99 protein-coding genes and 1 riboswitch (1 of these 100 only partly in view) are annotated in these 114,336 nt (G+C 71.9%); of the genes, 39 read left to right on the top strand and 60 right to left on the bottom strand.

Annotated elements, in window-relative coordinates; genetic code table 11:
• On the bottom strand, positions 1 to 2,529 hold the 5' portion of the coding sequence (locus AC07DO_RS26575; protein WP_479063200.1) for a sensor histidine kinase. The gene continues 438 nt to the left of window position 1, outside the view; the window shows 2,529 of its 2,967 coding nt (coding positions 1-2,529); its start codon is at positions 2,527 to 2,529; the stop codon falls past the left edge of the window.
• Positions 2,530 to 2,963: 434 nt separating this feature from the next.
• On the opposite strand from AC07DO_RS26575, the gene AC07DO_RS26570 reads away from it, so the two are divergent.
• Positions 2,964 to 3,422 carry a hypothetical protein gene (locus AC07DO_RS26570; protein ID WP_479063198.1) on the top strand — a complete coding sequence of 153 codons (459 nt, stop codon included), beginning with the start codon at positions 2,964 to 2,966 and terminating at the stop codon, positions 3,420 to 3,422.
• Between the two features lie 88 nt (positions 3,423 to 3,510).
• Here the strand turns inward: AC07DO_RS26570 and AC07DO_RS26565 are convergent, their stop codons facing one another.
• Positions 3,511 to 4,776 (bottom strand): NAD(P)/FAD-dependent oxidoreductase, encoded by a 1,266-nt coding sequence (locus AC07DO_RS26565; protein WP_479063196.1) that lies wholly within the window; start codon positions 4,774 to 4,776, stop codon positions 3,511 to 3,513.
• Entirely contained in the window at positions 4,773 to 5,132 is a 360-nt protein-coding gene (locus AC07DO_RS26560; RefSeq protein WP_479063194.1) for a bifunctional 3-phenylpropionate/cinnamic acid dioxygenase ferredoxin subunit, read from the bottom strand. The genes AC07DO_RS26565 and AC07DO_RS26560 overlap by 4 nt, the downstream gene beginning before the upstream one ends.
• Before the next feature lie 190 nt (positions 5,133 to 5,322).
• Here AC07DO_RS26560 and AC07DO_RS26555 point away from each other — a divergent pair, with 190 nt between their 5' ends.
• The 5 genes from AC07DO_RS26555 to AC07DO_RS26535 all read left to right on the top strand — a co-directional run bounded on the left by AC07DO_RS26555 (position 5,323) and on the right by AC07DO_RS26535 (position 12,305).
• Complete coding sequence (locus AC07DO_RS26555; protein ID WP_479063192.1) at positions 5,323 to 6,153, top strand: IclR family transcriptional regulator; 831 nt, start codon at positions 5,323 to 5,325, stop codon at positions 6,151 to 6,153.
• A 318-nt stretch (positions 6,154 to 6,471) separates the two neighbouring features.
• Entirely contained in the window at positions 6,472 to 7,557 is a 1,086-nt protein-coding gene (locus AC07DO_RS26550) for an S-(hydroxymethyl)mycothiol dehydrogenase (protein ID WP_479063190.1), read from the top strand.
• Entirely contained in the window at positions 7,554 to 9,998 is a 2,445-nt protein-coding gene (locus AC07DO_RS26545; RefSeq protein WP_479063188.1) for a GcvT family protein, read from the top strand. Before AC07DO_RS26550 ends, AC07DO_RS26545 begins: the two co-directional genes overlap by 4 nt.
• 16 nt (positions 9,999 to 10,014) lie before the next feature.
• Positions 10,015 to 11,169, top strand: a complete 1,155-nt coding sequence (gene solA, locus AC07DO_RS26540; protein WP_479063186.1) for an N-methyl-L-tryptophan oxidase — start codon at positions 10,015 to 10,017, stop codon at positions 11,167 to 11,169.
• A 14-nt stretch (positions 11,170 to 11,183) separates the two neighbouring features.
• Positions 11,184 to 12,305, top strand: coding sequence for an aromatic ring-hydroxylating oxygenase subunit alpha (locus tag AC07DO_RS26535; RefSeq protein WP_479063184.1), 1,122 nt, complete (start codon positions 11,184 to 11,186; stop codon positions 12,303 to 12,305).
• Here the strand turns inward: AC07DO_RS26535 and AC07DO_RS26530 are convergent.
• From AC07DO_RS26530 to AC07DO_RS26515, 4 genes are all read right to left on the bottom strand, one after another.
• The gene (locus AC07DO_RS26530) at positions 12,298 to 16,962 is read right to left on the bottom strand and encodes a coiled-coil domain-containing protein (RefSeq protein WP_479063182.1); all 4,665 of its coding nucleotides are present in this window, start codon (positions 16,960 to 16,962) and stop codon (positions 12,298 to 12,300) included. The two genes, AC07DO_RS26535 and AC07DO_RS26530, sit on opposite strands and share 8 nt — an antisense overlap.
• Before the next feature lie 76 nt (positions 16,963 to 17,038).
• Positions 17,039 to 17,932 carry a hypothetical protein gene (locus tag AC07DO_RS26525; RefSeq protein ID WP_479063180.1) on the bottom strand — a complete coding sequence of 298 codons (894 nt, stop codon included), beginning with the start codon at positions 17,930 to 17,932 and terminating at the stop codon, positions 17,039 to 17,041.
• A 46-nt stretch (positions 17,933 to 17,978) separates the two neighbouring features.
• A complete protein-coding gene (locus tag AC07DO_RS26520; protein WP_479063178.1) occupies positions 17,979 to 19,505 on the bottom strand; it encodes a hypothetical protein in 1,527 nt (508 codons plus the stop codon).
• Positions 19,506 to 19,632: 127 nt separating this feature from the next.
• Positions 19,633 to 20,334: a GntR family transcriptional regulator gene (locus AC07DO_RS26515; protein WP_479063176.1), complete on the bottom strand. Its 702-nt coding sequence runs from the start codon at positions 20,332 to 20,334 to the stop codon at positions 19,633 to 19,635.
• A gap of 181 nt (positions 20,335 to 20,515) precedes the next feature.
• Here AC07DO_RS26515 and AC07DO_RS26510 point away from each other — a divergent pair, with 181 nt between their 5' ends.
• The 5 genes from AC07DO_RS26510 to AC07DO_RS26490 are packed head-to-tail and all read left to right on the top strand — an operon-like array spanning position 20,516 to position 24,937.
• Positions 20,516 to 21,820, top strand: a complete 1,305-nt coding sequence (locus AC07DO_RS26510; RefSeq protein ID WP_479063174.1) for an MFS transporter — start codon at positions 20,516 to 20,518, stop codon at positions 21,818 to 21,820.
• Positions 21,817 to 22,617, top strand: a complete 801-nt coding sequence (locus tag AC07DO_RS26505) for a putative hydro-lyase (protein ID WP_479063172.1) — start codon at positions 21,817 to 21,819, stop codon at positions 22,615 to 22,617. The genes AC07DO_RS26510 and AC07DO_RS26505 overlap by 4 nt, the downstream gene beginning before the upstream one ends.
• Before the next feature lie 48 nt (positions 22,618 to 22,665).
• Positions 22,666 to 23,430, top strand: coding sequence for a LamB/YcsF family protein (locus tag AC07DO_RS26500; RefSeq protein ID WP_479063170.1), 765 nt, complete (start codon positions 22,666 to 22,668; stop codon positions 23,428 to 23,430).
• Complete coding sequence (locus AC07DO_RS26495) at positions 23,427 to 24,050, top strand: 5-oxoprolinase subunit B family protein (protein WP_479063168.1); 624 nt, start codon at positions 23,427 to 23,429, stop codon at positions 24,048 to 24,050. The genes AC07DO_RS26500 and AC07DO_RS26495 overlap by 4 nt, the downstream gene beginning before the upstream one ends.
• Positions 24,050 to 24,937, top strand: coding sequence for a 5-oxoprolinase subunit C family protein (locus tag AC07DO_RS26490; RefSeq protein WP_479063166.1), 888 nt, complete (start codon positions 24,050 to 24,052; stop codon positions 24,935 to 24,937). The genes AC07DO_RS26495 and AC07DO_RS26490 overlap by 1 nt, the downstream gene beginning before the upstream one ends.
• 8 nt (positions 24,938 to 24,945) lie before the next feature.
• Here the strand turns inward: AC07DO_RS26490 and AC07DO_RS26485 are convergent, their stop codons facing one another.
• Together AC07DO_RS26485 and AC07DO_RS26480 are read right to left on the bottom strand one after the other, a co-directional pair.
• A complete protein-coding gene (locus AC07DO_RS26485; protein WP_479063164.1) occupies positions 24,946 to 26,361 on the bottom strand; it encodes a HEAT repeat domain-containing protein in 1,416 nt (471 codons plus the stop codon).
• A gap of 301 nt (positions 26,362 to 26,662) precedes the next feature.
• The gene (locus AC07DO_RS26480; protein ID WP_479063162.1) at positions 26,663 to 27,055 is read right to left on the bottom strand and encodes an ankyrin repeat domain-containing protein; all 393 of its coding nucleotides are present in this window, start codon (positions 27,053 to 27,055) and stop codon (positions 26,663 to 26,665) included.
• Between the two features lie 284 nt (positions 27,056 to 27,339).
• On the opposite strand from AC07DO_RS26480, the gene AC07DO_RS26475 reads away from it, so the two are divergent.
• Entirely contained in the window at positions 27,340 to 27,534 is a 195-nt protein-coding gene (locus AC07DO_RS26475; RefSeq protein WP_030789254.1) for a hypothetical protein, read from the top strand.
• Positions 27,535 to 27,570: 36 nt separating this feature from the next.
• Positions 27,571 to 29,166, top strand: a complete 1,596-nt coding sequence (locus tag AC07DO_RS26470) for a hypothetical protein (RefSeq protein ID WP_479063160.1) — start codon at positions 27,571 to 27,573, stop codon at positions 29,164 to 29,166.
• A gap of 120 nt (positions 29,167 to 29,286) precedes the next feature.
• On the opposite strand, the gene AC07DO_RS26465 is transcribed toward AC07DO_RS26470, so the two are convergent.
• Positions 29,287 to 30,786, bottom strand: a complete 1,500-nt coding sequence (locus tag AC07DO_RS26465) for an SCO1417 family PLP biosynthesis transcription factor (RefSeq protein ID WP_479063158.1) — start codon at positions 30,784 to 30,786, stop codon at positions 29,287 to 29,289.
• A gap of 102 nt (positions 30,787 to 30,888) precedes the next feature.
• On the opposite strand from AC07DO_RS26465, the gene yczE reads away from it, so the two are divergent.
• From yczE to AC07DO_RS26445, 4 genes are all read left to right on the top strand, one after another.
• Positions 30,889 to 31,560 carry a membrane protein YczE gene (gene yczE, locus AC07DO_RS26460; RefSeq protein WP_479063156.1) on the top strand — a complete coding sequence of 224 codons (672 nt, stop codon included), beginning with the start codon at positions 30,889 to 30,891 and terminating at the stop codon, positions 31,558 to 31,560.
• Positions 31,557 to 32,324, top strand: a complete 768-nt coding sequence (locus tag AC07DO_RS26455; protein ID WP_479063154.1) for a glycerophosphodiester phosphodiesterase family protein — start codon at positions 31,557 to 31,559, stop codon at positions 32,322 to 32,324. Before yczE ends, AC07DO_RS26455 begins: the two co-directional genes overlap by 4 nt.
• 45 nt (positions 32,325 to 32,369) lie before the next feature.
• Positions 32,370 to 33,731 carry an MFS transporter gene (locus tag AC07DO_RS26450; protein WP_479063151.1) on the top strand — a complete coding sequence of 454 codons (1,362 nt, stop codon included), beginning with the start codon at positions 32,370 to 32,372 and terminating at the stop codon, positions 33,729 to 33,731.
• A gap of 257 nt (positions 33,732 to 33,988) precedes the next feature.
• Complete coding sequence (locus AC07DO_RS26445) at positions 33,989 to 34,363, top strand: RNA polymerase-binding protein RbpA (protein ID WP_030360404.1); 375 nt, start codon at positions 33,989 to 33,991, stop codon at positions 34,361 to 34,363.
• Positions 34,364 to 34,477: 114 nt separating this feature from the next.
• Here the strand turns inward: AC07DO_RS26445 and fxsA are convergent, their stop codons facing one another.
• The 4 genes from fxsA to AC07DO_RS26425 all read right to left on the bottom strand — a co-directional run bounded on the left by fxsA (position 34,478) and on the right by AC07DO_RS26425 (position 38,527).
• A complete protein-coding gene (gene fxsA, locus AC07DO_RS26440) occupies positions 34,478 to 35,053 on the bottom strand; it encodes an FxsA family membrane protein (protein ID WP_479063149.1) in 576 nt (191 codons plus the stop codon).
• Between the two features lie 66 nt (positions 35,054 to 35,119).
• Positions 35,120 to 35,920 carry a polyprenol monophosphomannose synthase gene (locus AC07DO_RS26435; RefSeq protein ID WP_479063147.1) on the bottom strand — a complete coding sequence of 267 codons (801 nt, stop codon included), beginning with the start codon at positions 35,918 to 35,920 and terminating at the stop codon, positions 35,120 to 35,122.
• Between the two features lie 480 nt (positions 35,921 to 36,400).
• Positions 36,401 to 38,044 (bottom strand): amidohydrolase, encoded by a 1,644-nt coding sequence (locus AC07DO_RS26430; RefSeq protein ID WP_479063145.1) that lies wholly within the window; start codon positions 38,042 to 38,044, stop codon positions 36,401 to 36,403.
• Positions 38,045 to 38,086: 42 nt separating this feature from the next.
• Positions 38,087 to 38,527, bottom strand: coding sequence for an Lrp/AsnC family transcriptional regulator (locus AC07DO_RS26425; protein WP_030789227.1), 441 nt, complete (start codon positions 38,525 to 38,527; stop codon positions 38,087 to 38,089).
• Between the two features lie 205 nt (positions 38,528 to 38,732).
• On the opposite strand from AC07DO_RS26425, the gene AC07DO_RS26420 reads away from it, so the two are divergent.
• The gene (locus tag AC07DO_RS26420; protein ID WP_479063143.1) at positions 38,733 to 39,161 is read left to right on the top strand and encodes a hypothetical protein; all 429 of its coding nucleotides are present in this window, start codon (positions 38,733 to 38,735) and stop codon (positions 39,159 to 39,161) included.
• Between the two features lies 1 nt (position 39,162).
• On the opposite strand, the gene AC07DO_RS26415 is transcribed toward AC07DO_RS26420, so the two are convergent.
• Positions 39,163 to 40,263 (bottom strand): phosphotransferase family protein, encoded by a 1,101-nt coding sequence (locus AC07DO_RS26415; protein WP_479063141.1) that lies wholly within the window; start codon positions 40,261 to 40,263, stop codon positions 39,163 to 39,165.
• A gap of 33 nt (positions 40,264 to 40,296) precedes the next feature.
• Positions 40,297 to 41,424, bottom strand: a complete 1,128-nt coding sequence (locus AC07DO_RS26410; RefSeq protein WP_479063139.1) for an Rv3169 family protein — start codon at positions 41,422 to 41,424, stop codon at positions 40,297 to 40,299.
• A 228-nt stretch (positions 41,425 to 41,652) separates the two neighbouring features.
• Between AC07DO_RS26410 and AC07DO_RS26405 the strand changes: the two genes are divergently transcribed.
• Positions 41,653 to 42,162 carry a hypothetical protein gene (locus AC07DO_RS26405; protein WP_479063137.1) on the top strand — a complete coding sequence of 170 codons (510 nt, stop codon included), beginning with the start codon at positions 41,653 to 41,655 and terminating at the stop codon, positions 42,160 to 42,162.
• Here AC07DO_RS26405 and AC07DO_RS26400 read toward each other — a convergent pair.
• Positions 42,125 to 43,297 (bottom strand): acyl-CoA dehydrogenase family protein, encoded by a 1,173-nt coding sequence (locus AC07DO_RS26400; RefSeq protein WP_479063135.1) that lies wholly within the window; start codon positions 43,295 to 43,297, stop codon positions 42,125 to 42,127. The two genes, AC07DO_RS26405 and AC07DO_RS26400, sit on opposite strands and share 38 nt — an antisense overlap.
• 359 nt (positions 43,298 to 43,656) lie before the next feature.
• On the opposite strand from AC07DO_RS26400, the gene AC07DO_RS26395 reads away from it, so the two are divergent.
• Positions 43,657 to 44,901: a glycoside hydrolase family 18 protein gene (locus AC07DO_RS26395; RefSeq protein WP_479063133.1), complete on the top strand. Its 1,245-nt coding sequence runs from the start codon at positions 43,657 to 43,659 to the stop codon at positions 44,899 to 44,901.
• A 63-nt stretch (positions 44,902 to 44,964) separates the two neighbouring features.
• Here AC07DO_RS26395 and AC07DO_RS26390 read toward each other — a convergent pair whose 3' ends face one another.
• Positions 44,965 to 45,588 carry a TetR/AcrR family transcriptional regulator gene (locus AC07DO_RS26390; protein WP_479063131.1) on the bottom strand — a complete coding sequence of 208 codons (624 nt, stop codon included), beginning with the start codon at positions 45,586 to 45,588 and terminating at the stop codon, positions 44,965 to 44,967.
• A gap of 201 nt (positions 45,589 to 45,789) precedes the next feature.
• Between AC07DO_RS26390 and AC07DO_RS26385 the strand changes: the two genes are divergently transcribed.
• Genes AC07DO_RS26385 through AC07DO_RS26375 form a run of 3 tightly spaced genes read left to right on the top strand, consistent with a single transcriptional unit; the run spans position 45,790 to position 48,266 of the window.
• A complete protein-coding gene (locus AC07DO_RS26385) occupies positions 45,790 to 46,344 on the top strand; it encodes a DUF6230 family protein (RefSeq protein ID WP_479063278.1) in 555 nt (184 codons plus the stop codon).
• Entirely contained in the window at positions 46,335 to 47,327 is a 993-nt protein-coding gene (locus AC07DO_RS26380; protein WP_479063129.1) for a DUF6114 domain-containing protein, read from the top strand. Before AC07DO_RS26385 ends, AC07DO_RS26380 begins: the two co-directional genes overlap by 10 nt.
• Before the next feature lie 24 nt (positions 47,328 to 47,351).
• On the top strand, positions 47,352 to 48,266 hold the full coding sequence (locus tag AC07DO_RS26375; RefSeq protein WP_479063127.1) for a hypothetical protein: 915 nt from the start codon (positions 47,352 to 47,354) through the stop codon (positions 48,264 to 48,266).
• On the opposite strand, the gene AC07DO_RS26370 is transcribed toward AC07DO_RS26375, so the two are convergent.
• Entirely contained in the window at positions 48,244 to 48,390 is a 147-nt protein-coding gene (locus AC07DO_RS26370) for an SCO1431 family membrane protein (RefSeq protein ID WP_107097967.1), read from the bottom strand. The two genes, AC07DO_RS26375 and AC07DO_RS26370, sit on opposite strands and share 23 nt — an antisense overlap.
• 216 nt (positions 48,391 to 48,606) lie before the next feature.
• On the opposite strand from AC07DO_RS26370, the gene AC07DO_RS26365 reads away from it, so the two are divergent.
• The 3 genes from AC07DO_RS26365 (at position 48,607) to AC07DO_RS26355 (ending at position 51,133) form a co-directional block, all read left to right on the top strand.
• A complete protein-coding gene (locus AC07DO_RS26365; protein ID WP_479063125.1) occupies positions 48,607 to 50,088 on the top strand; it encodes a M1 family metallopeptidase in 1,482 nt (493 codons plus the stop codon).
• Between the two features lie 74 nt (positions 50,089 to 50,162).
• Positions 50,163 to 50,348, top strand: a complete 186-nt coding sequence (locus tag AC07DO_RS26360) for a CsbD family protein (RefSeq protein ID WP_479063124.1) — start codon at positions 50,163 to 50,165, stop codon at positions 50,346 to 50,348.
• 227 nt (positions 50,349 to 50,575) lie between these two features.
• Positions 50,576 to 51,133: an MmyB family transcriptional regulator gene (locus AC07DO_RS26355; protein ID WP_479063122.1), complete on the top strand. Its 558-nt coding sequence runs from the start codon at positions 50,576 to 50,578 to the stop codon at positions 51,131 to 51,133.
• A gap of 27 nt (positions 51,134 to 51,160) precedes the next feature.
• Here the strand turns inward: AC07DO_RS26355 and AC07DO_RS26350 are convergent, their stop codons facing one another.
• Positions 51,161 to 52,516 (bottom strand): peptidase C39 family protein, encoded by a 1,356-nt coding sequence (locus AC07DO_RS26350; RefSeq protein WP_479063120.1) that lies wholly within the window; start codon positions 52,514 to 52,516, stop codon positions 51,161 to 51,163.
• 331 nt (positions 52,517 to 52,847) lie between these two features.
• Here AC07DO_RS26350 and AC07DO_RS26345 point away from each other — a divergent pair, with 331 nt between their 5' ends.
• The gene (locus AC07DO_RS26345) at positions 52,848 to 53,456 is read left to right on the top strand and encodes a uridine kinase family protein (RefSeq protein ID WP_479063118.1); all 609 of its coding nucleotides are present in this window, start codon (positions 52,848 to 52,850) and stop codon (positions 53,454 to 53,456) included.
• Between the two features lie 483 nt (positions 53,457 to 53,939).
• Complete coding sequence (locus tag AC07DO_RS26340) at positions 53,940 to 55,895, top strand: AAA family ATPase (protein ID WP_479063117.1); 1,956 nt, start codon at positions 53,940 to 53,942, stop codon at positions 55,893 to 55,895.
• 26 nt (positions 55,896 to 55,921) lie between these two features.
• Here the strand turns inward: AC07DO_RS26340 and AC07DO_RS26335 are convergent, their stop codons facing one another.
• The 10 genes from AC07DO_RS26335 to ribD form a co-directional block, all read right to left on the bottom strand.
• A complete protein-coding gene (locus AC07DO_RS26335) occupies positions 55,922 to 57,007 on the bottom strand; it encodes a hemolysin family protein (RefSeq protein WP_479063115.1) in 1,086 nt (361 codons plus the stop codon).
• On the bottom strand, positions 57,004 to 58,347 hold the full coding sequence (locus tag AC07DO_RS26330) for a hemolysin family protein (RefSeq protein ID WP_479063113.1): 1,344 nt from the start codon (positions 58,345 to 58,347) through the stop codon (positions 57,004 to 57,006). Before AC07DO_RS26330 ends, AC07DO_RS26335 begins: the two co-directional genes overlap by 4 nt.
• Before the next feature lie 174 nt (positions 58,348 to 58,521).
• Complete coding sequence (locus AC07DO_RS26325; RefSeq protein ID WP_479063111.1) at positions 58,522 to 58,986, bottom strand: PH domain-containing protein; 465 nt, start codon at positions 58,984 to 58,986, stop codon at positions 58,522 to 58,524.
• Positions 58,987 to 59,017: 31 nt separating this feature from the next.
• Positions 59,018 to 59,866 (bottom strand): ATP phosphoribosyltransferase, encoded by an 849-nt coding sequence (hisG, locus tag AC07DO_RS26320; protein WP_150219802.1) that lies wholly within the window; start codon positions 59,864 to 59,866, stop codon positions 59,018 to 59,020.
• 56 nt (positions 59,867 to 59,922) lie between these two features.
• Positions 59,923 to 60,195 carry a phosphoribosyl-ATP diphosphatase gene (locus AC07DO_RS26315; RefSeq protein WP_055564821.1) on the bottom strand — a complete coding sequence of 91 codons (273 nt, stop codon included), beginning with the start codon at positions 60,193 to 60,195 and terminating at the stop codon, positions 59,923 to 59,925.
• A 35-nt stretch (positions 60,196 to 60,230) separates the two neighbouring features.
• The gene (gene ribH / locus AC07DO_RS26310) at positions 60,231 to 60,716 is read right to left on the bottom strand and encodes a 6,7-dimethyl-8-ribityllumazine synthase (RefSeq protein WP_150182764.1); all 486 of its coding nucleotides are present in this window, start codon (positions 60,714 to 60,716) and stop codon (positions 60,231 to 60,233) included.
• A 51-nt stretch (positions 60,717 to 60,767) separates the two neighbouring features.
• Positions 60,768 to 62,066, bottom strand: coding sequence for a bifunctional 3,4-dihydroxy-2-butanone-4-phosphate synthase/GTP cyclohydrolase II (locus AC07DO_RS26305; protein ID WP_479063109.1), 1,299 nt, complete (start codon positions 62,064 to 62,066; stop codon positions 60,768 to 60,770).
• A complete protein-coding gene (locus AC07DO_RS26300) occupies positions 62,063 to 62,650 on the bottom strand; it encodes a nicotinamide mononucleotide transporter family protein (RefSeq protein ID WP_479063276.1) in 588 nt (195 codons plus the stop codon). The genes AC07DO_RS26305 and AC07DO_RS26300 overlap by 4 nt, the downstream gene beginning before the upstream one ends.
• 56 nt (positions 62,651 to 62,706) lie before the next feature.
• Positions 62,707 to 63,321 carry a riboflavin synthase gene (locus tag AC07DO_RS26295; protein ID WP_479063107.1) on the bottom strand — a complete coding sequence of 205 codons (615 nt, stop codon included), beginning with the start codon at positions 63,319 to 63,321 and terminating at the stop codon, positions 62,707 to 62,709.
• A 1-nt stretch (position 63,322) separates the two neighbouring features.
• On the bottom strand, positions 63,323 to 64,378 hold the full coding sequence (gene ribD, locus AC07DO_RS26290; RefSeq protein WP_479063275.1) for a bifunctional diaminohydroxyphosphoribosylaminopyrimidine deaminase/5-amino-6-(5-phosphoribosylamino)uracil reductase RibD: 1,056 nt from the start codon (positions 64,376 to 64,378) through the stop codon (positions 63,323 to 63,325).
• A gap of 212 nt (positions 64,379 to 64,590) precedes the next feature.
• Positions 64,591 to 64,721: riboswitch (FMN riboswitch) on the bottom strand.
• 269 nt (positions 64,722 to 64,990) lie between these two features.
• Here ribD and AC07DO_RS26285 point away from each other — a divergent pair.
• Positions 64,991 to 67,327, top strand: a complete 2,337-nt coding sequence (locus AC07DO_RS26285; RefSeq protein WP_479063105.1) for a chitinase C-terminal domain-containing protein — start codon at positions 64,991 to 64,993, stop codon at positions 67,325 to 67,327.
• A 190-nt stretch (positions 67,328 to 67,517) separates the two neighbouring features.
• The gene (locus tag AC07DO_RS26280) at positions 67,518 to 68,267 is read left to right on the top strand and encodes an SDR family oxidoreductase (RefSeq protein ID WP_479063103.1); all 750 of its coding nucleotides are present in this window, start codon (positions 67,518 to 67,520) and stop codon (positions 68,265 to 68,267) included.
• 16 nt (positions 68,268 to 68,283) lie between these two features.
• Here AC07DO_RS26280 and AC07DO_RS26275 read toward each other — a convergent pair whose 3' ends face one another.
• Positions 68,284 to 69,459 carry an ROK family transcriptional regulator gene (locus AC07DO_RS26275; RefSeq protein WP_479063102.1) on the bottom strand — a complete coding sequence of 392 codons (1,176 nt, stop codon included), beginning with the start codon at positions 69,457 to 69,459 and terminating at the stop codon, positions 68,284 to 68,286.
• Between the two features lie 96 nt (positions 69,460 to 69,555).
• Between AC07DO_RS26275 and AC07DO_RS26270 the strand changes: the two genes are divergently transcribed.
• From AC07DO_RS26270 to AC07DO_RS26250, 5 genes are all read left to right on the top strand, one after another.
• Positions 69,556 to 70,767, top strand: coding sequence for an MFS transporter (locus tag AC07DO_RS26270; RefSeq protein WP_479063101.1), 1,212 nt, complete (start codon positions 69,556 to 69,558; stop codon positions 70,765 to 70,767).
• A 142-nt stretch (positions 70,768 to 70,909) separates the two neighbouring features.
• A complete protein-coding gene (locus AC07DO_RS26265; protein ID WP_479063099.1) occupies positions 70,910 to 72,298 on the top strand; it encodes a uracil-xanthine permease family protein in 1,389 nt (462 codons plus the stop codon).
• A gap of 201 nt (positions 72,299 to 72,499) precedes the next feature.
• Complete coding sequence (locus AC07DO_RS26260) at positions 72,500 to 73,720, top strand: Cmx/CmrA family chloramphenicol efflux MFS transporter (protein WP_479063098.1); 1,221 nt, start codon at positions 72,500 to 72,502, stop codon at positions 73,718 to 73,720.
• A gap of 208 nt (positions 73,721 to 73,928) precedes the next feature.
• Positions 73,929 to 74,642: a DUF5995 family protein gene (locus tag AC07DO_RS26255; RefSeq protein WP_479063097.1), complete on the top strand. Its 714-nt coding sequence runs from the start codon at positions 73,929 to 73,931 to the stop codon at positions 74,640 to 74,642.
• 61 nt (positions 74,643 to 74,703) lie between these two features.
• The gene (locus tag AC07DO_RS26250) at positions 74,704 to 75,636 is read left to right on the top strand and encodes an LLM class F420-dependent oxidoreductase (RefSeq protein ID WP_479063096.1); all 933 of its coding nucleotides are present in this window, start codon (positions 74,704 to 74,706) and stop codon (positions 75,634 to 75,636) included.
• Between the two features lie 90 nt (positions 75,637 to 75,726).
• Here AC07DO_RS26250 and AC07DO_RS26245 read toward each other — a convergent pair whose 3' ends face one another.
• Complete coding sequence (locus AC07DO_RS26245) at positions 75,727 to 77,436, bottom strand: flavin monoamine oxidase family protein (RefSeq protein ID WP_479063095.1); 1,710 nt, start codon at positions 77,434 to 77,436, stop codon at positions 75,727 to 75,729.
• A gap of 56 nt (positions 77,437 to 77,492) precedes the next feature.
• Positions 77,493 to 78,281, bottom strand: a complete 789-nt coding sequence (locus AC07DO_RS26240; protein ID WP_479063274.1) for a carbon-nitrogen hydrolase family protein — start codon at positions 78,279 to 78,281, stop codon at positions 77,493 to 77,495.
• Positions 78,282 to 78,614: 333 nt separating this feature from the next.
• Between AC07DO_RS26240 and AC07DO_RS26235 the strand changes: the two genes are divergently transcribed.
• Positions 78,615 to 79,268: a Repetin gene (locus AC07DO_RS26235; RefSeq protein WP_479063094.1), complete on the top strand. Its 654-nt coding sequence runs from the start codon at positions 78,615 to 78,617 to the stop codon at positions 79,266 to 79,268.
• Here the strand turns inward: AC07DO_RS26235 and AC07DO_RS26230 are convergent.
• From AC07DO_RS26230 to rpe, 7 genes are all read right to left on the bottom strand, one after another.
• Positions 79,265 to 79,720, bottom strand: a complete 456-nt coding sequence (locus tag AC07DO_RS26230) for an Lrp/AsnC family transcriptional regulator (RefSeq protein ID WP_055564807.1) — start codon at positions 79,718 to 79,720, stop codon at positions 79,265 to 79,267. The genes AC07DO_RS26235 and AC07DO_RS26230 overlap by 4 nt on opposite strands.
• Before the next feature lie 10 nt (positions 79,721 to 79,730).
• A complete protein-coding gene (locus AC07DO_RS26225; protein WP_479063092.1) occupies positions 79,731 to 81,200 on the bottom strand; it encodes an amino acid permease in 1,470 nt (489 codons plus the stop codon).
• Positions 81,201 to 81,502: 302 nt separating this feature from the next.
• A complete protein-coding gene (locus tag AC07DO_RS26220; protein WP_479063091.1) occupies positions 81,503 to 82,945 on the bottom strand; it encodes a GuaB1 family IMP dehydrogenase-related protein in 1,443 nt (480 codons plus the stop codon).
• A gap of 173 nt (positions 82,946 to 83,118) precedes the next feature.
• On the bottom strand, positions 83,119 to 83,514 hold the full coding sequence (locus tag AC07DO_RS26215) for a barstar family protein (protein WP_479063090.1): 396 nt from the start codon (positions 83,512 to 83,514) through the stop codon (positions 83,119 to 83,121).
• Complete coding sequence (locus tag AC07DO_RS26210; protein WP_479063088.1) at positions 83,514 to 83,906, bottom strand: guanyl-specific ribonuclease; 393 nt, start codon at positions 83,904 to 83,906, stop codon at positions 83,514 to 83,516. The genes AC07DO_RS26215 and AC07DO_RS26210 overlap by 1 nt, the downstream gene beginning before the upstream one ends.
• 78 nt (positions 83,907 to 83,984) lie before the next feature.
• Positions 83,985 to 85,037: a sugar-binding transcriptional regulator gene (locus tag AC07DO_RS26205; protein WP_055564812.1), complete on the bottom strand. Its 1,053-nt coding sequence runs from the start codon at positions 85,035 to 85,037 to the stop codon at positions 83,985 to 83,987.
• A 77-nt stretch (positions 85,038 to 85,114) separates the two neighbouring features.
• Positions 85,115 to 85,801: a ribulose-phosphate 3-epimerase gene (rpe, locus tag AC07DO_RS26200; RefSeq protein WP_479063086.1), complete on the bottom strand. Its 687-nt coding sequence runs from the start codon at positions 85,799 to 85,801 to the stop codon at positions 85,115 to 85,117.
• A 134-nt stretch (positions 85,802 to 85,935) separates the two neighbouring features.
• Here rpe and AC07DO_RS26195 point away from each other — a divergent pair, with 134 nt between their 5' ends.
• Positions 85,936 to 88,095: an MMPL family transporter gene (locus AC07DO_RS26195; protein ID WP_479063084.1), complete on the top strand. Its 2,160-nt coding sequence runs from the start codon at positions 85,936 to 85,938 to the stop codon at positions 88,093 to 88,095.
• On the opposite strand, the gene AC07DO_RS26190 is transcribed toward AC07DO_RS26195, so the two are convergent.
• The 6 genes from AC07DO_RS26190 to fmt form a co-directional block, all read right to left on the bottom strand.
• Positions 88,064 to 89,398, bottom strand: a complete 1,335-nt coding sequence (locus AC07DO_RS26190; RefSeq protein WP_479063082.1) for an MFS transporter — start codon at positions 89,396 to 89,398, stop codon at positions 88,064 to 88,066. The two genes, AC07DO_RS26195 and AC07DO_RS26190, sit on opposite strands and share 32 nt — an antisense overlap.
• Positions 89,399 to 89,571: 173 nt before the next feature.
• A complete protein-coding gene (locus AC07DO_RS26185; RefSeq protein WP_479063080.1) occupies positions 89,572 to 90,621 on the bottom strand; it encodes a methyltransferase in 1,050 nt (349 codons plus the stop codon).
• 2 nt (positions 90,622 to 90,623) lie between these two features.
• On the bottom strand, positions 90,624 to 91,637 hold the full coding sequence (locus AC07DO_RS26180; protein WP_479063078.1) for a polyprenyl synthetase family protein: 1,014 nt from the start codon (positions 91,635 to 91,637) through the stop codon (positions 90,624 to 90,626).
• A 47-nt stretch (positions 91,638 to 91,684) separates the two neighbouring features.
• Positions 91,685 to 93,073, bottom strand: coding sequence for an NAD(P)/FAD-dependent oxidoreductase (locus AC07DO_RS26175; RefSeq protein WP_479063077.1), 1,389 nt, complete (start codon positions 93,071 to 93,073; stop codon positions 91,685 to 91,687).
• Between the two features lie 260 nt (positions 93,074 to 93,333).
• Positions 93,334 to 94,776, bottom strand: coding sequence for an RsmB/NOP family class I SAM-dependent RNA methyltransferase (locus AC07DO_RS26170; protein ID WP_479063075.1), 1,443 nt, complete (start codon positions 94,774 to 94,776; stop codon positions 93,334 to 93,336).
• A 34-nt stretch (positions 94,777 to 94,810) separates the two neighbouring features.
• On the bottom strand, positions 94,811 to 95,755 hold the full coding sequence (fmt, locus tag AC07DO_RS26165) for a methionyl-tRNA formyltransferase (RefSeq protein WP_479063074.1): 945 nt from the start codon (positions 95,753 to 95,755) through the stop codon (positions 94,811 to 94,813).
• A gap of 284 nt (positions 95,756 to 96,039) precedes the next feature.
• Between fmt and AC07DO_RS26160 the strand changes: the two genes are divergently transcribed.
• Positions 96,040 to 96,594: a hypothetical protein gene (locus AC07DO_RS26160; protein ID WP_479063072.1), complete on the top strand. Its 555-nt coding sequence runs from the start codon at positions 96,040 to 96,042 to the stop codon at positions 96,592 to 96,594.
• A gap of 176 nt (positions 96,595 to 96,770) precedes the next feature.
• Here AC07DO_RS26160 and AC07DO_RS26155 read toward each other — a convergent pair whose 3' ends face one another.
• The 14 genes from AC07DO_RS26155 to pyrR all read right to left on the bottom strand — a co-directional run bounded on the left by AC07DO_RS26155 (position 96,771) and on the right by pyrR (position 113,471).
• On the bottom strand, positions 96,771 to 98,966 hold the full coding sequence (locus tag AC07DO_RS26155) for a primosomal protein N' (RefSeq protein ID WP_479063071.1): 2,196 nt from the start codon (positions 98,964 to 98,966) through the stop codon (positions 96,771 to 96,773).
• A gap of 113 nt (positions 98,967 to 99,079) precedes the next feature.
• Positions 99,080 to 100,288, bottom strand: a complete 1,209-nt coding sequence (gene metK, locus AC07DO_RS26150) for a methionine adenosyltransferase (RefSeq protein WP_479063069.1) — start codon at positions 100,286 to 100,288, stop codon at positions 99,080 to 99,082.
• A gap of 343 nt (positions 100,289 to 100,631) precedes the next feature.
• Positions 100,632 to 101,876 carry a bifunctional phosphopantothenoylcysteine decarboxylase/phosphopantothenate--cysteine ligase CoaBC gene (coaBC, locus tag AC07DO_RS26145; protein WP_479063067.1) on the bottom strand — a complete coding sequence of 415 codons (1,245 nt, stop codon included), beginning with the start codon at positions 101,874 to 101,876 and terminating at the stop codon, positions 100,632 to 100,634.
• Between the two features lie 57 nt (positions 101,877 to 101,933).
• Positions 101,934 to 102,206, bottom strand: a complete 273-nt coding sequence (gene rpoZ, locus AC07DO_RS26140) for a DNA-directed RNA polymerase subunit omega (protein ID WP_005319902.1) — start codon at positions 102,204 to 102,206, stop codon at positions 101,934 to 101,936.
• Between the two features lie 59 nt (positions 102,207 to 102,265).
• The gene (gmk, locus tag AC07DO_RS26135) at positions 102,266 to 102,859 is read right to left on the bottom strand and encodes a guanylate kinase (RefSeq protein WP_479063065.1); all 594 of its coding nucleotides are present in this window, start codon (positions 102,857 to 102,859) and stop codon (positions 102,266 to 102,268) included.
• Positions 102,860 to 102,897: 38 nt separating this feature from the next.
• Entirely contained in the window at positions 102,898 to 103,224 is a 327-nt protein-coding gene (locus tag AC07DO_RS26130) for an integration host factor (RefSeq protein WP_055564204.1), read from the bottom strand.
• A 255-nt stretch (positions 103,225 to 103,479) separates the two neighbouring features.
• Positions 103,480 to 104,325, bottom strand: a complete 846-nt coding sequence (gene pyrF, locus AC07DO_RS26125; RefSeq protein ID WP_268770088.1) for an orotidine-5'-phosphate decarboxylase — start codon at positions 104,323 to 104,325, stop codon at positions 103,480 to 103,482.
• Complete coding sequence (locus AC07DO_RS26120; RefSeq protein ID WP_479063062.1) at positions 104,322 to 105,437, bottom strand: quinone-dependent dihydroorotate dehydrogenase; 1,116 nt, start codon at positions 105,435 to 105,437, stop codon at positions 104,322 to 104,324. The genes pyrF and AC07DO_RS26120 overlap by 4 nt, the downstream gene beginning before the upstream one ends.
• A gap of 74 nt (positions 105,438 to 105,511) precedes the next feature.
• The gene (gene carB, locus AC07DO_RS26115; RefSeq protein WP_479063060.1) at positions 105,512 to 108,820 is read right to left on the bottom strand and encodes a carbamoyl-phosphate synthase large subunit; all 3,309 of its coding nucleotides are present in this window, start codon (positions 108,818 to 108,820) and stop codon (positions 105,512 to 105,514) included.
• Complete coding sequence (gene carA, locus AC07DO_RS26110) at positions 108,813 to 109,970, bottom strand: glutamine-hydrolyzing carbamoyl-phosphate synthase small subunit (RefSeq protein WP_479063058.1); 1,158 nt, start codon at positions 109,968 to 109,970, stop codon at positions 108,813 to 108,815. Before carA ends, carB begins: the two co-directional genes overlap by 8 nt.
• A complete protein-coding gene (locus AC07DO_RS26105) occupies positions 109,967 to 110,527 on the bottom strand; it encodes a PH-like domain-containing protein (protein WP_479063273.1) in 561 nt (186 codons plus the stop codon). Before AC07DO_RS26105 ends, carA begins: the two co-directional genes overlap by 4 nt.
• Before the next feature lie 8 nt (positions 110,528 to 110,535).
• Positions 110,536 to 111,822 carry a dihydroorotase gene (locus AC07DO_RS26100; protein ID WP_479063056.1) on the bottom strand — a complete coding sequence of 429 codons (1,287 nt, stop codon included), beginning with the start codon at positions 111,820 to 111,822 and terminating at the stop codon, positions 110,536 to 110,538.
• Positions 111,823 to 111,826: 4 nt separating this feature from the next.
• Positions 111,827 to 112,813 carry an aspartate carbamoyltransferase catalytic subunit gene (locus AC07DO_RS26095; protein WP_479063054.1) on the bottom strand — a complete coding sequence of 329 codons (987 nt, stop codon included), beginning with the start codon at positions 112,811 to 112,813 and terminating at the stop codon, positions 111,827 to 111,829.
• Between the two features lie 85 nt (positions 112,814 to 112,898).
• On the bottom strand, positions 112,899 to 113,471 hold the full coding sequence (gene pyrR, locus AC07DO_RS26090; RefSeq protein ID WP_150182825.1) for a bifunctional pyr operon transcriptional regulator/uracil phosphoribosyltransferase PyrR: 573 nt from the start codon (positions 113,469 to 113,471) through the stop codon (positions 112,899 to 112,901).
• A 224-nt stretch (positions 113,472 to 113,695) separates the two neighbouring features.
• Between pyrR and bldD the strand changes: the two genes are divergently transcribed.
• Positions 113,696 to 114,196: a transcriptional regulator BldD gene (gene bldD / locus AC07DO_RS26085; RefSeq protein WP_030787240.1), complete on the top strand. Its 501-nt coding sequence runs from the start codon at positions 113,696 to 113,698 to the stop codon at positions 114,194 to 114,196.
• Positions 114,197 to 114,336: the final 140 nt, after the last annotated feature.

The following is a 114,336-nucleotide window of genomic DNA, read 5'->3' as shown; positions in this document are numbered from 1 at the left end:
GGAGCTGTCCTCCTGGAAGCGGCGGTCCGTCTGGAAGCGACTGTCCGACTGCAAGCGGGTTTCCGATTGCAAGCGGTTGTCCGTCGGGAATCGACTGTCCTCGGAGGAGTCGCTTTCCCGGACCCCGTCTCCGGAGAAGCGGCTTTCCTTCGACCTGTCGTCGGGGAAACGGCTGTCCTGGGGCTTGGTGTGCGTCACCGGGCGGCCGTTGGAGCGGACCAGTTTCGGGGTCCTTCGGCGCGGCAGCGGAACGGGGCCTCCGGAGTGGGTGTCCTCGGCGGGGTCGTCGTCGGCGGGCGCGGTGTCGCGGCGGGTCGGCTCCGCGCGGCCCGCCTCGCGGTCGTCGCGGGCCTGCTGGTGCTGTTCACCGGACGTGCCCGCCACCCGGCGGCGGGGCCGGAAGAGGCCGCCGCGCTCGCTGTCCTCGTCGTCGAGGGAGCCGGGGAAGCCGCCGAGTTCCGCCATGCCGACGGGCGCCTCCAGCTCGACGGGGCCGTCGAGGACGGACGCGGGCAGGCCCGGCAGCTGTACGGGCACCTGGGCGAGGGCCGCGGCACGGTCGACGCCCTGGTCGGCGCCCCTGGTCCGTTCCCTGTCGATCCGGAAGCCCGCTCCGTCGGTGTCCGGCACGTCGTCGGTGAGCAAGGTCTCGGGGATGAACACGACGGCGGTCGTGCCGCCGTACGGCGAGGGCTGCAGCGAGACGCGGACACGCTGGCGCTGCGCGAGCCTGCTGACCACGAACAGGCCGAGCCGGTCGGTGTCGGAGAGCTCGAACTCGGGGGTCTCCGCGAGGCGTAGGTTGGCGTCCAGGAGGGCGTCGGGGGTCATTCCGAGGCCCCGGTCGTGGATCTCCAGGGTGAAGCCGTTTGCCACGTGCTCACCGTGCACCTGTACGGCGGTGTGCGGAGGCGAGAACACCGTGGCGTTCTCCAGGAGTTCGGCCATGAGGTGCGTGAGGTCGGCGACCGCGGGCCCGGTGACCGCGATGCGGGGCAGGCGGCGCACCTCGATGCGCTCGTAGTCCTCGACCTCGGCGACGGCCGCGCGGACGACGTCCATGAGCTGGACGGGCTTGCGCCACTGCCGTGAAGGGGCGGCGCCGGACAGGATGACGAGGCCCTCGGCGTGCCGCCGCATGCGGGTGGTCAGGTGGTCGAGCCGGAACAGGTCGGCGAGCTCGTCGGTGTCCTCGGTCCTGCGCTCCATGGTGTCCAGGAGCGTGAGCTGCTTGTGCAGCAGGACCTGACTGCGGCGGGCGAGGTTGACGAAGACCTCGGAGACGCCGCGGCGCAGGTCGGCCTGTTTGACGGTGGCCTCGACCGCGGCGCGCTGCAGGGTGTTGAGTGCCTGGCCGACCTGACCGATCTCGTCCTTGCCGTACGTCAGGCGGGGCGCCTCGGTCTCCACGTCGACCTGCTCGCCGGCCGCCAGGCGACGCAGCACTCCGGGCAGCCGGACGCCGGACGCCTCGTGGGCCTCCAGTCGCAGGCGGCGCAGGTCCCTGATGAGGCCGCGGCCGATGCGTACGGACAGGAAGAGGGAGACCAGCAGGGCGAGCAGGCCGAGCACGCCGGCCGCGATGACGCGGATGATCACACGGACGGCCGCGGGCTCGACGCGGTCCTGGAAGCGGTCGGTCGCCTCCATGTTGCTCTCGGAGAGGTGCTTGAGGACGCGCCCCGCGGCCGTGTCCCAGTGGGCTGAGGTGACCGCGCGCGGGGTGCCTGCCCCGGACTCGATGATGGCCTGCTCGGCCTTGCGCAGCTGGGTGGCCTCGGTGCCGTTCCAGTAGCGCTCGTAGCGGACGCGTTCGTCCTCGGGGACCTGGGCGAAGTTGACTTCGGCGAGGAGTCCGCGCTGGGCCCGCAGCTCGGTGGCCTGGCGGATCTCGGACTTGGTGATCCGTCCCGCGACGAGCGCCGAGCCGATCAGCGCGTCCTCGCGGGACAGCAGTTCGCGCGCGCGGGTGGCGCCGACGAGCGCACGGCCCTGCTGGTCGTACTGCATGTCGTCGAGGCCGGAGAAGCCGTTGAGCGTGCTCAACAGGTCGAAGTAGGGGTTGATCAGCTCGGTGTACCTCTTCAGGGCGCCGGCCCGGGTGATCGTGCCCTCTTCGACGCTGCGGCGCAGTGGGTCGATGCTGTCGAAGGCTTCGACGAGCTCGTTGAGCCGCTTGCGCGATTCCCCGCTGACGCCGTCGCGGACGTCCGGGTGCCGGGCGTTGGCCCGGATCTTGTCGATCATCCCGTCGGTCGCCGTGCGGCTGCGGCGCAGCGCGGACATGGCGTCCGAGGCCCGTGGGTCGGCGAGGTAGACGAGGGTCTGGCGCCGCTCCTGCTGGATCACGCGCGCCGTGTCCTCGACCGGATAGGCGAGCTTATCGACCACGTTGACCGAGTCGACGAGGTCCAGCGCCTGGCGACCCGTGATCACGGTGGTGAAGGCCCAGATCGCCGTGAGGGAGAACAGCGGCACGAGCAGCAGCGCCACGATCTTCCTGCGGATGGACTTCCCGCGAAAGCGCATGGCCTCCCCCAGATCGGCCCCCTGCGGCCGTTGCACGGGCCAGGGGCACACATGTGCGTCAACAAACGGCGCGAGCCTACTACTGACTCACGGACAACTCGAAGGCGCATCCGAACGCTTTTCGGCCGTGACGCGAAAGGGACGTCCGCAGTTGTCCCTCCATTACGGGACTTTGCGTCCCAGCATGTGGCGGCTCTTACCGGGGCTCATCCGCCGTTGTACGCACGCCAGTTGGCCGAATTCCTTCGCTCCCCGGAAGCGGAGCGGGAATCTTTCGGATCTCTCGTTCGTCCTTGAGGAAGAGAGCCGCGGGCCGCGGTCAGGTCACCGGCACGCCTCGGGCGCGTGACGGGGCGGGCGACATGAAGCGCGGCATAACGGGCAGTCCGGAGGGTGACCCGTGAACGGCCGCGAGCATCGGGGGGAGAGACGGAATGATGGGTACGGCAGAGCGCCACAGGGAGTCCGGGGGCGGGCAGCAGCACCGTGAATTGGCGGAGGAGCGGCCGCCGTTGTGGGTCGAGGAGCCCGCGCGCAGACGACGGCTGCCCGATCCGGTGCGGACGGCCGCGGTGCGGGCGGTGATCATAGTGGCGCTCACGCTCGTGCAGGCCATGGTCGCCTTCCTCGCCGCCCTCGCCGGGTCGTGGCTCTCCTTCCCCATGGTGCTGAGCAGCGTGGCCAGCACGGTCGTCGCCACGTGGGGCGTGCTGGACGTGTGGGTGACCCGCCAGGTCTGGAACCAGCGCAACGGAGTGGTGTCGATGCCGAGCAGCACGGCGCGGCGGCTGCGGCGCGAGCGGCGCCGGGCCCGTCGTGAGGCGCGGGCCGTGGCGCGCGGGAAGGGACGCATACACGGGCACAGCGGGCCTGGGCGGTTGTCCCACTCCTGAGCGGCGGCGATACGGGCCGACGACTGGGCGCCGCCGAACAGTACGGCTGGGCACCGCTGGACAGGCCGACGGCTGCTCGTGGGCGGCCTCAGACTCCGGCGAGCTCTGCCGCCCGATCGGCGGCCAGGCCCCTGCGCACCTTCATGAAGGGACGGGCGCGGTCGACCGCGAGGACCGCCGTGGTCCGTCCCGCGCGTTCGTAGACGGCAAGGAGCCCTTCTCCACGCGCGCCCGCCGCCGGGTCGTCGCCCAGACCGTCCGGCGAGCCCTCGACGATGCGTACGGTGTCGCCGTTGCTCCGGTGGCCGGCGAACTGGATGCGGGAGCCGTACTGGTCCGACCAGAAGTAGGGCAGAGAGTGCACCGTGTCGACCGTGCGTCCGGCGAGCAAGTTGCGTACGGCTGAGCGGGGTTGCTCCGTGGCACTCGTCCAGTGCTCGGCGCGGACCCCGCACACCCTGGCGACATCGCCCACCGCGACGACCTGGGGCAGCGCCGTCACACAACCGTCGTCACACAGGACACCGTCGTCCACCACGAGAGGAGAGCCGGCGAGCCAGCGCGTGTTGGGGGTTGCCCCGATGCCGACGACGACCACGTCGGCGGGCAGCAGCCGCCCGTCGGTCAGTTCGACGGTGGTGACGGAGCGAGCGGCCTCAGCGGCTTCCGTGGTACGCGCATCAGCCGTCCACGCGGCGGACGCGTCCAGCCCCTTCGCACCTCGGAGCCCCGCCACGCCCACCCCTGTCAGCAGCCTGGCCCCACCGCGCGCATGCAGCCCCGCGCACATGGAGGCCATGTCGGGGCCGAGTTGGGCCACGAGGGGCAGCGGTGCGGCCTCGACGACGGTGACGTCATGGCCGAGGGCCACGCAGGAGGACGCGGTCTCGGCGCCGATGAAGCCACCGCCGATCACCACGACACGACGCGGCTCGCGCGTCAGCTCCGCCCGCAGTGCCCGGGCGTCGTCCAGCGTGCGCAGGGTGTGGACGCCCGCGAGCGGAGGCCCGGGGAGGCGCCGCGCCGACGCACCGGTGGCGATGACGACGCCGTCGCCCGCCACGGTGCGGCCGTCGTCGAGGACGACCGTGCGGCCGCGTGCGTCGAGGGACCTGGCCCGCGCGCCGAGCAGCCACTCGGCGGCGAGTTCGGCCGTCTCCTCCTCGTCGGCGAGGGCGAGTTGCTCCTCGTCCGCGGCGCCGGTGAGAATGCTCTTGGACAAGGGAGGCCGGTCGTACGGCAGGTGCGGTTCGGCGCCGATGACGATCAGGCGGCCGTCGAATCCCTGGGCGCGCAGCTCCCTGGCCGCGTACAGACCGGCGAGCGAGGCACCCACCACGACGACGGTCCTCATGCCGCGGATCCCTTCTCCGCGGCGTCCGCGCCGCCGTCACCCGCGGCTCCCGCGTCGGAGGCGACGAGCACATGGATGACACCGTCCTCCACGTACACCTGGTGGGTACGGACGGGGCGGCGGGCGGGCAGGCACGTCGGCCAGCCGGAGCGAAGGTCGAAGGTCGCGGCGTGCAGGGGGCACTCGATCAGACAGCCCTCCAGCCATCCCTCCGAGAGGGAGGCATCCTGGTGGCTGCACGTGTCGTCGATGGCGTAGAGCTCACCGTCGGCGTTGAACACCGCGACGGGCGGTGTGGTGTCGAGACGGACGGAGTCGCCTGCGGGGAGGTCTTCAAGGCGGCATACGGGGATCATGGGCCCCCCTCTGGGTGTGATTCGGCCCGGTCCTCGGCCTCTGGTGGGCCAAGACCCTTCGGTAACATGATGTTTCGCATGGCGCACGAGGGAGCGCTATGCGCAACAGAATCCGGGTGGGGCGCCCATCGCGTCAAGGGCTTCCCGAAGACGCGGCTTCAACAGGCCGCCAGGTGGTGAGAGTTCAGATATGACGGGCGACCGGAAACAGGCTGATCAGGACAGCGCATCCCGCGGTGAGCCGCGGGAGAAACAGCCGAAGGGGGCGGCCGGATCCGTCCAGTCCGTGGACCGCGCGGTGAGCGTCCTGGAGATCCTCGCGCGGCACGGCGAGGCCGGAGTCACCGAGATCGCCGACGAGCTGGGCGTCCACAAGTCGACGGCCTTCCGGTTGCTCGGCGTCCTGGAGAACCGGGGTCTGGTCGGCCAGGCGAAGGACCGTGGGAAGTACTTCCTGGGTGCGGGGATACTCCGCCTCGCGGGGGCGGCGGCAGTACGCATGGACATCTCCCAGGAGGGCGGCCCGGTCTGCCGCGAGCTCGCGGACGAGCTGGGCGAGACGGTCAACATCGCGGTCCTGGACGACGACGCCGCCGTCAACATCATGCAGGCCCGCGGCCCGGCGTCGGTGACGGCGCAGAACTGGCTGGGCCGGCGCACCCCGCTGCACGCCACCTCCAGCGGAAAGGTGCTCCTGGCCCATCTGCCGACCACCCTGCGCGAAGGCCTGATGGCCCGTACCCTGCCGCGCCTGACCGAGCACACGGTGACCGGCACCGTGGCGCTGCGCGGGGAGCTGGACGCCGTGGTCGAGCAGGGCTTCGCCGTGGCCGTCGAGGAGCTGGAGGTGGGCCTCGCCGCCGTCGCCGCGCCGGTGCGCGCGCACGACGGCAAGGTGATCGGCGCCCTCAGCGCCTCCGGCCCCGTCTACCGGCTGACCGAGGACCGCCTGACCGAGCTCGGCAAGCGCACCGTCGCCGCCGCCGTCGAGCTCTCCCGGCGGATGGGGTACGGCTTCTGAGATTTCCCGCGCCCGAACCGCACCCCGCCCGGACCGCACCCCGCCGGACCGTGGCACGGCCGGTGCGCGGGCCGGACACGGGGTCGCGGACGCAGCGCCGCAGCGTACGAACTCGTGAGGGCGGAGCCGGGAGTTCACGGCTCCGCCCTCACGCACGCGTGCGCGCCCCCCCCTGCGCTCCCAGGAGCGGCGAACGGCTTGGCTCCACCCCCTTGACGGCCTCTTGATGGCATTCTCACTATGTCTCTCATAGCGCAACCGAACGTGCAGGACGCAACAACACCGTCACGCCGTGCGCAACAGCAGAGGAGTCTGGCCGTGCCCCACGAGGTCCGTGCCGTCGTCGCCCCGAAGAAGGGCGCACCCGTCGAGGTGCAGACGATCGTCGTGCCAGATCCCGGCCCCGGAGAGGTGCTCCTCTCCGTACAGGCCTGCGGGGTCTGCCACACGGATCTGCACTACCGGGAGGGCGCGATCAACGACGACTTCCCGTTCCTGCTCGGCCACGAGGCGGCCGGCACCGTCGAAGCGGTCGGCACCGACGTCGACGGCCTCGTCCCCGGCGACTGCGTCGTGATCGCCTGGCGCGCCCCCTGCGGGGCCTGCCGCTCCTGTCTGCGCGGCCGCCCTTGGTACTGCTTCGACTCGCGCAACGCCGCCCGGCCCATGACGCTGCTCGACGGCACGCCGCTGACCCCCACCCTCGGAATCGGTGCCTTCGCCGAGAAGACACTGGTCGCCGCCGGGCAGGCCGTGAAGGTCGACCCGGCGGCCCGACCCGAGGCCGTCGCCCTCATCGGCTGCGGCGTGATGGCGGGGTACGGGGCCGCGGTGAACACCGGCGGGGTGGGCCGCGGTGACACCGTCGCCGTCATCGGCTGCGGCGGCGTCGGGAACGCGGCGGTCGCCGGAGCATCCCTGGCCGGAGCCCGCCGCGTCATCGCCGTCGACATCGACGACGCCAAGCTGGACGGGGCCACCCGGTTCGGCGCGACGCACACCGTCAACTCGCGTGGCACGGACCCCGTCGCGGCGGTCCGTGAGCTGACCGGCGGCCACGGAGTCGACGTCGCCATCGACGCCGTCGGCACCCCGGCGACGTACAAACAGGCCTTCTACATGCGTGATCACGCGGGCGTGCTCGTCCAGGTCGGCGTGCCCGACCCGGAGATGACGATCGACCTGCCGCTGATCGACCTCTTCTCGCGCGGTGGGGCCCTCAAGTCGTCCTGGTACGGCGACTCCCTGCCCACCAGGGACTTCCCGATCCTCGTCGACCAGTACCTCACCCGCCGCCTCGACCTCGGCGGCTTCGTCTCCGAGACCGTCACGCTCGACGAGGTGGAGGAGGCGTTCACGAGGATGCAGCGGGGCGAGGTGCTGCGATCGGTGGTGGTCCTGTGAGCCCCGACCGGGCCGGAGGGCCCCGCGTGGTCGTCGTCGGCGCCGGCATCGTCGGCTGTTCGCTCGCCGACGAGCTGACCGCCCGCGGCTGGACCGACGTCACCGTCCTCGACCAGGGGCCGCTGCCCGCGCCCGGCGGCTCCACCTCGCACGCACCCGGCCTCGTCTTCAGGACGGGCCCTTCGAAGACCCTCACCGCGTTCGCCGAGTACACCGTCGAGAAGTTCAACGCCCTTGAGGTGGACGGCCTCTCCTGCTTCCACGCCGTCGGCGGTCTGGAGCTCGCCACCACGCCCGAGCGCTGGGCCGACCTGCACCGCAAGGCCGGTTTCGCCGCGTCCTGGGGCGTGCGCGCCGAGCTCGTCGGCCCGGCGCGCTGCAAGGAGCTGTGGCCGCTCATCGACGAGACCCTGGTGTACGGAGGGCTGTACACACCCGGGGACGGCCTGGCCCGTGCCGTGCCCGCCTGCCGCGCGCAGAGGGAACGGGCACGCGCGCGTGGAGCACGTTTTCTCGAGCGGCACACCGTGACGGCCATCGAACAGGACGGTGGCCGCGTCACCGCCGTCGTCACGGACCGCGGCACCTTCCCCGCCGACCACGTCGTCTCGGCCGCCGGATTCTGGGGGCCGGTGATCGGCCGGATGGCGGGCGTCGACGTTCCGCTGCTGCCGCTCGCCCACCAGTACGTGAAGACCGCGCCCCTGCCCGAGCTCGCGGGCCTCAACGACCCGCGCACCGAGGCCTCCCGGCCGATCCTCCGCCATCAGGACCGCGACCTGTACTTCCGTGAGCACACCGACCGCATCGGCATCGGCTCGTACGCCCACCGCCCGCTGCCCGTCGACCCGTTCACCGTCCCCGCGTACGACGACGCCGAGGACATGCCGTCCTCGTACCCCTTCACCGAGGAGGACTTCGCGCCCAGCTGGGAGGAGTGCCGACAGCTCCTTCCCGCGCTGAAGGCGGCGGAGATCGCGGAAGGCTTCAACGGCGTCTTCTCGTTCACGCCCGACGGCATGCCCGTGCTCGGGGAGGCCCGTGCGCTGCGGGGCTTCTGGCTGGCCGAGGCCGTGTGGGTGACGCACTCGGCGGGCGTCGCCAAGGCGGTCGCCGAGTGGATGGTGGATGGACGGCCCTCACTCGACGTGCACGACTGCGAGCTGACGCGCTTCGAGGACGCCCAGCGCTCCCCCGCGTACGTGGCGGAGCGCGGGGCACAGCAGTTCGTCGAGGTCTACGACGTCATCCATCCGCTCCAGCCGATGGACCGGCCACGGCCCCTACGGGTCAGCCCCTTCCACGTCCGCCAGCAGGAGCTGGGGGCGGTCTTCCTCGAGGGCGGCGGCTGGGAGCGTCCGCACTGGTACGAGGCCAACGCCCCGCTGGCAGAAGGCTTCCAGGGGCATGTTCGTGACGCCTGGGCGGCCCGCCACTGGTCGCCCGTGGCGGCGGCCGAGGCGCGCGCCACCCGCGAGCGCGTCGCCCTCTACGACATGACGCCGCTGCGCCGCCTGGAGGTCACCGGGCGCGGCGCCCTCGCTTTCCTGCAGCGCATGACCTCCAACAACCTCGCCAAGAGGCCCGGTGCGGTCACGTACACCCTCCTCCTCGACGCGGCGGGCGGCATCCGTTCCGACCTGACCGTCGCGCGGCTCGCCCCCGACCGTTTCCAGGTGGGCGCGAACTCCCCCGCCGACCTCGACTGGCTGCTCCGCCACGCCCCCGACGACGTCCATCTCAGGGACATCACCTCGGGGACCTGCTGCATCGGTGTGTGGGGGCCGCTGGCCCGCGCGCTCGTCCAGCCCCTCACCCGCGACGACTTCTCGCACGAGGCGTTCGGCTACTTCAAGGCCAAGGAGACGTACATCGGGCACGTCCCGGTGACCGCGATGCGCCTGTCGTACGTCGGTGAACTGGGCTGGGAGCTGTACACCACCGCCGATCTGGGGCTCCGGCTCTGGGACACGCTGTGGGAGGCGGGGCAGGCCCACGGTGTGATCGCGGCCGGCCGCTCCGCCTTCAACAGCCTGCGCCTGGAGAAGGGGTACCGCGCGTGGGGCCACGACATGACCACCGAGCACAACCCCTACGAGGCGGGCGTCGGCTTCGCGGTCCGCATGAACAAGGGTGACTTCGTGGGGCGTTCGGCGCTCGAAAGGCTGGAGCAGCCCACACGGAGGCTCACCGCGCTGCTTCTCGACGACCCCGCCGCGGTCGTCCTCGGCAAGGAACCCGTGTACGTCGACGGCACCCCCTCCGGGTACGTCACCAGCGCCTCGTACGGGTACACCCTGGGCCGCTGCGTCGCCTACGCCTGGTTGCCGCCCCTGGAGACGGGCACCGGCGTCCACATCGAGTACTTCGGCGAGAAGGTTCCCGCGACGGTTACCGAAGAGCCCCTGTTCGACCCGGAGATGGCCCGCATCCGCCGCTAGCCGCCAGGAGGCACCGGTGTCCCCCACCTATGACGTGATCGTGATCGGCCTCGGCGGCATGGGCAGCGCCGCCGCCCACCACCTCTCCGCGCGCGGGTCCCGCGTCCTGGGCCTGGAGAAGTTCGGCCCGGTGCACGCCCGTGGCTCCAGTCACGGCGGTTCGCGCATCACCCGGCAGTCCTACTTCGAGGACCCCGCGTACGTACCGCTGCTGCTGCGCGCGTACGAGCTGTACGACCGCCTCGAACGCGACACGGGCCGCGACATCGCCACCCTGTGCGGCGGCGTGATGCTCGGGCACCCCGACAGCCGCACGGTCTCCGGTTCACGCCTCTCCGCCGAACAGTGGGGCCTGCCTCACGAGATGCTCGACGCGAAGGAAATCCGCCGCCGCTTCCCGACACTCACCCCGGATGACGACGAGGTGGCCCTGTACGAGGCGCGGGCGGGCCTCGTGCGCCCCGAGAACACCGTGGCCGCACACCTCCAGCTGGCCGTGCGGAACGGCGCCGACCTGCACTTCGAGGAGCCCATGACCCGGTGGGAGCCCTACCGGGACGGAGTGCGCGTCCACACCGCGGAGGACACCTACACCGCGGGACAGCTGGTGCTCTGCCCGGGCGCGTGGGCACCCGCGCTGCTGACCGACCTGGGCGTGCCGTTCACCATCGAACGGCAGGTCATGTACTGGTTCCAGCCCTCCGGCGGGGTCGGCCCCTTCCTCCCCGAGAACCACCCGATCTACATCTGGGAGGACACGGAGGGCGTCCAGGTCTACGGTTTCCCCGCCATCGACGGGCCCGCCCTGGGGGCGAAGGTGGCCTTCTTCCGCAAGGGCACGCCCTGCACTCCGGAGACCATCGACCGATCGGTCCACGACGACGAGATCCTCGCCATGGCCGAGCAGGTCGGACGGGTGATCCCGGGCCTCCCCGGCGGCTTCATCAAGGCCGCCACCTGCATGTACTCCAACACTCCCGACGAGCACTTCGTGATCGCCCGCCATCCGGAGCACCCCGGTTCGGTGACCGTCGCGGCCGGCTTCTCGGGACACGGCTTCAAGTTCGTGCCCGTGGTCGGCGAGATCCTCGCCGATCTGGCGCTCGACGGCGCCACCGGGCACCCCATCGAGCTCTTCGACCCGAGCCGCCTCGCCGCCACGCCTGCCTGAGGAGTACGAGAACCGTGACGACGACCCCGTTGCCGCCGAGCCTCACCCCGACCCTCCCCGGCCGCTACTACACCGACCCGGAGATCTTCCGGCAGGAACAGGAGCGCGTCTTCGAAGCGCTCTGGTTCTGCGCCGTGCGCGCCGCCGACCTCGACCGGCCGGGCGCTTTCCGCACCGTGCAGGTGGGGCGCGAGAGCGTCCTGGTCACGCGCTCCCGCACCGGCGAACTGCGCGCCTTCCTGAACGTCTGCCGGCACCGCGGCGCCCGCCTGTGCACCGAGGAGTCCGGGCAGGTGCGGCGCGCCCTCCAATGCCCGTACCACGCCTGGACCTACGACCTGGAAGGACGGCTCGTCGCCGCGCCCAACCTGGTGAAGATGCCGGACGTGGACCGCACCGCCCACGGCCTGATCAAGGTGGCCCTGCGGGAGTGGCTCGGCTACGCGTGGGTGTGCCTGGCCGACGAACCGCCCTCCTTCGAAGAGACCGTCATGGGCGCGGCGGTCGAGCGGCTCGGCGACGCGGCGGCCATCGACCGCTACGGCACCGAGCGTCTCGCGCTCGGCAAGCGCGTCTCCTACGACGTGCGCGCCAACTGGAAGCTGATCGTCGAGAACTTCATGGAGTGCTACCACTGTGCGACGATCCACCCCGAGCTGACCGACGTCCTCCCGGAGTTCGCGGACGGTTTCGCCACGCAGTACTACGTGGGGCACGGCGCCGCGTTCGGGAAGGAGGTCGGCGGGTTCACGGTCGACGGCAGCGCGGGCTTCGACCGGCTCCCCGAGGTCTCCCAGGACCAGGACCGCCGGTACTACGCGATCACCGTGAAACCGACCGTGTTCATCAACCTCGTCCCCGACCACGTGATCCTGCACCGGATGTTCCCGCTGGCCGAGGACCGTACGGTCGTCGAGTGCGACTGGCTGTACGCACCCGACGTCGTCACCTCCGGCGCGGATCTCACGCGCTCCGTGGAGCTCTTCCACCGCGTCAACGAGCAGGACTTCGCGGCCTGCGAGCGCACCCAGCCCGCGATGGCGTCACGCGCCTACCGCGAGGGCGGGGTGCTGGTGCCGACCGAGCACCACATCGGGCTCTTCCACGACTGGCTGACGAAACAGCTCGCTACGTAGCGGACGCCTGAGCCGGTGCAGGCTGCTCCTGGGCGGTGGGCCGCTTGTACATGCGCGTCGCGGTGATCTCCCCGTGCACCGTCTCGCCGTCGGGGTCCTGCTGCGGCAGGCCCGGGCGCAGGTGCTCCTCGACGCTGATGTACTTCAGTCCCGCACGCAGGTCCGCGTCGTTCCGCAACCGGATGACCAGTGGGAACTCCGCGAGCGCGGTCGTGTCGAACAGGCCGGTCGTGTAGAGCAGCTGCACGCCGAGCGCGTCCGAGACGGCCCGCTGGAGCTCCAACAGATACGTCGCGTTGGCGCGGCCGATGGGGTTGTCCAGGAAGAGCGTGCCGGCGTGCCGGTGCTTGTCGCGGCCCCGGTCGTTGCTGCGCAGCGCGGCCATCGTGCAGTACAGGGCGATGGCCGCGGTGAGCAGCTGTCCTCCGGAGAACACGTCGCCCATCTGTCCGACGGGGACGCGCTCGGCGCGCAGCACGGCGTCCGGCTTGAGGATCTCGACGGCCACGCCGCGCGGTTCGAGAGCGGCCTGGACGCCGCGCAGCAGCAGGGACATTCCGTCGCGCCGCATGTCCGAGTTCTTCTTCACGGCGGCACGGGTCGCCTCGTCGATGACCTCGCCGAGCCGCTCGACGAGGGTGGCCTGGTCGGGCTCCTCGAAGCGGACCCGCAGGAACTCCTGTCCCGACCACTCCCCCAGGCCCTCGGGCAGGCGGGAGAGGCGCTGCGCGGACCTGAGGGTGGCGAGCGCGGACTCCACGAGGCCGCGCAGCCGGTCGACGATGCTGTCGCGGTTGCGCTCCAGCTGCTCCAGCTCGTCGGTGAGGACGCGGAGCCTGGGCGCGAAGGCGTCGGCCCACTTCTTGGCGTGCTCGGGCAGCGCGGACGCGGGCAGTTCGCGGATCTGCTGGCGGGCGGGGGTGCGCACCTGCTCGTACCGCGTCGCGTTCGCGTGGCGCACGAGGATGTCGCTGGCCTCCCGGACGGCGGACTCGGCCGTCGACAGGTCGGCGGCGCAGCCGCGCAGGGAGCGGCGCGTCTCTGCGGCGGCCTGGCGGGCCTCCTCCAGGGTGCCCGGGTAGGCCTCGGGGGTGTCTTCGGTGTCCTCTTCGTGGTGTTCGCGCAGCAGGTCGCGGAGCAGGGCCGCGGTCTCGTCGAAGCCGCCGGCCGCGTCCTCGGTGACGCGGTGGGTGTGCAGCAGGGCGGCGTGCGCTTCCTTGGCGCGGCTCAGCGCCTCGGTGTGCGCGGCCAGTTCGCCGGTGGCGGTGCGCAGGAGCGTCTGGGCCTGCTCGGCGTCGGTGGGGACAAGATCGTCGGGGAGTTCGGTGTGGGCGTCGCCGTCCTCGGGCGCGTGGCGTTCGGCCTCGCCGCGCAGCCGGCCGAGCTGCTCGCTCGCGGTGGACGCGCGGGCCTCGATCAGCTGGACCTGGGCCTCCGCGCGGGCGGCGGCGGCCTGCCGGGAGGGCCCGTCGGAGCCGTCGGTGCCTTCGAGGAGCAGGGCGGCGCGGGTGCGGACCTTGTTGCTGAGCCGGTTGAGCTCGGCGAGGGCGGCGCTCTCGTCGCTCTCGGCACGGGCCTGCTCGGCACGGAGGTCGGCGCCGACGCCCACCTTCTCGTAGAGCTGGGACGCCGCGCGGTAGGCCTCGCGCAGGGCGGGCAGCGACGACTTGGGGGCCTCGCTCTCCTCCGGTACGTCCTCGGGGGCGCCGGCGATCTCGGCACGCTCGGCGCGCAGCGCGCGGGCGGTGCGGCGCGCGTCGTCGGCGGCGCGCTGGGCTGCGCGGCGGTCCTCGTCGGCGGCGCGGGCCCGGTCCAGGCAGGTCTGGGCGCGGGCCTCGGACTCCACGGCGTCGTCGGCGAGTTCGCGGAGCTTGGCCTGCCAGCCCGCCCGCTCACGGAGCCGGAAGGCGAGTCCTGCGAGGGCGTCGGCGACGCGCCGGGCGCGCTGGGCGGCCTCCTGGCGTTCGTCACGTACGCGTGCCGCCTCGCTCGCGGCCTCGTCGGCCTCGGCGCGGGCCGTGCGGGCCTCGGCGAGCTCGGCCTCGGCCTCCGCCGCGAAGGCGCGCGCCTCCTCCGCGGCGGTGGCGAGTTCGGCGAGGCGGCCGCTGGGGCAGCCGGAGCGCCAGGAGGCGAGGCGGGCGGCGAGTTCCCGGTCCTTGGCGAGGCGGACGGCGAGCGCGCGGATCTCCTCGTCGCGCCGCGCGGCCCGTGCGCGCAGCGCCTGCCGCTCCTCGTCGGCGGCGTGCTCGTCGTGCATGGCCGGGTTCGGCGGTACGAGGAAGACGCCGCTGTCCGAGGACTGCTCGCCCGGCGTGGGCGCGAGGAGGGCGGCCGCGGTGCCCACGGCGACGGCGGAGCGGGGCAGCAGGGCGGCGTCGGCGAGGGCGTCGCGGGCGCGGGCGTGCGTGTCGGGGTCGGTGATGACGACGCCGTCGACGAGCTCGGGGCGGGCGGCGAGCACGCGCGCGTGGTCGGCGGGGTCGACGGCCTGGGCGAGGTAGCGCCAGCCGGGCAGGGCGGGGATGCCGTGCTCGCCGAGGAACTCGACGGTGGCCAGGACGTCGGGGCCCGGCGGGAGCAGACCGCCGTCGCCGAGGGCGCCGAGGATGCGGGAGTCGTCGGCGGCCGCGGTGCGCAGGTCGAAGAGCTGACGCTCGGCGGAGGCGACACCGTCGTCGAGGAGGGTGCGCAGGTCGTCCGCGGAGCGGTCCAGCTCCTCTACGGAGAGGGCGCTTTGGGTGAGGGCGTCTTCAGTGCGGGCACTTTCGGGGTGGGTGCCTCCCTGGCGGGGCAGCGGCACCCCGTCGCTCCCGCCCGGCAGGCTCAGGAGCTCGGCGAGCCGCTGGTTCCCCGCGATGGACTCGGCGGCGCGGCGCTCCGCGTCGTGGGCGGCCTCGGCGGCGGTCGCGGCGTCGGAGGCGCGGGCGGCGGTGAGTTCGGCGCGGGCCTCGGCCGCGGCCGTCTCCTTGGCGTGGTCGGCGGCGCGCCCCGCGGCCTCGCGAGCGGCGTCCCACGCGGCGACGGTGGTCTTCTCGGCGTCGCTCGCGGCGAGAGCGGCGCGGGCCGGGTCGGCGTCGGGGGCGGTGTCGTCGAGCCATCCCGCGCGGACGGCCTCGGCGGTCTCCTGCTCGACCTCGGCGAGGCGCTGCTTGAGGTGTCCCACCTCGCTGCGGGCGCGCTGCGCCTCGGTGGCAGCGACCGTGGCGTCCCGGTGCGCGGCCTCGCCGGTCTCCTGGAGGGCGGCGGAACGCTCCTCCTCTTCGTTGGCGAGGTTCTCCGCGCCTTCGGCGGCGGTGTGCAGGGCGCGGACGAGGTCGGACGCGGCCTTGGCGCGGGCTGCGAGCGCGGGTGCCGCGTCGCGCTCGGCCTCACGGATGGCGACGGCCACGCGCGCGGAGCGGTCGGCGGCGGCGCGGTGCCTCAGGACGGCCTCCGCGGCCTGCCAGGCGGAGTGCAGGGTGCGGGCGTCGGCGAGTTCGCGGCGCTGGGCGGCGGCGGCCTTCTCGGCGACGGTGAGCGCCAGGGAGGCGTGCCGGTAGGCCAGTTCGGCGGAGATCAGGGCGCTCTTGCCGCGGGCCCGCTCGGCCTCGGTCACGGTGTGGGCGGCGGCGGTGACCTGCTCGGCCAGGTCGGCGGCGCGGCCCCGCTCCTCGACGGCGCGCGCGGAGAGTCTGCGTGCCAGGGTCCGGGTGCGGTGCTCGGCGCCCGCGTGCACGTCACGCGCGCGTGCCCGGGTGTCGGCGGCGTCGACGATGCGATTCAGCAGGTCCACGGAGCCCGCGGTGAAGTCGCGTTCGGCCATCAGCTCGGCGCGGCGGCCGAGCTTGTTGCCGAAGCCGTGGACGAGGTCGGCGAGGCCGTCCGTGTCGCGTGTGTCGGTGACGGCGCGCAGCAGGAGGTCGGTGAAGTCGGAGTCCTTCTTGACGGCGAAGAGGCCCGCGGCCTCGCCCTCGTCGGCGTTCATCTCCCGCTGGTAGCGGAAGAGTTCGGGGTCGAGCCCGAGGTCGCCGAGGTGTTCGTTCCAGCGGTCGTGGATCTCTTCCCAGTGCACTTCCAGGTGCGGGTACGCCCTGACCGCCTCGGTCATGGCGTCGCGGAAGCCCTTCATGGTGCGCCGCCGCCCCTGGGCGCCGGACGCGCCCTCCACCGACGGCCGCACGGCGGTGGACTCGGCGACGGGCAGCGAATCCAGGCTCATGCCCGGGCCCGGACGGAAGGAGTACCAGGCCTCGGCGAACTTCCGCGGGTCGTTGGAGACCTGCCGGCCCCGCCACTCGCTGACCTTGCCGACGACCACGCACTCGCCGGTCAGGGTGTGCTGCCACTCCAGGGCGACGTGCCCGCAGTCGTCGGCGAGCAGGAACTTGCGCAGCACACCGGAGCTGGCGCCGCCGAGCGTGTTCCGGTGGCCGGGCAGCATCACCGAGAAGATCAGCTTGAGCAGGACGGACTTTCCGCCGCCGTTCTCCAGGAAGAGCACGCCGGCGGGCGCGGGGCGGCGCGGCGGGCCGACCGGCTCGTCCTCGAAGAACTCCGCCTGGGTGGGCGCGGGGTCGGGCACCTCCGCGCCGACGCCGCGCAGGTCGAGCACGGTGTCGGCGTAGCGCGCACCGGCCGGCCCGATGGAGTAGAGGCGGATCCGGGACAGCTCGTACATGGCGGCGGACTCTCGTCGTAAGTCGTGGGGGCGGCAGAAAGGTGGGGGCGGGGGCCGGAGCCCGGGCGGGGCGTCGTCAGGAGTGGAACGGCAGTCCCGCGTCGGCGGCCAGTTCCAGGTCGTCGGTCTCCTCGGGCGGCAGCAGCGTCGCCGAGCCGTCCGTGATCGGGACGACGCCGAGTTCGAGGAGCTCCGCCATGGCCGCGGTGCCCGCCATGTCGCGGACCTGGAGCTGGTAGCGGGCCGTGGTGCGGTACGTCCCTCCGGAGTCGTCGCCCGTGCGCTGCAGGAACCCCGAGTCGGTGAGGAAGGCGGCGGCCTTGCCGACGATGCCGGTGGTGGAACCTGCGAGGCGGCGGGCGTCCTTGGTGGCACCGGTCGAGCTGCGGCGGGCCCAGATCCGCCAGGCGGCCTCGAGGCCGGGGGCGTCGGTGGCGGGGTCGGTGTTGTCGCCGTGTTCCTCGGCGCGCTCCTCCAGGCGGTGGCAGGCCTGGCGCACGAACGCGTCCACTCCGTTGACGGTGACCCGGCCGATGTAGCCGTCGTCGGCGAGGTCCTCGGGGCGCGGGAACGCCATGGCCGCGATGGCGAGGTGGGCGAGGCCGTGGAGGAAGCGGTCGGTCGAGTCGGTCGCCGCGCGGCGGGCGTAGTCACCCATGCGGACGGCGAAGACGGAGTCCTCCGCGGCGGTCACGGCCATGCCCGCGCGCGGGGACACCTCGAGGACGACGAGCCCGAGTCCGGTGGCGACGGCGTCGGCGAGGCGGGCGAAGGGCGGGTCCTCGCGGTAGCGGCGGAGCAGTTCGGCGTACTCCTGGTCGCGGGCGGGCTGCAGCTTGGGCTGGAGTCCGAAGGCGACGAGCCGTGCGGCGTCGGCGGCGTCGGCCGGGGTGACGGGCGCCGGCGCGGCGGGTGCCGCCGTGGAGTCCGGCTCGCCCCACGCGGCGTGCTCTGCGGGGTGGTCGGTCACGGCGTGTGCTCCTTGAGGGCGGGGTGGTGGTGGGGGTCGGTCACGGTCATGCCGCCTCCGTCCGGTCGGCCGCCATGCCGACGGCGTCCAGGAGGGCGGTGCCGACGACGAGGTCCGCGCCGCCGAACTCCTCGTCGTCGAGTTCCGTGCCGTCGTCGACGGCGAAGAGCAGCTTCTCCTCGCCCTGGCGGTAGGCGGTGCCGACGGGCGGGCTGGCCGCGTGCACGGCCAGCAGGGCGACCAGGTAGGGCAGTTCGGGGTCGCGGCGCCGGGCGTCGGCAAGGAGGCCGGAGAGTCTGCGCGGCGCGTCGGCGGGCAGGTCGAGCAGCTCCATGGCGCTCGCGAGCTGCTCCTCGCTGAAGCGGCTGTCGTCCGGGGTGGCGATGAGGTCGGGCTCTGGCATCTCCGCGCCGAGGTGCTCGCGCTCCATGGGGGGCGTGAGCAGTATGTCGACGAGGTCGCCGACGCGGACGGAGACGGGCGTGCGCAGTCCGGTGCCGCGCGCGAAGTAGGCGTCCGTCACGCGGATCGCCTGCTCGGCGGGGAGCGGCAGGAGGGGGGAGACCAGCTGCCCGTACAGGTCGAGGCCCGTGCGTGCGGTGGGGGTGGCGAACGCCTGCCGGTCCTGCTCGGCGCGGAAGAGCGGGCCGGCCTCCAGAAGGCGGGACTGCAGCTGGGTGTGGCGGCGGATGCAGTCCTTGACGATGTCGACCAGCTCGGCGGCGCGGCGCTTCTGCTCGGGGTCCTCGGACTCGTCGCGGGCCTTGCGGATGTTGGTCAGGATGGCGTTCTCGTGGCGGTACCGGTCCGCGACGTGGTCGAGCGCTTCGGCGATCATGTCGGGGACGGCCTTGAGCCAGTCCACCGCGCGGACGTTGCGCCGGGTCGCGTCGAGGGCCTTGCGCAGGGTTTCCGAGTACTGGACGGTGCGGTAGCGCGCCTGCTCCGCGGCGAGCTGGGCGTCGGCGAGCCTGCCGCGGCTGATCAGCACCTCGAGCTTCACCTCGGCGGCGATCTGCGCGCTGGTGACGTCGGTGTCGAGGGCGCCCACCAGGACGTTGACCGCTTCGTCGGTCGTACGCAGGTAGACACTGCCGCCGTGGCCGGGGACCTCTTCGAGGAGCTTGAAGTCGTAGTCCCTGCGGACATACGTCCCGTCCGGGGCGAAGGTGCCGTACACGGCGCGGAAGCCGCGGTCGACGCTGCCGACGTTGATCAGGTTCTCCAGGACCCAGCGGGCCACGCGCTCGTGCTCGGCGGCCGGGCGCGCGGGCGCCTGGGCGGCGACGCGCGGGAGCAGCCGGACGACGATCTGCTCGTGGTCGGCGCCGGTGTCGAAGTCCATGTTCAACGTGACGAGGTCGATGGCGGACAGGGCCACCTCCGCCATCGCGTACACCGAGTACTCGCCCGCGAGGTTGGCCTTGCGCGCGTCGAGGTCGTGCAGCGGAGCCGTGCAGGCGAGGGCGCGCAGGCGGCGCGCCAGGCCCTCGTCGGCGGCCGGGCCCAGTGCGGGCCGCGGCCCCGCGCTGAGCTGGGGCGGAGCGGTGTCCGTAACGGCAGGCGAAGTCACGGTGCACAGACTAGATCCTCGGTCTGACAACGGTCGAAACGGCGCAGATCTGACAGCGCCCGGCCGCCGCGCCGCTCGCCGGGTTCAGGCGCGCCGCTCGCCCGTGACAAACACGCCGATGCCTGGTTCAGACCCTTCGCTCGCCCGCCGCCCCTCGCGTCCCGTACGCGTCGACCACCCGCCGGCGCGAGTCGTCGAGGTACTCGACGAGCAGCGCTTCCGCGTCGTCGCGCCTGCCTTCCTGGAGCGCCTCCAGGATCTGTCCGTTGCGGGCGATGTAGGGCTCGTGGAGCCGCCGGGGGTCGTCCACCACGTGGAAGGCCAGGCGCAGTTCGGCGAAGACGCTGCGCATCAGCTCGTCGGTGCGCTCGCTCCCGGCGAGGGCGACGAGCTCCCGGTGGAAGTCGATGTTGGCGGTGGACACACCTTTCCAGTCGCCCGCCCGCGCGGCCCGCCGCCCCTCGGAGACGGCGTCGGCCAGTCCGTCCACGGCGTACGGCGGCTCGCCGAGCCCACGTACGACCGCGCACTCGACGAGAGCGCGGGTGCGGTAGATGTCCCCCACATCCTCATCGGTCAGCATCCGCACGAAGACGCCGCGGTTGAGCTGGTGCTCAAGGAGCCGCTCGTGCGTGAGCAGCCGGAACGCCTCCCGCAGCGTGTTGCGGGAGACGCCCAGCGCCCCGCCGATGCTGTCCTCGGAGAGCCGTGTCCCGGGCGGGAAGAAGCCCGCTGCGATGCGGCTCCGCAGGATGTCCGAGACCCGCTCCGCCGTACTCGTGCGCCCCAGGAGCGCGCGGTCGTCGGCCAGTCCGTTCACGTCAGCCATCCCCTCCGCCATGCCCGGATTCAATCGCAGATGCGAGAACGAAACAACAGGGGTATTGAGGGATCGTTCAACGATCCTCTACGTTGTCGGGCACGGCTCACCGCTCCGTCCCCCGTCCCCCCACCGCACAACCGCACCACGCCCGCTCCAGCACCCTCCGTCCCTCACCTGCGAGGTGCCCATGAGCACGACCCCACCGCCCCGGACTGCCGCTCCGGCCGCCTCACGCCCTGAAGAGGGCGAACTCCCCGACGACAGCGGCGCGTTCGGCTGGCTGCGCGCCCTCGGCCCCCGTGGGCGCCGCGCCTTCGCCGGCGCCTTCGGGGGCTACGCCCTCGACTCCTACGACTACTTCACGCTGCCGTTGAGCATGGTGGCGCTCGCCGCGTACTTCGGCCTCGACAGCGGCCAGACCGGGCTCTTCACCACCGTCACCCTCGTCGTCTCCGCCGTGGGCGGCGCCATCGCGGGGGTGGTCGCCGACCGGATCGGCCGGGTCAAGGCTCTGATGATCACGGTCGTCACGTACGCCGTCTTCACCGTCGCCTGCGGCTTCGCGCCCAACTACGAGACGCTGCTCGTTTTCCGCGCCCTCCAGGGGCTCGGGTTCGGCGGCGAGTGGGCGGTCGGGGCGATCCTCGTCGCCGAGTACGCCACCGCCAAGAACCGCGGCCGCACCCTGGGCGCGATCCAGAGCTCCTGGGCCGTGGGCTGGGGCCTCGCGGTGATCGTCTACACCCTGGTGTTCCAGTTCCTGGACGACGACGTCGCCTGGCGCGTGATGTTCTGGACCGGTGCGCTGCCCGCGCTGCTCGTGATCTACGTACGGCGCAATGTGCACGACGCGCCCGAAGCCGCAGAGGAGCGGCGCAAGAGCGCGAACAAGGGCTCCTTCACGGCCATCTTCAAGCCGGGGATGCTGCGCACCACGTTCTTCGCGGTGCTCCTGTCCACCGGTGTGCAGGGCGGCTATTACACGCTGGCCACCTGGGTGCCCACCTACCTCAAGAGCGATCGCGGCCTCACCGTCGTCGGCACCGGCGGCTATCTGGCCTTCCTGATCTCCGGCGCCTTCATCGGCTACCTGACCGGCGGCTATCTCACCGACAGGCTCGGCAGGAAGCGGAACATCACGCTCTTCGCCTTCCTCTCCGCGGCCAGCATCCTCGCCTACACGAACATCCCGGACGGCGCCAACGGCCTTCTCCTTGTGCTCGGTTTTCCGCTGGGCTTCTGTATGTCGGCGATTTTCAGCGGCTTCGGCTCGTTCCTCAGCGAGCTGTACCCGGCCGCTGTCCGCGGCACCGGGCAGGGCTTCACGTACAACACGGGGCGCGCGATCGGCGCCGTCTTCCCCACCATGGTCGGATTCCTCGCCGACAGCTGGGGCGTCGGCGGAGCGCTGGTCTTCGGAGCCATCGGTTACGGACTCGCCGTCCTGGCGCTCCTCGGTCTGCCGGAGACGCGCGGAAGGGAACTCCTGTGAGCCGCGAGACGCGTACCACGCCCTCGATCCGCAGCGCCAGGAAGGCACGCGCCGCCTTCCGCGCGGGCGAGACGTGCGCCACCGCGGGATGGGCCGCCGGCTTCACCCAGGCCAACCTCATCTCGGTGCCCGCCGACTGGGCCTACGAGATGCTCCTGTTCTGCCAGCGCAACCCGAAACCGTGCCCGGTCCTCGACGTCACGGACGCGGGTTCCTGGGCCACTCCCCTCGCCCCCGGCGCCGATCTCCGCACCGACCTGCCGCTCTACCGGGTGTGGGAGCACGGCGAGATGACCGCCGAGCCCACGGACGTGGTCGACCACTGGCGCGACGACCTGGTGACGTTCCTCATCGGCTGCAGCTTCACCTTCGAGTGGGCGCTCGCCGACGCCGGCGTCCCGCTGCGCCACATCGAGCAGGGCCGCAACGTGCCCATGTACGTCACCGACCGCCCCTGCCGCCCCGCGGGCCGCCTGCACGGCCCGATGGTGGTGTCGATGCGTCCCGTGCCGCCCGGCCGGCTCGCCGCCGCCATCAGGGAGAGCTCGCTGATGCCGGCGGTGCACGGCAGCCCGGTGCACTGCGGCGACCCCGCCGGGCTCGGCATCGCACACCTGGACCGTCCCGACTTCGGCGACGCGGTGACCGTCGAACCCGACGACATTCCGGTGTTCTGGGCGTGCGGGGTGACCCCTCAGGCGGCGGTGACGGCATCACGGCCACCCTTCGCGATCACGCACGCGCCGGGCCGGATGTTCGTCACCGACGCCCGGGACGAGCAGTACCGCGTGGTGTGACCGCCCAAAGCACTGGAGGCTTACGTTGAGCACTGGAGGCTTACGTTGATGAGCGCGTCCCTGATCGATCTCAACGCCGACCTCGGCGAGGGCTTCGGCCGCTGGCACCTGACCGACGACGAGGAGCTGCTGTCCATCGTCACCAGCGCCAACGTGGCCTGCGGGTTCCACGCCGGGGACCCGGCCACCATGCGCCGCGTGTGCGACCGCGCCGCCGAGCGCGGGGTGCGGGTCGGCGCGCAGGTGTCCTACCGGGACCTGGCGGGCTTCGGGCGGCGCGCCATGGACGTGCCGCCCGCGGAGCTGGCGGCCGAAGTGGCGTACCAGATCGGCGCCTTGGAGGTGTTCGCCCGCGCGGCGGGCACGCGCGTGTCGTACGTGAAGCCGCACGGCGCGCTCTACAACCGCGTCGTCCACGACGAGGAGCAGGCCCGCGCGGTCGTCGAGGGCGTACTGCTCGCCGACGCCGAGCTGCCCGTCCTGGGGCTGCCCGGATCGGCCCTCCTGAAGACGGCGGGCAAGGCCGGGCTCCCCGTCGTCACGGAGGCGTTCGCAGACCGCGCCTACACCGACGAGGGCACTCTGGTTCCACGCAGCCGTGAAGGAGCGGTCGTCACGGAGGCGGACGCCGTCGTCGCGCGGTCCGTCGGGATGGCCCGGTCCGGTGTCGTCACCTCGCTCGGGGGTCGCGAGATCAGCGTCCGCGCGCGGTCGCTGTGCCTGCACGGCGACACCCAGGGGGCGGTGGATCTGGCCCGCCGGGTGCGGGCCGAGCTGGAGGCCGCGGGCGTGCGCGTGGCGGCGTTCGCATGAGGGCCCTGCCGGTCGGCGAGCGAGCCCTGCTCGTCGAGCTCTCCGACGGCACCGCGGCCCAGGCCCTCCACGCCGAGCTGCTGCGCCGCCGCGCGTCGGGCGACCTGCGGGTCCGGGAGATCGTTCCCGCGGCCCGTACGGTGCTCCTCGACGGCCTCGACGAGCCCGGCCGCATCGGAGCCGAGCTGCCCGGCTGGGAGATCCCGCCGCTGCCCCCGCGCGCGGGGACGGTCCTGGACATTCCGGTGCGGTACGACGGACCGGACCTCGCGGACGTGGCGTCGCACTGGGGCGTGCCCGTGGCCGAGGTGGCGCGGATCCACTCCGCCGCGGAATTCCGCGTCGCCTTCTGCGGGTTCGCACCCGGCTTCGGCTATCTGACGGGCCTGCCCGAGCGCTACGAAGTGCCGCGCCGGGCCACACCCCGCACCGGCGTCCCCCGGGGCAGCGTCGCCCTGGCGGGCCCGTACACGGGCGTCTACCCGCGTGCGTCGCCCGGTGGCTGGCAGCTCATCGGTTCCACGGACATCGTGCTGTGGGACCACGCGCGCGTGCCCGCCGCACTGCTCTCACCCGGCGTCCGCGTCCGCTTCATGCCCCACCCGGCAGCGGGGACGTGATGACCGACCACGCCCTCGCCGTCGTACGCGCCGGAGCCCTGACTACCGTGCAGGACCTCGGGCGCCCCGGGCACGCCCATCTCGGGGTGCCGCGCTCCGGCGCCCTCGACCCGCCCGCGGCCCGCCTGGTCAATCGCCTGGTGGGCAACCCGCCCGACGCGGCCGTCCTGGAGACCACCCTCGACGGGTGTGGCGTACGTCCGCGCAGGACCGTGACGGTCGCCGTCGGCGGCGCGCCCTGCCCCGTGACCGTGGGCGGCAGGCCCGCGCCCTGGGGAGCGCCGGTGCGGGTGCCCGGGGGAGCGCTCCTCGACATCGGACCGGCCGTCTCCGGAGTACGCAGCTACGTCGCGTTCGACGGTGGGGTCACCGTCGAACCGGTGCTCGGCAGCCGCTCCACCGACCTGCTGTCCGGCCTCGGCCCGCCCCCGCTCGCGACCGGAGCCGTCCTCCCCCTGGGACGCCCGGGCCACAGCCACGCACGCGTGGACGTCGTTCCGCAGCCCGCGCCGCCCCAGGAGCTGGTGCTCCGGGTGACGCTCGGGCCGCGCGCGGACTGGTTCACGGCAGCGGCGCTGGACACCCTCACCACGCGCGCGTACACGGTGTCCTCTGCGAGCAACCGCATCGGGCTGCGCACCGAGGGACCGGCCCTGGAGCGGGCGTTCGAGGGTGAACTGCCCAGTGAGGGCATGGTGCTCGGCGCCGTGCAGGTCCCGCCGGACGGCCGGCCCGTCGTCTTCCTGGCCGACCACCCGACCACCGGGGGCTACCCGGTGGTCGCCGTGGTCCGCGAGAGCGACCTGGCCGCGGCGGCCCAGGCCCGGCCGGGCACGCCCGTTCGGTTCGTCGCCGCCAGCCGGCGGCGGCGCCGACCGGTTCCCTAGACCGCCCGCTACACGGCCGCGTCCGGGCCGATCCTGCTGCGCACCGCGGTCTGTACCTCGTCCTCCTCGGCGGGGTCCGCGGCGAGCCTCCTGAGCCGGTTGACGACGCGGGCGTCACCGGTCTCGGCGTGTCGTGCGGCGACTTCGCGGGTGGACTCCTCGCAGTCCCAGAGGCACTCGACGGCGAAGCCGGAGGCGAAGGAGGGGTCGGTGGCGGCCAGCGCGCGTGCGGCGCGGCCGCGGAGGTGGGAGGAGGCGGTTTCTCTGTAGACGTGCCGCAGCACGGGGGCGGCGCAGGCGATGCAGAGGCGTCCCGCGCCGTCGACGAGGGTCCACAGCGTCGGCGCGTCCGGGCCCTCGCCGCGGACGGCCTCGCGGAGTGCGGCGAGGACCGGCTTGCTGTCCTGTGCGCCGCCCCGGCAGGCGAGCATGCGGCCGGCGGCCGCGCCCAGGTCGTCGGGCCGGTAGGCCCAGCGTCGGGCGCGCTCCACGGCGGCGACGCTGCGCATCCGTTCGAAGGCGTCGGTGGCGGCGTCCACCACGATCTGTGAGGGGCCTTCCGCGGCGTACTCGATGAGGTCGAGGACGGCGGGGTCGTGGGTGTCCGCGAGGTAGCGCAGGGCGGTGCCGCGCGCCCCGTCCGAGCCGCTGCGGGCGGCCTCGACGATCTCGGCGCGGTCTTCGGGTCCGGCGACCGCGGTCAGGCAGCGGGCCGCGGGCACGTACAGGACGGTGCCCCGCTCGAGGCCCTCCTGCGCCCAGTCGAAGACGGCCTGGACGCTCCAGCCGGGGCGCGGCCCCGAGGGCCGCATCTGGCGCTGCCACCGGTCGAAGGAGCCCTGTTCCCGTGCGGCTCGCACGCGGGCGCCGACATCGGCGCGGGGGTCCTCTTCCCAGAGGCGCCAGGGCCTCGGTTCGTAGGCGTCGCGGACGGCGGCGGCCAGCTCGGCCTCGCCCTCCGCGTCGGGGGCGAACCTGGCGAGCACGGGGGCCGCGAGGGCCCGCAGGCCCGCGTCGTCGTCGCGCAGCGCCAGCTCGTCGAGGGCCCAGGCCCAGTTGGAGCCGAACGCCGCGTACCTCCGAAGGAGTTCCAGGGCGTCCTGCCTGCCGTACGAGGCGAGGTGCCCGAGGACGGCGAGGGCGAGTCCGGTGCGCGAGTCGTCCGTGTTCAGGACGTCCTCGGCATCGAAGAGGTGCCGCTCGATCTCGCCGAGCCCGCCGTGCAGGTCGAGGTAGAGCCGGGCGTAGTACAGCGACCGGTTCTCCACCTGCCAGTCGTGGCGGGGATCGTTGAGCACGCAGTGGTCGAGGGCGGTGAGCGCCTCGGAGCGTGGGGCGGTGAGCGCGTGCAGGGTGCCGTCGCCGCGGCCCCTCTGCAGCAGGCCGAGCAGCGTACCGCTGGGCGCTATGACCGGATCGAACATGGGAAACAGCCTCACATCAAGCGTCGACGCAACCGGGAATCACGCATTACCTGGCCGTGCGCCAACACGTCGGGCCGCCCGCCGTCTCTTGCTTGTCGAAGACCATCTTCCTCTGCCTCTCGTCGGTGGCCCAGGGGTTCCCGGACGGGAGGTCCGGGGGCGGGCCGCTCACGGTCCACGCGGTGCGGCAACATCTGCCCCACCGTCGCGTCCGTGAATCACGTCGTCATGATGACCCGGCGGTCAGGTCCGCCGCGACCACATTTCCAGCGCCCCCGTTGTTGCTGGTCAGGTACCCGGTTCAGGCGGCCCCGAACAGCTGCAGCAGCTCCGCCTTTCCGAACATCCGGGCCGTGTCGACCGCCGACGGAGTGCCGGCGGCGGGATCAGCGCCACCGTCCAGGAGGGCCCGGATCACCGCGTCCTCGCCCTTGAAGACGGCTCCGGCGAGCGGGGTCTGGCCCCGGTCGTTGGCGCGGTTGGTGTCGGCGCCGCGCTCCACGAGGGCGCGGACCGCGTCGGCGTGCCCGTGGTAGGCCGCCAGCATCACCAGCGAGTCGCCGCTGTCGTTCGTGAGGTTCGCGGGGACGCCCGCGTCCACGTAGGCGGCGAGCGCCGCGGCGTCGCCCTGACGTGCCAGATCGAAGATCTTGGTCGCCAGCTCCACGACCTCGGGGTCGGGGGCTTCGCTCATGGGGGCGTTCCGCCTTTCTGGCTTTCCGGGTGCGTCTGCCTGTGCAGCCGTACGAGTGAATCGACAGGGTACTGCCCCGCCGGGCACATGACCCGGACCGCCCGAGGCAAAGATCACCCAGAGGCGCGGAGGCCACCCGGAACCGTCGCCATGGCCCACCTGGGCTCCGCCAGTAGAGGGAAATCCTGAGAAATTAACCCATTTGCACCTTTTATCGTATGGATACATGCTGTGAACCTGGAAGAACTCATGGTGACTGTCCCCACCAAACCAGGAGAACCGTCATGGTCCTTTCCATCTCGGGCGTCGTACTGCTCGGAATCATCGTCTTCCTCTTCTTCCGCAAGGACGGACTCAAGGCGTCGCACGCGGTGGTCTGCGCCCTCTTCGGCTTCTTCATGGCGGGCACGGCGATCGCCCCGAGCATCAAGGCCGGCAGCGCGAGCCTGGCGAGCCTCCTCGGCGGGATCAAATTCTGACCGTCCCGCTCTCGTACGCACCTCCAGGAGACAGACGTGGCCAGGCGCCCACTCCCCCGCATTCTGAGCAACGGCACCGCATCCATCGCCCGGAGCAGGGAACTGGCACGGTCGGCGGCCGACAGCGCCACGGATGTTCTCCATCCGCTGATCACGATCACCCGCGGACTGCGCCGGCTGGCTGCCGCCGGGCGGCGCAGGTGGGCCGACACCCCCAAGGACAAGCGCGGGCCGCTGCTGTTCCTCGCGGCCTCCGTGGTCCTGGTCGTGGCGCTCGTGCCGTACGGACCGCTGCTCGCCCTCATCTCCCTGATGGCGGCGGCGGCCTGGACGGGCCGCGAGCGCACCGCTCCGGAGCCGACAGGACCGGACGAGGCGCAGGTGCAGCGGCTGCAGTCCCTCTACGAAGCCCTCGTTCCGTACTTCTCGGTCCCCGAGGACCCCGCCCCGCTCTTCGCGCACGGCGGTGAATGGGACAAGGCGTTCGTCGAGCACGACTTCGACGAGACCGGGCGGATCTCCCGGCTCGTGGTGCGCTACCCCGCGTACTTCACGGACGGCGAGGCCGAGTCCCGCGCGCGGATCGAACAGCTCCTGCACGCCAAGGCGGGGCGCGGCCGCGAGTACCACTTCATGTGGGACGAGGAGGGCAATCAGCTCACCGTCACGGTGCTCTCCCCGCTCCCCACCGATATCGCCGCCCAGCGATTCGTCACCGCTCCGGGAGAGACCGTCCTCGGCTTCACCGACGAGACCGGCGTCCAGCGCACCCTGCCGCTGTCCGACGGCGCGGAACAGCGCGACGTACCCCCCGTCGTGTGGCGCACCGGCATCCGCTCCACCGAGCCCCACCTGCTGATCGCCGGTCAGCCCGGCAGCGGCACGACGACACTGCTGCGCTCCATCGCCCTCCAGGCCTTGCAGTACGGCGACGTGCTCATCGTCGAGGGCAGCGGCACCGGCGACTACGCCTGCCTGACCGGCCGTGACGGTGTCCTCGCCATCGAGTGCGGGCTCACCGGTGCGCTCGCGAGCCTCGAATGGGCGGCGCACGAGACCGAGCGCAGGCTCATCGCGGCGAACCGCGCGCGGCAGGCGGGCCATCCGCCGCCGGAGGACACCAAGCGCCCCCTGTGGCTCCTGCTCGACCGCCCGAGCGCGCTCGGTCACCTCGCCGCGGCCGACGGGCGCACGGACCCCCAGTCGCTGCTGCAGGTCCCGCTGCGGCACGGCAGGGCGGCGAACGTGACGGTCGTGGTCGCCGACCAGCTGGACGGCCTCGACGCGCTGAGCGAAGCCGTGCACCAGCACACCCGCGCGCGCGTGGTGCTGGGTTACGCCACGGTCGACCAGCTGGAGGACGTCCTCGGAACACCTCCCCACACGACGCCCACGACGGACGTCCCGCCCGGCCGCGGCTATGCCCGGCTCGGCGCGGGCCAGGTGCACCGCCTCCAGGTGCCGGCGACCCCCGATCCGTACGACGACGCGACCAGCGAGGCCCACCGCAAGGCCGTCATGGAGCTGCTGCCGGAGCGGAGCACCCCGCCGGACGAGACGGAGGCCGCCGCCCCGGAAGCCCCGGAGGCCGCGGAGGCCACGGAGGCGGAACCGGTCCCCGCCGAGAGCTGACCTCCGACGCCGAGAACCGATACCCGACCACGTAGAGGGCCGACAGCAGACACCCGGCCACATAGCGGGCCGAGAGCCAACGCCCCGCCGACAGCAAACACCCCACTCCGTAGAGGCGCGTCAGGCGACGAACGGGTGTGCTGCCTGCGCCCCCGCGCCGACGCCCGTCTCGACCAGCCGGGCCGCCGCGGCCAACCGCACCGCCGCCTCATCGGCGACCGCGCCCCCCACGGTGAACGGCAGCCGCACGTACCCCTCGAACGCGCCGTCCACTCCGAAGCGCGGCCCGGAAGGCACCCGCACGCCCACCCGCTCGCCCACCTCGGCGAGCCGCGACCCGGACACGCCTCCGGTGCGCACCCACAGGGTGAGACCGCCGCGCGGCACCTCGAACTCCCAGTCGGGCAGCTCGCGGCGGACCGCGGTGACGAGCGCGTCGCGGTTCTCCCTGGCCTGCTCCCTGCGCACGTCCACGGCGGCCTGCCAGCCACCGGTGTTCAGGAGCCAGTTCACGGCCAGCTGTTCGAGGACCGGGGTGCCGAGGTCGGCGTACGCGCGCGCGGCGACGAGGCTGCGGATCACGTCGGGCGCGGCCCGCACCCAGCCGATGCGCATGCCGGCCCAGAAGGCCTTGCTGGCCGAGCCGACGGTGATGACGGTGGAGCCCGCGGGATCGAAGCCGCAGACCGGGCGCGGCACGGCGAGGTCCTCGTCGAGGCCGAGCTCGCTCATCGTCTCGTCGACGACGAGGACGGTGCCCGCGGACCGGGCCGCCTCGACGAGCTGCCTGCGCTGGTCCTCGTCGGCGAGCGCGCCCGTGGGGTTGTGGAAGTCCGCGACGACGTACGCGAGCCGGGGCGCGGCGTCGCGCAGGACCTGGCGCCAGCGGTCCATGTCCCATCCCCGGAGACCTTCGGCCATGGCGACGGGGACGAGGCGGGCGCCCGCCTCGCGCATCAGCTGGAGGATGTTGGCGTACGACGGCGACTCCACGGCGATGCGTTCGCCGCGGCCCGCGAAGAGGTGGCAGATGGCGTCGATGGCGCCCATCGCGCCGGTGGTCACCATGATCTGTTCGGGCATGGTGGGGATCCCGCGCGCGGTGTAGCGCTCGGCGAGCATCTCGCGCAGGGCGGGCAGGCCCGCGGGGTAGTCGCCGTGCGTGTGGGCGTACGGCGGGAGGGCTTCGAGGGCGCCCTGGACGGCGCGGGTGAGCCAGGGTTCGGGCGCGGGCAGCGCGGCGCAGCCGAGGTCGATCATGGAACCGAGCGCCTCGGGGGGCAGCGGTTCGAGACCGCGCGCGGGGAGGGGGTTTCCGGCGGGGACTGCGGTCCAGCTGCCCGCTCCCCTGCGGGACTCCAGGAACCCTTCGGTGCGCAGCGCTTCGTAGGCGGCGGCGACGGTGGTGCGGCTGACGGCGAGGGCGACCGCGAGTTCGCGCTCGGCGGGCAGGCGCGCGGCGACCGGTACGCGCCCTTCGAGCACGAGCAGCCGGATGCCGTCGGCGAGGGCGCGGTAGGCGGGTGGGCGGCGCGTGCCCGTGCCCACGGAGCGGTCCTGCTGGGAGGCGAGGAGACGGGCGAGCTGCGTCGACCCCATTGCCGAAGTCCACTGAGCCATGATTCCCAGTCCACCTTCCTCGAATTGGCCATGGTTGGCGTCTCTGTACAAGCCACAGAGTGTCATGTGTCAGGCCACTACCACCACCAACGGGGGCACCTCTTGTCCGGCACGACACCCGGGGCGACACGGCGGCAGCTGCCGCGGCGACTCACGCAGCTCTACGCGGGCCTCACCCTGTACGGCGTGAGCTCCGCGCTCCTCGTGGTGTCCGGCCTCGGCCTGGAGCCGTGGAACGTGCTGCACCAGGGGCTCGCCGAGCTCACCGGCCTGTCGATCGGCGCCGTGTCCATCGTCGTGGGCGCCGCGGTCCTGCTGCTGTGGATCCCGCTGAGGCAGCGCCCCGGCCTCGGTACGGTCTCCAACGTCTTCGTCGTCGGCCTGGCGATGGACGCCGCGCTGGCGCTGCTCCCGGATGCGCAGGGCTGGGCCGTGCGCATCCCGCTGATGGTGTCGGGGATCGTCCTGAACGGCGCGGCGACCGGCCTGTACATCGCGGCCGTGTTCGGCCCCGGCCCCCGGGACGGCCTGATGACGGGCCTGCACCGGCGGACCGGGCGCTCCATCCGGCTGATGCGGACGCTCATCGAGGTGGCGGTGGTCGTGACCGGCTTCGCGCTCGGCGGCACCGTGGGGGTCGGCACGGTCCTCTACGCGCTGACGATCGGTCCGCTCGCCCAGTTCTTCCTGCGCCGCTTCGCCGTCCCCGCGCCCACCACGGGTGGCGTCGTGGCGTCCGGCGGTCCGCCTGAGCAGGCGATACTGCAGCCGTGACCACGCGCGTACGCCACCCCTACCTCGATCATCCGGGGCCGCTCGCCCTCGCCCACCGGGGCGGCGCGGCGGACGGTCTGGAGAACACCGCCGCGGCCTTCCGGCGCGCCGTCGACCTCGGCTACCGCTACATCGAGACCGATGTGCACGCCACCGCCGACGGCCGCCTAGTCGCCTTCCACGACACGACGCTGGACCGGGTGACCGACGCGGTGGGACGCATCATCGACCTGCCGTGGAGCGAGGTGCGCCACGCACGCGTGGCGGGCAGCGAACCGGTGCCCCTCTTCGAGGAGTGCCTCGAAGCCTTCCCCGACGTGCGCTGGAACGTGGACGTGAAGGCGGAGCCCGCGCTTCTGCCGCTGCTCGACCTGATCCGCCGCACCGGCTCGTGGGACCGCGTGTGCGTCGGCTCGTTCTCCGAGGCGCGCGTGGCCAGGGCCCAGCGCCTCGGTGGCCCGCGCCTGGCCACGTCCCTGGGCACCCGGGGCGTGGCGGCGCTGCGCATGCTGTCCTACGGAGTGCCCGCCGCCCTGCGCCGTTCCGCGGTCTGCGCCCAGGTGCCCGAGACGCACGGAAGGATCCGGGTGGTGGACCACCGCTTCGTGCGTGCCGCCCACGCGCGCGGGCTGCAGGTCCACGTGTGGACGGTCAATGACGCGGACCGGATGAGCGCCCTGCTCGACCTCGGGGTGGATGGCATAGTTTCCGATCAAATCGAGACGCTGCGCGGGGTGCTGAAGGACCGGGGGACCTGGGTCTGACCATCCCGTGGCGGCGTCGCACCACGGGGAACAGCGAGGTCACGGGTGAGCACCGACACCGTGAAGAGAACAGCGGCCGACGACTCCGAGGCCGTGGAGCGGCGGCGCGAGCAGCGCGGCTGGTACGTCTACGACTGGGCGTGCTCGGTCTATTCGACGAGCGTCCTGACCGTGTTCCTCGGGCCGTACCTCACGGAGATCGCGAAGGCGGCCGCGGGCCCCGACGGATATGTGCATCCGCTGGGCATCCCCGTCCGCGCGGGCTCGTTCTTCGCGTACACGGTCTCCGTGTCGGTGATCGTGTCGGTCTTCGTCATGCCGCTGGCGGCAGCGGCCGCCGACCGCACGGGCCGCAAGAAGCCCCTCCTCGCGGTCGCCGCGTACCTGGGGGCGGCCGCCACCGCGGGCATGTTCTTCCTTGAAGGGGAGCGCTATCTCCTCGGCGGTCTCCTGCTGATCGTCGCCAACGCCTCGCTCGCGGTCTCGATGGTGCTCTACAACTCCTACCTGCCACAGATCGCCCCTCCGGAGGAGCGTGACGCGGTCTCCTCGCGCGGCTGGGCCTTCGGATACGCGTCGGGCGCCCTGGTCCTGGTGGCGAACCTCGTCCTGTTCCTGGCCCACGACAGCTTCGGCGTCTCCGAGTCGACCGCGGTCCGCATCTGCCTCGCGTCGGCGGGTCTCTGGTGGGGCGCCTTCACCGTCGTACCGCTGAAGCGGCTGCGGGACCGCCGGACGCCCGCGCGCGAGGCCGACACGGCGGCCCGGGGCGGGTGGCGGCAGCTGCGGTCGACCGCGCGGGACATGCGGCGCCACCCCCACACACTCGCGTTCCTGCTCGCCTACCTGGTCTACAACGACGGGGTCCAGACGGTGATCTCCCAGGCGTCCGTCTACGGTTCCGAGGAGCTCGGCCTCGGTCAGTCCACGCTGATCGTCGCGGTCCTGCTGGTCCAGGTGCTCGCGGTCGCGGGCGCCCTCGCCATGGGGCGACTCGCCCGGACGTACGGCGCCAAGCGGACCATTCTCGGATCGCTCGTGGCCTGGACGGTGACGATCGGGGCCGGGTACTTCCTGCCCGCCGGCGCGCCCGCGTGGTTCTTCGTCCTGGCCGCGGGGATCGGCCTGGTGCTCGGCGGCACCCAGGCCCTGTCCCGCTCGCTCTTCTCGCACCTGGTGCCGCGCGGGAAGGAGGCCGAGTACTTCTCCGCGTACGAGATCAGTGACCGCGGGATGGCCTGGCTGGGACCGTTGATCTTCGGCCTCACGTATCAGCTCACGGGAAGTTACCGGGATGCGATCGTGTCGCTCGTGGCGTTCTTTTTGCTCGGTTTCGCCCTGCTCGTACGGGTACCCGTACGGCGTGCGGTGCGCGACGCGGGCAATCCCGTACCCGACAGGATTTAGCAACTGAAGCCAAAGGCCGGTAGTGTACGCCTTTGGCCTGCCAGGCGGACCGTTACTGCGAGCTGAAGAATCAGAAACGCTGGGTGACATCTGCTGCCAGATGTGACAAACCGGGCACTGGTGGGTACAACAAGGGGCGGCATACGACGGCGACGCATAACCCTGAACGGGAATCTTTACCGCCGACCGGACGTTGACCGGATGACGACGACAGCGACACCTGTCCTGTGGGCGACAAAGCCCGGGAGGCACGATTCATGAGTGAGCGAGCTCTTCGCGGCACGCGCCTCGTGGTGACAAGCTACGAGACCGACCGCGGCATCGACCTGGCACCTCGCCAGGCCGTGGAGTACGCATGCCAGAACGGACATCGTTTCGAGATGCCGTTCTCGGTCGAGGCGGAGATCCCGCCGGAGTGGGAGTGCAAGGTCTGCGGGGCCCAGGCACTCCTCGTGGACGGCGACGGACCTGAGGAGAAGAAGGGCAAGCCGGCGCGTACGCACTGGGACATGCTCATGGAGCGCCGCACCCGAGAGGAGCTCGAAGAGGTCCTCGAGGAGCGTCTCGCGGTTCTCCGGTCCGGCGCCATGAACATCGCGGTGCACCCGCGTGACAGCCGCAAGTCCGCCTGACGGCGAACGCTGCGGCACACCGCACAACGCAGTACGAAAAGGGCCGGGTCCACTGCTCGACAGTGGACCCGGCCCTTTTGCGTCTCTTCCCCTGGCGTCTCGGCCCGCTCGCTCTCAGCGCGGCAGCTGCGGATCGTCCGGACGCGGGCCGCGCATGGGCGGCTCGTCGTCCCTGATGACCTCGCCCTGCACGACCTTGCCGTCGGGGCGGTGCATCCGCGCCTGCTGATAGGCGTCCCCCAAGCCGCCGGGCGTCGCCTCGCGCACCTTGCGCTCGAAGGTCCGCTCCGCGTACTTCCCCAGGGCCTTCTGGACCGGCGGGACCAGCAGGATCAGACCCAGGGCGTCCGAGATGAGCCCGGGCAGGATGATCAGCAGGCCACCCAGCATCGTCAGGGCGCCGCCTCCCCCGGTCTCCCGGGCGGGCGTCACACCGCTCTGCTGCTGTTGCACCGCCTCTTGGAGCTTGCGGAACGCCCGGCGCCCCGCGCGCTTGATCACCGCGGAGCCGAGCAGGAGGCCGCCCACCAGGAGCAGGAAGACCACGAGCCCGCTCGTGGCTCCCGCCACGACGGTGAGCAGCCAGATTTCCAGGACCAGCCACGCGGCGATGCCGAGCGGCAGGAACCTCAGTGGCCCGGAGCGCCGGGGCCGGGCGGGTCGGATGGGAGGCGGTGCGCCAGTCGTCATGCTCCCAGTGTGCCTGGACCCACCTCAGTCCGGCATAAGGGGATGATCAAGAACGAGTCCGGCGGTTCAGTCCTGCTTGCGCCCGATGGCCTTGCCGACCTTGCCGACCCGCTCGCCCACGCCCCAGGCCGTGACCCGCCACAGCGCCTCGACGACGATGTTCTGGCTCATCTTGCTGTCGCCGAGCTCCCGCTCGACGAAGGTGATGGGCACCTCGACGACGTGGTAGCCAGCCTTGACCGCGCGCCGCGCGAGGTCGACCTGGAAGCAGTACCCCTGCGACTCGACCTCGCCGAGTCCGAGGCCTTCGAGGGTCTCGCGGCGGAAGGCGCGGTAGCCGCCCGTCACGTCGCGGATCGGCACGTCGAGCAGGAGGCGCGAGTACGTGCTGCCGCCGCGGGAGATGAACTCGCGGTGCTTGGGCCAGTTGACGACCCGGCCGCCCGGCACCCAGCGGGAGCCGAGCACGAGGTCGGCGCCCTTCAGGGCGGTGAGCAGCCGGGGCAGCTCCTCCGGCTGGTGGGAGCCGTCCGCGTCCATCTCGACGAGCACGCCGTAGTCGTGGTCGAGACCCCAGCGGAAGCCCGCGAGATAGGCCGCGCCGAGCCCTTCCTTGCCCTTGCGGTGCAGGACGTGGACCTGCTCGTCCTCGGCGGCGAGCTCGTCGGCGATCTTGCCGGTGCCGTCGGGGCTGTTGTCGTCGGCGACCAGGATGTGCGCGTCCGGCACGGAGGCGCGCACCCGGCCGACGATGGACTGGATGTTCTCCGCCTCGTTGTAGGTCGGAATGATCACCAAGGCCGTGCCGAGCGAGCCGAACTGCCTCCCCTGGTCCCCTGCTTCGGAGACCCCGCCGCCGTCGTTCACTAATGCCCCTTCGTTCGTACGCAGAGGACCACCATAATGGCCGCTGCCTGCGACGCCACGACGGCACGGGACGTACTGCGGATCGGGGCCCGGCACCCTTCGGGCCGGCCCGGGACCCGCTGGCTGCGGATCGACCGAAAGCCGTTGTCTACTGAGCGTCCGGGCCCCACCCGGGTCACACCTGCCGATTCGGCTGATACGTTCCCTCGCCTCCGCGTCGCGGGCGCTGGACCTGGCTCCCAGTGGTGGTGCGCCGGTGCGGCACACCACCCGTGATCCAGCGGCGTTCGACGACTGCGTGGAGGTTCGCCGGTCGGACGTCCTGTGGTGGACCCGGCCGAACCTACCGGCCAACGGCGGCTCTCTGTCAATACCCGGCTGAGCTGCGGCGACTTAACGGACCGCCAGGTCAGTGCCGAGGATTCCCAGGTCGTACGGAGCCGCGACCGGCCACGATCGGCGGCGCGCACCGCCGGGACATCACTCGTCCGGCCCCACGAACACGGTCCTTCCGCCCACCACCGTGCGCAGGCAGACGGGGAGTTCGACGCCCGGCGAGAGGTCCGGCAGGCCGGGCGTGCCGGACCGCGGATCGGTCGACCAGCGGGCCACGCGGTCGTCCGGGGCCTGCACCACCAGATCGGAGGTGCGCCACACGGCGTAGTCCGCGGGCGCGCCCGGCACCAGGACGCCCGCGTCGTCACGGCCGACGGCGCGCCAGCCGCCGCGGGTGTGGGCGGTGAACGCCGCGCGCACGGAGACCCGGTGCTCCGGCGTGCGGTGGAAGGCGGCGGCGCGGACGGTGCCCCAGGGGTCGAGCGGCGTCACGGGGCTGTCGGAGCCGAAGGCCAGCGGCACGCCGGCGCGCAGGAGGGCCGCGTACGGGTTGAGGGTCCGGGCGCGTTCGGCGCCGAGGCGCTGGGCGTACATGCCGTCCTCGCCGCCCCACAGCGCGTCGAAGACGGGCTGGACGGACGCGGTGAGGCCGAACTCGGCGAAGGCGGCGATCGTCTCCGGGGTGAGCATCTCGGCGTGCTCGACACGGTGCCGTGCGGCGCGGACGCGGGCCGCACCGACCTTCTCGGCGGCCTGGCGCACGCCGTCGACCACAGAGGCCACCGCGGCGTCCCCGATGGCGTGGAAGCCCGCCTGGAGGCCTTCCTCCGTGCACGCCACGACGTGCGCGGCGACGGCCGCCGCGTCCAGGTACGCGGTGCCTGTGTGCGCCGCGTCGGCGTACGGCTCGTGCAGGCAGGCGGTGTGCGAGCCGAGGGCGCCGTCGACGAAGAGGTCACCGGCGGCGCCGATCGCGCCGAGTTCCTTCGCGCGCCGCACGTCCTGTTCGGCCCAGTAGCCGACGACGCGCGGGCCCGGCTCGTCGGCGGCGAGCCGCAGCAGCCCGGTGAAGTCGTCCTCGTCGGAGATCTCGGGGCCCGCGCACTCGTGCACGGAGCCGATGCCGAGCGAGGCGGCGTGGCGGAGCGCGGCGCGCTGGGCCTCGGTGCGCTGCCGCGGGGTGATCGCGCCGAGCGCCGCGGCGCGCACGCCGTGGTGGGCGTCGGCGGTCAGGGGGGCGTCCGGGTGGTATCCGGCGCGGTCGGTGACGCCGGGCACCAGGTCGAGCAGCGCGGTCGTGACGACCGCCGAGTGGACGTCGATGCGGGAGAGGTAGAGGGGCCTGCCGCCGGCCGCCTCGTCGAGTTCCGCGCGCGTGGGCGGGCGGCCGCCGGGCCAGCGGGCCGCGTCCCAGCCGTGGCCGAGGAGGACGGTGTCGTGCGGTCGCGCGGCGGCGTGTTCGCGTACGAGAACGAGTGCGTCGGCCAGCGAGCGGGCGCGGGTGAGGTCCAGTCCCGTCAGGGCGAGGCCGGTGGCCGTGGTGTGCACGTGGGCGTCCGTGAACGCCGGGGTGACCAGTGCTCCTTCGAGATCGACCACATCGTCGACACCGTCGGCGAAGGCGTCGGCCGCGCCCTCGGAGCCGACCCAGGCGACATGTCCGCGCTCGACGACCATTGCGGTGGCGAACGGGTCGGCGGGGCTGTGGACGTCGCCGCCGCGCAGCAGCACGGTGCGGTGGTTCGATGGATCCTGGGAGTCGTTCCCGGGGGCGGTGCTCTGGCTCATGGGACCAGTCTCGCCCCTGCCGTCGGGCGGCAGGCGCGGGGGTCACACCTGGGGCGGGCGCGCCTCGTACGGAGTGGAGAGGACGACGGTCGTGCGCGTGGAGACACCGGCGAGCGCCCGCAACCGGCTGAGCAGGTGCTCCAGCTCCAGCGGCGTGGCGACGCGGACCTTGAGGATGTAGTTCTCGTCACCGGCGACGCTGTGGCACGCCTCGATCTCCGGGACGCCCGCGAGTCGTTCGGCGATGTCGTCGGGGGCGCTGGGGTCGAACGGTTTCACCGAGATGAAGGCCGTGAGCGGCAGCCCGACGGCCTCGGGGTCGACCACCGCGGCATAGCCGCGGATGACACCCCGCTGCTCCAGCCTGCGCACCCGCTGGTGCACGGCCGAGGTGGACAGGCCCGTGGCCTTGCCCAGGTCGGTGTAGCTCATCCGCCCGTCCTTGACGAGCAGCTGCACGATCTGTCGGTCCAGCTCCTCCATGCGCCGAACCTACAGGGCTCTTGATCCGATCGGATAGCCGACTCGTCTCCCCGCTCGAGGGCAACTTTATTTGGCATGTGACGAACGACACACCTCTGTGACCGTGTCCGACAAGATGCAACGATTACCTCCACGACGGGACGGGAAGTGCTTGCTGTGGTCGAGGCCGCAGCGCCTTGTCGGCCCACCCGAGGGGGAGATTCCCATGCAGAATTTGAAGCGCCCCGGCCGGTCTGCCCGCGCCAAGCAGCAGCCGGTCGCCGAGCCCGAGCCGGAGGGCGTCGAACCGGCTGACGCCTTTCTCGACTCCTACGACACTTTTGAGATGTACCGGGTGAACTGCCCCGACTGCGGGCAGCCCATCGCGCTCCTCGCGGACGAGGACGTGCTGCCCGAGCACGCGCTGTGCCCCACGCCCTGGAACCCGTTCGGCCTCACGGTCTGTGCGGGCACCGGCCGCGCGGCCACGGACGCCGCGCCCACCGACGAGTCGATGGAGGCTCAGGAACAGGACACCGCCCTGCTCCTGACGCTCCCTCAGGGGCTCGACTGGCGGACGCAGCCCTTCTCGCACGTGGGCGGTCCCGGCTCGCGCCCCTTCCGGGTGCCGCAGCAGCACCGGCCCGCCGCCTGATTCACCAGTAGGCGCCCTGCACCATGGCGGCCAGGCTGTCGTGGTGCAGGATCAGCGCGTCCGCGGCCTCCGCGTCCGCGGGCACCGCCGCCTCGCCGAAGTGGACCTGCCGGTAGGCGACGCGCAGCATGACGATCGCGTGCCGCAGGGCCGCGTAGAGCGTGTAGAAGTCCATGTCGCGCGGTGTGTGTCCGGTGAGCCGGGCGTACGCCGCCTCGACGTGGTCGCGGCGCTGGAACAGCGGCAGCCCCGGCTGACCGAAGCTCACCGTCAGGTCCTGGAAGAAGCGGTGGAGGTAGACCGTCCAGCCGAGGTCGACCTCGCGCGGGGCGAGCGCCGCCATCTCCCAGTCCAGGACGGCCGCGGGTTCGAAGCCGTCGTAGACGATGTTCCCGATGCGCGCGTCGCCCCAGTTGAGCACGGCGTCGCCCTCGTGACGGGGCCACAGTTCCTCGAGGCGCGCGAAGGCGCTCTCGATGACGGGCGAGCGGGGCAGTCCGTCCACCACCCATGCGTAGTAGGCGTGTTGGGCGGCCACATGACGTCGTAGCGGGCTGCCCTCGCCCGGCAGCGCGAGGAACTCCGCCGCTTCCGGAGGCACTTGATCATGCAGGTGCGCGAGGATGCGGACCGAGGCCTCTTCGAGGTGCGCGCGTTCGGCGTCGGTCGCCGCATGCAGCCAACTGCCCTCGTACGTATAGGGCATGACGTCCGGTGGAACGCGTCCCTCGACCCGCTCCATGACGAAGAACGGCGCCCCGAGCGGGCCCGGGTCCTCCTCCAGCCACAGCACCCGCGGCACCGGCACGTCGGTGTGTTCGACGACGAGTCGCATCGTGCGGTACTGACGCGGCATGTCGTAGACGGGGAAGATCGTGTACGCCGCCGGATCCGCCGCGAGACGCAACGCGCAGCCCACGAACGGCGGTTCGGGGTGCTCGACGGTGAAGAGCAGGGTCTCGCTGGACATACCGTTGGACTCGGGGACGGTCACGTCGGCCGCTTTGGCGCCGGGCAGCCGGGTGTCGAGCCAGGCGCTGAGTCGGCGGGCGAGGTCTTCCGGGTCGCGCGTGGTGGTGCGGGGGCGGGGTGCCGTTGCCATCTCCGTGCTCCTTCCTCCGGGCAGGCCGCGCTCTCAGGGCGCCACGGAGTCGAATCCGGTGAAGCCGCTCGGGTCGTGGCGGCCGAAGCTGCCGTGCTCGAAGATGCCGTAGCCGGTGCGGCCTTCGAGGGTGAAGCGCGCGGCGTGGTCGATGACGCCGTACGCGGCCAGGGGGTGGGCCGCGGGGTCCGACAGGTCGTAGCTGCGGCGGTCGGTCCAGTCGCGGCCGCGCCAGGTGCCGTGCTGCCAGTCGTCGGCGGGCGGGTATCCGGCGCCCACGGCCAGGGGCAGCGAGACCAGCACCTGTACGCCGACCTCCAGGGGCTTGTGGCCGTCCGGGTCGGTGAGGTGGATGACGGCGCGCTCGGGGTGGCGGGTGCCGGAGCGGTAGGTGATGTCGGTGCGCGGCCAGCCGAGTTGGCGGTCGGGCCGGCCGGGCCGGACGAGAGTGGCGTCGTTGAGGGTGCGGTAGCCGTCCGCGTCCTCCTGGGCGATGACCATGAGGAAACGGTCGTCGAAGCGGACCGGGCACCAGATCCAGTGGAAGCCCTCGGTGGCGAACTCCTCCTCCAGACGCCCGCGTTCCTCGCCGGGGACGGGCCGCACGCCCCAGCTGCGGTCGCGGGTCGCGGTCCACTCCCCCGCCGTCACGGCGATCTCCTCGCCGCCCGCGCGGATCGTTCCGGCGGGCCGACCCGCCTGCACGAAGCGGCGCCCTTCGAGAGTGAGCCGGTCGCCGCGGCGCTGGGTGTGGTGCGGCTCCCACAGGGCGGGGAAGCCGGCAGTCCACGCCAGGTCGTACGAGAGGGACGCGGGGTCGTCGGGGTCGGCGGCGCACGTGAGGCGGATGCGATGCAGTGGTTCGTCCACGGTGATGCGCAGCGGGCCGACGCCGAGGTTCATCCGGTCCTCGCCCAGGGCGTCGCTGGCGCGTACGGCGTGGAGCGTGTCCCCGATGCGCAGAGTGGCGTACACGTCGATGACGCCGAGGTTCGGGTAGACGCCGAGCCCGAGGATGAGCAGGGCGCGGCCCTGGTGGTCGAAGAGGTGGAAGATGCACCGGTCGTAGGCGTTGCGGTCGCCTGTCGCGACGTACTTCATCGAGAGGGGGACCTGGTGCACGGGGTACTCGTCGAGCGGGACCGGACGGTCGTCTGCCACGGCAAACCTCCCTGGTCGCACGGCAGTTCAGGGTGGCGGAGGGCGGGGGCCCTCCGGCGCGGAGTTGACGGTACGTCAGTTCGCGAGGCGGAGCCAGACACCTGCGGGGCCGGGTACCTCACCGCGCCGCCGCCACGGACCGGCCGGAAACAGGCGCGGGCGGGTCAGGAACAGACGCTCGATTCTCCGGGGCGGTGACTTCCGCACGGCGGCGGGCGTTGGCCTTGTATGACCCCCACGGACATGGGCACGGACATGGGCCCGGCGCACTTCCCCACCGGGCGTCGGCGACGCACCCTGATGACGGTGCCCGCCTCCGCAGAATCGGTTGCCCAGCGGCCGCAGGAGCCTCCGCAGCACCAGGCTCCCCTCCAGCCCGTACAGCCCCACGTACAGCCGCACGCACACCAACCCGTGCACCAGCAGCAGGCACATCAGCAGCCCCTGCACCAGCAGCCCACGCCTCAGCACCTCGCGCCCCAGCAGTACCAACAGCCCCTGCGCCAGCAGCCGCACCAGGCCTACCCGCAGCCACAGCCGTACCAGCAGCCCCCCGCGCCCTACCAGCAGCCCCACGTCCAGGACCCGCCGATCTACCGCGCCCTGATCCGCCACTGGGCGGACCGCGGCCGGACGCTGCCGGGGCACCACGACGCGGAGTGGGTCAGGCTCGCGGCGCCGCCGGTGCGCCACGGCCAGTTCAGCGCGAGTCGGGACCCGCGAGGTGACGTGCGATGACCATGCGCTGGATCTGATTCGTACCCTCGACGATCTGCAGCACCTTGGCCTCGCGCATGAGGCGCTCCACCGGGAAGTCCGCCGTGTAGCCGTACCCCCCGAGGACCTGCACGGCGTCCGTCGTCACCTTCATCGCGGCGTCCGTGCACAGCAGCTTGGCCATGGCCGCCTGCTTGGCGAACGGCCGGCCCGCGTCCCGGAGCCGGGCCGCGGAGAGATAGAGCGCCCGGCCCGCCTCGATCTGCGTCGCCATGTCCGCGAGCATGAAGCGCAGGCCCTGGAAGTCCGCGATGGGCCTGCCGAACTGGCGACGCTCGGTCGCGTACCCGACGGCCTCGTCGAGAGCAGCCTGGGCCACCCCGATCGCGCAGGCCGCTATCCCGAGGCGCCCCGAGTCGAGCGCGGACAGCGCGATGGCGAAGCCCTGGCCCTCGTCACCGATGCGGCGGGAGTCGGGGATGCGCACGCCGTCGAAGTTGATCTGCGCGGTGGGCGAGCCCTTCATGCCCATCTTCTTCTCCGGCACCGCGGCGCTCAGCCCCGCCGCGTCGCCCGGCACCAGGAAGGCCGTGATGCCGCGGGCGCCGTCCGCGCCCGTGCGGGCCAGCACGGTGTAGAAGTCGGCGACGCCGCCGTGCGTGATCCAGGCCTTGGTGCCGCTGATGACCCAGTCGTCGCCGTCCCTGACGGCCTTCGTGCGCAGGGACGCCGCGTCCGATCCGGCCGCGGGCTCGGAGAGGCAGTACGCGCCGAGGAGGCCGCCGCCGAGCATGGCGGGCAGGTGGTCGCTCTGCTGCTCCTTGGTGCCGTACCCGGCGAGGGCGTGGCAGGAGAGGGAGTGGACGCTGACGCCGAGACCGACGGTGAGACGCGCGGCGGCGAGCTCCTCCAGGACCTGGAGGTAGACCTCGTACGGCTGGTCGCCGCCGCCGAACTCGGAGGCGTAGGGCAGTCCGAGCAGGCCCGACTCGGAGAGCAGCGTGAAGACCTCGCGCGGGAAGCACCCCGCGTCCTCTTCCTCGGCCGTCTTCGGGGCGATCTCGCGCTGGGCGATGTCCCGGACCAGCGAGAGCAGATCCCTGGCCTCATCCGTGGGCAGCTGACGCTCCACCGACTGCGTGATGTGGTCGGGCATGACGCTCTCCTCCCTGTGGGGCTGCGGCGGACGCCCGCGCTGGGTAGGGGCGGCGCCGCCGGGAAACGTGCCGAACCGTGGTGGTCTTCCGGGTCACGAAAGCTGCTGACCAGCGGCTCCGGCGCGTTGAGTATGCCCGATCGGCGGCGGCCCGTCACTAGTTAACGACCGCTTACTCGAAAGATAGCTGAAGATCGCTGGTGACCGGCGACGGGCGCGGCGGATTGGTACGAACCATTGACCGCACTGGTCTAGTCCTCCTACTGTTCCCCCGAACGTCTTAACGCGTTCATGCCAAGTCACACCCGCAGGTCCTCAGCAGCACTTTCCCCCTCCCGGTCCCCCCACGAGGAGTCACGATGCTCAGACCGCACACCTCCCGCGCCTCCTTCCGGGCGCTCGTCGCCACCACCTGTTGCGCCGTACTCGGCGCCGGTCTGCTGGCCGGCGCGGGCACCGCTTCCGCCGGACAGGACAAGGGCGCCGCACCGAAGGCCGCCGCCGGCTCCAAGGTCGTCGGCTACTTCACCGAATGGGGCGTCTACGACCGGAACTACCACGTCAAGAACATCGAGACGTCGGGTTCGGCCAACAAGCTGACGCACATCAACTACTCCTTCGGCAACGTCCAGGGCGGCAAGTGCGCGATGGGCGACGCCTACGCGGCCACGGACAAGGCCTATACCGCCGACCAGTCCGTGGACGGCGTGGCGGACACCTGGGACCAGCCCCTGCGCGGCAACTTCAACCAGCTCCGCAAGCTGAAGAAGAAGCACCCGAATCTCAAGGTCCTGTGGTCCTTCGGCGGCTGGACCTGGTCGGGCGGGTTCACCGAGGCGGCGAAGAACCCCGCGGCCTTCGCCCAGTCCTGCTACGACCTGGTCGAGAACTCCAAGTGGGCCGACGTCTTCGACGGCATCGACATCGACTGGGAGTACCCCAACACCTGCGGTCTGACCTGTGACACCAGCGGCCGTGACGCGTACAAGAAGCTGATGTCCGCGGTCCGTTCGAAGTTCGGCAGCGGCAACCTGGTGACCTCGGCGATCCCGGCCGACGCCTCCGCGGGCGGCAAGCTCGACGCCACCGACTACGCGGGCGCCGCCCAGTACGTCGACTGGTACAACCCGATGACGTACGACTACTTCGGCGCCTGGGACGCGAAGGGGCCGACCGCCCCGCACTCGCCGCTCACGTCCTACACCGGCATACCGAAGGACGGCTACAACTCCGACGCCACCATCAAGAAGCTCAAGGGCCTCGGCATCCCGTCGAACAAGCTGCTGCTCGGCATCGGCTTCTACGGCCGCGGCTGGACGGGCGTCACGCAGAAGGCGCCCGGCGGCACCGCGACGGGCCCGGCGGCGGGCAAGTACGAGCAGGGCATCGACGACTACAAGGTGCTGAAGACCAAGTGCCCGGCCAACGGCACGGTCGGCGGGACCGCGTACGCGCACTGCGGCAACAACTGGTGGAGCTACGACACCCCGGCGACCATCGCGGGCAAGATGAACTACAAGAACCAGCAGGGCCTCGGCGGCACGTTCTTCTGGGAGCTCAGCGGCGACACGTCCAACGGTGAGCTGATCAAGGCCATCAACTGACGTTCCGTGCACGGCAGAAGGGGCGGGGGCCGATGCGGCTCCCGCCCCTTCGCGTACGTCCGTTCAAGGCCGCGCGGGCGCCGGGTACGACGGCTCGAAGTCCTCGATCACCCGCAGCGTGTCCCCGAGCGTGCGCACCAGGAGCGAGCCGACCGTCTCCCGCGCCAGGCCGGGGCGGTCGATCCAGTCCAGCGTGATGCCCTCCACGCTGCACAGCCAGCCGATCAACGCGGTGCGCGCCAGCTGAGGTATGTCCTTGCGGCCGTACGCCCCCTCGGCGATCGCCCCGATCAGCGCCTCGCGCACCCCGTCCCGTATCGCGTACACCTCGGCGTCGAAGCCGACGCCGCCGCTGATGATCGTGCGGTACGCCGCCTGGTGGTGTTCCGCGTAGCGGAGGTAGCCGTCGACGGTGCGCTGCACCCGCTCCACGGGCGGCAGGTTGTCGTGGCGTCCGGCACGGGCCACCAGGTCGGCGACGGAATCCTCGATGATCGCCAGGTAGTAGCCGCGCTTGGACTTGAAGTAGTAGTAGATCAGCCCCTTGGCGACGCCCGCGTGCTTGGCGATGTCGTCCATCGACAGCGCGTCGTAGGACGTGTCGGCGAACAACTTCCGGCCGATGGCGATGAGTTCGGCACGGCGCGCCGCCGAGCGGTCGCTGCCGCGCTGTTGACTATTATTCAATTTCGGCCCTAGTCTCCAACTGCCTCGGAATCGTCCGCAGTATGGCAGAACGCCGCCACCTGCCGGTCGGCTCCCGACGGCTCTTCACGCACTCCCCTTACGCACGCTTGGCGACGCGGAACGACGTACGGGAGGAAGACAGTGAGCGCAGCACGCACCGCGTTACGCGAGGGCAGAACCTCCTGGAAGAAGACGGCGGCGATGGCCCTGCCGGCCGTCCTGGCCGTCGGTGTGATGGCCTCCGTGATGGCCGAGGGCGCGCTCGCCGCGTCCTTCGCGGTCTCCGGGACCAGCTTCCAGGTGTCCTCCGGGAAACTGACCAGCCAGGGCCTCTCCTCCTACGTACAGACGGACCGGGACATCGACGGCAAGGGGCACCCGGTGGCGCTCCTCGGGATCGGTGACGCGACCCTCTCCGACATCTGCCAGGCCGCCGAGGTCAAGACGCCGGTGGGCACCGTCGTGTTCAAGCTGACCGCGGGCGGCGACGCGGGCAACGTCACCGCGAGCAACCTCGTCATCGACGGCGAGGACCTGGTGGGCGACGCCCGCTTCGGTACCGCGCAGATCGGCAGGGACGCCTCGACGCTCGACGAAGTGCCGGGCGTCAAGGGCGAGAAGGGCAAGTTCGGACTGCAGGCCGGGGACATCACGGTCTCCGGCGTGAAGTCGCACGCCTGGTCGGCGACCGGCGGCAACTTCCGGCTCAAGGGCATGCGGCTCGACGTCAGCCTGGATGGCAAGAAGTGCTTCTGACCGGCGGCGGCAGAAGCGGCGTCAGGCCGTTCCGCACCGACGGCGGCGGCTGGCTCGACCGACGGCTGCCGTGGCCCGACCAGCGCCGTGTCGTCCGCAGATGGCGCCGCACCCGCCCATTCTGGGCGGGCCTGCTGCTGCTCCTCGGCGGCGCCGAGCTCCTCCTGATCCCGCTCTCCCCGCTGACCGTGCTCGTCAGCCTGGGGCTCGGCGGCATCGCGGCCCTCGGCATCGGGATCGCGCTGGTCGTGGCGGGCCTCTTCCTGTGGCTGCTGCCGCACACGCACCACTACGTGAGCGTCAACGCCATGATCCTCTCGGTGCTCTCGTTCGCCGCGACGAACCTCGGCGGGTTCCTCGTCGGCATGCTGCTCGGCATCGCGGGGAGCGCCATGGGGTTCGCCTGGACCCCGGTGCCGCGGGACGCCGAGGAGGATCCGGCGCGCCCCAGGGTGCGCGACGGGCAGGGCACGCGGACGCTGGCCGTACTGCTGCCCGTGGCGATGACCGCCGGGCTGATCGCGCACGGCGGCCGGGCGGAGGCGCTCCCGGCGGCGGCCCCCGCGGACGCGATCGTGGCGCCGCGGGTGCCGCCGACCGTCACCACCACGCTCTTCGCGCCGCAGGGCTTCCTCCTGGCCGGGGTCCGGGAGATCCCGACCGCGGACGGGCCGCTGAAGGTCATGGTGCTGCGGATGAAGGCCGCCTCACTCACCGACTACCGGCTCAAGACCCGCGACGGCGGCAACGAACTGGCCCTCGGCGCCGACACGTTGGACCTGAGCGGCGAGGTCACCCTCTACCTGACCAAGTTCAAGGGGTGTCTGGAGGGCATCCTCTGTCTGACCTTCACGCCCGACAAGCTGCCGGTGCCGCCCGTGGTGCCGCCCTTCGTCTTCATGACGGACGTGAGCGCCGAGCAGGCCCTGGTCACCTCGGACTCGATCGTGGCGGGCGGTCTCGACCTGCGGGCCTCGGCGTGAGGGGCGCGGCATGAGGGGCGCGGCATGATCCAGATTCAGGCGGCGCTGTTCTGGGCGTACGCGATCGGCGCGACGTTCGCCCTCTCCGCCGGGCGGCAGCTGCAGGTGTGGGAGCAGATCAACGCGGGCGAGGGCCCGCGCACCCGCAGCCGCGCCGCCAACCCGTACCTGGCGCTCACGGCGCTCTTCGCCTCCGTCCTCATGGTGCCGACGGGGCTCTTCCTGCTCTGGCAGAACCCGTCCTGGTCGACCATGCACGTGGCGGACGGCCACGACGGCGTGTGGGCGGGGTTCGTCCTCTTCTACGCGGGCGGGATCCCGGTCGCCGCGATCCTCGGGTTCCTCCTGGCGCAGGGCCTCGTGCTCGTGGGCGCCGGCTACTGGGCGTACCTGAACTGCGTCGGAGGGTACTTCCTGCTGTTCGGGACGCTGATCCACGGGTGGGACGGCAGGGGGTACGAGCGGTTCCTCTCGTCCGGCTCCGGGGAGTTCGCCGGCTGGCGGCGGGACAGCGTCGTCAACCACGTCCTGGACTTCGTGACGTCCGGGACGTTCCTCGCGCTGCTGCTCTTCGGGGCCGCTGTGATCGGCGTCATGCTGATGACGGAGATCGGCTGGCTCATGGAGGGCTGGTCACTGCCCGGCGCGGACGAGGACCGCAAGGTGCCGCGGCTGCTCGCCGTCGCCATCGCGGCGGCGGGGGTGTACGGCCTGCCGTTCGTGGGCGCGCTCTTCGCGAGCGTCCTGGTGCGCCTGGCCGGCGGGTGGCTCGGGCTCCCGCTGTTCGCGGTCGTGGCGGGCCTCGCGCTGCTGCACGGGCGCTCGCCGGTGCGGTGGCTGTACGGCCTGGTGGGCGTGCCCGGACGGCACTGGCGGGCCGGCCTCGACGAGACCGGCCGCGGTCAGGAGAGCGGCGTCACAACAGACCGGTCTGCGTGACGAGCATCGCGAGGACGACGACGAGGGTCCAGCCGGCGAAGTGCTCCAGCAGATTCGGTCCGTCGTCCTTGGGGCCGCCGGTGCGGGCCTTCGCGCGGACGGCGGTGGCAGAGGTCGCGGTCATGTCTTTCTCACTGACGTTCGTCCGGCAGGGCTCCCCCACGAGGTCCCGGTGACGACTCCACCCCTCGGGACCCCTCTACCTTGCCAGCAGGAAGTGCTCTTGCGGGCGAGACCTTGGTCACCCCACAACTACGGCGTCACGCTGCGCGTCTAAGTACCGACGGCGGGGTCTCACCCCGTCCGTCCGCCCGTGCACCGTACGACCGAGAGGTTTCCGATGAGCACGAACCGGACGATGCCCCGCCGCAGGGCGCGGCTCGCCCTCGCCGCCGCGATCACCGCGACGGTCGCCCTGAGCGCCCCGGTCTCGCAGGCCGCCCCGGCCCCCGAGGAGAAGCCGTCCCCGGGTGCGCCCGGACTCGGCGACCCGATGTTCCCGCTGGACGGGAACGGCGGATATCAGGTGGAGCGCTACTACCTGGACTTCGACTGGCAGGCACCCAAGACGCCCTTCGGGGCGACGACGACGATCAAGGCGCGGTCCACCCAGGCGCTCTCGCGCTTCAACCTGGACTTCGGCGGCAACACCCTGCACAAGGTCACGGTGAACGGCTCCGCGGCCGACGCGTCGCGCGAGGGCGACGAGCTGACGGTCACGCCCAAGGCGCCCATCGCCAAGGACAGTTCCTTCACCGTCAAGGTCACCTACACCGCCGACCCGACCCAGACCCGGCACCGCGACGACGCGATAGAGGACTACGGCTGGATACCCACGCCCGACGGCACGGTGGTCTACCCGCAGCCGAACGGCGCGCGGCTGATCTTCCCGGCCAACGACCACCCCAGCCAACGGGCGCCGGTCACCTTCCGCATCACGACTCCCGCCGACCGCACGGCCGTCGCCAACGGGAAGCTGGTCTCGCGCGCCGAGCGCCCCGACGGCCGGGTGCGCTGGACGTACGACTCCGAACAGCCGCTCTCCACGCAGCTGGTACAGCTGGCCGTCGGCAAGTTCCAGCTGGTCGACGACGAGGGTCCCGGCGGCATCCCGCTGCGCGACGTCGTCCCCGACGCACTGGTCGAGCCGACGGCCGCCTACCGCAAGCTCACCCCGGACCATCTGAAGTGGCTGCAGGACAGGCTCGGCCCGTACCCCTTCAACCGCTACGGCCTGCTGGTCGGCGACACCGACCTCGGCGTGGCCCTGGAGACGCAGACCCTGTCGCTCGTCCCCAAGGCGGACCTGCTCGGCACGAAGGTCGACGCCGAGCGGAACATGGTGCACGAACTGACCCACCAGTGGTTCGGCGACAGCGTGGCCCTCAAGAGCTGGTCCGATCTGTGGCTGAGCGAGGGGCACGCCCGCTTCTACGAGAGGGAGTACTCCGAGCAGCACGGCGGGGACAGCTTCGAGGCCGCCATGAAGACCGCCTACCAGGCCCACGACCAGTGGCGCAGGGACTACGGCGCCCCCGCGGAGCCGACCGAGCCGAACCTCTTCAAGCGCATGCGGTATGACGGCTCGGCCCTGGTCCTGTACGCGCTGCGCGAGGAGGTTGGCGACGCGACGTTCCGGAAGATCGAACGCGCCTGGGTGAACGGGTTCAAGGGACGCACGGCGAGCACACGGCAGTTCGTCGACCTGGCGTCGAAGGTCGCGGGCGAGGACCTGGAGGGCTTCCTTCACCCCTGGCTGTACGGAAGCAGGACGCCCCCGATGCCCGGACACCCCGACTGGGTGGTGGACCCGGCCAGGTGACCCCGCGAAGCGTCCGAGATGCGGCCTTCGTCCACCGCTCATAGCGTGGAGGCATTCCTACCGAAGGAGCCGTCATGGGCGAGAACGCCATGGACAAGGCAAAGGGCAAGGCCAAAGAGATGATGGGCAAGGCCTCCGGCAACGACCGTATGTCGGCCGAGGGCAAGACCGATCAGGCCAAGGGCAAGGCGAAGGACGCCGCGGACGACATGCGCGACAAGGCCGAGGGCGTGCGCGACTCGTTCCGCGAGGACCGCTGACCCCACGCTGTGTGCCCGCCCTCCCACGAGGGGGCGGGCACACGCGCGTACCGTGCACAAGAACCCCTACAGGGGAAATCCAGGGCAACTCCACATGCCCTACAGATGCGGTGGAGCGCCTGTCACGGCACCGGTCACCTCGTCGAGAACGCTGGTTAGGCTTGCGCCACACGCTGTGATCGCGTGGGGGGGGGCCGACCTGCGGGCGACACGAAGGGGACGCGCAAGTGCAGCCGGACGAGCGGGACTTGGACGGGTGGACGCCGATGGGTGCGGTCTGGCGGACGGTCGTCGAAGGAGTCACCGGCTCGATGGCCTACATCGCCGACAAGCACTGGAACGTCGTGGCGTGCAACGACGAGTTCAGAGCGCTCATCCCGGACGGCGAACCGCCGTCCAACATCATGCGGTGGATGCTCCTCGACGACCGGGCCCGCCACGACGTCCTGATGAACTGGACCGAGGACTGGGCGCGCGGCGCCTGCCCGGCCCTGCGGCGCGCCGTCACGAACCACCCGGCCGACCCCGCGCTCATCGACCTGGCGAGCGACGTGCGGAGCGATCCGCTCGCGGGCCCCATCTATCTGGCGACCGCGAGCTCCCACGCCCTGCACCCCGACGGCGTCGTGCGGCAGGTGAACCACCCGAAGAAGGGGCCCGGTTGGGTGATCGCGTCCGCCGCGAGCCCGCTTCCCGCGATCGACGCCATGCTCGTGATGATGCAGTACCGGCCGGGCGAGGTCCGCCCGCACCAGGCACCGCCGCTGAGCACGAACGCCCGCTGACGGACGCCCTCGGCACGACCGGGGCGATCAGCGGATCCCGACCGCGGCCAGCGCGGCGCGCTGCCGCTCGGAGAGTTTCGTCGGGAAGTACAGGTAGCAGACGCCGCCCGTGCCCGAGACGACCTTCCCCGAGGCGTTGTAGCGCTTCGTCCGGAGCCAGATGTTCTCCCACTCGCGCCGCTTGTAGACGCGTCGCACCGCCGCGTTGCTCGGCGACGCCGGGTCGTTGGCGATCACGTCGCCGTCCGCCGTGAACCCAATGACCGTCATCAGGTGGCCCGCCGTGCCGTAGCCCGCGCCGGTCAGCTCCGCCTTGAGGAACGACTGGGACGTTATGGCCGGGATGCCCGCGGCGATCAGCGACTCCAGCTCCGTGAGCGAGGCGAGGCGGGTCACCACGCCCTGGAGGTCCTTGTACGTCGACGCGTACGCGGCGTTGAAGGGCCAGTTGCCGCAGCCGTTGTACTGGTAGTCGAACGTGTAGCGGGCCGCGTGGCACACCTGCGGGTCCTCGTAGGAGGGGTCGACCCAGGCCAGGTCCTCCGCCGTCGGCTCACGTCCCCAGAACTCGATGATCATCTGCGAGGACGTGGGGCTGCACCAGGCCTCGCCCCCGTTGTCGTACTCCGGGTACTGGCCCGCGTGGATCTCCTGCGAGTACCGCGGGACCGTCAGCTCCTTGGCCGGGCCCGGCTTCGACGCCGGGACCGTGAAGCGGTCGGGGACCGCGGAGGCCATCGCGCCGATGCGCCAGACCGTGGGGGTCCTGGTGGTGCCGGGCTTGCGGTAGAGGGTCAGGCGCAGCTGGTACGAGGCGACGCGCGGGCCAGTGGTCGTGTCGTCGAGGGAGAGCGTGTCCGTCCAGACCGTGGACTTTCCGTCGGTCTGGTCGTCGACCGAGGTGCGCCGGATGTCGGTCTCCTTGTCGTCCCCGGAGGTCCAGCGGCCCATGACGTACCAGGGGGACGCCGTCCCGTCCGAGTACGTGCCGCGCAGCTCGACCTGGAGCCAGGTGCCGGCCGGGGTGCGCGCGTTCCAGGAGGCGATCAGCTCCGTGGCGGGGACGGTGGAGCGGTGCGCGGGCGTGGTCCAGCTGGCGTACTCCCAGGTGGCGGTCTTGCCGGTGTGCGGGTCCGCGTAGTCGGTGCGGCCCGCGGGCCGTGCGATCCGCAGGCCGGGGCGGGCGCCCGCGACGGCGGCCGTGCCCTGGTGGGTGCCGGAGCTCCAGTCCTTGTGCGAGGTCCAGAAGCGGTTGTCCACGAGACGGTCCGCCCTGGGCCTGCGGGGCGCTGAGCCGGTGGCGGCCAGGGCGGGCGCGGCGGCGGTGACCGCGAGGGCGGCTGCCGCGGCCGCGGTGGCGGCGAGCACGGTTCTGCGGGTCATGTCATCAGCTCGGTCCGATCGCCGCGGCCGGTCGGTGCGGCCCGTGCGGTCGGTCTGTCCGGTGCGGTCGGTCTGTCCGGTGCAGTCGGTCTGTCCGGTGCAGTCGGTTCGGTCAGCTCGGTCCATGGAGGGGACCCCCAGTCGACATGGTTTCCGGCGGGATCCGGAAAGTCGGGTCAGGTGCACGGAAGTGGGCCAACTATGGCCGGTCCCCGCCGACTTCTGCCAGCGCTTCGGACACCGCCGTACGCATCAATATTGGCCTCAACCAATGGCATGACCTGCGACGGCGCGCGGAACACATTGTTCCGTGCGCCGTACCCTTGCCGTGATGACCGCGCATCCGCACACCCCGCTCTCCCGCCTCGCCGACACCCTGCGCCGCCTGCCGCCCTCCTGCGGCCCCGTCCGGCTCGTCGCCGTGGACGGACACGCGGGCTCCGGCAAGTCGACGTTCGCCGGCCGTCTGGCCGAGGCGCTCGGCGGCGCGCCCGTCCTGCGCCTCGACGACATCGCGAGCCACGACCGGCTCTTCGACTGGACGCAGCGGCTGTGGGAGCAGGCCCTCGAACCGCTCTCCCGGGGCGGGACCGCGCACTACGCGACGTACGACTGGAACGCGCGCCGCTTCGGCCCCGCCGACCGGCCCCTGCCGCCCGCCCCCGTGGTGATCGTCGAGGGCGTCGGCGCCGGCCGGCTCGCGCTGCGCCCGCACCTCGCCGCCGTGCTGTGGATGGACGTGCCGCACGAGGAGGCATGGCAGCGGGGGCGCCGGCGGGACGGAGCGGTCCAGCGTGATTTCTGGGACGGGTGGGAGCCGGAGGAACTCAAGCACTTCACCGGGGACCCCACGCGGCCCTTCGCGCACCTTTTGGTGCGCCAGTGTCCGGAGGGGTACGAGGTACTTCCGGGGCCCAATGTGACACTTACAGAGGCCTGAATCATCACGCTGAGTGAGCGATCATCGGCGGTCCGCTGAACCCCCGGGAATCCATTTCCACTTGGCCCGACGAGTTTCGGCGAGTGCCCCAACTCTGCTTGACCCAGGGCCCTTACAGGACTTACGTTCTGAATGTGCGGTCTTGCGACGCCGCCCACAAACGCGAAGCCCCCGATTGTTCCCCCGTGATCGGGGGCTTCGTTCTGCCCTCCGGGCCCGGATTCCGGGTGCTGCGCGCCCTCATTCGCTCACCGTCGGTGACCGACGGGCAGCCCCTCCATCGACGCTTTCCGGCCGATCGTCCGGTGCGGCACCCTACGGCCGACCGCTCCCCCGCAGGTACGATGCATCTCGGTGCGCCTTTTCGGACGAGTGCTCTGCGCATCGGAACAACTCCCGTCCGCAGCACGATGGTTCAGCGCAGTCGCCGGCGGGCACCGGTCCGGCGGTACGCAAACGGGGGCACGGTTTGTGGGGGACCTGATGGACTTCGACGCGGTGGGCTCACCCGCCCCGGCCGACCTCGCCTGGCTGAGGGGCGTCGACGCCTACACGATGGGCGCCTATCCGCAGGCGGAGGACGAGTTCCGGACGGCGGTACGGATGGATCCCGGGATGGCCGACGGCTGGCTCGGGCTGCACGCGCTGCGCATCGACACGACGACGGCGCTGCTGCGGATGTTCCAGCACCGGGGCCGGTTCGGGGAACAGCGCACGCGGCACGGCCGCGCCCTCAACTCCTGGTACTGGCTGGGCTGGTGGGTGCAGCCCGTCCTGGAGAGCACCCGCGACCTGCTGCTCGCGCACGCCTCGCACTGGCTCGACGGCCGCCACGTCCCGGAGCTCGACCGGGCGCTGGCGGGGCTTCCGCCGGTCGACACGGACCCGCAGGTGCGCTTCCTGCACGCCTGCCGCTCCTACCTGGTCAAGGACTGGGAGCAGTTGGTGCGGCACACGGACCCGCTGATCGACGACCCGTTGCTGGGCATCGAGGCCGGGCTCTTCGGCGGCATGGCACGGGTCCGCCTGGAGACGTACGGGCAGGCCGAACCGCTGTTGTCCGCCGCCCTCATGCGCTGCCGCAGCGAACAGCCGCAGCGCAAGGAGCTGCGCTACTGGCTGGCCCGCGCGCACGAGGGCACAGGACGCTCGGCCGCCGCCCTGCCGCTGTACCGCGCGGTGCACCGGGTCGACGCCTCCTTCATGGACACCTCCGCGCGGCTCGCGGCGATCTCCGAGGGCGACGGGTACGACGAGGCGGCCGACCTCGCCGCCGCGATCAGCCTCACCGGCGCGGGCCAGGACGTGCTGGAGGGGCCCGACGGCATCGACGTGCTGTTCGGCCCCGAGGGACGTGACGTGAAGGTCACCGGCCCCGAACCGCCGTCGAACGGCGGCCCTTCGGCCCCCAACGGTCCCGGCGCGCCGCCGGGCACCACCGGCCCCGCGGGCTCCCCGGGAGCCTCCGGGTCCTCGGTGCCTCCCGACCCCGACGCCGTCCGCGAGAAGGCGATCATCCCGATCAAGGCAGGCCCGCCGCAGCTGCCCCCGGGCCCCACCGACCCGGCGCTCCTGGAGGCCGCGCTCTCCGAGCTGGAGGGCATGGTCGGCATGGAGCCGGTGAAACGGCAGGTCAAGGCGCTCTCGGCGCAGCTGAACATGGCCCGTCTGCGGGCCGCGCAGGGGCTTCCCGTGCAGCCGCCGAAACGACACTTCGTCTTCTCCGGCCCCTCGGGCACCGGCAAGACCACCGTGGCCCGCATCCTCGGCCGGGTCTTCTACGCGCTCGGCCTGCTCGGCGGCGACCACCTCGTGGAGGCGCAGCGCGCCGATCTCGTCGGCGAGTACCTGGGCCAGACCGCCGTGAAGGCCAACGAACTGATCGACTCGGCGATCGGCGGGGTCCTCTTCGTCGACGAGGCGTACTCGCTCTCCAACTCCGGCTACGGCAAGGGCGACGCCTACGGGGACGAGGCCCTGCAAGTCCTCCTCAAGCGCGCCGAGGACAACCGCGACCACCTCGTCGTGATCCTCGCCGGGTACCCCGAGGGCATGGACCGGCTCCTCGCCGCCAACCCCGGGCTCTCCTCCCGCTTCACGACGCGCGTCGACTTCCCCTCGTACCGCCCGCTCGAACTCACCGCCATCGGCGAGGTCCTCGCGGCGGACAACGGCGACGTGTGGGACGAGGAGGCGCTCGAAGAGCTGCGCTCCATCGCCGGGCACGTCGTCGACCAGTCCTGGATCGACGAGCTCGGCAACGGCCGCTTCCTGCGCACGCTGTACGAGAAGAGCTGCGCCTACCGCGACCTGCGGCTCTCCGGCTACCCCGGCGAACCGGGCCGCGACGACCTGTCGACCCTGCGGCTGCCCGACCTGATGCAGGCGTACGGCGAAGTGCTCTCGGGCCGCGGACCGCAGGACACCCCGGGGATCTGACGGCCCCCGGGGGGCCCCGGTCCTGATCAGCCCGCGCGGCTGACGGCGAGCGCGGGATCCCTGGAGTCCTCCGGCGGTGTCCTCGGCACCGTGACCCGGTGCGCCGGGTCACGGACCTCCCCCACCAGGAGCTCGAGGACGTCCTCGAGGGCCACCAGGCCGAGCACCTTCCCCGACGCGTCGGCGACCTGCGCCAGGTGTGCCGCGGCGCGGCGCATCACGGTCAGGGCGTCGTCCAGCGGGAGCTCGGCGCCCAGCGTGGTCATCGGGCGCCACACCTGCTGCGGCACGGCACGCTCGGTCTCCTCCAGGTCCAGTACGTCCTTGACGTGGAGGTAGCCCATGAACGCGCCGTTCTCCGCGCGGACCGGGAAGCGCGAGTAGCCGGTGCGGCCGGTGAGTTCGATGACCCCGGCCGGGGTGACCGAGGGACCGACGGTGACCAGCGACACCGGGTCGAGCAGGACGTCGGTGACCGGGCGCGAGCCCAGCTCGAGGGCGTCCTCCAGGCGCTCCTGCTCGACGGGGTCGAGCAGTCCCGCCTGACCCGAGTCCTCGACGAGGCGGCCCAGCTGCACACTGGTGAACACCGCCTCGACCTCGTCCTTGGGCTCCACCCCGAAGAGCCGAAGGACGACCCGGGCGCACGCGCCGAGCGCCACGGTCACCGGCCGGCACAGCCGCGCGAAGGCGACCAGGCCCGGGCTGAACCAGAGGGCGGTCTTCTCGGGCGCCGCCATCGCGAGGTTCTTCGGGACCATCTCGCCGATGACGAGGTGGAGGAAGACGACGACGGCGAGCGCGATCACGTAGCCGAGGGGGTGGATCATGCCCTCGGGCAGGTGGACCGCCTCGAAGACCGGCTCCAGGAGGTGGGCCACGGTCGGCTCGGCGACCGCGCCGAGCGTCAGCGAGCAGACGGTGATGCCGAACTGGGCGGCCGCCATCATCTGCGGCAGATGCTCCAGGCCGTACAGGACCTGGCGGGACCGCTTGGTGCCCAGGGGCTCGATCTGGCTGCGGCGCACGGACACGAGCGCGAACTCGGCCCCCACGAAGAAGCCGTTGGCGAGCACGAGGAGGACGGCGAAGAGGAGTTGCAGCAGACTCATCGGAGCGCCTCCGCGGCTTCCATGACGGCGAAGGCCTCCTGGGTGCGGACGATCCGCACCCGCTCCGCGCGGTAGTGCCCGACCTGGCGCACCGAGAGCCGCAGGCCCGGGAGTTCGGCCCGGTCGCCGGGGGCCGGGATGCGCCCGAGCAGGTCGGCGACGAGTCCGGCCACCGTTTCGTATGGGCCCTCGGGCACGTCGAGGCCCGTGCGCCGGAGCGTGTCGACGCGGCAGCTGCCGTCGGCGTCCCAGGCCGCTCTGCCGTCCTCGGCCGGCACCGGGCAGAGCTCGGGCAGGTCGAGGTGGTCGTGCTCGTCGCGGACCTCGCCGACGAGTTCCTCGACGATGTCCTCCAGGGTGACGACGCCCGCCGTGCCGCCGTACTCGTCGACGACGACGGCGATGGGCTGCTCGCTGCGCAGCCGCTCCAGGAGGGGCTGCACCGGCAGGGTCTCCGGGACGAGCAGCGGGGACTTCGCGATGCGGCCCACGGGCGTCCTGAGGCGTGCGTGGGCGGCCACCGCGAGGGCGTCCTTGAGGTGGACCATGCCGACGATTTCGTCGATCCGTTCGGTGTAGACCGGGAAGCGGGACAGGCCGGTGGCGCGGGTCAGGTTCACGACGTCCTCGGCGGTCGCCGACGACTGCAGCGCGCTGACCTTCACGCGCGGCGTCATGACGTGCTGCGCGGTCAGCTCCGCGAGGGAGAGGGTCCGCACGAACAGGTCGGCGGTGTCCTGTTCCAGGGCACCGGCCTGGGCCGAATGCCTGGCCAGGGAGACCAGTTCGCCGGGGGTGCGGGCCGACGCCAGCTCCTCGGCGGGCTCGACGCCGAGCGTGCGCACCAGACGGTTGGCCACGGCGTTCAGGAGGGCGATCACGGGCCGGAAGAGCCGCGCGAACACGTGCTGCGGGCCCGCGACGAACCGCGCGACCTGGAGCGGCCTCGACACGGCCCAGTTCTTGGGCACGAGCTCGCCGACCACCATCTGCACGGCGGACGCGAGCAGCATGCCGACCACCACGGAGACACCGCCGACGGCTCCCCCGGGGACGCCGACGGCCGTGAACGGGCCCGCGAGCAGGTGCGCGAGGGCCGGTTCGGCGAGCATGCCGACGACGAGCGAGGTGATGGTGATGCCGAGCTGGGTGCCGGAGAGCTGGAAGGACAGCTCCTTGAGGGCGTCGACGACCGTACGGGCCCTTCGGTCGCCGTCCGCCGCGGCCTTCTCCGCGTCCGGCCGCTCCACGGTGACGAGGCCGAACTCGGCCGCCACGAAGAAGCCGTTGGCGAGAATCAGCAGGAATGCCGCACCGAGAAGCAGCAGGGGCACTGTCATGCCGCCGCCTCTCCGGTCGTGCCGGTCCCGGTATGTCGGGAGGGGGCGGCGCAGGTACTACAGGACGATCCGTCCATCGCCGGAGGGAGTCACTCCTCGGGTAGCAGGAGCCCCTGGGAGCCGGGCGGGCCCGTCAGGGGCGGGGCGGCACTTCATGCACGCCCCGCCACCAGGTTAATCAAGACCGGGCGCGGAACGTCCAGTCGTGCGGGCGTCCGCGAGGGCACGCAGGGCGCGGGCGTCGCCGATGGCCTGCTGCTTGCCGATGCCCGGCTGGATGCCCATGGCGGGCAGGCTGGTGCCGTCGCTGAGGTTCAGGAACACCCAGGGGTCGCCGGGACGGAGGTTGACCTGCACGATCTCGGCCCAGGCGAGGCGGCGGCTCGTCGCGATGTTGACGACGGTGACGCCGGACTCGTCGGCGACGACCTTGGGCCTGCTGAGCAGCACGAGCACGCCGCAGAGCAGCGCGCCGGTGAAGACGAAGCTGGCCCGCTCCCCCGGGCTGAGCGTGGGCAGCAGGAACGCGATCGCCGTGATGACCACGAAGATCGCGACGCCCGCGGTGAGCAGGACGGCCCGGGTCCGCGTCGGCCGGAAGGTGACGGGGAGGGCGGGGGCGGCGGGGCTGTCGGACATGCGGCGGGTGCTCCTGCCGGGTCGGGGCCGGTCAGAGGCGGCAGGCGTGGATGGCCGTGGTCAGGATGGCCCGCGCGCCGATGGCGTACAGGTCGTCCATGATCCGCTGGGCCTCCTTGGCGGGGACCATCGAGCGGACGGCGACCCAGCCCTCGTTGTGCAGCGGAGAGATCGTCGGCGACTCGAGGCCGGGGGTGAGGGCGACGGCCTGCTCCAGGTGCTCGGCGCGGCAGTCGTAGTCCATCATCACGTACGACCTGGCGACGAGGACGCCCTGGAGGCGGCGCAGGAACTGCTGCACCTTCGGGTTGTCGGTGTCGGCGCCGGTGCGCCGGATGACGACGGCCTCGGACTTCATGATCGGGTCGCCGAAGACCTCGAGGCCGGCGTTGCGCAGGGAGGTGCCGGTCTCGACGACGTCCGCGATGACCTGGGCGACGCCCAGCTCGATGGCGGTCTCGACGGCGCCGTCCAGGTGCACGACGGAGGCGTCGACGCCCTGCTCGGCGAGGTGCTTGGCGACGATGCCCTCGTAGGAGGTAGCGACGGTCTTGCCCGCGAGGTCCTTGATGTCGCTCGCCGTTCCGGGCTTCGCGGCGAAGCGGAAGGTGGAGCGGGCGAAGCCGAGCGGCAGGATCGCCTCGGCGTCGGCCCCGGAGTCGATCAGCAGGTCCTCACCCGTGATGCCGATGTCGAGCCTGCCGGTCGCGACGTAGATCGCGATGTCCTTGGGCCGCAGGTAGAAGAACTCGACCTCGTTGTCGGGGTCGACGAGGACGAGCTCCTTCGACTCCTTGCGCTGCTGGTATCCGGCCTCATGGAGCATCGCCGACGCAGGTCCGGACAGTGAACCCTTGTTGGGGACGGCGATGCGCAGCATGAGGCGGGATTCCTTTGCGTGATGGGTGGGTTGAGCTGGCTTACTGGACGTACGGCTCAGAGGTGGGCGTAGACGTCGTCGAGGGAGATGCCGCGGGCGACCATCATCACCTGTACGTGGTACAGGAGCTGCGAGATCTCCTCGGCGGCGGCTTCCTTGCCCTCGTGCTCGGCGGCCATCCACACCTCGGCGGCCTCTTCGACGACCTTCTTGCCGATGGCATGGACGCCCTTGTCGACCAGCTCGGCGGTGCGGGAGGTCGCGGGGTCGCCGTTGGCGGCCTTGTGCTGGAGCTCGGTGAAGAGCTCCTCGAAAGTCTTCTTGGACATGATGGTCGCCACTCTACGCGGCCGGGCGGTCCCCCTCAGCGCCAGGGTTCGGAGACGGTACGGAGCGTGGTGGCGGTGGCGACGGCCGCGGTGACCGCTTCGTGGCCCTTGTCCTCGCTGGAGCCCTCGATGCCCGCGCGGTCCAGTGCCTGCTCCTCGGTGTCGCAGGTCAGCACGCCGAAACCGATCGGGACTCCGGTGTCGACGGAGACCTGGACGAGGCCCTGGGTGACGCCCTGGCACACGTACTCGAAGTGCGGGGTGCCGCCGCGGATGACGACGCCGAGCGCGACGATCGCGTCGTATCCGCGTCCGGCGAGGACCTTGGCCACGACGGGCAGCTCGAAGCTGCCGGGAACGCGCAGCACGGTCGGCTCGCTGATGCCGAGCTCGGTCAGGGCGCGCAGGGCGCCGTCGACGAGGCCGTCCATGACCTTGTCGTGCCACTGCGCCGCGATGACCGCGACCCGCAGATCGCCGCAGTTCTTCACACTCAGTTCGGGTGCACCCTTGCCGCTCACGCGCTTCTCCTCAGGATCTTCCGACCGTGGTCGGTGCTCGGTGGTCGGTGCTTACTGGTTGCCGCAGGCGGACACGTCGGTGGTGTCCAGCCAGGGCAGGTCGTGCCCCATCCGGTCCCGCTTGGTGCGCAGGTACCGAAGATTGTGTTCGCCGGCCTCGACGGGCATGGGCTCGCGCCCGGTGACCTTGAGGCCGTGCCGCAGGACCGCGTCGGTCTTGTCGGGGTTGTTGGTCATCAGCCGGACGCCGCGGACACCGAGGTCGCGCAGGATCTGCGCGCCCGCGCCGTAGTCCCGGGCGTCGGCGGGCAGGCCGAGCTCCAGGTTGGCGTCGAGGGTGTCGCTGCCCTGCTCCTGGAGGGCGTACGCGCGCAGCTTGGACAGCAGGCCGATGCCGCGGCCCTCGTGTCCGCGCAGGTAGACGACGACGCCGCGGCCCTCGTCGGTGATGCGCTTCATGGACGCCTCCAGCTGCGGGCCGCAGTCGCAGCGCAGGGAATGGAAGACGTCGCCGGTGAGGCACTCGGAGTGGAGGCGGACCAGGACGTCCTCGCCGTCGCCGAGGTCGCCGTGGACGAGGGCGACGTGCTCGACGCCGTCGACGGTGGAGCGGTAGCCGTGCGCCGTGAAGTCGCCGAAGGCGGTGGGCAGGCTGACCTCGGCCTCGCGGCGGACGGTGGGCTCCGCGGAGCGTCGGTAGGCGATGAGGTCCTCGATGGAGATGATCGTCAGGCCGTGCTTGCGGGCGAAGGGGATCAGCTCGGGCAGGCGGAGCATCTTGCCGTCCTCGCCGGCGATCTCCACGATGGCCCCGGCGGGGCGCAGTCCGGCGAGCCGGGCGAGGTCGACGGCGGCCTCGGTGTGGCCGTCGCGCGTGAGAACGCCGCCGGACTTGGCGCGCAGCGGGAAGATGTGCCCGGGGCGCACGAAGTCGTCGGCGGTCGCCGCGCCGCCCGCGAGGAGCTGGAGCGTGGTGGCGCGGTCGTCGGCCGAGATGCCGGTGCTCACGCCGTGCGCGGCGGACGCGTCGACGGAGACGGTGAAGGCCGTGCTCATCGACTCGGTGTTGTGCTCGACCATCTGCGGGAGCCGGAGGCGGTCGAGCTCCTCGGCCTCCATGGGCGCGCAGATCAGGCCGCGGCACTCGCTCATCATGAACGCGACGATCTCGGGGGTCGCCTTCTCGGCGGCGACGACGAGGTCGCCCTCGTTCTCGCGGTCCTCGTCGTCGACGACCACGACGGGGCGGCCCGCGGCGATGTCGCGGACGGCCTGCTCGACGGGGTCGAGGGAGAGGTCGAGGGTGTCTTCTTCACTGGCGGTGCCGTGCCAGACGGGTGCCACAGTCATGCCGGGGCTCCTTCCATGACGGGCTGCGAGGCGGCGGTGCGGGAGCGCAGCCACCAGTCGCGCAGGCCCCAGAGGACGAGGGCGAGGTAGACGACGTACACGAGTCCGGAGAAGGCGAGGCCACTGCTGAAGGCGAGCGGCACGCCGACCACGTCGACGAGCAGCCAGGCGAACCAGAACTCGACGAGCCCGCGGGCCTGGGCGACCATCGCGGCGAGCGTGCCGACGAATATGTACGCGTCGGGCCAGGGGTTCCAGGAGAGGTCGGGGACGGCGCTGAAGAGGGCGCCGACGGCGAGGGTGCCGACCGCGGTGCCCGCGACGAGGACGCCCCGCTCCTTCCAGGTGGCGAACCGGATGGCGATGGAGCCGTCCTGCGCCTGCTGCCTGCCGCGCGTCCACTGCCGCCAGCCCCACACCGCGACGCCGATGACGAGGAGCTGCTTGCCGACGCCGCCGGAGAGGTGCGCGGAGGCGTACGCGGCGACGAGGATGACGCCGGACAGGAACTGGGCGGGCCAGGTCCAGATGGAGCGCCGCCAGCCGAGCGCGAGGGCGATCAGGCCGACGGTGTTGCCGATCATGTCGGACCAGAGGATGTGCTGGTCGAAGGCCGTGAAGGCTTCGGAGTTCAGCCAGTTCACTGTGCGGCCCCCTGCTGGTGTGCACGGTCGCCGAGCAGGCGCTCGACGTACTTGGCGATGATGTCGACCTCGAGGTTGACCGGGTCGCCGGGCTGCTTGATGCCGAGCGTGGTCAGCGCGAGGGTCGTGGGGATGAGGCTGATGGTGAAGAAGTCGGGGCCCGCGTCGACCACCGTGAGGCTGACGCCGTCGACGGTGATGGAGCCCTTCTCGACCACGTAGCGGGAGAGGCCGGCGGGGAGCGCGATCTTGACGATCTCCCAGTTGTCGGACGGCTTGCGCTCGACGATCTCGCCGGTGCCGTCGACGTGCCCCTGCACGATGTGTCCGCCGAGGCGGGCGCCCACCGACGTGGGGCGCTCCAGGTTGACGCGGGAGCCGACCGCGAGCGCCCCGAGGCTGGAGCGGTTCAGGGTCTCGGCCATCACGTCGGCGGTGAATTCGTCGCCCTCGTGCTCCACGACCGTCAGACAGACGCCGTTGACCGCGATGGAGTCGCCGTGCTTGGCGCCCTCGGTGACGACGGGGCCGCGCAGGCGGAAGCGGGAGGCGTCGGGGAGGTTCTCGACGGCGGTGATCTCGCCCAGCTCTTCGACGATTCCGGTGAACACTTCAGTGCTCCTTCGCTACGAGGGTCGCGGTGATGCGCAGGTCGGGGCCGATGCGGACGGTCTCGCTCACGTCGAGCCGCAACGCTTGGGTGATGGTCGTGATTCCGCCGCCGTCCAGGGCGGCGGGGCCCGCGCCGAGGAGGACGGGGGCGAGGTAGCCGACGACGCGGTCGACGCGGCCGGCGGCGACGAAGGCCCCGGCGAGGGTCGGGCCGCCCTCGAGGAGGACGGACCGCACGCCGCGCGCGTGGAGCTCGTCGAGGAGGGCTCGGATGTCCAGCCCGCCTTCCGCGCGCGGGAGTCGGACGGTCTCGCCCTCATGGGCGGGGGTGCTGTCGTCGGCGACGGCGACGAGGGTGGGCGCCGCGTCGTCGAGGACGCGGGCGTCCGGCGTGACGGCGGTGCCGTTCGTGTCGACGACGACGCGCAGCGGCTGTACGGCACCTTCGACGCCGCGCACGGCGAGGTGGGGGTCGTCGGCGCGCTGGGTGCCGGAGCCGACGACGACGGCGTCGCACTCGGCGCGCAGCCGGTGGACGTCGGCGCGGGACTCGGCGGAGGTGATCCAGCGGCTGGTGCCGTCGGCGGCGGCGATGCGGCCGTCGAGCGTGGCGGCGTACTTCCAGGTGACGTGCGGGCGGCCGAGCCGGACCGAGGTCAGCCAGGCGGCGTTCCCCTCGGCGGCCTCGGCCTCCAGCAGGCCCTGCTCCACCGCGATCCCGGCCGCACGCAGGGTCTGCGCGCCGCCGGTCGCGGCGGGGTCGGGGTCACCGACCGCGTAGACGACACGGGTGATGCCGGCGTCGATGAGGGCCTGCGCGCACGGTCCTGTGCGGCCGGTGTGGTTGCAGGGTTCGAGGGTGACGAGGGCGGTGCCGCCGCGGGCCCGCTCGCCGGCCGCGCGCAGGGCGTGGACCTCGGCGTGGGGGCCGCCCGCGCGCTGGTGCCAGCCTTCGCCGACGCTCTCGCCCGCGGCGTCGAGGACGACGCAGCCGACGACGGGGTTGGGGCTGGTGGCGCCGAGACCGCGGGCGGCCAGCGTGATGGCGCGCCGCATGGCGGCTGCTTCGGCTACGGCGGTGGCCACCGGGTCCTCCTGCCTCTTCGGGCACGGACTCCGGGGCGCTGTCGATGACGACAGAACGTACGGACGGAGACACCTGGAGCGACGCCTGCGCCGGATGACACCTGTCCCCGGGAAACCCGGAAACCGTTCCGGGCCGAGGCCAGGAACGAGCCATTACGGCGGCGTGCAAGGATGCCCGCCCGCCGCGCACTGCCTCCCATCCGGACTTTCACCGTCGGTCCAGGAATTTCACCTGGTCAACCGGCCACTGGAGGTGACCGGGTCGCGGACTGTAACCGCCGGTTCGGAATTACACCGACCCCGGAGTGCGCTGCTTCTGGTACGAGGCCAGTGTGCCATGGCCGGATGCGGGCCATACGGGTGAACGGTTGTGGGCTGGCTCACAGCATGATGGTTCAACATCACTTTCAACCAAGTTGGTCCAGACCTATTGACGCACTGGTCTAGTCCTCTTAATCTCACCGTCACCTCCGAGGAGCCGGAGCCGACGGCGTGCACGCCCGGGGCCCCAGAACGATCCACATCTCTGCCAGTTGTGCTGTTCCGCCCCGCTCGTGTCCCGCATCCGCCCAGGAGGCTCCCTTGTCGTCCCTCAACCGCGCGAGACCCACGCTGCTCGCGTCCGGCGCAGCCGTCGCAGGGCTGCTGCTCGGTCTGGTCTCCGGCGGCGCCGCCCCGGCCGCCGCCGCCGACGACGCGTCCTGTCGCCCCGACGGCCTCTACCAGACGCCCGGGGTGAACGTCCCCTACTGCTCCGTCTACGACAGCGACGGCCGCGAGAAGATGGGCGCCGACCACCAGCGCCGCACCATCGGCTACTTCACCGGCTGGCGCACCGGCAAGAACGGCGAGCCCGCCTACCTCGCCGACGACATCCCGTGGGACAAGATCACCCACATCAACTACGCCTTCGCGCACGTCGACAAGGACAACAAGCTCTCCGTCGGCTCCGACGGCGAGAAGAACGCCGCCACCGGCATGACGTGGCCCGGCGTCGCGGGCGCCGAGATGGACCCGGCGCTGCCCTACAAGGGCCACTTCAACCTGCTCAACAAGTTCAAGAAGCAGCATCCGAACGTCAAGACGCTGATCTCGGTGGGCGGCTGGGCCGAGACCGGCGGCTACTTCGGTGACGACGGCAAGCGCGTGGGCTCCGGCGGCTTCTACTCGATGGCCACCAACGCGGACGGCTCCGTCAACCAGGCGGGCATCGACACGTTCGCCGACTCGGCGGTCGCCTTCATCAAGAAGTACGGCTTCAACGGCGTCGACGTCGACTACGAGTACCCGACCACGATGAAGGACGCGGGCAACCCGCTCGACTACTCGATCTCCAACGCCCGCCGCGGCGGCCTCGTCAAGGGCTACGCGGCGCTCATGAAGTCCCTGCGCCAGAAGCTCGACAAGGCGGGCGCGGCCGACGGCAAGCACTACATGCTGACGGTGGCGGCCCCCTCCTCCGGCTATCTGCTGCGCGGCATGGAGACCTTCCAGGTCCAGAAGTACCTGGACTACGTCAACATCATGTCGTACGACCTGCACGGCGCCTGGAACGAGTACGTGGGTCCCAACGCCTCACTCTTCGACGACGGCAAGGACGCCGAGCTCGCGGCCGCCAACGTCTACGGCAGCTCCCAGTACGGCGGCATCGGCTACCTGAACACCGACTGGGCCTACCACTACTTCCGCGGCTCGATGCCGGCGGGCCGCATCAACATCGGCCTGCCGTACTACACCCGCGGGTTCAAGAACGTGCAGGGCGGCACCGACGGGCTGTGGGGCAAGGCGGCCGCGACCAGCTGCCCGGCGGGGTCCGGCCTGACCAAGTGCGGTGACGGCGCGGTCGGCATCGACAACCTCTGGCACGACAAGGACGACAACGGCAAGGAGTCCCCGGCGGGCTCCAACCCGATGTGGCACGCCAAGAACCTGGAGAAGGGGATCGTCGGCGACTACGTCACCAAGTACGGCTTCCCCGCGGACACCAAGCTGACCGGCACCTACGCCCGCAAGTACAGCTCCACGCTGGTCGCGCCGTGGCTGTGGAACGCGGACAAGAAGGTCTTCCTGTCGACGGAGGACGAGGAGTCGGTGGCGAAGAAGGCCGACTACGTGGTCGACCGGGGCATCGGCGGCACGATGATCTGGGAGATGGCGGGCGACTACCGCTGGAACGCCACCAAGGGCCAGTACGAGATGGGCGACACGCTCACCTCGCTGATGCACGACAAGTTCAAGAACGCGAAGCCGTACGGCGCGAAGGTCTCCAACAAGGAGCTGCCGGCCAAGGCCGTCGACATCGGTGTGGAGTTCGGCGACTTCAAGCTGGGCGACTCCAACTACCCGATCACGCCAAAGGTGAAGATCACCAACAACACGAAGACGGCGCTGCCCGGCGGCACCGAGTTCCAGTTCGACTACTCCACCGCGGCCCCGGGCAACGCCTCCGACCAGTCCGGCTTCGGTACGAAGGTGATCAGCAGCGACCACACGGGAAGCAACGTCGGCGGCCTGAAGGGCGACTTCCACCGGGTGTCGCTGAAGCTGCCCGCCTGGCAGTCCCTGGCACCCGGCGCCTCCGTGGACCTCTCCTTCAACTACTACCTGCCGGTGTCCACCCCGTGGAACTGGACGGTGAACATCAGCGGCACGACGTACGCGCTCGCCGGTGACCTGGCGCGCGGCACCACGGTCGTCGAGCCGGGCGGCGGCACGGGTCCGACCGACCCGCCGGACCCGACCGACCCGCCGACGCCGGGCAAGTGCACGGCGCCCGCCTGGGGTTCGGGCACCGAGTACGGCAGCGGATCCACCGTGTCCCACAAGTCCCACACGTGGAAGGCCAAGTGGTGGACGAAGGGCGATGAGCCCGGCGCCGGCGGCCAGTGGGGGGTTTGGCAGGATCTCGGCGCCTGCTGACCTTCCGGAGTGCTCACGCCCGCGGGATCTGGCACCCTACGGGCGTGAGCACCGCAGCGGCCCGTCACGGCGCGCTTCGCCCCGTTCGAAGGAGCGGGGCGGTCACCGGGTACGGTCGGTCGTCGTTCCGGACGGGCTGGCGTTCTTGGGACGTCGGTCGGCCGCCGCACGACGACGAAGGAGCCCTGTGATGAGCACGATGCTGGTGACCGGTGGTACGGGAACCCTCGGCCGCCTCGTGACGGAGCGGCTGCGCGCGGACGGTCACGAGGTGCGGGTGCTCAGCCGGCACACCCAGCCGTACGCCGTGGACCTGCGCGAGGGCACGGGTCTGGACGCGGCCGTCAGCGGCGTGGACGTGATCGTGCACTGCGCGACCAATCCGCGCGGCGGCGACGAGGACGCCGCCCGGAACCTGATCGCGGCGGCCGAGAAGGCCGGCGTCCCCCACCTGGTCTACATCTCGATCGTCGGCATCGACCGGGTGCCGCTCGGCTACTACAGGACGAAGCTCGCGGTGGAGCGGCTCATCGAGGAGTCCGGGCTCGGCTGGACCGTGCTGCGGGCCACCCAGTTCCACGATCTGGTCCTGCGGATCCTGGAGTCGTCGGCGAAGCTTCCCGTCATGCTGCTGCCCGGCGGGGTCAGCGACCAGCCGATCGAGGTCGGCGAGGTCGCGGACCGCCTCGCGCAGCTGGCGGCGGCGCCTCCGGCCGGGCGCGTCGAGGACATGGGAGGCCCCGAGGTCCGCACCTTCCCGGACCTGGCCCGCGCCTACCTGCGGGCGAGCGGGAAGCGGCGCGCGGTGCTGCCGGTGCCGCTCGCGGGCCGCGCCTTCCGTGCGGCACGGGCGGGCGGCCACCTGGCGCCGGACCAGGCCGTGGGCAAGCGGACGTTCGAAGAGTACCTGTCGGTGCGGTCCGGAGGCGTACGCCGGTGAGGCCGCGCCGCGGGGCTCAGTGACCCGTCCGCGGCCCGAACAGCTCGTCCTGCGCGGCGTCCCGCGCCGCGAGCAGCGCACCGCGCAGCACCGCGGCCCCGCCCAGCGTGCCGGCCCGCACCTCCGTGCGCAGGGGCGACATGGCCGCGAGGCGGTCCGTGACGCGGGCGGCGAGCTCGGCGCCGCCCGCGCGGCCCACCTCGCCGCCGAGCACCACGCAGCCGGGGTCGAGGATCGCGGCCATCGCCGCCGCGCCGACGGCCACCCGGTCGGCGACGGCGTCCAGAAAGGCGTCCTCGCCGCTCTCGACGGCGCGCCGCACCACGTCGGCGCCGGACATGCCGGGCTCCAGGATGCCGTGCGCCGCGCCGAGTTCGCGCAGGGCCGCCGCGCAGGCCAGCGAGTGGAAGCCGCCGTCGCAGCTGGTGGCCGAGGGCAGGGTGGGCGTGCCCGGTACCGGCAGGAAGCCGATCTCGCCGGTGCCGCCCGAGGCGCCCCTGCGCAGCACGCCGTCGAGCACGACGGCCGCGCCGACGCCGTCGCCGAGCCAGAGCAGCACGAACGTGTCGCGGTCGTGCGCGGCGCCGTCCCTGCGTTCGGCGCGGGCCGCGAGATTGGTCTCGTTCTCCACCAGGACCCGGGCGCCGAGCCGCTCGTGGAGGGCGCCCGCGAGGCGGCGGTGCCAGGCGGGCAGCGAGGACGTGTCGTGCAGGTCGCCGGTGGCGGGGTCGATGAGTCCCGGGGCGCCGATGCCGACGGTGTGCAGCTGCCGCACGCCGCCCTCCGCGGCCGTGCGCTCGACGAGGGCGACGGCGCGCTCGACGGCGGGTGCGGTGTCCGTGCCGCCACCGATGGGCGCGGAGGCCTCGGCGAGCACCGCGCCCAGCAGGTCGGTGACGACGACGGAGACGCTCTCGGTGCGCACGTCGAGCGCGGCGAGGTGGGCGCGGTCGGCGACTATCCCGTACAGGCGGGCATTCGGGCCGCGCCGCTGGGCACCCGCCTCGCCGACGACCGTGATGAGCCCGGAGCCCTGGAGCCGCTCGACGAGATCGGCGACCGAGGGCCGCGACAGGCCGGTGAGCTGCTTCAACTGGTTCGCCGTGAGCGGCCCTTCGCTCTGCAGGAGCCCCAGCGCGAGCCGGTCGTTGATGGCTCGGGCGGTACTCGGTGAGGCAGGCGACACAGGCATGGCCGGATCCTCCCACAGGAACCTTCTATTTATCAGGCAGGGTTCCTGATAGTTTACGTCGCCGGATCGGGACAGCGCTCGGGAGGGGCGGAACGGATGAGTGAAGTGGTCTACGACGAACAGCGGTTGAAGCGGGCGCGGATCGCCGTCGCGGCCGTCTTCTGCGTGCACGGCGCGGTCGCGGGATCCTTCGCGACCCGGGTGCCCTGGATCCAGGACCACGCCGACGTCAGCGCGGGCATGCTCGGCCTCGCCCTGGCCTTCCCCGCGATCGGCGCGTCCGTCGCGATGCCGCTCGCGAGCCGCATCAGCCACCGCTTCGGGGCCCGCAACGCCCTGCGCGGCCTCCTCGTCATGTGGACGCTCGCCCTGACCCTGCCGTCCCTCGCGCCGAACCTGCCCACGCTCTGTCTGGCGCTCTTCGTGTACGGCGCGACCTCCGGCATGTCCGACGTGGCGATGAACGCGCTCGGCGTCGAGACCGAGGCCCGCATGCGGAAGTCGATCATGTCGGGCCTGCACGGCATGTGGAGCGTCGGCGCCCTGATCGGTTCCGCCGCCGGCACGGTCGCGGCCCACCTCGGCTCGGACGCCCGCCTGCACCACGTACTCGCCGCCGCCACACTCACCGCGCTCGGCCTCCTCGCCTGCCAGGGCGTCCTCGACCTGCAACCGGAGCCCGAGGAGGAGGCGCCGCCGCGGTTCTCGCTGCCGCCCAAGTCGTCGCTGCTCATCGGTGCCGTCGGCTTCTGCGCGGTCTTCGCGGAGGGCGCGAGCCTGGACTGGTCGGCGGTCTACCTGCGGGACGTCCTGGACTCGTCAGCCGGTGTCGCCGCGGCCTCCACCACCGGCTTCACGCTCACCATGGCCGTCGCGCGGCTCGTGGGCGACTCGGTGGTCGACCGGTTCGGGGCGGTGCGCACGGTGCGGGCCGGCGGCGTCCTCGCGGCGCTCGGCGGCCTCCTCGTCGTCCTCGCCACGCATCCCGTGATGGCCATGGGCGGGTTCGCCCTGATGGGCCTCGGCATCGCGGTCGTCGTCCCGCTCGCCTTCGCCGCGGCCGGGCACAGCGGCCCCAACCCCAGCCAGGCCATCGCGGGCGTCGCCACCATCACGTACACCTCGAGCCTGATCGCCCCCTCAGCGATCGGCGCCCTCGCCCAGGCCACGAGCCTCGTGGCCTCCTTCGGCCTGGTGACGCTGCTGGCCTGCGGCCTCACGGTCTTCGCGGGCGTCCTGCGCACGGGCGGCCGCACGGCAGCGCAGGCAGCACCCGCGGACAAGGCGGCCCACGGACCGAGGTCCTGACCCGCCGAGGCGTACGTCCCGATCCGGGCGGCAACGGCCCTCGCGCGCGAGAAGCCGCACTTACGTCGCACTAACATGGCGTCGATCATTTCCGGCCACCCGGCTGGCCCCGGTTCGGCGCACAGAAAGCGACTAACTCACCATGGATCTCGGCGTGCGCTGGAAGCTGCACGGCGACGGGCGCACCCCCGCGCCCGGAGCCGTCGTCCGTCCCGACGAGCGGCTCTCCTGGCCGCGCACCTTCGGGCTCGGCGCCCAGCACGTGGTCGCGATGTTCGGTGCGTCCTTCGTGGCCCCCGTGCTCATGGGGCTCGACCCGAACCTCGCGATCATGATGTCGGGCGTCGCGACCGTCATCTTCCTGCTCGCCACGCGCGGGCGGGTGCCCAGCTATCTGGGCTGTTCGCTCTCCTTCGTGGGCGTCGCGGCGGTCATCCGCGCGCAGGGCGGCTCCAGCGCGACGGTGACCGGCGCGGTCCTCGTGGTCGGCGCCGCGCTGTTCGTGGTGGGCCTCGCCGTGCAGAAGTTCGGGGCGCGGATCATCCACGCCGCGATGCCGCCGATCGTGACCGGCGCGGTCGTCATGCTGATCGGCTTCAATCTGGCGCCGGTCACGGCGTCGACGTACTGGCCGCAGGACCAGTGGACGGCGCTTCTGGTGATGCTGTTCACCGGCCTCGCCGTGGTGTGTCTGCGCGGCTTCTGGTCGCGCGTCGCGATCTTCCTGGGCCTGATCTTCGGGTACGGCATCTCGTGGGTCTTCGACCAGGTCTTCGGCAAGATCCACTCGGCGGACGCCTCGGGCAAGGTCGTCGACCACTGGCGCCTCGACCTGTCCGCCGTGGGCGACGCCGACTGGATCGGCCTGCCGTCCTTCCACGCGCCGAGCTTCGAGTGGTCGGCGGTCCTCGTCGCGCTGCCCGTCGTCATCGCGCTGATCGCCGAGAACGCGGGCCATGTGAAGGCCGTCGGCGAGATGACCGGCGACAACCTCGACGACAGGCTCGGCACGGCGATCTCCGCCGACGGCGCCGCGTCCGTGCTCTCCACCGCGGTCGGCGGCCCGCCCAACACCACGTACTCCGAGAACATCGGCGTGATGGCCGCGACGCGCGTCTACTCCACGGCCGCGTACTGGGCGGCGGCCTGCTTCGCCCTGCTCTTCGGGCTCTGCCCCAAGTTCGGCGCGGTCGTGGCCGCGATCCCCGGCGGCGTGCTCGGCGGCATCACCGTCATCCTGTACGGCATGATCGGCCTGCTCGGTGCCCAGATCTGGATCAACGCCAAGGTCGACCTGCGCAATCCGCTGAACCTCGTGCCGGCCGCGGCGGGCATCATCATCGGCGTCGGCGGCGTCTCCCTGGAGTTCACCGACAACTTCCAGCTGAGCGGAATCGCGCTCGGCACGATCGTCGTCATCACGGGCTACCACGTGCTGCGCGCCTTCGCCCCCGCCCACCTCAAGTCCCAGGAACCGCTCCTGGATTCGGGCACGTCGACGTACGACGAAGAGGACCGCGAGCGCGGCTGAAACCGTTGGACGTGGTGCGTCACGCCTGATTAGGGTGCGCACCATGTCCACTCCCGAGTCCGACAGACTCACGCCACCGGTCGTCCGGTGGCTTCTCGCGCCGCAGCGCTGACGTGCCGGCCCCCCGGGCCGCCGCCGCCACCGGATCACCGCCCCGTGCCCTGATCCTTTCGATCCACATCGTGGTTGCGGAGTCCTGCTGTGCCCTTTGCCCTGTACCTCCTCGGGCTTGCCGTTTTCGCGCAAGGAACCTCCGAGTTCATGCTGTCGGGGCTGATCCCCGACATCGCGCGCGACCTGTCCGTCACCGTTCCGGCCGCGGGCCATCTGACCTCGGCTTTCGCCGTGGGCATGATCGTCGGTGCGCCCCTCATGGCCGTCCTGAGCCGCCGCTTCTCCCGCCGGAGCGCGCTCCTGGTCTTCCTCGTCACCTTCCTGCTCGTCCATGTCGTCGGCGCGCTCACCACGAGCTTCGCCGTGCTCCTCGTGACCCGCGTCGTCGGCGCCCTCGCCAACGCGGGCTTCCTCGCCGTCGCGCTGGTCACCGCCACGGGCATGGTCGAGCCCGGCGCCAAGGGGCGCGCCACGTCCGCGCTGCTGGGCGGCGTGACCGTCGCCTGTGTCGCGGGCGTGCCCGCGGGCGCGCTGCTCGGCGAGGCGTGGGGCTGGCGCTCGGCGTTCTGGGCGGTGGCTCTCCTCTCGCTCCCTGCCGTGCTCGCCATCGCGCGGGCCGTGCCGGCGGGGGCGCCCGAGAGCGACGGAGCGAGTGCGCTCGGGGAACTGCGCGCGCTGCGCGGTCCGCGGCTCCTGGTGACGCTGCTGCTCGGCGCGCTGGTCAACGGCGCGACGTTCTGCACGTTCACCTACCTCTCCCCCGTCGTCACCCACGTCACCGGTCTCGGCTCCGGCTGGGTCCCCGCGATGCTCGCGCTGTTCGGCGTCGGCTCCTTCGTGGGCGTCGGCGTGGCCGGGCGCCTCGCCGACGTACGGCCGCTGCCTGTCCTGGTGTTCGGCTCGCTCGCGCTGCTCGCCGGGTGGGTCCTGTTCGCCGTGTCGGCGGCTCATCCGGTGGCGGTGGTCGTGCTGGTCCTCGTCCAGGGGGCGCTGTCGTTCGGCGTCGGTTCCACGCTGATCGCACGGGCGCTGTACGCGGCGACCGAGGCGCCCCACCTGGCGGGCGGGTTCGCGACGGCCGCGTTCAACGTGGGCGGCGCCCTCGGCCCGTGGCTGGGCGGCCTCACGATCTCCGCGGGGCTGGGCTACCGCTCACCGCTCTGGCTCAGCGCGGCGCTGGTGGCGGCGGCGCTGGTCATCGCGGGGACGGCGCTCGGGCTCGGCGGAGGCCGTCCCGTGCGGGTCCCGCCGTCGGCCGAGGCCCCGGCACCGGCTGCGGAGTCGACCGAGTCCCGCGCCCGCTCGTAGGGCCTGTCCGGCGGTTCAGAGGCGTGGACACGGGGTCTGGCATGCCCCTCTGGGGCGTTGTCGTCGGTTGGACCAGGCGTACGCGGGAGTGAGCGTGCCGGGCGCGCGTCCACTTCCTGCCCGCCCCGCACGCCGTCCGTTCCCTCGTTTCGGGGAAGTGCCCGGTGCGCTGGCGTCCGGCGCGGGCCGGGGCTGGGAACCTGCCCCCATGGCGCAGGTGGAGCGTTTCGCAGAGTTCGGGGCCCCGGCCCGTGGGACCGACGACGTCGACGGCGTGCTGGCGCGGATGCGGGCGCTCGGCGCCGACTGGCCACCGCGTGACGGCGTCGCCGTCTTCAACCGCGTCTACCTCACGGTGACCGAGGAGGTCGCCCGGCGCCTCGGCCGGGGCGTCTTCCCCGACACGGACGCGGCGGCCACCCTGGCCGTCCGCTTCGCGCGGCGGTACCTCGCGGCCGTCGACGCGGCGGCCGAGGGGCGCCGCCCGCCCGCCTGCTGGCGCCCGCTGTTCCAGTACCGGCGCCACCCCGGCATCCACCCACTGCAGTTCGCGCTCGCGGGCATCAACGCGCACATCGGGCACGACCTCGCCCTCGCCGTCGTCGAGAGCTGCCGTGCGCTCGGGTGCGAACCGGCCGATCTGGAGGACGAGTTCGACCGCGTGGGCGACTCCCTCGTCTCCCTGGAGGAGCGCATCCGCGAAGAGCTGATGCCCGGCCCCGACCTCCTCCAGGTCGGCGATCCGCTGACGCATCTGGCAGGTTCCTGGAGCCTGGAGCGGGCCAGGGACGGCGCCTGGGCGTCGGGGCGGGCCCTGTGGGCGCTGCGGGAACTCCCGTACGTGGCGGCGGAGTTCGGGGATCGCCTCGACGGGGCGGTGGGTCTGGTGGGCCGGATCCTGCTCACGCCGCTGCCGGAGTGACGGCGATCGTTGTACGTTGAAACGACCGTTCTCGACGTACCCGACGCAAAGGAGCACCGGTATGGCGACGCCACTGGGACTGAGCCTTCCGCAGGGCAGTCAGTACGCCATCGGACGCGACGTCCCCGCGGTGGCCCGGGCCGCCGAGGACATGGGCTACGAAAGCCTGTGGGTGTACGAGCGCGTCCTCTATCCCGAGCCCGCCACGGAGGGCCTGTACGGGATCCCGGGCCGCCCCTGGCCCGACGCGTACCGCTCGGTCGCCGATCCGCTGGTCACCCTGACGCTCGCCGCGGCGGCCACGGAGCGGGCGCGCCTGGGCACCAGCGTGCTGGTCGCCCCGCTCCACATCCCCTTCCAACTCGCCCGCTCGCTGGCCTCGTTGGACGCGGCGAGCGGCGGCCGGGTCGTCGCGGGCTTCGGCACGGGCTGGTCCCGCGACGAGTACGCGGCCGCCTCCGTCGCCCCCTACGAACGGCGCGGCAAGGTCCTGGACGAGCTGCTCGACGTCTGCCGTGCGGTGTGGGGTCCCGACCCGGTGGCGTACGAAGGGGAGCTGACCACCATCGCGCCGTCCGTCGTGCGGCCCAAGCCCACCCGGCCGATCCCGGTCCTGCTGCCCGCCGGCAGCCCCCGCGCCCTGCGCAGGCTCGTGGACCGCGCGGACGGCTGGATGCCGGTGGCCGCGGGCCCCGAAGCACTCGCCGAGCAGGCCCGGTCCCTGAAGGAGCTGGCCGCCGAGCGGGGGCGCACCCGGCCGGTCCTGACCGTCCTGCGGGCCAACACGCGCTACACGCCCAAGGCGTACGAGGGCGACCGGCGCGCCCCCTTCCAGGGCGACGTCACCCAGATCGTCGAGGACCTCGAAGCACACACCGCCACGGGCGTGGTGGACGAGATCCTCGTCGAACTCGCGGGCAGCACGAGGGACGCGGAGGAGCTGAGGGACGTGGCGGCGGAGGTGTACGAGACGGCACGGGCGGCGGGGGTATAGGCGCTGGGGCCGGCCCAGAGGCGCGGGGAACTGCGCGACCGGCCACGACGGGCCGTCGGATTCCCGCACGCCCGGGGTGAAACGGCGCGATCAGTCTTCCGGCAGCTCGACGGGAGCGATCTCGTCGTACACATCCCCCGGACCGGGGTTCGTCGCGTCCGTCGCCCCGCCGAAGTGGTGCATCACGCCCCACACGGCGTTGAGCGCGGTCTGCACCGCACCCTCGGCCCATCCCGCGGTCCAGGAGATGTCGTCGCCCGCGAGGAAGATGCCGCGCTTGTCCTCGGGCAGGTCCTCCTGCATGAAGTGGGTGAACAGGCGCCGCTGGTAGCGGTAGTGGCCCGGCAGGTTCGCCTTGAACGCGCCCATGAAGTAGGGCTCGTTCTCCCAGGACACCGTCACCGGGTTGCCGATGATGTGCTTCCGGATGTCGACCTTCGGGTAGATCTCGCCGAGCGACTTGAGCATGACCTCCATGCGCTCGTTCGCCGACAGCGGCAGCCACTTCAGGCTGTCGTCGCACCAGGTGTAGGAGAGGCAGATGACGGCGGGCTTGTCGGGCCCGTCGTCGAGCAGGTACGTGCCGCGCGTCATCCGGTCGGTGAGCGTCATCGACATGACGTCACGGCCGGTCGGGTTCCCCTTGTCGTCGACGGCCTTGTCCAGCCAGAACGGCCGGTCCACCGGCACGAAGAGCTTCGAGCTCTCCATGTAGTGGGTCCGCTCCATCGCCGTCCAGTGGTCGATGGGGAAGAGCGAGTCGTCGCACTCGATCTTCGAGAGCAGCAGCCACGACTGGGCGGTGAAGATCGCGGCCTGGTAGGTGCGGATGTCGCCGGAGGCGTCGGTGACCGTCACGCGGTTCCCGGCGGTGCGGTTGAGGCGGGTCACGGCGGGCTTCGGCGTGCCGCCCTCGTGCAGCGAGGAGAGGGAGGTACCCGGCTGCCAGTGCACGATCTTCTGCGGCTCGCGGTCCCACAGGCGCAGCGGAAGCTGCTGGCTGCCGCCGACGATGCCGCGGTGGTGGTCGTCCGCCTCGGTGTAGACGACGCGCAGGATCTCCAGGATGGAGTTGGGGAAGTCGGTGTCCCAGCCTCCCGTGCCGAAGCCGACCTGGCCGAAGATCTCGCGGTGCCGGAAGGACTTGAACGCCTCGGAGTCGCAGAGGAAGCCGTAGAACGTCTGGTTGTCGAGCTTCTCGACGAGCTTCGACCAGATCTCACGGATCTTCGGTACGTCGCGCTCGCGCAGGGCGCGGTTCATGTCGGAGAAGTCCGCGCCCTCTTCGAGGCAGTCGTTCCACGCCTTCGCGACGTCGCGGTAGACCTGCGGCAGGTCCTCGACGGTCTCGGCGTAGTGCGACTCGCCCTTGAGGTCCACGACCGTGGAGGGGGTCGACTCGGCGAGCGGGTTGGGGAAGGGGCTGGTCTTCAGGCCCACCAGGTCGATGTAGTGCTGCAGCGCCGTCGACGACGGCGGGAAGCGCATCGCGCCCATCTCGGCGGTCAGGTCGGCGTCGCAGCCCTCGAAGCCGACGGTGCGCAGCCGGCCGCCGATCTGGTCGGCCTCGTAGACGACGGGCTTGAGGCCCATCTTCATCAGCTCGTACGCGGCGATGATGCCGGAGAGACCGCCGCCGATGACGGCGACCTCGGTGCCGTGCTCGGTCGCGGGTATCTGGCCCAGGCCCGCGGGGTGGGCGAGGAAGTCGTCGTAGGCGTACGGGAAGTCCGGACCGAACATGGTGATCGGCGGCTGCGCGTCGGTGTGCTGGATGGCCGTGGGCACAGTGGACGTCATGGGGTACGGACTCCTTGCGGGGGAACTGGAGCAGAAGGCTGGGGGGCTACGGGGGCTCAGACGAGGGACGCGTACAGGCCGGGGCGGCGGTCGCGCAGGTACGGGTTGTTCTCGCGGGAGGAGCTCAGGAACTCCGGGTCGACGTCGCCGAGGACGAGTTCCTCGCCGCGGCCCGCACGGGCGCGCGCCACTCCGTCGGGACCGACCAGGGTGGAGAGCCCGACGAACTCGAACTCCCCCTCGGGGCCGACCCGGTTGACGTACGCGACGTACAGCTGGTTCTCGAAGGCGCGCACCGGCACGAGGGACTCGGCGACGAACTGGAAGGGGTGCATCTGCGCGGTCGGCACGACGAGCAGGTCGGTGCCGACGAGGGCGTGGGCGCGGACGTTCTCCGGGAACTCCACGTCGTAGCAGATCATCAGGCCGACCCGGACGCCGCCCAGCTCGGCCTGTACGACGGGCTGCTCGCCGGGGGTGAAGGAGTCGCGCTCGAAGCCGCCGAAGAGGTGGGTCTTGCGGTAGTTCGCGAGGCGGGACCCGTCCGGGCCGATCAGCTGGACGGAGTTGAAGACGAGGTCGCCCTCGCGCTCCGGGTAGCCGTAGGCGATGCCGACCCGGTGGCGTGCCGCGATCTCGGCGACGCTCTTCGCGGACTCCCCGTCGACGGGCTCGGCGAGCCGGGCGATGTCGTCGCCGATCGCGTACCCCGTGAGGTACAGCTCGGGCGCCACGAGCAGCCCGGCGTCCGCCGCGGCGGCGCGTCCGGCGGCCTCGTCGAGGGCCGCGAGGTTCGCGTCGACGGATCCGGGCTGCCCGGAGCTCTGGAGCAGGGCGGTGCGCAGCGCAGGCATGGCGGATCCTCGGGGCGTACGAAGGGGAAGGCGGGGTCGGTATGACGGTACGGTCGGCGGCTGTGCCCGGACAAGGCGCGACCGTTGCGGGCAGCTGCGTGATCCGTTGCGCGTGACGGGGCGTGCGCGGCGATTCGTTGCGCGGACGCATGGGCCCCGGGTATCAGGGGTGTCCTCCTGGAGGCGCAGGGTGCGGATGAGGTTCCCCGCCGTGCGGCGGAACAGGAGTGCGGCCCGTGGCCGGACGTGCCGGGCCCCCCTTCCGCGAGAACGTGATCACGCCCGGACGGACCGGGTGCACGGACTCGAGAACGGAGGCTTTCCATGAGCCGCACAGCCACCCCGCACCCCCGCGCCATCGCCGTGGCGGCCGCGTTGCTGCTGACCGTGGGGGCCGCGGGCGCGGCCGTCGCGTCGGCCGACGGAGGGACACGCCCCGCGGCGTCGCACGCCGGGAAGCGGGCACACGCCGGGGAGCAGGCCGGGAAGCGCGAGGCCGCCGCCCTCACCGGCTCGGCGCAGATGTACCGCAAGACGCCCGAGGACGTGACGTTCACGTTCGACGCGCACCTGGCGGCCGAGGACATCAAGGACCCCTCGAAGGCGACCGGCACCTTCCGCTTCGTCCACCTCGACGCGCCGGGCGGCGAGGGAGGCTGGGCGAAGGGCCGTATCGACTGCCTGATGACGGGCGGCAAGGTCGCCACGGCCACCGGCGTCGTCACCGACACCAACCTCAAGGAGATCAAGGGCAAACGGGTCGGCTTCACCGTCGACGACCGGGGCCGACAGGACCGCGTCGGATACAGCTGGGCGGCCTACGGAGCCACGCAGGGTCAGCCCGACACCCTGGCCAAGTGCGCGAGCTCGGCACCGTACGAGAAGGTCAGGAAGGGCACGGGCGACTTCGACGTCGTCCCGTGGAAGGTCCCGTACCCGGAGCCGCGGGAAGCCGGGGTGCCCCGGACCCAGGGCTAGGCGGGCGAGCCCGAGGAGAAGCGGCGCATCAGGGGCGAGAGCACGAGCACGGACTTCGTGCGCTCCACGAACGGCTCTCCCGCGATGCGCTCGAGGACCCGTTCGAAGTGCCGCATGTCCGCGGCGAAGACCTGGACGATCGCGTCCGCGTCACCGGTGACGGTGGACGCGGACGCGATCTCCGGGTAGCGCTCCAGGCCTCGCTGGATCGCTTCCGGTGAGGTGTTGCGGCGACAGTAGATCTCGATGAACCCCTCGGTCTCCCAGCCGAGGGCCGCCGGGTCCACGCGGACCGTGAAGCCGGTGATGGCTCCGGTGGCCCGCAGCCGGTCCACGCGCCGCTTCACGGCGGGCGCGGAGAGTCCGACCAGCTGGCCGATGTCGGCGTAGGAGCGGCGGGCGTCCTCGGCGAGGGCGTGCACGATGCGTTCGTCGAGATCGTTCAGTCGCACGGGGGGTGGATCACTTCTCTGCTGTGGCCAATCGGGAGCGGCTCATGCCGTACAGGAAGTAGAACACGAGGCCGACGGCCATCCAGACACCGAACACGACCCAGGTCACGGTGTCGAGGCTGAACATGTTGTACGCGCAGAAGCCGAAGCCGAGCACCGGGAAGAGCCAGCCGAGCGGCACCCGGAAGGTGCGCGGCATGTCCGGGCGGGTCCTGCGCAGCACAATGACGGCGATGTTGACCAGACCGAAGGCGAACAGGGTGCCGATGCTGGTGGCGTCGACGAGCTTGCCGAGCGGGATGACGGAGGCGAGGGCTCCGCAGAACAGCGACACGATGACCGTGTTCACGCGGGGCGTGCCCGTCTTCTTGCTGACCTTGCCGAACGCCTTGGGGACCAGGCCGTCGCGGGACATGGCGAACAGGACGCGGGTCTGGCCGTAGAGGACGGTGAGGACGACGGAGGCGATGGAGATGACCGCGCCCGCGGCGAGCAGCGTGCCCCAGAAGCTCTGGCCGCTGACGTCGTTCATGATCGCGGCGAGCGTGGCCTCGGAGCCCTCGAAGTCCTTCCAGTTCCAGGCGCCGACGGCGACGGCGGCGACCAGGACGTAGAGGGCGGTGACGATGACCAGCGACAGCATGATCGCGCGGGGCAGGTCGCGCTGCGGGTTCTTCGCCTCCTCACCGGCGGTCGAGGCGGCGTCGAAGCCGATGTAGGAGAAGAAGAGGCTCGCGGCGGCGGCGCTGACGCCGGCCGTGCCGAGCGGCATGAAGTCCGAGTAGTTGCCGGACTTGAAGCCCATGAAGCCGATGGTGCAGAAGAGCACGAGCGCGGCGATCTTCACGATGACCATGATCGTGTTGGCCGTCGCCGACTCCTTGGCGCCGCCGAGGAGGAACACCATGGCGAGCAGTACGACGATCAGGCCGGGCAGGTTGATGATCGCGCCGTCGACCTCGCCGGGCGCCGCGGAGAGCGCGTCGGGGATGGTGACGCCGATCGTCCCGTCGAGCAGCTCGTTGAGGTACTCGCCCCAGCCGACCGCGACCGCGGCGACCGAGACGCCGTACTCCAGGACCAGGCACCAGCCGCAGACCCAGGCGACGAGTTCGCCCATCGTTGCGTACGCGTACGAGTACGAGGAGCCGGCCACCGGGATGGAGCCGGCCAGCTCCGCGTACGACAGCGCGGAGAAGAGCGCGGTGAGTCCGGCGATCACGAAGGAGATGGTGACGGCCGGGCCGGCCTTGGGGACGCTCTCGCCGAGGACGACGAAGATGCCGGTGCCGAGCGTGGCACCGATGCTGATCATGGTCAGCTGCCACATGCCGAGGGAGCGGCGCAGCGATCCTCCCTCGCCCTGCCCACCCTCCTCGATCAGGCGTTCCACCGGCTTGCGGCGCATGAGACGGCTGCCGAGGCCAGGGCCGCCCGGGGGGCGTGGGCTGTTCTGCGGGGGTGCGCCTTGGTCGAGCACGCGCTGGCTCCTTCATCGCTGCCGGTCAGAGCGGCGAGGACCCACGGCACCCGCGCTTGGCGACGGGAACCACCGAGCAGGCAGTCCCCGCCACACCACGTTCAGCGCCTGACTCTAGAGTCCCGGCCTTCCCGACCGTAATGCAGCAACCTTGCGTACCGCCGAATGATCATTGCGCACTTCCGTCATATGCGTCTCTTCGTTGCGCGGTCCGTTTCGTCCGTTGCGTTCCGGTGCTCGCCACGGGAACGACGAAGGCCCCCGCGGACGCACCGCGGGGGCCTTCGTGCAGGTCGGAGAGGTTAGCTCCAGCTGGCGTGCAGGGGCTTGCCCTCCGCGTAGCCTGCGGCGCTCTGGACGCCGACCGTGGCCTTCTCGGCGAACTCCTCGAGAGACGCCGCACCCGCGTACGTGCAGGACGAGCGGACGCCCGCGATGATCGAGTCGATCAGGTCCTCGACGCCGGGGCGCGCCGGGTCGAGGAACATGCGGGAGGTCGAGATGCCCTCCTCGAAGAGCGCCTTGCGGGCGCGGTCGTACGCGGACTCCTCGGAGGTGCGGTTGCGCACGGCACGGGCGGAGGCCATGCCGAACGACTCCTTGTAGGCACGGCCCTGGGCGTCGTGCTGGAGGTCGCCCGGGGACTCGTAGGTGCCCGCGAACCAGGAGCCGACCATGACGTTCGAGGCGCCCGCGGCGAGCGCCATGGCGACGTCGCGCGGGTGCCGGACACCGCCGTCGGCCCAGACGTGCTTGCCGAACTTCTTGGCCTCGGCGGCGCATTCGAGCACCGCGGAGAACTGCGGGCGGCCCACGCCGGTCATCATCCGGGTGGTGCACATGGCGCCGGGGCCGACACCCACCTTGATGATGTCGGCGCCGGCCTCGATGAGGTCGCGGACGCCCTCGGCGGCGACGATGTTGCCGGCCACGATCGGGACCCGCGGGTCGAGCGCGCGCACGGCCTTCACCGCGGCGATCATCGACTCCTGGTGGCCGTGCGCGGTGTCCACGACGAGCGTGTCGACGCCCGCGTCGAGGAGCTGCTTGGCCTTGCCCGCCACGTCGCCGTTGATGCCGACGGCCGCGGCGATGCGCAGGCCGCCGTTGGCGTCGACGGCCGGGGTGTAGAGCGTCGCGCGCAGGGCGCCCGTACGGGTGAGGATGCCGGCGAGGCGGCCGTCCTTGTCCACGGCGGGGGCGTAGCGCCGGTTGGCGGCGTCCAGCTTGTTGAAGGCGTCGCGCGGGTCGATGTCGGCGTCCAGGAGCAGCAGGTCCCTGGACATGACCTCGGAGAGCTGCGTGAAGCGGTCGACGCCGGTGAGGTCGGCGTCCGTGACGACACCGACGGGCTTCTGGTCGGCGTCGACGACGACGCCGGCGTCGTGCGCGCGCTTCGGGAGCAGGGCGAGCGCGTCCGCGACGGTCTGCGTCGGGGCCAGGACGATGGGGGTGTCCAGGACCTGGTGGCGCGTCTTGACCCAGGAGACGACCTCGGTGACGACCTCGATCGGGATGTCCTGGGGGATGACGACGAGGCCGCCGCGGCGGGCGACGGTCTCGGCCATGCGCCGGCCGGCGATCGCGGTCATGTTGGCGACGACCAGCGGGATCGTGGTGCCGGTGCCGTCGGGCGACGAGAGGTCCACGCCCTGGCGGGATCCGACGGCGGAGCGCCTCGGGACCATGAAGACGTCGTCGTACGTCAGGTCGTACGCAGGCTGGATGTCATTGAGGAAGCGCACGTGCTGCTCATCCCAGTCGATCAGAGGTGGCCCCCGGACAGGTAGCCGGGGGAAAAGCACGTACTTCATTCTCCCATGCCGCCGCGGTTGTGCCGCCTGGGACGATCACCCAGGCACCACGGTGGAGGCCTGGTCCGATCATCCAAGAGCCACTCCGCGACGGAACAGTCGGTTCAGTCGGCGCCACGCTCCGTGTCGGCGGGACCGAGCGCGAGAACGATCTCGAGGCCGGCCTCCTCCGCGCCCCGCCCGTGCTCGACGGCCGAGGAGAACACCTCCTGGGCGATCCGCCACTCCCCCGGCGCCGCGTCCGCGTACTCCTGCCATCCGGAGACGACGAGCAGCCTCCCGCGCGTGGGGGGCGCCCACGAGAGGTCGGTGAGGCAGTCGGCGAGCGCGTCCCAGTTGCGCCCGAACCAGTCGGGCAGCCCGAGCCCGCGGGCGCAGCGCTCCATGAAGGCGGCCTTGTCCGTCACTCCCGAGAGGGAGAGTTCCGTGGTGGCCCAGCCCGCGCCGCGCGCGGCCTCGAGCACGGGCGCGAACGGATCTCCGCCGACGTCGTGGGTCATTACCTCAGCACCGCCTTGAAGGACGCGTAGTGGTCGTCGGTGTAGTAGACCTCGTCGTGGCTGCCGGTGACGATCCGCCGGGCCCCGCGGTCCCGCTCGCCGGGCGTGCGGACGGTGTACTCGTGGTAGTAGCCACGCTTCTGCCGTGGCAGCTCACGCTCGAAGTTGCCGAAGACGGTGCCGTCCTTCGGGTACGGGAAGGGGCCCCCGTCGTCGATGAGGCGCAGCGTCTTCCGCGCCTCGGCGGGCAGCCGGTCGGCCCGGACGGTGGCCATGCCGCGGGCCCAGGCGGGGGCGTCCCGGTCACCGCCCCCGGACGAGCACCCGGCGACGAAGACCGCGAAGCAGACGAGCAGAGCCCCCACGACGCGGGGAGCAAACCGGTGCACCATGCGTCAGACCTTGCCATGGCGCCCCTCCAGGGGCGCGGGGAACCGCGCGACCAGCCCCCCCCACGACCCGCAGGGGACTCAGCTACCGTCCGGGTCCGCCCGGTTCAGCGCGGGCCGGGGCGCGGCCCCGGCGACGAGCAACTGGTCGGCAGCAGCCGTGTCCGTCACAAGGCTGGTGACGAGCCCGGACCTCAGCACCGCGTCGATGGCCGCGGCCTTCCGCTGCCCGCCGGCGATGGCGACGACCTCAGGAATCCGACGAAGCCGATCCGCCTCGACGGTGATGCACCGCTCCCCGAGGTCCCGCCCCACCCGACGCCCCTCGGCGTCGAACAAGTGGGCAGACATCTCCGCGGCGACTCCCAGCGAGGCGTAATGCGCCCGCTCCTCGTCGCTGAGCATGTCGTGGACGGTGGAGATGCCCGGCTCCCAGGAGCCGATGGAGACGCACGCGACCGTGACCTTGTCGAAGTACTCGAAGGCGCGGGCGATGCCCGTCTGATTGCGCAGCGCCGCCGCCGTCGCGGGGTCGGGCAGCAGCATCGGCGCGTAGATGGGGTGGGCCTCGCCACCGGACACCTGGGCGGCGCGGCGGACGGCCTCGACGGATCCGCGCTCCGCGGTCCCTGCGTCGTACACCCCCGTCAGCTGCACAACCGTGCACGGCGGCAGCTGATCCAGCGCGGCCGCCATGTGGATCGTGGAGCGGCCCCAGGCCAGGCCGAGCACGTCGCCCTCGGTGACCAGCTCGCCGAGGAGGTCCGCCGCCACCTCCCCGAGGTTCTCCGGGTCGGGCGACTCGTCGATCTCGTCGGCGGGCGCCGGCGACTCCACGACGACGGCGTGCCGCAGGCCGTAGCGGGCGCGCAGCGCGTCCGAGCGCTCCGCGTCCAGCTCGGCGGGCACCCGGATCTCGATGCGCACGAGATCACGCTCCAGGGCGGTCTCCAGGACCCGGGCCACCTTGAAGCGGCTGACGCCGAACTCCTCGGCGATCTGGATCTTGGACTTGCCCTCGAGGTAGAAGCGGCGGGCCATGGCCGCCGCCTGCACCAGCTCCGCGGGTCCCATCCGCATGGCTGACCGACCCGCCGACATGGCCGACACGGCGCTCTCCTCACTGCTGTTCACAACTGGATTCGCCGTTCATCCTTGCAGATCCGGCCTGGTTGATCAGCCCTGGCGGACTGCGTTCACGTTCCCGTGGCTCAGTGGTCGCACGCCCAGCCGCTTGACGCGGTCTTTGCCTCGGCTTGGGTGCGCAATGAACGTACCGCGTCCGCGGGATCCTTGGCGCCGTAGACGGCGGAGCCGGCGACGAAGACATCGGCTCCGGCCTCGGCACAGCGCTCGATGGTCTCGGCCGAGACACCGCCGTCGACCTGCAGCCACATCTCCAGGCCGTGCTTGGCGATCAGCTCACGGGTGCGGCGGATCTTGGGCAGCATGATGTCGAGGAACGCCTGGCCGCCGAAGCCGGGCTCCACCGTCATGATGAGCAGCATGTCGAGCTCGGGGAGCAGGTCCTCGAACGGCTCGATGGGGGTCGCGGGCTTCAGCGCCATCGAGGCGCGGGCGCCCTTGGCGCGGATCTCGCGCGCGAGCCGGACCGGCGCGGCGGCCGCCTCCGCGTGGAACGTGACGGATCCGGCGCCCGCCTCGACGTACTGCGGGGCCCAGCGATCGGGGTCCTCGATCATCAGATGGCAGTCCAGAGGCGTGTCCGTCGCACGGGCCAGGGACTCTACGACCGGCACCCCGAGGGTGAGGTTCGGGACGAAGTGGTTGTCCATCACGTCGACGTGGAGCCAGTCGGCGCCTTCGACGGCCTTTGCCTCCTCGGCAAGACGGGCGAAGTCCGCGGACAGGATGCTGGGGTTGATCTGCACGGCCATGCCCCAAGCCTGCCATGCCCGGCGCTCGTTGCTGACCGCAGTCCACCGCATGGGCACGGTGGCTCCCGCGGCCGCGTGCCGAGTGCCATGCTGGACGGTCCAGCGGCACCGCGCACGGCGAGCGGGGGGAAGCCATGGCGGAGGAACGGCGGCAGGAGCGGCGCGGCGTCGCGTGGCTGGTGTGCGGGCGGCGCACCAAGTGGCTGGTGGTGCTGTTCTGGCTGGTGGTGATCATCGTCGCGGCGCCCCTGGCCCAGAAGCTCACCGACGCCCAGGAGAACGACGCGGAGTCCTGGCTGCCCGGCTCCGCCGAATCCACCCAAGTCCTGGACATCTCGGCCGAGTTCAGGCCCGAGGTGATCCCCGCGATCGTCGTGTACGCCCGCGAAGGCGGCCTCACCGCGGCGGACCGCGTCCGGATCGCCAAGGACGTCCGTCAGGCCAGGGAATTGCGCGCCCACGGCATCCGCGGCGCCGAGACCCGCGGTCCTCTGTACGACGAGAAGGCGGGCGCGGAGGCGGCCCAGGTGTACGTCCCGATCACCATGGACGCGGAGGGCTGGGAGCGCATCGGGCCCGCCGTCGACAGCATCCGGGAGCGGGTCGGGGACGGCGGCGACGGCCTCGCCGTGCACATCACCGGGCCCGGCGGCACGGGCGCGGACTCCGCCGAGGCCTTCGAGGGCATCGACTCGACGCTGCTGCTCGCGGCGGCCGGCATCGTGATCGTCATCCTGCTGTTCACCTACCGCAGTCCGACGCTGCTGATCGCCCCGCTGCTCGCCGTGGTCACCGCCCTGTTCACGGCCCAGGCCCTCATCTACCTCCTCGCCGAGCACGCGGACCTCACCGTCAACGGCCAGAGCGCGGGCATCCTGACGGTCCTCGTCTTCGGCGCGGGCACCGACTACGCGCTGCTCCTGGTCGCTCGCTATCGCGAAGAACTGCGCCGGCACGAGGACCGTCACGAGGCGATGGCCCTCGCCCTGCACCGGGCGGGCCCCGCGGTCCTCGCGTCGGGCGCGACGGTCGTTCTGAGCATGCTGATGCTGCTGGCCGCCGAGATGAACTCGACGAGCGGCCTCGGCCCGGTCGCCGCGATCGGCGTCACGGTGGGGCTCCTTGCGATGCTCTCGCTCTTCCCCGCCCTCCTCGTCATCTTCGGCCGGTGGTTCTTCTGGCCGCTGATCCCGCACTTCGGCTCGCCCGAGCCGACCGAGCGCGGCCTGTGGGCGCGCACGGGCCGGCGCATCGACCGCCGCCCGCGGCTGATCTGGGGCGTCACGGCGGCGGCCCTCGCCCTGCTCTCGCTCGGGCTCCTGCAGCTGCGGGCCGAGGGCCTCAGCAACGCCGACGCCTTCACCGAGAAGCCGGACTCGATCACCGGCCAGGAGGTGCTCGCACGGCACTTCCCCGCGGGCTCGGGCGATCCGCTGGTGATCGTGGCGGGTGAGGCGCAGAACGACGCCGTCGCCCGCGTCGTACGGAACACCCGTGGCGTGGTGCCCACGAGTGTCACGCGGCCGCCGGGGACGAAGGCCGAGCACGACGGCAAGGTGCTGTTCGAGGCGACACTGACCGACCCGTCCGACAGCGCGGCCGCCAAGCGGACGGTGGAGCGGGTGCGCGACGCCGTGCACGCCGTACCCGACGCGGGCGCGCAGGCGGGCGGCGGCACGGCGGCCCTGCTCGACATGGACCGCGCCACGGCCCACGACAACAAACTGATCATTCCGCTGGTCCTGGCCGTGGTCCTGCTGACCCTCGCCGTGCTGCTGCGCGCGGTGGTGGCCCCGCTGCTCCTCGTCGCGACGGTGGTCCTGTCCTTCGCGACGGCCCTCGGCCTCAGCGCGCTGGCCTTCCGCCACCTCTTCGACTACGCGGGCGAGCCGACGGACTTCCCGCTCTTCGTCTTCGTGTTCCTGGTGGCACTCGGCATCGACTACAACATCTTCCTGTCCACCCGCATCCGTGAGGAGGCGGGCCACCAGGGCACGCGCGCGGGCGTCCTGACCGGTCTCGCCGCGACCGGCGCGGTGATCACGTCGGCGGGCCTGGTCCTCGCGGGCACCTTCGCCGCGCTCGGCACGCTCCCGATGGTGGCGTTCGCCGAGATCGGCTTCGCGGTGGCGCTCGGCGTACTGCTCGACACCTTCATCGTCCGCTCGGTCCTGGTGACGGCACTGTTCCTGGACATCGGCCCGAAGGTCTGGTGGCCACACCCGCTGGCGCGCCGCCCGGAGGACCGGGGCCGGACGGGCCCTAGGCCGCCTTCGTCCTCGTCGCCGGAGTGATGGCGAGGTGGCGTACCTGCGGCAGGAGCAGCGGGAGCAGCGCCGCGGCCGTGACGAGGGCCGCGGCCCACGCGAGGGTGGTGTGCAGCCCGAGCCTCTCGGTGACGGGTCCGGTGAGGAGGTAGGCGACCGGGACGGGCAGTATCTGCCCGAGTGTCGAGTACGAGAGGACCCGGCTGAGGCGGTCGCCTGGGATGCGTTCCTGCAGGAGCGAGAGCCATACGACCATGGCGAGCTCCAGGCCCGCGCCCGCCACGACGAAGGCGGCCACGAGCGCGGGCAGCGGGGCGCGGACGGCCATCGCCGCGAGGGGCAGGGCCAGGGCCACGGTCCCGCCGCACACGACGGCACCGGCCGCGGACGGCCGCCACGCCAGTGCCAGTGCGGCACCCGCGAGCAGGCCGCCGGTGAAGGCGGACACGACCACACCCCACAGTGCGGCCCCGCCGAGGACCCGTTGCCCGTACAGGGGCCCCAGCACCTGATAGCCGGCCAGCCAGGCGGAACCGGTCACGGCGGCCTGGCACACCATCACCGCCAGCCAGCGCCGCCGCCACACCTCCTGCCAGCCGCGGCCCATCTCGCCGCACAGACCCGAGCCCGGCCTCCCCTCCCGGGGTGCCGCGGAGTCCGGGCGCGTCACCGTCCGGGGCACCTTGATCCGCGCGAACAGCACCGCCGACACCGCGAAGGTGACCGCGTCCCAGACCAGTGCCAGGGCCGGGCCCGCCGCGGCGATGAGCACACCGCCCAGCGCCGGGCCGGCCAGCTTCCCCACGTTCTGCCCGAACTTCAGGAGCGCGTTGGCCGTGCGCCGCTGCCCGGCCGGTACCACCTGGACGACGGCGCCGTCCGCCGCCGGGGCGAAGAAGGCTCCCGCGGCACCGCACACCCCCGACGTGACCGCGAGCTGCCACGTGTGGACGGCGCCGGACCAGATCAGACACGCGGCCGCCGTCTCCGCGAGCGCGCAGACGACGTTGGACCACACCATCACCCTGATACGGCGGTACCGGTCGGCGATCACGCCGCCGACCGGCAGCAGGACGATCTGCGGGAGGACACCGGCCGCGAGCACGATCCCCAGGGTCTGCGGGCCGCCGCCGGTGGAGAGCGCGGCGAACGCGAGAGCCAGCGGGGCGACGGCCGATCCCGCCCACGACAGCAGGTAGCCGCACCAGTGCAGCCGGAAGCCGCGCCGGGCGAGCGGCACGACGGCCTCGCGCAGCCGGGCCCGCCACGTGGCCCGTACGTCGGGCCGTGGCTCCGTCGGATCCGGCGGCGCCGCGCTGACCGGCTTCACTCCCCGCCCCTCCGAAGCACGCGGTCCCGGTGCGGTGGAACCGGGTGACGAACGGAGACTCTAGGACGGCGAAGGACCCGCACACGGCGGACGCGCCAGCCGCGCCCGTGCGGTCAGCCGTCCGAGGGAGGGTGAGACGTACGCCCGGATTCCTCGACGGCCCTTCGGGCAGCTCAACGCAGGGCTGTGGTCTGGTAGAGCCACTGGCCGACCGAGCGGCGCAGGCGTGTGCGGCGTGGGGTGGCGAACCCGGCTTCGGTGAGGCATCGGGTCAGCTGTGCGGGGCTGTAGAGGGTGCCGTTGGACGTGAGGTGGAAGAGGAGTTCGCGGGCGCATTCATCGGCGCGTGGGCGGCGGCGGGTTCCGGGTTCGAGGAACATGCCGAGTACGGCGAAGGTGCCGCCTGGCCGCAGCGCGGTGTGAACCCTGCGGAAGAGGGCGGGGATCTCGTCGGGCTGGAGGTGGTGGATGAGGTTGAAGCACAGGACCACGTCGTGGTTCGTACCGAGGTCGGCGGTGCGGGCGTCGCCTTCGCGGTAGGTCACCAGGTGGTCGGCTCCGGCTTGGCGGACGATGTCCCTGCCGACGGCCGCACTGCCTGGGAGGTCGAGGATCGTGGCCCGCAGCGCGGGGTGTCGTCGGCAGAGTTCGGTCGCGAAATGCCCGTGTCCGCCGGCGATGTCGAGGACGGTGCGTGCTCGGGGAGGAACCCGGATGGCTGCCACGGTCTCGGGCGCGGTGAGCCGCGCCATCTCGTACTGGCCGGTGATGTAGTCGTGCCAGTACTCGTCGTCGGGTGCGCAGGCGTGGTGATCGAGGATCTCCTTGCCGCGTGCTACCTCGGGCAGGCCCATCCACAGCGGCCACAGGTTCTTCATGCTGGTCATCACGTGGTTGACCGAGACGTTGGACGACGTGAGCAGCCATCGCTCCGCACGTCTGGTGAGCGTGTACCGGCCGCGGCGGATTTTCAGGTATCCGAGGGACCGAAGGGCGTCCAGCAGAAGCCGGGCGGTGTCGGTGCGCAGCGTGAGTCGGGACGCGAGTTCCTCCGCGGTCGCGGGGCGGCGGGCGAGTTCCTCGGCCAGCCCCAGTCTGGCGCCGGCGATCAGTGCCCCCGACAGAGCCATGCCTGCGACGGTGTGGACGGCGGGGAGCGGGAGGAGGGGTGTGCGCAGAGCGAAGCGTTCCAGCAGGGTGTCGCCGCGGAGTTCGAGTCGCACTCTCAGGCCTTCCTTCCTGTGGGGTGGGCGAGTCGGGCCAGGGCATCGGTATGGGGTCCCCGCGGCAGGCCGTCGAGAGCGTCGCGGGCCAGTTGCTCGTGCCGGTCGGCGATCTCGTGCGCGGTGGCCAGGGCTCCGGTCGTACGGAGCAGGGTCCGCAGGCGCGTGGAGGCGCGGGCGGGGTCTGTCGTGGTCGTCAAAGCCTGGACCAGGCGGTCGCGTTGCGGGGCGCCGGCCCGCTCCCAGGCCAGCAGGAGCGGATACGTGGGGCGGTGGTTTCGGATGTCGCTGTCGGCAGGCTTGCCCATGACCGTGAGCGTGCCGCGGTCGTAGGGCAGGAGGTCGTCGCGCATCTGGAAGGCCAGCCCGAGGTGTTCGCCGAACTTCGCGAGCGCGGCGGTGTGGACGTCACCCGCGCCGGAGAGGACCGCGCCGACCTGGCATGCGGCAGAGATGAGTACCGCGGTCTTCCGGCGCGCCATCCGCGTCCAGCGGCTCGTACCGCACGTCAGGTCACCGGACATGGCGATCTCCTCGGCCGCCCCTCGGCACGCCTCCTGCGCGGCTTCGGCCTGGATGGCCAGGGACCGCGCGACCCGGTGGGGTGCCGCTCCGCGTGCACCGCATTCGGCCAGTGCCGAGAACCACGCGAAGTACAAGGCGTTGCCCGCGATGATGGCCCGGCTCGTTCCGAACCGGGTGTGCGTGGCAGGTCTGCCCCGGCGTACCGCGTCCTGGTCGATGATGTCGTCGTGCACCACGCTGCCCACGTGCGCGCACTCGAACCCGACAGCCGCCGGCAGGACACGTTCCAGCGAGCCGCCCACCGCGAGCGCGCTGAGCGCGACCAGCCGGGGGCGCAGGAGCTTGCCCGCCGGGACCAGCGCGTAGCGCACGATCGCATCCAGTCCAGGTGCACCGCCCGGCCAGCGGGCTGCGAACTCCGCGCGCAGAGCCCGTGTGAGGCCGTCCGCGGGCATGCCCCTGTGGGGCAGCCGTGTGGTGTGAACGGTCATTGCCATCCCCTCTCTCCGCTGGTGCGGCGCGTCGTCCGATTGCGTCCTCAGTGCGGAGCGCCCCGCAGAACGCAGAGTTCCGCCGCCGTGAACGGCGGCTGTGTCAGCGGGGGACGCAGCGGTCCGCGCACGGCCGCGGCCAGCACCTTCGCGGTGAACAGCGAGCTGCGCGGGCGCAGCAGCGAGTGCATCTCCAGGACGGGGTAGAGCACGGAGGGGTCGCTGTGGGCGACCAGCAGCAGCCGGTCGTAGATCCGTAGCCACGCTTTGGCTCCATACGGGCGGCGGGTGCCGATCACGTCCGGGTAGAGCGCGTCCAGCGCGGTCGAGAGCCGCCATGCCTGGCGGAATTCCCGGCTCACCACCCGCTGGCAGCGCCGGGCGCCGTCCCCCTCGAGGCCGTCCCGCTCCATGCCGGCCCGCAGGGCCACCACCGAACGGATGGCCGTGGACATGCCCTGCGCGTAGACGGGGTTGAACCGGGCGACGGCGTCGCCCACCACCACGAACCCGCCCGGCCAGTGACGGGCGCGCTCGAAGTAGTGGCGCACATTGGCAGTGGATCTGTATCCCCGTGGAGCGGTCAGCGGGGTGCCCACCGCCATCAGACGGCTGATGACCGGGTCGGGCAGGGATCGCGCGAACGCGGCGAACCCGACCTCGTCCGTGGGAGGTTCGGCGCCACGCGTGCCGCACAGCGTGATCATCCAGCGCCCGTTTTCCACCCGCAGGGCCACCCCGCCCACGCCTGGCCGCTCCAGGCACAGGTCCGGTTGGACATAGACCAACGGGAACCGCCCGGCTCCGTCAGGGGCCTGGTACACGCGCGTGCTGTAGGCCAGACCCGAGTCGACGCTCCGGACCGCCACCTGGCCGACGCCCAGGTCGGCGAGGAATCGGACGGCGGTCGATCCCCGGCCTCGCGCGTCGACCACGGCATCCGCGTCCAGCACCCGCTCACGGCCTTCCGGCCGCGGCCGGACCCGCACACCGCGCACACGGACGCGGTCGCCTACGAGACCCACGACCTCTGTGCCGTCGAGGACCCGCACACGGCCGGCACCGAGCACCCGCGAGCGAACCACCCAGTCCATCAGCGGCCTCGATGCCGTCATGACGAACAGGTGGCGTGGAAGTCTTTCGACCCACCCAGCACCTGTTCGGGTGACCACACCATCGGGGATCCCGAACCGATGAGCTCCCGCGGCCACCATCTCGTCGAGGATGCCCGGCAGCAGTGCCTCGATGGCGAGGGCGCCTCCGTGCCCCAGCACATGCGCATGCCTGCCCTGGGGCACGCCCTTCCGGTCGGCTGGTCCGGCGGGCAACCGGTCACGCTCGACGACGACCACCTCGCCGTACCGCTCGGCGAGCACGTGGGCAGCGAGCGTCCCGGCCGGCCCGCCGCCCAGGACCACCGCGCGGCGGGTACTCAAGATGCCCCTGGGCCACAGCCCCGGTCCGGCCCGGCAGAGGCGGTCGTGGTGGTGTCCGGGCCGCCGTCCTGGCTGTGCCCGGCCGTGTCGGCGCACGTCATGCTGGGGCCTTTCGTCGGGCCGGAGATCGGTCCCGAGACGGGGCCACCGGGTTAACGACACGACGACCCACACGGGCACGGACGAGCCCGCCCCCGAAAAGCACTGACGTGTGTGTCCGCCGCTGCCCGATCCGGCAGGACGTCGACGCCCTACAGCCGTCAGGCAGTACGCCGGATCAGTGCCAGGTACATCGCGTCCGTCCCGTGCAGATGCGGCCACAGCTGTACGTCGGGTCCGTCGCCCAGGGCCGGAACGCCCGGCATCAGGGGCCGCGCGTCGACGAGTTCGGCGCCACCGCCGTGCTTGAGGACGTCGTCCACGACGGCCCGCGTCTCGGCGAGGTGCGGGGAGCACGTGGCGTATCCGACGATGCCGCCGACCCGCACGGACTCCAACGCCGTGCGCAGCAGCCCGCGCTGGAGCGGGGCGAAGCCCTCCAGGTCCTGCGGGCGACGGCGCCAGCGGGCTTCCGGGCGGCGGCGCAGCGCGCCGAGTCCGGTGCAGGGCACGTCCATCAGGACGCGGTCGAAGGTGCCGGGCATCCACGGCGGGCGGGTGCCGTCGGCGGCGATGACCTGGTAGGGGCCGGGGTTCCCGGCGAGCGCCTGGGCGACGAGGCCGGCCCGGTGCGGCTGCTTCTCGGCGGCGAGCAGCACGGCGCCGCGCTGGGCGGCGAGTCCGGCGAGCAGGGCCGCCTTGCCGCCGGGGCCCGCGCAACCGTCGAGCCACTTCTCGTCGGATCCTTCGAGCGGGGCGTTCGCGAGTGCGAGCGCGACCAGCTGGCTGCCCTCGTCCTGCACGCCCGCGCGCCCCTCGCGCACGGCCTCCAGGGAGCCGGGCTCGCCGCCCTCGCTGAGCCGCACGGCATACGGCGACCAGCGGCCGGGCAGCGCGGAGTCCTCGCCGACGGAGTCGAGGAGTTCGTCGGCGGTGGCGCGGCCGGGACGCGCCACGAGCGTCACCTCGGGCCGTTCGTTGTCCGCCTCCAGCAGGTCCTCGATGCCGGCGCGGCCGCCGCCGAGGGAGTCCCACAGCGCGGAGACGACCCAGCGGGGGTGGGAGTGGACGACGGCGAGGTGGTCCTCGGCGTCCTCGTCGTACGGCGGCGCGACCTTCTCCACCCAGCCGTCGAGGTCGTCCTGGGAGACCTTGCGCAGCACGGCGTTGACGAACTTGGCGCGCCCGTCGCCGAGCACCACGCGGGCCAGCTCCACCGAGGCGGAGACGGCGGCGTGGGTCGGGATGCGCGTGCCGAGCAGCTGGTGCACACCGAGGTTGAGCACGTCGAGGACCGGCGGGTCGACCTCGCGCAGCGGCCGGTCGACGCAGGCCGCGACGATCGCGTCGTACGTCCCCTGGCGGCGGAGCGTTCCGTAGACCAGCTCGGTGGCGAGCGCCGCGTCGCGCGTGTCGAAGTCGCCCTTCTCGCGCGCCTTCCTGAGGAGGGGCGGCAGGACGAGGTTGGCGTACGCGTCGCGCTCGTCGACCGCCCGCAGCGCCTCGAAGGCGAGGAAGCGGACGGGGTCCTTCTGCGGGCGGCGGTAGGGCTTGCCGGGCTTGCCCGAGGGCTTGCGGGGTCGCCGGTTCGGCTGGTCGTTCAAAGGTGCTCCGCTGCTGGATTGGGTCCGAACCCACTCAGCCTACGTCGCCGCGCCCCATCCGCTCACCCGGGGCGATCCGGACCCCGCGCGCCCAGTCCGCGCCGCGCATCGGCTTCTTGCCCTGCGGCTGGACCCAGAGCAGCTCGACGGCGTGCGAACCGGAACCGACGTACACGTTGTTCTTTGCGGCGGAGATCTCGCCGGGCGCGAGGTCGGTGCGGTCCTGGACGAGCGCCGCCTGGATGATCTTCAGCCGCTCGCCGCGGAAGACGGTCCAGGCGCCGGGAGCGGGGGTGCAGCCGCGCACGACACGGTCCACCCGCATCGCGGGCGCCGCCCAGTCCACCCGGGCGTCCTCGACGGTGATCTTCGGGGCGAGGGTGACACCGTCGGCGGGCTGCGACACCGCCTTCAGGCTGCCGTCCTCGATGCCGTCCATGGTCGCGACCAGCAGGCCGGAGCCCGCGAACGCGAGACGCGTGAGCAGGTCCCCGCTGGTGTCGGTGGGCCGCACCGTTTCGGTGACCGTCCCGTACACGGGCCCGGAGTCGAGGCCCTGCTCGATCAGGAAGGTGGAGGCGCCGGTGATCTCGTCGCCCGCCATCACCGCGTGCTGCACCGGCGCGGCGCCGCGCCACGCGGGCAGCAGCGAGAAGTGCAGGTTGACCCAGCCGCGGGCCGGGATGTCCAGGGCGGCCTTCGGCAGCAGCGCGCCGTACGCGACGACGGGGCAGCAGTCGGGGCCGATCTCGCGCAGCCGCGCCAGGAACTCCTCGTCGCGCGGCTTCGCGGGCCTCAGCACCTCGATGCCGGCCTCCTCGGCGCGCTCCGCGACCGGGCTCGCGACCAGCCTGCGGCCCCGCCCCGCGGGCGCGTCCGGGCGGGTCACCACCGCGGCCACCTCGTGCCGGTCGGAGGCGATCAGGGCGTCCAGTGCGGGGACGGCGACCTCGGGAGTGCCGGCGAAGACAAGCTTCACTGAGGGGTACCTCGGATCTCTGGTCAGTGGTGGTCAGGGGGTGGGGCGACGGCAGCACACCAGTCTATGGGCCGCGCACGGACCCCGCCCGGGCCGGTCGTCCCCGCTCGTCGGCGGCGCTCCCCCGCCGGGGGCGTACGCATCGGCGCGCGCCCTGTGCATATGCATATACGCCCCTGCACCGTGACCCCACACGAACTAGCGCGTTGGTCAAGAAAGAGTTGACCACAACGGGCCGCCGTCGCGGCCCGATCCTTTTCAACGCCGGTTCGAGAGGCTTGTTCATGGCCGACCACGCAACCCACGACGCCCAGGCACGGGCCAGCCTGCACCTCCTGGTACGGGACATCGAGCGGGTCCGGCGGCAGGTGGACGCGCTGCGCACCCTCACCGCGCAGCTCGGCAACGTCTACCGCCCGCGCCGCTCCAGCCCGTCCGCGGGCTTCGTCGTGTACGGGCGGGCGCCCGCCCCGACCGTCCGTCTCGCCCAGGAACTCCGGGACAGCGTCGAGACGCTGGTCACCGCGGCGGTGGACTTCGACCGCTCGCTGGGGTTCTCGTGGGACGCGGTGGGCTCGGCCCTCGGCGTCACCAAGCAGGCGGTCCACCGCCGTTACGGCGCGCGCCGGGCCACCACGCAGGCGGCGGCCGAGGCGGAGCGCGCGGCGGAGACCCCGACGCCCACGGTCACGTCGACGGCCACACGTCCCCTCCCGGTCGGCGTCCCCCTGCCGTCCGTTCCCGCGGCCCGCACGATGCCGACGCAGCCCACGGCGGGCAGCCCCACCCTCCGCGACGAGCCCAGGCCGACGGCCTTCCCCGGCCCCCGCAACGGCTGACCCCACCCACCGGACCGCTGCCCTCTCGCGCCTCCGCCAAGGCCGGGAGGGCAGCTTCACGCGACGCCCCTCCCCTCTCCCCGCCAGGGACGAGAGCACAACTGCACGCGACGCCCCTCACACTCCCCCGCCCAGGGCAAAGGGGCACCCTCACGCGGAGGCGCCGTTCCACCGCCTCATCCGATGTCCAACGGATCCACCCGCACCCGCACCGGCTCTCCCCCCGCCTCACGCGCGCCCTTCGCCCCGCGCGCCATGCGCGCCGCCTGCGCCGTCTTCAGCGAAGCGGCGAGAGCGGCCCCGCTGCCGGGCGGCACCCGGATCAGCACCCGCTCCCACAGCTCGGACCCGGGCGGCGCCCCCGCACCGCCCCTCGCCCCCCCGGAACCGGCAACGGCAGGACCACCGGCCCCACCGCCCCGCACCGGAACCGGCCCCAACACCACAGCGTCCCCCGGCAGTTCCGCGCCCGTCAGGAACTCCGTCAGCGCCTCCGGCGGACCGGACACCGATGCCATGCGCGACACCGGCGGGAAGCCCAGCTCGGCGCGTTCCGCGAGTTCACGTACCGCGTGGCCCACCGGGTCCCACCGCACCAGCGCCTGCACGGGCCGCAGGGTCGGCTCGGCCACGACCACCACCGTGCCGCCCGCGCCCTGCGGACGGACCAGTGACGCGGCGCCGACCCACCGCCGCAGCGCGTCCTCGCCCGCCCGCAGGTCGGGGCGGCCCAGCATGGCCCAGCCGTCGAGCAGCAGGGCGGCCGCGTAACCGCCCTCGGCCACGGGCTCCGCCCCCGGCGTGCTCACCACCAGCGCCGGCGCCCCGGGCACCGTGTCGAGGACCTGCTCACGGCCCGACGTCCGCACCGGCACCGCGGGGAACGCCCTGCCCAGCTCCTCCGCGGTCCTGCGCGCCCCGACGACCTGCGCCCGCAGCCGGAACCCGCCGCAGGACTCGCAGTGCCAGGCGGCCTCCTCCACCCCGCACCAGCCGCACCGCAGCGCGGACCCGCTCTCCTGTGCCTCCAACGGTCCCGCGCACCGCCTGCACCGCGCGGGCTCACGGCACCGCTCGCAGGCGAGCCGCGGCACATAGCCGCGCCTCGGCACCTGTACCAGGACGGGTCCGTGCTTCAGCCCCTCACGGGCGACCTGCCACGCCAGCGTCGGCAGCCGCGCGGCCCGGGCCGCCTCGTCCCGCGCGAGGTCCAGGTCGCCCACGGTCCGCACGAGCGGCGCGGCCCCCCGCACCTGCTCACGGTCGGCGACGAGCGGCGCGGCCCACCCGCTCTCGACGAGCTGCGCCGCCTCCACCGTGCAGCTCCAGCTCCCCAGAAGGAAGCCGCACTTGTCGCGCGTCGCCCGCAGTTCCAGCACTTCCCGCACATGAGGGAACGGGGCCCGGTCGTCGCTGTGGTTGGAGTCCCCGTCGTCCCAGACGACGACGAGCCCCGGGTTCCGTACGGGCGCGAACATGGCGGCCCGGGTGCCGACGACGGCCCGCACGGTCCCGCGCCGCACGGCGAGCCACTCCTGATAGCGCCGTTCCTGCCCGGCGTCGGCGGTGAGCAGCGCATGCTGCCCGGGGCCGAGCAGTTCGGTGAGCGCGGCGTCCACGCGCGCGGCGGGCCGTCCGGTCGGCACGACGACGAGCGCCCCCCGCCCCGAGGCGAGGGTGGCCTGGACGGCGCGGGCGATCTCCTCGGCCCACCGGGGTCCCGGCAGCGCCGTCCACACGGCGCGGGGTGCGCCCCCGGATGCGAGGGACCGCAGGAAATCCGGTCCGTGCCCGTACCTGCGCCAGCTTCCTGGTTCGGGCGCGGCCGGCGGGGCGGGCGGCTCGGGAGTCTTCTTGGCCTCAGCTCGCGCGTGCCGGGGCGGCACCGCGAGCTGCAGCACGTCGGCGAGGCTGCCCGCGTAACGGTCGGCCACGGCCCGCGCGAGGTCCAGGAGCCCCGGGTCGAGCACCGGTTCCGGCGACACGACCTGGGCCAGCGCCGCCAACGGCCCCGAGTAGTCGGTCTCCGCGCACCGCTCGACGATGAAACCGTCGATCAGCCCGCCCCCTTCGCGCCGCCCCTCCCGCACGTTCCGCGATCCGGCCCCGAACCGCACCCGGACCCGCACCCCGGGCTGCGCCACGGCGTCCAGCTCCTCCGGCACGGCGTAGTCGAAGTAGCGGTCGAGGTGCAGCACACCCTTGTCCACGAGCACGCGCGCGACCGGCAGCTCCTTGGCCAGCGCGGCCCCCCGCCAGGTCCGGGGCTTGGCACGCGGCACCTTGGCCCTGCGCACCGACTCACGGATCAGCGCAAGCTGCTCCGGCTCCTCGGCTCCCCCACCCTCGACCCCTTCGTTCTCCCTGCTCACAGCTGCATTCCTACCAGACCGCACTGACACGTCCGCACGGCCGCGAAAACGCCGAGGCCCGGCACCCCCGAGAGGGGTACCGGGCCTCGACCGTGACCGGGAGACGGCCTGGACTACACTCCCGCCGCCTTCCGCAGCGCCTCCACACGGTCCGTGCGCTCCCACGTGAAGTCGGGGATCGCACGGCCGAAGTGGCCGTACGCGGCGGTCTGCGAGTAGATGGGGCGGAGCAGGTCGAGGTCGCGGATGATTGCGGCCGGGCGCAGGTCGAAGACCTCGCCGATGGCCGTCTCGATCTTGTCCGTGTCGATCGTGGCCGTGCCGAACGTCTCGACGAAGAGGCCGACGGGCTCGGCCTTGCCGATGGCGTAGGCGACCTGGACCTCGCAGCGGGCGGCGAGACCGGCGGCGACGACGTTCTTGGCGACCCAGCGCATCGCGTAGGCGGCGGAACGGTCCACCTTGGACGGGTCCTTGCCGGAGAAGGCGCCGCCGCCGTGGCGGGCCATGCCGCCGTAGGTGTCGATGATGATCTTGCGGCCGGTGAGGCCGGCGTCGCCCATCGGGCCGCCGATCTCGAAGCGTCCGGTCGGGTTGACCAGCAGGCGGTAGCCCTCGGTCTCCAGCTTGATGCCGTCCTCGAGGAGGGCCTTCAGCTCGGGCTCGACCACGAACTCACGGATGTCGGGGGCCAGGAGCGAGTCCAGGTCGATGTCCGAGGCGTGCTGGGACGAGACCACGACCGTGTCGAGACGGACGGCCTTGTCGCCGTCGTACTCGATGGTGACCTGGGTCTTGCCGTCGGGGCGCAGGTAGGGGATGGTCCCGTTCTTGCGCACCTCGGAGAGGCGGCGCGAGAGGCGGTGCGCGAGGTGGATCGGGAGCGGCATGAGCTCCGGGGTCTCGTCGCAGGCGTAGCCGAACATCAGGCCCTGGTCGCCCGCGCCCTGCTTGTCGAGCTCGTCCTCGTCGCCCTCGACACGCTTCTCGTACGCCGTGTCGACGCCCTGCGCGATGTCGGGGGACTGCGAGCCGATGGACACCGAGACGCCGCAGGAGGCGCCGTCGAAGCCCTTCTTCGAGGAGTCGTAACCGATCTCGAGGATCTTGTCGCGCACGAGCTGCGCGATCGGCGCGTACGCCTTCGTCGTGACCTCACCGGCCACGTGGACGAGGCCCGTGGTGATCAGCGTCTCCACGGCGACCCGGGAGGTCGGGTCCTCCCGCAGAAGCGCGTCGAGAATGGTGTCGCTGATCTGGTCAGCGATCTTGTCGGGGTGACCCTCGGTCACAGACTCCGAGGTGAAGAGGCGCCGGGACACATCGCTCCCTGTGGTTGCAGCGGCTGCTGGCTGATCATGGGTGGACGGCCGGGAGCTGCGCCCGGCGTCGTCCGAGACCAGTTTATCGGTCACACTCGGCCGCCGGACCACATGTCTCGCCACTTGGGAGCCCTGTGACCTGCGACACTGCGTTGCGCGGTACGACGATCGGCCCTCCCCGGGAAGCCTCGTGCCCTATTTTGCCGGGTTTGAGGCGCCCGATGAGGCGAAGATGACATTGAGCCCTGCCCCGGGACGCCCCGTCAAGACAGACGCTCGAATATGGCCGAGTTCCGGATGGTGAGACAGAGGCGACAGAAAGTCGACAATAAGTGGGGTGGCGTCAGGAGAGGCGCTGCGCGACGAGGTCCCAGACGGTGTCCGCGAGGGCTTCCTTGGGTCCGTGCGGCACCGGCGTCTCGCTGCCGTCCGCACCGAGTACGACCGCCTCGTTCTCCTCCGAGCCGAAGGTCTTGCGCTCGCCGACCTCGTTGACGACCAACAGATCGCAGCCCTTGCGGGCGAGCTTGGCGCGGCCGTTGGCCAGCACGTCGTCCGTCTCAGCGGCGAATCCGACGATCACCTGGCCGGGGCGGGACCTCTCCCCCGCGATCTCGGCGAGGACGTCGGGGTTGCGGACCAGCGCGATCGGCGCGGGCTCCTGGCCGTCCTTCTTCTTGATCTTTCCTGTGGCGTACGTCTCGGGGCGGAAGTCGGCCACGGCGGCCGCCATGACCACGGCGTCGGCGTCGGCCGCGGCCTTCACGACGGCCTCGCGCAGCTGCACGGCGGTGCCGACCGGCACGACGTCCACGCCGGCCGGGTCGGGCAGCGCCGCGTTGGCGGCGACGAGTGTGACGCGGGCGCCGCGGGCGGCCGCGCTGCGGGCGAGCGCGTAGCCCTGTTTGCCCGAGGAGCGGTTGCCGAGGAAGCGGACCGGGTCGAGGGGCTCGCGGGTGCCGCCGGCGCTGACGACGACGTGGCGGCCCGCGAGGTCCTGGGCCAGGTCCTTGCGCGCGAGGACGCGGCGGACGACCTCGAAGAGCTCGACGGGGTCCGGGAAGCGGCCCTTGCCGGTGTCGACGCCGGTGAGGCGGCCGACGGCGGGCTCGACGACGAGAGCGCCCCTGCGGCGCAGCGTGGCCACGTTCTCCTGGGTGGCGGGGTGCTCCCACATCTCGGTGTGCATGGCGGGGGCGAAGACCACCGGACAGCGGGCCGTCAGGAGCGTGTTGGTGAGCAGGTCGTCGGCGAGTCCGTGGGCCGCCTTGGCGAGCATGTCGGCGGTGGCGGGGGCGACGACGACGAGGTCGGCGTGCTGGCCGATGCGGACGTGCGGCACCTCGTGGACGTCGGACCAGACCTCGGTGGAGACGGGGTGGCCGGAGAGCGCGGACCAGGTCGCGGCGCCGACGAAGTGCAGCGCCGACGCGGTCGGCACGACACGTACGTCATGGCCGGACTCGGTGAGCCGCCGCAGCAGCTCGCACGCCTTGTAGGCGGCGATGCCGCCGCTGACCCCCAGGACTACCTTCGGCTTCTCGGCCACTGCCTCTGTCTCCCCGCACTCGGATGCGTACTGCTCCATGACACACCACAGGCCCGGCAGTCGTACTGCCGGGCCTGTGGTGAAGGTACGAAACGCTTACTGCGCCGGGCCCTCGATGGCCTCCGACGTCAGCAGGCCCGCGTTGATCTCGCGGAGCGCGATCGAGAGCGGCTTCTCGTGGACGTGCGTGTCCACCAGGGGGCCGACGTACTCCAGGAGGCCCTCACCGAGCTGCGAGTAGTACGCGTTGATCTGGCGCGCGCGCTTGGCGGCGTAGATCACGAGGCTGTACTTCGAGTCGGTGGCTTCGAGCAGCTCATCAATCGGCGGGTTGATGATGCCCTCGGGCGCGGTGATGGAAGAGGACACTCTCTGCCTTCCGATGGGTCAAGTGATGTCAGGACCAGAAGTCGAGACACTGTTAAAGATCAAAGAACTTTCATCAAGGCTAGCAGCTCACGGGCCACGTCCTCGACCGAGGTATTGACCAGCGTCGTGTCGAACTCGGCTTCGGCGGCGAGCTCCACCTTGGCGGCGGCGAGCCTGCGCTCGATGACCTCGGGCGCCTCCGTTCCGCGGCCGGTGAGCCGGCGGACCAGTTCGTCCCAGCTCGGCGGGGCGAGAAAGACGAGCTGCGCCTCGGGCATCGACTCGCGCACCAGGCGAGCGCCCTGCAGGTCGATCTCCAGGAGGACGGGCTCGCCGGTCTCGAGGCGGTCGAGGACCGCGCGGCGCGGGGTTCCGTAGCGGTTGCCCGCGAATTCGGCCCACTCCAGGAGCTCGCCGTTGGCGATCAGCTTGTCCATCTCGTCATCGGAGACGAAGAAGTACTGGACACCGTGCTTCTCGCCCGGCCGCGGCTTGCGGGTGGTGGCCGAGACCGAGAGCCAGACCTCGGGGTGTTCTTTGCGCATATGAGCGACGACCGTGCTCTTGCCGACCCCGGAGGGGCCGGAGAGCACGGTCAGCCGCGGACGTACGTCCGGGGGCACGGGGGTCGTCCCCCGGGATGTTGCAGCCATGCAGCGATTATCCAGGTTCTCAGGAGTGCCTGAGAACATCAGCCGGCGGCACCCCCACCGAACTCTCGCTCGAGCGACGCGATCTGGTTGGAGCCGAGACCGCGCACACGGCGGCTCTCGGAGATGCCAAGTCGCTCCATGATCTGCTTGGCACGGACCTTGCCCACGCCCGGCAGGGACTCCAGGAGGGCGGAGACCTTCATCTTGCCGATGACATCGTTCTCCTGGCCCTGCTTGATGACCTCGTGGAGCGAGGCACCGGAGTGCTTGAGTCGATTCTTGACCTCGGCCCGCTCCCGGCGAGCCGCGGCGGCCTTTTCGAGCGCGGCTGCGCGCTGTTCAGGGGTAAGGGGCGGAAGAGCCACGCCTACGTCACCTCGGATGTCGAACTGTCGGATACGGACCGGTGAGGAACCTAGTCGCCCCACACCTGGTGAGCAACGTGCAACGCGCTTGCCCGTTCGCTCTCGTCGGAGACTAGCGGGCATGGCCGCCGGAGTCAGCGAGAACAGACGAAAAGTCCTGGTCAGCCTGCGCCGAGCCGTACATATCGGGCATTTCTCCCCGGTTTTGGCCGGAGAGCCGTCAAGGAAACATAAGGACAGGCCACGTTGCCCCGCTCAGCGCGGGTCGACAGCCGCCCTGATCTCGTCCGCGAAGCGCGTCGCGGAGTCCCGCAGGCCCGTGACGTCGGGCCCGTGCCGCAGCACTCCGCGGCTGACGTTCGGGACGACGTTGCGCACCGCCGCGCCGAACACCGAGGGAAGGTCGGCCGGGGTCGCGCCCTGGGCGCCGATGCCGGGGGCGAGGAGCGGGCCGTTGATCGCCAGGTCGTACGAGGACAGGTCCCCGAGCGTGGCGCCGACGACCGCTCCGAAGGACCCGAGGGGCTCCGCACCGGCGTTCTCGGCGGCGAGGTGGCCGAGGACCGTGGCGCCGACCGTGCGGCCGTCCTCGCGCACCGCGTGCTGCACCTCGGCGCCCTCGGGGTTGGAGGTGAGGGCGAGCACGAAGAGCCCGGCGCCGTTCTCGCGCGCGAGGTCGACGGCCGGCTTCAGGGAGCCGTAGCCGAGGTAGGGCGAGACGGTGAGCGCGTCGCTGAACAGGGGGGAGTCCTTGTGCAGGAAGGTCTCGGCGTACGCGGCCATGGTCGAGCCGATGTCGCCGCGCTTGGCGTCCATGACGATCAGCGCGCCGGCCGCCCGCAGCTCCTCGACGGCCTTCTCCAGGACGGCGATGCCCCGCGAGCCGAAGCGCTCGAAGAACGCGCTCTGCGGCTTGAACACCGCGACGGTCCCGGCGAGCGCCTCCACGACGGTCCGCGTGAACCGCTCGAGGCCCGCGATGTCGTCGTTGAGGCCCCACGCGGTCAGGAGCGAGGCGTGCGGGTCGATGCCGACGCACAGGGGGCCGCGCTCGTCCATGGCGTGGCGCAGGCGCGTACCGAAGGGCTCCAGGGGGCTCATGCGGTGACCTCGGGCTTCCTCACATCGGCGCCGACCGCGTCGGCGAGGGTGGCGTACGGGCTCGTGCGCAGGCGCGCGGCGAGGCCCTTGTGGATGGCGCGGCCCCAGAAGGGGCCTTCGTAGATGAAGGCGCTGTAGCCCTGGACGAGGGTGGCGCCCGCGAGGATGCGCTGCCAGGCGTCCTCGGCGTTCTCGATGCCGCCGACGCCCACGAGCGTGATCCGGTCGCCCACGCGCGCGTAGAGACGCCTCAGGACCTCCAGGGAGCGCTTCTTGAGGGGCGCGCCCGACAACCCGCCGGTCTCTCCGTAGAGGGCGGGTTCGGAGGCCAGGCCCAGGCTCTCGCGGGCGATGGTGGTGTTCGTGGCGATGATGCCGTCCAGGCCGAGCTCGACGGCGAGGTCGGCGACCGCGTCGATGTCCTCGTCGGCCAGGTCCGGCGCGATCTTGACGAGCAGGGGGACGCGGCGGCCTTCGACGCTGCGGTCGGCGGCCTCGCGCACGGCGGTCAGGAGGGGCCGCAGCGACTCGGTGGCCTGGAGGTTGCGCAGGCCGGGGGTGTTCGGCGACGAGACGTTGACGACGAGGTAGTCGGCGTGGCGGGCGAGTCGCTCGGTCGACTTCACGTAGTCGGCGGCCGCCTCCTCCTCGGGGACGACCTTGGTCTTGCCGATGTTCACGCCGACGACGGTCCGAAAGACGGGCGTACGGGCCGCCAGGCGCTCCGCGACGGCCGCCGAGCCCTCGTTGTTGAAGCCCATGCGGTTGATCAGCGCGCGGTCCGGGACGAGGCGGAAGAGGCGCTTCTTGGGGTTGCCCGGCTGGGGCTCGCCGGTGACCGTGCCGATCTCGATGTGGTCGAAGCCGAGCATCGACATGCCGTCGATCGCCACGGCGTTCTTGTCGAAGCCCGCGGCGAGCCCGAAGGGGCCGTGCATCCGCAGCCCGAGGGCCTCGGTGCGCAGCTCCTTGTGGCGGGGCGCGAGGACAGCGGCGACGAAGGTGCGCAGCACGGGGATGCGGGCCGCGAGGCGGATCCAGCGGAAGGCCGTGTAATGGGCCCGCTCCGGGTCCATGCGCTTGAAGACGAGATGGAAGAACAGCTTGTACATATGGGTCCTCGGGGGTCCTCAGGTGTGCTCACCAGAAGGGGGACACCGTTTTCCGGTGTCCCCCTCGTGGGCTGCTAGTCGCGGGTCGCGGTCAGGTGTTCCGCGTGTTCCTGGAGCGATCGGACGCCCACGTCGCCGTGGTTCAGCGCGTCGATGCCCTGGACGGCCGCGGCCAGCGCCTGGACGGTCGTCAGGCACGGCACGGAGCGGGCCACGGCGGCCGTGCGGATCTCGTAGCCGTCGAGGCGGCCGCCGGTGCCGTACGGGGTGTTGACGATGAGGTCGACGCCGCCGTCGTGGATGAGCTGGACGATGGTCTTCTCGCCGTTCGGGCCCTCGCCCTCGGACTGCTTGCGCACGACCGTGGCGTTGATGCCGTTGCGCTTGAGGACCTCGGCCGTGCCGGACGTGGCGAACAGCTCGAAGCCGTGCGCGACCAGTTCGCGCGCCGGGAAGATCATCGAGCGCTTGTCGCGGTTGGCGACGGAGATGAAGGCGCGGCCCTTGGTCGGCAGCGGGCCGTAGGCGCCGGCCTGCGACTTGGCGTACGCGGTGCCGAAGACCGAGTCGATGCCCATGACCTCGCCCGTGGAGCGCATCTCCGGGCCGAGGACGGTGTCGACGCCCGCGCCGTGGATGTCGCGGAAGCGCGACCACGGCATGACGGCCTCCTTGACGGAGATCGGCGCGTCCATGGGGAGCGTGCCGCCGTCGCCCACCGCGGGCAGCATGCCCTCGGCGCGCAGCTCGGCGACGGTCGCGCCGAGCGAGATGCGCGCGGCGGCCTTGGCCAGCGGCACCGCGGTCGCCTTCGAGGTGAAGGGGACGGTGCGCGAGGCGCGCGGGTTGGCCTCGAGGACGTAGAGGATGTCGCCCGCCATCGCGAACTGGATGTTGATCAGTCCGCGTACGCCGACGCCCTTGGCGATGCCCTCGGTGGAGGCGCGCAGGCGCTTGATGTCGAAGCCGCCGAGCGTGATCGGGGGCAGGGCGCACGCCGAGTCGCCGGAGTGGATGCCGGCCTCCTCGATGTGCTCCATGACGCCGCCGAGGTAGAGCTCCTCGCCGTCGTAGAGCGCGTCCACGTCGATCTCGATGGCGTCGTCCAGGAAGCGGTCGACGAGGACCGGCCGCGAGGGGCTGATCTCGGTCGACTCCTCGATGTACGCCGAGAGCCTGGTCTCGTCGTACACGATCTCCATGCCGCGGCCGCCGAGCACGTACGAGGGGCGCACCAGGACGGGGTAGCCGATCTCGTCGGCGATCGCCTTGGCCTCCGCGAACGTCGTCGCGGTGCCGTGCTTGGGCGCGGGCAGGCCGGCCTCCGCGAGTACGCGGCCGAAGGCGCCGCGGTCCTCGGCGGCGTGGATGGCCTCGGGCGAGGTGCCGACGACCGGCACGCCGTTGTCCTTGAGCGCCTGCGCGAGGCCGAGCGGGGTCTGGCCGCCGAGCTGGACGATGACGCCCGCGACGGGGCCCGCCTGCGTCTCGGCGTGGACGATCTCCAGGACGTCCTCGAGCGTGAGCGGCTCGAAGTACAGGCGGTCGGAGGTGTCGTAGTCCGTCGAGACGGTCTCGGGGTTGCAGTTGACCATCACGGTCTCGTAGCCCGCGTCGCTGAGCGCGAAGGAGGCGTGGACGCAGGAGTAGTCGAACTCGATGCCCTGGCCGATGCGGTTCGGGCCCGAGCCGAGGATGATCACGGCGGGCTTCTCGCGCGGGGCGACCTCGCTCTCCTCGTCGTACGAGGAGTAGAAGTACGGGGTCTTCGCGGCGAACTCGGCGGCGCAGGTGTCGACCGTCTTGTAGACCGGGCGTACGCCGAGCGCCTGGCGGACCTCGCGCACCACGTCCTCGCGCAGGCCGCGGATCTCGGCGATCTGGGCGTCGGAGAAGCCGTGGCGCTTGGCCTCGGCCAGCACGTCGGCGTCCAGGCGCTCGGTGGCGGCGAGCTCGTCCGCGATCTCCTTGATCAGGAAGAGCTGGTCGACGAACCAGGGGTCGATCTTCGTCGCGTCGAAGACCTCCTCGGGCGTGGCGCCCGCGCGGATGGCCTGCATGACGGAGTTGATGCGGCCGTCGGTGGGGCGCACCGCCTCGCGCAGCAGCTCGGCCTTGTCGCCGGGCTCACCGACGAAGGTGAACTGCGAGCCCTTCTTCTCCAGGGAGCGCAGCGCCTTCTGGAGGGCCTCGGTGAAGTTGCGGCCGATGGCCATGGCCTCGCCGACCGACTTCATGGTGGTCGTCAGGGTCGAGTCCGCCGACGGGAACTTCTCGAACGCGAAACGCGGGGCCTTGACCACTACGTAGTCGAGGGTCGGCTCGAAGGAGGCCGGGGTCTTCTCGGTGATGTCGTTCGGGATCTCGTCCAGCGTGTAGCCGACGGCCAGCTTGGCGGCGATCTTCGCGATCGGGAAGCCGGTGGCCTTGGAGGCGAGCGCGGAGGACCGGGAGACGCGCGGGTTCATCTCGATGACGATGACCCGGCCGTCCTCGGGGTTCACCGCGAACTGGATGTTGCAGCCGCCGGTGTCGACGCCGACCTCGCGGATGATCGCGATGCCGACGTCGCGCAGGATCTGGTACTCGCGGTCGGTCAGCGTCATCGCGGGCGCGACGGTGATCGAGTCGCCCGTGTGGACGCCCATCGGGTCGAAGTTCTCGATGGAGCAGACGACCACGACGTTGTCGTTCTTGTCGCGCATCAGCTCCAGCTCGTACTCCTTCCAGCCGAGGATGGACTCCTCGAGGAGCACCTCGGTGGTCGGCGAGAGGGTGAGGCCCTGGCCGGCGATGCGGCGCAGCTCCTCCTCGTTGTGCGCGAAGCCGGAGCCCGCGCCGCCCATGGTGAAGGAGGGCCGGACGACGACGGGGTAGCCACCGAGCTCGTCGACGCCCTTGAGGACGTCATCCATGGAGTGGCAGATGTAGGAGCGGGCGGACTCGCCGTGCCCGATCTTCTTCTTGACCTCTTCGACGACGCCCTTGAAGAGGTCGCGGTCCTCGCCCTTGTTGATGGCCTCGACGTTGGCGCCGATGAGTTCGACGCCGTACTTCTCCAGGACGCCCTGCTCGTGCATGGAGATGGCCGTGTTGAGGGCCGTCTGGCCGCCCAGGGTGGGCAGCAGCGCGTCGGGACGCTCCTTGGCGATGATCTTCTCGACGAACTCCGGGGTGATCGGCTCCACGTACGTGGCGTCGGCGATCTCCGGGTCGGTCATGATCGTCGCCGGGTTGGAGTTGACGAGGATGACGCGCAGGCCCTCGGACTTGAGGACGCGGCACGCCTGGGTGCCGGAGTAGTCGAACTCGGCGGCCTGGCCGATGACGATCGGGCCGGAGCCGATGACCAGGACGGACTGGATATCGGAGCGCTTAGGCACGCTGGCCCTCCATCAGGACGGTGTTCATCAAAGACGTGAAGCGGTCGAAGAGGTACGCGGCGTCGTGCGGGCCCGCGGCGGCTTCGGGGTGGTACTGGACGGAGAAGCCCGGCTGGTCGAGCAGCTGGAGGCCTTCCACGACGTTGTCGTTGAGGCAGACGTGGGAGACCTCGACGCGGCCGAACGCGGTCTCGCTCACCTTGTCGAGCGGCGCGTCCACGGCGAAGCCGTGGTTGTGCGCGGTGACCTCGACCTTGCCGGTCGTGCGGTCCTGCACCGGCTGGTTGATGCCGCGGTGGCCGTACTTCAGCTTGTACGTGCCGAAGCCGAGGGCGCGGCCGAGGATCTGGTTGCCGAAGCAGATGCCGAACAGCGGCGTCCTGCGCTTCAGGACGGCGGTCATCAGTGCGACGGGGCCTTCGGCGGTGGCCGGGTCACCGGGGCCGTTGGAGAAGAAGACTCCGTCCGGGGCGACGGCGTACACGTCCTCCTCGGTGGCCGTGGCGGGCAGCACGTGGACCTCGATGCCGCGCTCGGCCATGCGGTGCGGGGTCATGCCCTTGATGCCGAGGTCGATGGCGGCGACGGTGAACCGCTTCTCGCCGACCGCGGGGACGACGTAGGCCTCCTTGGTGGCGACCTCCTCGTACAGGCTGGCGCCCTTCATCTGGGGCTGGGCCTGGACGCGCTCGACGAGCTCGGCGTCGGCCGGCAGCGTCTCGCCGGAGAAGATGCCGGAGCGCATGGAGCCGCTCTCGCGCAGGTGGCGGGTGAGGGCGCGGGTGTCGATGCCGCTGATGCCGACGATGTTCTGGGCGGCCAGCTCGTCGTCGAGGGAGCGCTTTGCGCGCCAGTTCGAGGGGATGCGGGCCGGGTCGCGGACCACGTAGCCGGAGACCCAGATGCGGCCCGACTCGTCGTCCTCGTCGTTCCAGCCCGTGTTGCCGATCTGCGGGGCGGTGGCGACCACGATCTGGCGGTCGTACGAGGGGTCGGTCAGGGTCTCCTGGTAGCCGGTCATGCCGGTGGAGAACACCGCTTCGCCGAAGGTCTCCCCCACGGCCCCGTAGGCACGGCCGCGGAAGATGCGGCCGTCCTCCAGGACGAGTACGGCGGGAACCTTGCTGGCTCCCCTTGTGGAGGTCGTCATCGTGCGGTGCCTTCCGTAGTGCTGTTCTTGTCGATCATGTTGTTGAGCGTCTCGACCCACTCCGCCTGCTCGGCGGCGTGATCCGAGCGGAAGCCGGAGTCGAGCAGCCTGCCGCCGTGTTCCCACGTGACGATCAGGAGACCGCCCTCCGTGAGGACCTTGCCCGCGATGCCCTTGTCGAGGCGGGCCTCGCGCAGTCGCGCGGCCGGGATGAAGAAGTCGGTCGCGCCGGGGCGTACGACGTCCAGGCCCGCGTCGGTGAGCGTCAGCTCGACGCGGCTGCGGGTGCCGAGGCCGTGCGCCACGATGCGGTCGAGCCACTGCCCCGCCGTGGTCGAGCCGTGGTACCTGCCGCTCAGCTCAAGTTTCGCCGGACCCCGCTCGGTCGGCACGGCGGGCAGCTCGGGCAGGTCGCCCTGGAGCGTGCCGCGCCACTTCCAGCCCTCGCGCATCAGCCAGTAGACGAGCGCGATGAAGAGCAGCAGCCCCACGACCCAGCCGAGGCGCGCGGCCCAGTCGGTCACCTCCGCCGACTCCTTGTCGGCGGCCAGTTCCATAAGTGATGTCACGTGAGCTTCCCGTCGACGAGCGTGGCCCGGCCCCGGAGCCACGTGTGCGTGACGCGGCCCGGCAGCTCACGGCCCTCGTAAGGCGTGTTGCGGCTGCGCGAGGCGAAGCCCGCGGGGTCCACTGCCCCACGGTAATCGGCGTCGACCAGGACGAGGTTCGCGGGCTCACCTGCCGAGACGGGGCGCCCGTGACCGGCGGCTCCGCCGATCGCGGCGGGCTTGAAGGACATCCGGTCGGCGACGGCCTCCCAGGTGAGCAGGCCGGTCTCGACCATCGTCTGCTGCACCACGGAGAGGGCGGTCTCCAGGCCGACCATGCCCATGGCGGCCGCGGCCCACTCGCAGTCCTTGTCCTCGTGCGGGTGCGGGGCGTGGTCGGTGGCGACGATGTCGATCGTGCCGTCGGCGAGGGCCTCGCGCAGGGCCATCACGTCGCGCTCGGTGCGCAGCGGCGGGTTGACCTTGTAGACGGGGTTGTAGGAGCGCACCAGCTCATCCGTGAGGAGGAGGTGGTGGGGGGTTACCTCGGCGGTGACGTCGATGCCGCGGGACTTGGCCCAGCGCACGATCTCGACCGACCCTGCGGTCGACAGGTGGCAGATGTGCACCCTGGAGCCCACGTGCTCGGCGAGCAGCACGTCACGCGCGATGATCGACTCCTCGGCGACGGCGGGCCAGCCGCCGAGGCCCAGCTCGGCGGAGACGACGCCCTCGTTCATCTGGGCGCCCTCGGTGAGCCGCGGCTCCTGCGCGTGCTGCGCGACGACACCGCCGAAGGCCTTCACGTACTCCAGGGCGCGGCGCATGATCACGGCGTCGTCGACGCACTTGCCGTCGTCGGAGAAGACGGTGACTCCGGCGGCGGACTCGTGCATGGCGCCGAGCTCGGCGAGCTTCTTGCCCTCGAGGCCGACGGTGACGGCGCCGATGGGCTGCACGTCGCAGTAGCCGGACTCCTTGCCGAGCCGGTAGACCTGCTCGACGACGCCGGCGGTGTCGGCGACGGGGAAGGTGTTGGCCATGGCGAACACGGCGGTGTAGCCACCGGAGGCGGCGGCGCGGGTGCCGGTCAGGACGGTCTCGGAGTCCTCGCGGCCCGGCTCGCGCAGGTGGGTGTGGAGGTCGACGAGGCCCGGCAGGAGCACCTTGCCGTCGGCGTCGACGATCTCGGCGCCCTCGGCGGAGAGCCCCGCGCCCACGGCCTCGATCGTCTCGCCGTCGATGAGGACGTCCTGCGCCTCGCCGCCCAGCACCTTCGCACCACGGATCAGGATCTTGCTCATGTCGTTACTTCTCCTCGGAACCGGTGGGGCGGGCGTGGGTGACGGCGGGCTCGTTGCCGCCCAGAAGCAGGTAGAGGACGGCCATGCGGATGGAGACGCCGTTGGCGACCTGCTCGACGACCGTGCAGCGGTCGGAGTCGGCGACCTCGGCGGTGATCTCCATGCCGCGGACCATCGGTCCTGGGTGCATGACGATGGCGTGCTCGGGCATCTTCGCCATGCGCTCGCCGTCCAGGCCGTAGCGGCGCGAGTACTCGCGCTCGGTGGGGAAGAACGCGGCGTTCATGCGCTCGCGCTGCACCCGCAGCATCATCACGGCGTCGGACTTGGGCAGCACCCGGTCCAGGTCGTAGCTGACCTCGCAGGGCCACTGCTCGACGCCGACCGGCACGAGGGTGGGCGGGGCGACGAGGGTGACCTCGGCGCCGAGGGTGTGCAGCAGGTCGACGTTGGAGCGGGCGACGCGGCTGTGCAGGATGTCGCCGACCAGAGTGATGTGCTTGCCCGCCAGGTCCTGGCCGAGGCCGGCGTCGGGACCGACGAGGCGGCGCCGCATGGTGAAGGCGTCGAGCAGGGCCTGGGTGGGGTGCTGGTGGGTGCCGTCGCCCGCGTTGATGACGGCGGCGTCGATCCAGCCGGAGGTCGCCAGGCGGTAGGGCGCTCCGGAGGCGCCGTGCCGGATGACGACGGCGTCGACGCCCATCGCCTCCAGGGTCTGCGCGGTGTCCTTCAGGGACTCGCCCTTGGAGACGCTGGAGCCCTTGGCGGCGAAGTTGATGACGTCGGCGGAGAGGCGCTTCTCGGCGGCCTCGAAGGAGATCCGGGTCCGGGTCGAGTCCTCGAAGAAGAGGTTGACCACGGTGCGGCCGCGCAGGGCGGGCAGTTTCTTGATCGGCCGGTCGGCGACGCGCGCCATCTCCTCGGCCGTGTCGAGGATGAGGACGGCGTCGTCGCGGGAGAGGTCGGCGGCCGAGATGAGGTGTCGCATCATCTGCGTGTACTCCGGTGTGTGGAGGTCTGCGGGCGCGCGGGCGCGCAGGGGTGTGCCCCTGGGCCCGTGAGGGAGGAAACCGGTCTTACGCGGAGGCGGGCTTGGCACCGAGCAGCACGGCGTCGCGGCCGTCCTCCTCGGCGAGCTGCACCTTGACCGTCTCCCGCAGCGACGTGGGGAGGTTCTTGCCCACGTAGTCGGCACGGATGGGCAGTTCGCGGTGGCCGCGGTCGACGAGAACGGCGAGCTGCACCGCGCGGGGGCGGCCGATGTCGTTCAGCGCGTCGAGGGCGGCGCGGATGGTGCGGCCGGAGAAGAGCACGTCGTCGACGAGGACGACCAGGCGGCCGTCGATGCCGTCACCGGGGATGTCGGTGCGGGCCAGCGCGCGCGGGGGGTGCATGCGCAGGTCGTCGCGGTACATGGTGATGTCGAGGGAGCCGACCGGGATCGTGCGGCCGGTGATCTCTTCGAGCTTCTCGGCGAGCCTGCGGGCGAGGAAGACGCCACGGGTGGGGATGCCGAGGAGGACCACGTCGTCTGCGCCCTTGGCGCGCTCGACGATCTCGTGGGCGATGCGGGTCAGTACCCGCGCGATGTCCGGGCCCTCGAGTACGGGGCGCGCGACAGCGGAGTCTTTTGTGTCCTGCGTGTCCATATGAAACGGACCTCCTTCTCCGCCTCACGGGACGGACCTTAAAGGACGTCGAAATTGCGCCAGCCAGACTACCAGCACTTACGACCGGGCACGTCATCGGCCTCCACCGAAGGGGCGGTAAGGACCTTTCGGCTTGACGCAGGCAAGTAACGCTGCGTAACCTCACAGTGAGTTACCAGCCACGCGGCGGAGCCGCCTGATTGTCGCAGCGTCCGGGGAGCTATATGTCCAGCGAATACGCCAAGCAGCTCGGGGCCAAGCTCCGCGCGATCCGTACCCAGCAGGGCCTTTCCCTCCACGGAGTCGAGGAGAAGTCCCAGGGACGCTGGAAGGCGGTCGTCGTGGGGTCGTACGAGCGCGGCGACCGTGCCGTGACCGTGCAGCGCCTCGCCGAGCTGGCGGACTTCTACGGCGTCCCGGTCCAGGAGCTCCTGCCCGGTACGGCGCCCGGTGGCGCCGCGGAGCCGCCGCCGAAGCTCGTGCTCGACCTGGAGCGTCTTGCGCACGTCCCGCAGGAGAAGGCGGGCCCGCTGCAGCGGTATGCCGCCACGATCCAGTCGCAGCGCGGTGACTACAACGGCAAGGTGCTCTCGATCCGCCAGGACGACCTGCGCACCCTGGCCGTGATCTATGACCAGTCCCCCTCGGTCCTGACCGAGCAGCTGATCAGCTGGGGCGTCCTGGACGCGGACGCGCGCCGCGCCGTCGCCCACGAAGAGGTCTGACCCCGCTGCGGGAGACTTCAGCAGAAACGTACCGGCGGGGGGGGGGGGGGGGGGGGGGGGGGGGGGGGGGGAGGGGGGGGGGGGGGGGGGTTTGGGGGGGTGGGGGGGGGAGGAGAGGGAGGGGGGGGGGGGGGGAGGGG

This window comes from Streptomyces sp. NPDC045678, assembly GCF_056432085.1.
This window is presented reverse-complemented; position numbering and strand designations above follow the sequence as displayed.

Coding starts and splice junctions, on each gene's coding strand:
- AC07DO_RS26570 (WP_479063198.1), top strand. CDS start 2,964: ATGATGGGTACGGCAGAGCGCCACAGGGAGTCCGGGGGCGGGCAGCAG.
- AC07DO_RS26565 (WP_479063196.1), bottom strand. CDS start 4,776: ATGAGGACCGTCGTCGTGGTGGGTGCCTCGCTCGCCGGTCTGTACGCG.
- AC07DO_RS26560 (WP_479063194.1), bottom strand. CDS start 5,132: ATGATCCCCGTATGCCGCCTTGAAGACCTCCCCGCAGGCGACTCCGTC.
- AC07DO_RS26555 (WP_479063192.1), top strand. CDS start 5,323: ATGACGGGCGACCGGAAACAGGCTGATCAGGACAGCGCATCCCGCGGT.
- AC07DO_RS26530 (WP_479063182.1), bottom strand. CDS start 16,962: ATGTACGAGCTGTCCCGGATCCGCCTCTACTCCATCGGGCCGGCCGGT.
- AC07DO_RS26515 (WP_479063176.1), bottom strand. CDS start 20,334: ATGGCTGACGTGAACGGACTGGCCGACGACCGCGCGCTCCTGGGGCGC.
- AC07DO_RS26510 (WP_479063174.1), top strand. CDS start 20,516: ATGAGCACGACCCCACCGCCCCGGACTGCCGCTCCGGCCGCCTCACGC.
- AC07DO_RS26500 (WP_479063170.1), top strand. CDS start 22,666: ATGAGCGCGTCCCTGATCGATCTCAACGCCGACCTCGGCGAGGGCTTC.
- AC07DO_RS26495 (WP_479063168.1), top strand. CDS start 23,427: ATGAGGGCCCTGCCGGTCGGCGAGCGAGCCCTGCTCGTCGAGCTCTCC.
- AC07DO_RS26490 (WP_479063166.1), top strand. CDS start 24,050: ATGACCGACCACGCCCTCGCCGTCGTACGCGCCGGAGCCCTGACTACC.
- AC07DO_RS26485 (WP_479063164.1), bottom strand. CDS start 26,361: ATGTTCGATCCGGTCATAGCGCCCAGCGGTACGCTGCTCGGCCTGCTG.
- AC07DO_RS26480 (WP_479063162.1), bottom strand. CDS start 27,055: ATGAGCGAAGCCCCCGACCCCGAGGTCGTGGAGCTGGCGACCAAGATC.
- AC07DO_RS26475 (WP_030789254.1), top strand. CDS start 27,340: ATGGTCCTTTCCATCTCGGGCGTCGTACTGCTCGGAATCATCGTCTTC.
- AC07DO_RS26465 (WP_479063158.1), bottom strand. CDS start 30,786: ATGGCTCAGTGGACTTCGGCAATGGGGTCGACGCAGCTCGCCCGTCTC.
- AC07DO_RS26445 (WP_030360404.1), top strand. CDS start 33,989: ATGAGTGAGCGAGCTCTTCGCGGCACGCGCCTCGTGGTGACAAGCTAC.
- fxsA (WP_479063149.1), bottom strand. CDS start 35,053: ATGACGACTGGCGCACCGCCTCCCATCCGACCCGCCCGGCCCCGGCGC.
- AC07DO_RS26430 (WP_479063145.1), bottom strand. CDS start 38,044: ATGAGCCAGAGCACCGCCCCCGGGAACGACTCCCAGGATCCATCGAAC.
- AC07DO_RS26425 (WP_030789227.1), bottom strand. CDS start 38,527: ATGGAGGAGCTGGACCGACAGATCGTGCAGCTGCTCGTCAAGGACGGG.
- AC07DO_RS26420 (WP_479063143.1), top strand. CDS start 38,733: ATGCAGAATTTGAAGCGCCCCGGCCGGTCTGCCCGCGCCAAGCAGCAG.
- AC07DO_RS26415 (WP_479063141.1), bottom strand. CDS start 40,263: ATGGCAACGGCACCCCGCCCCCGCACCACCACGCGCGACCCGGAAGAC.
- AC07DO_RS26405 (WP_479063137.1), top strand. CDS start 41,653: ATGACCCCCACGGACATGGGCACGGACATGGGCCCGGCGCACTTCCCC.
- AC07DO_RS26400 (WP_479063135.1), bottom strand. CDS start 43,297: ATGCCCGACCACATCACGCAGTCGGTGGAGCGTCAGCTGCCCACGGAT.
- AC07DO_RS26395 (WP_479063133.1), top strand. CDS start 43,657: ATGCTCAGACCGCACACCTCCCGCGCCTCCTTCCGGGCGCTCGTCGCC.
- AC07DO_RS26385 (WP_479063278.1), top strand. CDS start 45,790: ATGGCCCTGCCGGCCGTCCTGGCCGTCGGTGTGATGGCCTCCGTGATG.
- AC07DO_RS26375 (WP_479063127.1), top strand. CDS start 47,352: ATGATCCAGATTCAGGCGGCGCTGTTCTGGGCGTACGCGATCGGCGCG.
- AC07DO_RS26370 (WP_107097967.1), bottom strand. CDS start 48,390: ATGACCGCGACCTCTGCCACCGCCGTCCGCGCGAAGGCCCGCACCGGC.
- AC07DO_RS26365 (WP_479063125.1), top strand. CDS start 48,607: ATGAGCACGAACCGGACGATGCCCCGCCGCAGGGCGCGGCTCGCCCTC.
- AC07DO_RS26360 (WP_479063124.1), top strand. CDS start 50,163: ATGGGCGAGAACGCCATGGACAAGGCAAAGGGCAAGGCCAAAGAGATG.
- AC07DO_RS26350 (WP_479063120.1), bottom strand. CDS start 52,516: ATGACCCGCAGAACCGTGCTCGCCGCCACCGCGGCCGCGGCAGCCGCC.
- AC07DO_RS26345 (WP_479063118.1), top strand. CDS start 52,848: ATGACCGCGCATCCGCACACCCCGCTCTCCCGCCTCGCCGACACCCTG.
- AC07DO_RS26340 (WP_479063117.1), top strand. CDS start 53,940: ATGGACTTCGACGCGGTGGGCTCACCCGCCCCGGCCGACCTCGCCTGG.
- AC07DO_RS26335 (WP_479063115.1), bottom strand. CDS start 57,007: ATGAGTCTGCTGCAACTCCTCTTCGCCGTCCTCCTCGTGCTCGCCAAC.
- AC07DO_RS26330 (WP_479063113.1), bottom strand. CDS start 58,347: ATGACAGTGCCCCTGCTGCTTCTCGGTGCGGCATTCCTGCTGATTCTC.
- AC07DO_RS26325 (WP_479063111.1), bottom strand. CDS start 58,986: ATGTCCGACAGCCCCGCCGCCCCCGCCCTCCCCGTCACCTTCCGGCCG.
- hisG (WP_150219802.1), bottom strand. CDS start 59,866: ATGCTGCGCATCGCCGTCCCCAACAAGGGTTCACTGTCCGGACCTGCG.
- AC07DO_RS26315 (WP_055564821.1), bottom strand. CDS start 60,195: ATGTCCAAGAAGACTTTCGAGGAGCTCTTCACCGAGCTCCAGCACAAG.
- AC07DO_RS26305 (WP_479063109.1), bottom strand. CDS start 62,066: ATGACTGTGGCACCCGTCTGGCACGGCACCGCCAGTGAAGAAGACACC.
- AC07DO_RS26300 (WP_479063276.1), bottom strand. CDS start 62,650: ATGATCGGCAACACCGTCGGCCTGATCGCCCTCGCGCTCGGCTGGCGG.
- ribD (WP_479063275.1), bottom strand. CDS start 64,378: ATGCGGCGCGCCATCACGCTGGCCGCCCGCGGTCTCGGCGCCACCAGC.
- AC07DO_RS26280 (WP_479063103.1), top strand. CDS start 67,518: ATGAGCACGATGCTGGTGACCGGTGGTACGGGAACCCTCGGCCGCCTC.
- AC07DO_RS26275 (WP_479063102.1), bottom strand. CDS start 69,459: ATGCCTGTGTCGCCTGCCTCACCGAGTACCGCCCGAGCCATCAACGAC.
- AC07DO_RS26270 (WP_479063101.1), top strand. CDS start 69,556: ATGAGTGAAGTGGTCTACGACGAACAGCGGTTGAAGCGGGCGCGGATC.
- AC07DO_RS26265 (WP_479063099.1), top strand. CDS start 70,910: ATGGATCTCGGCGTGCGCTGGAAGCTGCACGGCGACGGGCGCACCCCC.
- AC07DO_RS26255 (WP_479063097.1), top strand. CDS start 73,929: ATGGCGCAGGTGGAGCGTTTCGCAGAGTTCGGGGCCCCGGCCCGTGGG.
- AC07DO_RS26250 (WP_479063096.1), top strand. CDS start 74,704: ATGGCGACGCCACTGGGACTGAGCCTTCCGCAGGGCAGTCAGTACGCC.
- AC07DO_RS26245 (WP_479063095.1), bottom strand. CDS start 77,436: ATGACGTCCACTGTGCCCACGGCCATCCAGCACACCGACGCGCAGCCG.
- AC07DO_RS26235 (WP_479063094.1), top strand. CDS start 78,615: ATGAGCCGCACAGCCACCCCGCACCCCCGCGCCATCGCCGTGGCGGCC.
- AC07DO_RS26215 (WP_479063090.1), bottom strand. CDS start 83,514: ATGACCCACGACGTCGGCGGAGATCCGTTCGCGCCCGTGCTCGAGGCC.
- AC07DO_RS26210 (WP_479063088.1), bottom strand. CDS start 83,906: ATGGTGCACCGGTTTGCTCCCCGCGTCGTGGGGGCTCTGCTCGTCTGC.
- rpe (WP_479063086.1), bottom strand. CDS start 85,801: ATGGCCGTGCAGATCAACCCCAGCATCCTGTCCGCGGACTTCGCCCGT.
- AC07DO_RS26195 (WP_479063084.1), top strand. CDS start 85,936: ATGGCGGAGGAACGGCGGCAGGAGCGGCGCGGCGTCGCGTGGCTGGTG.
- AC07DO_RS26180 (WP_479063078.1), bottom strand. CDS start 91,637: ATGACCGTTCACACCACACGGCTGCCCCACAGGGGCATGCCCGCGGAC.
- AC07DO_RS26160 (WP_479063072.1), top strand. CDS start 96,040: ATGGCCGACCACGCAACCCACGACGCCCAGGCACGGGCCAGCCTGCAC.
- coaBC (WP_479063067.1), bottom strand. CDS start 101,876: ATGGAGCAGTACGCATCCGAGTGCGGGGAGACAGAGGCAGTGGCCGAG.
- gmk (WP_479063065.1), bottom strand. CDS start 102,859: ATGGCTGCAACATCCCGGGGGACGACCCCCGTGCCCCCGGACGTACGT.
- pyrF (WP_268770088.1), bottom strand. CDS start 104,325: ATGAGCCCCCTGGAGCCCTTCGGTACGCGCCTGCGCCACGCCATGGAC.
- AC07DO_RS26120 (WP_479063062.1), bottom strand. CDS start 105,437: ATGTACAAGCTGTTCTTCCATCTCGTCTTCAAGCGCATGGACCCGGAG.
- carA (WP_479063058.1), bottom strand. CDS start 109,970: ATGACGACCTCCACAAGGGGAGCCAGCAAGGTTCCCGCCGTACTCGTC.
- AC07DO_RS26105 (WP_479063273.1), bottom strand. CDS start 110,527: ATGGAACTGGCCGCCGACAAGGAGTCGGCGGAGGTGACCGACTGGGCC.
- AC07DO_RS26100 (WP_479063056.1), bottom strand. CDS start 111,822: ATGAGCAAGATCCTGATCCGTGGTGCGAAGGTGCTGGGCGGCGAGGCG.
- AC07DO_RS26095 (WP_479063054.1), bottom strand. CDS start 112,813: ATGATGCGACACCTCATCTCGGCCGCCGACCTCTCCCGCGACGACGCC.
- pyrR (WP_150182825.1), bottom strand. CDS start 113,471: ATGGACACGCAGGACACAAAAGACTCCGCTGTCGCGCGCCCCGTACTC.
- bldD (WP_030787240.1), top strand. CDS start 113,696: ATGTCCAGCGAATACGCCAAGCAGCTCGGGGCCAAGCTCCGCGCGATC.